The sequence below is a fragment of the Kitasatospora sp. GP30 genome (genome assembly GCF_029892145.1).
Classification (GTDB): domain Bacteria; phylum Actinomycetota; class Actinomycetes; order Streptomycetales; family Streptomycetaceae; genus Kitasatospora; species Kitasatospora acidiphila.
Genome location: NZ_JARZAH010000011.1, coordinates 56851 through 171141, shown reverse-complemented (window position 1 = coordinate 171141; position 114291 = coordinate 56851). Strand labels below are relative to the sequence as shown.

The window sequence follows — 114291 nt, the reverse complement described above, 5'->3', positions numbered from 1 at the left end:
AGTCGCCGAACAGCGCCCAGTCGGCCCCGCCGCGCATCGGCACGCAGTGCGCCGCCAGGCACGGGGAGTAGAACGGCGAGACGTACGGCGGCGCGTAGTAGTCGGCCCCGGCGAACGCCCGCCAGGTCGAGTAGCCGACGAAGAGCAGTAGCCCCAGCGCGGTGGCCAGCTGGGGCAGCCACCAGGCATCGGTGCGCAGGGTGCGGTCCGCGATGACCGCACGTTTGGTCATTGTGGCCATTCTGGAAGTGTGACCTTGATCACAATGTCTCGGAAGGGTTCTGACCGGAGTTCATTGCGCCGAAGGGGTGTCAGCTTGTCGTGCCGTCAGCTTTTCGGCAGGCCGCTGGAGTTGAGTGGCCGCATGAGACGTCTGCTCGCCGCCCTGCTGGCGCTCGGTGCCCTGACGGGCTGCTCCGGATCGCCGGCCCCCGCCGCGTCGGCGCCGGCCGCCGACCTGACCCGGGCCGACCGCGGCGCCGTCCGCCAGGGCGGCACGCTGCGCTGGGCGGTCGACCAGGTGCCCGCCGACCTGGACGTCTACACCGCCGACGCCCCGCCGGACACCGCGCTGATCGCCCACGCGGTGCTGCCGAGCCTCTACCGGCTGGACGAGCACGCCCGCCCGGTGCCCGACCCGGACTACCTGGCCGGCGCCCAGGTGGCCGGCCGCACCGTCACCTACCGGCTCAACCCCAAGGCGATGTGGAGCGACGGCACCCCGCTGAGCGCGGCGGACTTCAACGCCCAGTGGACCGCACTGCGCGATAGCCACCCCGGCTACGGCGCCATCGAGTCGGTCGCGGCGGGTGCCGACCCGCACCAGGTCAGGGTGGTCTTCCGGCAGCCGTACGCCCAGTGGCAGGCGCTGTTCAGCCCGCTCGACCCGGCGGCCGGCCGGCTGACCGCCGGCCCGTTCGCCGTCGGCACCCTGGACGCCAAGAACGGCAGGGCGACCCTGGTGCGCAATCCGCGCTGGTGGGGCGATCCGCCCAAGGTCGACGAGATCGACTTCCTGGCCACCTCCGATCGGCTGGCCGCCCTGCAGACCCAGCAGGTCGACGTGGCCGCCCTGGAGGGCACCGTCGACCACCCGCCGACCGCCAAGTCCGCCGACGCCCTCGACTCGGCGACGCAGACCCTGCGCCGGGCCGAGGCGCTGCCCGGCATCACCCTGCACCGGGCGGCCGCCCCCTCCTTCACCCAGCTCACCCTGAACGGCGCCCGCGGCCCGCTGGCCGACACCGCGGCGCGCCGCGCGCTGGCCGCCCTGGTGGACCGCGGCAAGCTGGCCCAGGCGGCGCTGGGCCCGCTCGGGGTGGCCGCGGCGCCGCTCGGCAACCACCTGCTGATGACCGACCAGGCCGGCTACCACGACGACGGCACGGTGCTCGGCAGCAGCGCCAAGCCGCTGCACCTGACCCTGGACCTGATCTACCCGGACGACTCGGCCACCGCCCGCCGCACCGCCGACGCGCTGACCGCCCAGCTCGCCCCGCACGGCGTCACGCTGCACGCCAGGGCGCTGCCGGTGGCCGGGTTCGTCCACGACCACCTGGCGGCCGGCGACTGGGACCTGGCGCTGTTCTCCTGGCCGGCCACCGCCTTCCCGGCCGTGGACGAGCGCCCGCTCTACGCCAAGCCGCGCCCGGGCCCGGACGGTCGTCCGGTGGCCGGCCTCAACTACGCGGGCATCGGGACCGACGAGATCGACGGGCTCTTCGACCAGGCCGCCGCCGAGCCCGACCAGGCCCGGCAGATCGCCCTGCTCCAGCGGGCTGACCAGCGGATCTGGGAGATCGGCCACTCGGTCCCGCTCTACCAGCGCCCCGAGCTGGTCGCCGTCCGCACCGGGGTGGCCGGCGCCGGCGCCTACGGCTTCGGCTGGCCCCGCTACCAGGATCTCGGGTTCCTGCGCTGAGTGATGATCATCGCCTGCTGAGCGGTTACGCACCCCGGCCACGTACCATAGGACAAGCCGTGGCATGTGCCGCCCGGCAGGTGGACCGGTCAGGGAATGCACCGGGGCGCCACAACCCACGACTCCGGGAGAGTTCGCTCCGCATGCCCACGCGCAATGACATCCGCAACGTCGCCATCGTCGCCCACGTCGACCACGGGAAGACGACCCTGGTCGACGCGATGCTCAAGCAGGCCGGCGCCTTCGCGGCTCACCAGCACCTCGACGACCGCATGATGGACTCCAACGACCTCGAGCGCGAGAAGGGCATCACCATTCTCGCCAAGAACACCGCGGTCAAGTACCACCCCAAGGGTGGTGGCGAGCCGATCACGATCAACATCATCGACACCCCCGGCCACGCCGACTTCGGCGGTGAGGTCGAGCGCGGCCTGTCCATGGTGGACGCGGTGGTGCTGCTGGTGGACGCCTCCGAGGGCCCGCTGCCGCAGACCCGCTTCGTGCTGCGCAAGGCCCTGCAGGCCAAGCTGCCGGTCATCCTCTGCATCAACAAGACCGACCGTCCGGACTCCCGGATCGACGAGGTCGTCAACGAGACCTACGACCTGTTCCTGGACCTGGACGCGGACGAGGACCAGATCGAGTTCCCGATCGTCTACGCCTGCGCCCGCGACGGCATCGCCTCGCTGACCAAGCCGGAGAACGGCACCGTGCCGGCCGACAGCGACAGCCTGGAGCCGTTCTTCTCCACCATCCTGGACGCCGTCCCGGCCCCGGTCTACGACGAGGACGCCCCGCTGCAGGCGCACGTCACCAACCTGGACGCGGACAACTTCCTCGGCCGGATCGCGCTGCTCCGGGTCGAGCAGGGCTACCTCAAGAAGGGCCAGACCGTCGCCTGGATCAAGCGCGACGGCTCGATCCAGAACGTGCGCATCTCCGAGCTGCTGATGACCGAGGCGCTCACCCGCAAGCCCGCCGAGCAGGCCGGCCCGGGCGACATCTGTGCCGTCGCCGGTATCTCGGAGATCATGATCGGTGAGACCCTGGCCGACCCCGAGAACCCGATCGCGCTCCCGCTGATCACGGTGGACGAGCCCGCGATCTCGATGACCATCGGCACCAACACCTCGCCGCTGGTCGGCCGCGGCGGCAGCGGCAAGGGCGCGGACGCCAAGTCCGCGGTCAAGGACCGCAAGGTCACCGCCCGCCAGGTGAAGGACCGCCTGGACCGCGAGCTGATCGGTAACGTCTCGCTGCGGGTGCTGGACACCGAGCGCCCGGACGCCTGGGAGGTGCAGGGCCGCGGTGAGCTGGCGCTGGCCATCCTGATCGAGACCATGCGCCGCGAGGGCTTCGAGCTGACCGTCGGCAAGCCGCAGGTGGTCACCAAGGAGGTCAACGGCAAGACCCACGAGCCGGTCGAGCGCCTCACCGTGGACGTGCCCGAGGAGCACATGGGCGCCGTCACCCAGCTGATGGGCGTCCGCAAGGGCCGGATGGACAACATGTCCAACCACGGCTCGGGCTGGGTCCGGATGGAGTTCGTCGTCCCGTCCCGCGGTCTGATCGGCTTCCGGACCGAGTTCCTGACCAGCACCCGCGGCACCGGCATCGCGCACTCGATCCACGAGGGCCACGAGCCTTGGTTCGGCACCCTGACCACCCGCAACAACGGCTCGCTGGTCGCCGACCGGGCCGGTGTGGTCACCGCCTTCGCGATGACCAACCTGCAGGAGCGCGGTGTGCTCTTCTGCGACCCGGGCACCGAGGTGTACGAGGGCATGATCGTCGGCGAGAACTCCCGCGCCGACGACATGGACGTCAACATCACCAAGGAGAAGAAGCTCACCAACATGCGTTCCTCGAACGCCGACGTGGCCGAGTCGATCGTGCCGCCGCGCAAGCTCTCGCTGGAGCAGTCGCTGGAGTTCTGCCGCGAGGACGAGTGCATCGAGGTGACCCCGGAGACGGTGCGCATCCGCAAGGTGGTGCTGGACCAGAAGGACCGCGGCCGGACCGCCTCCCGGGCCAAGAAGGGCTGACGCACAGCAGCTGATCGACCGTCAGCCGGTTCCCCGTCGGGGAGCCGGCTGACGGCTTTTCAGCACCCGTTCGGCGGTACCGCACGCTCTTTAGGCCCTGCTGCGGGTGCGCCGCCGCAGCGGCGACCTTCGAATGGGGTGTGATGCACCACACACCCCGGTAGGAGGGACATCCATGCGCGCAGCCAAGCGGATCCGCTGGGCGGTGATCGCTGTTACCTCGGTGGCCCTGGCGGCCGCCGGCTGCAGCAGCAGCAAGAGCAGCGGCGGCTCGTCGTCCGGAGGCATCGTCCGAGCCTGGTGGGGCGACCCGCAGAACCCGTTGGAGCCGGCCAACACCAACGAGGTGAACGGCGGCGCGGTGATGAACATGATCTTCGCCGGCCTGATCCAGTACGACCCGAAGACCAGCGCCCCCAGCAACGCCAACGCCGACTCGATCACCTCGTCCGACCAGCAGAACTGGACGGTGACGCTGAAGCCGGGATGGAAGTTCAGCGACGGCACCACGGTCACCGCCAAGTCCTACGTGGACGCCTGGAACTACGGGGCGCTCTCCACCAACAAGCAGATCAACAGCAGCTTCTTCTCCTACATCCAGGGCTACGACCAGGTGTCGCCGGCCAGCGGCGCGCCGACCGCGCAGACCATGTCCGGCCTGAAGGTGGTCAACGACAACACCTTCACGGTGGCGCTCACCCAGAAGTTCTCCACCTGGCCGCAGACCCTCGGCTACAGCGCCTACTACCCGCTGCCCGCGACCTTCTTCAGCAACCACGCCGCCTATCTGAACAAGCCGATCGGCAACGGGTCGTACATGATCCAGTCGTACACCCGCAGCCAGCAGATGCAGCTGGTGCCGAACCCGGACTACAGCGGCACCAACAAGCCGAAGAACGGCGGCATCACGCTGACCGTCTACACCGACCCCAACGCGGCCTACTCGGACCTGCAGTCCGGCGCGCTGGACGTGGACAACACGCTCTCCACCACGGCGCTCAAAACCCTGGCGAGCGGGCCCAGCGGCGGCCGGTTCCTGAACACCCCGGCCGGCATCATCCAGACCATCTCGTTCCCGCTCTACCAGCCCCAGTGGAGCACCGCGGGCGCCAAGCTGGTCCGCCAGGGCATCTCGATGGCGATCGACCGGCCCACCATCGTGAAGAACATCTTCACCAACACCCGGACCCCGGCCACCGACTGGACCTCCCCGGTGCTGGGCACGGCCGGCGGTTTCCAGGACGGCCTCTGCGGCCAGCTGTGCACCTACAACCCGACCATGGCCAAGCAGCTGATCCAGCAGGGCGGCGGCATCCCCGGCGGCCAGCTGACCATCAGCTACAACGCCGACGGCGGGCACAAGGACTGGGTCGACGCCACCTGCAACAGCATCAACCAGGCGCTGGGCAACAACACCGCCTGCGTCGGCAACCCGATCGGCACCTTCGCGGACTTCCGCAACCAGATCACCAGCAAGAAGATGACCGGCCCGTTCCGGACCGGCTGGCAGATGGACTACCCGCTGATCCAGGACTTCCTGCAGCCGGTCTACACCACCACCGGGTCCTCCAACGACTCGCACTACAACAACCCGGCCTTCGACAGCCAGGTGAACACGGCCAACGCCGAGCCCAACCCGGCCACCGCGGTCTCCGACTTCCAAACCGCCGAGAAGATGCTGGTCACCGACGTGCCGGCAATCCCGCTCTGGTACCAGAACGGCACGGTCGCCTGGTCCAACCACGTGAACAACGTGACGCTCGACCCGTTCAGCGTCCCGGTCTACTGGCAGATCACCGTCGGTTAGTCGGGTAGCGGCGGTCGGCTCCCGAGCGGAGCCGACCGCCGCCTTCGCCAACTCAGTGGGAGGTACGCATGGGACGCTACGTCCTCAGGCGCCTGCTCCAGATGATCCCGGTGTTCATCGGGTCCACCTTCCTGATCTTCGTCATGGTGCACGCGCTCGGCGACCCGGTGAACGCGCTCTTCGGGGACCGGGCGCCGGACCCGGCGGTCGCCGCCCAGATCCGGGCCCAGTACAACCTGAACGACCCGCTCTGGCAGCAGTACCTGCTGTATATGGGCCGGCTCTTCCGATGGGACTTCGGCACCACCTTCACCGGCCAGACGGTCACCTCGCAGCTGGCTGCCGCCTATCCGACCACGCTCAAGCTCACGGCCGTCGCCTTCACCATCGAGGTGGTCTTCGGCATCGGCCTAGGGCTGCTCAGCGGCCTGCGCCGGGGGCACGTCGCGGACAGCTCGGTGCTGATCCTCACCCTGGTGGTGATCTCCATCCCGACCTTCGTCACCGGTTATGTGCTGCAGTACCTGGTCGGGGTGAAGTGGGGGATCCTGCCGGCCACGGTCGGCTTCGACGTCACCTTCAAGTCGCTGATCCTGCCCGGCATCGTGCTGGCCTCGGTCTCGCTGGCCTATGTCGCCCGGCTGACCCGGACCACGGTCGCCGAGAACTCCCGGGCCGACTTCGTGCGCACCGCGGTGGCCAAGGGCCTGCCGAGGCGCCGGGTGGTGGTCAACCACCTGCTGCGCAACTCGCTGATCCCCGTGGTCACCTTCCTCGGCACCGACCTGGGCGCCCTGATGGGCGGCGCACTGGTCACCGAGCGGATCTTCAACATCCACGGTGTCGGATACACCCTCTACCAGGGGATCGTGCGGCAGAGCACCAACACCGTGGTCGGCTTCGTGACCGTCCTGGTGATCATCTTCCTGGCGGCCAACCTGCTCGTCGACCTGCTCTACGCGGTCCTGGACCCGAGGATCCGGTATGCCTGATCAGGAGAAGTACAACGAAGCGGATCCGCTGGCCGGTGCCGGCGCCGAAGAGGAGGACATGCAGAGCGCGGTCGAGAGCCGCCAGTTCGACCTCGGCACCATGGAGGCGGAGACTTTAATCAAGAACGAGCGGCTGCTGGACGAGCCGGAGGTCGCCGCCGCCGACGACGACCGGGTGGCGCCGCGCAGCCTCTGGCAGGACGCCTGGCGGGATCTGCGGACCAACCCGATCTTCATCATCTCCGGTCTGCTGATCATCTTCCTGGTGCTGGTGGCGATCTTCCCGGGCATGATGACCTCGACCAGCCCGCTCAGCTGCGACCTGGCCAAGTCCCAGCAGGGGCCCACCGGCGGGCACCCGTTCGGGTACGACACCCAGGGCTGCGACGTCTACGCCCGCACCGTCTACGGCGCTCGGGCCTCGATCACGGTCGGCGTCTGCGCCACCGTCGGCGCGGCGCTCGTCGGCACCGTGCTGGGTGGCCTGGCCGGCTTCTTCGGCCGCTGGACCGACTCGCTGATCTCCCGGGTCGCCGACATCTTCTTCGGCATCCCGATCCTGCTCGGCGGCCTGGTCTTCCTCTCCGTGATCAAGGTCAAGTCGATCTGGATCGTGGTGGCCTTCATCGTGGTCCTGGGCTGGCCGCAGCTCGCCCGCATCGGGCGCGGCGCGGTGATCACGGCCAAGGAGCAGGACTATGTGACGGCGGCCAGGGCCCTCGGCGCGAGCAACAGCCGGCTGATGCTCCGCCACATCCTGCCCAACGCGGTCGCGCCGATCATCGTGGTCGCCACCATCGCGCTCGGCACCTACATCGCCCTGGAAGCCACCCTGAGCTACCTCGGCGTCGGCCTCAAACCGCCGACCGTCTCCTGGGGCATCGACATCTCGGCGGCCTCGGACACCTTCAGCGTGGCACCGCACATGCTGCTCTTCCCGGCCGGCGCGCTCTGCCTCACGGTGCTCGCCTTCATCATGCTCGGCGACGCGGTGCGCGACGCCCTCGACCCCAAGCTGCGCTGAGAGAGGCCACCAGCGATGAGTAGCAGCATCACCAGTGCGCAGCCACGGTCGGCCACGACGGACACCGAAGCCGGTCCGCTGCTCGAAGTCCGCGACCTGAAGGTGGAGTTCCGCACCAGGGACGGGGTGGCCAAGGCGGTCAACGGGGTGAACTACTCGGTCCGGGCCGGTGAGACGCTGGCCGTACTGGGTGAGTCGGGCTCCGGCAAGTCGGTCTCCGCTCAGGCCGTGATGGGCATCCTGGACAGCCCGCCGGGTTTCGTGACGGGCGGTCAGCTCCTCTTCAAGGGGCGCGACCTGCTGACCATGGGCAAGGAGGAGCGGCGCAAGATCCGCGGCTCCCAGATCGCGATGATCTTCCAGGACGCGCTCTCCGCGCTCAACCCGGTGCACACCGTCGGCGCCCAGCTGGGCGAGCTGTTCCGGGTGCACCGCAGGGCCTCCCGCAAGGAGGCCAAGGAGAAGGCGATCGAGCTGATGGAGCGGGTGCGCATCCCGGCCGCCAAGGAGCGGGTCGGCGACTATCCGCACCAGTTCTCCGGCGGCATGCGCCAGCGCATCATGATCGCCATGGCGCTGGCCCTGGAGCCGGACCTGATCATCGCCGACGAGCCGACCACCGCACTGGACGTCACGGTCCAGGCCCAGGTGATGGACCTGCTGGCGGATCTCCAGGACGAGTACCACATGGGCCTGATCCTGATCACCCACGACCTCGGGGTGGTCGCCGACGTGGCGGACAAGATCGCGGTGATGTACGCCGGACGGATCGTGGAGACCTCCCCGGTCCGCGAGCTGTACGCCAGCCCCGCACACCCGTACACCCAGGGTCTGCTGGAATCGATCCCGCGGCTGGACCAGAAGGGCCAGGAGCTCTACGCGATCAAGGGCCTGCCGCCCAACCTGCTGCGGATCCCGCCGGGCTGCCCGTTCAACCCGCGCTGCCCCCGGGCCCAGGCCATCTGCCGGGAGGTGCATCCGCCGCTCTTCGAGGTGACGGACGAGGCGGACACCCCCGTGCCCGGCCGGGCCAGCGCCTGCCACTTCTGGAAGGAGACGCTCCATGGTGAATGACGGGGCCACCGCGCTCGGCGCGGCCCAACCGGAGGAGGTGGTGTTCGCCCAGCCGGTCACCGAGGGCGAGCCGATCCTGGAGGTCCGCAACCTGGTCAAACACTTCCCGCTGACCCAGGGCGTGATCTTCAAGAAGCAGGTAGGCGCGGTGAAGGCGGTGGACGGCGTCTCCTTCGACCTGATCAAGGGCGAGACGCTGGGCATCGTCGGCGAGTCCGGCTGCGGCAAGTCGACGCTGGCCAAGGTGCTGATGAACCTGGAGCCGGCCACCAGCGGATCGGTCCGCTACAAGGGCGAGGAGATCTCCCGGCTGACCGGCGCGGCGCTGAAGGCGGTCCGGCGCAACATCCAGATGGTCTTCCAGGACCCGTACACCTCGCTCAATCCGCGGATGACGGTCGGCGACATCATCGGCGAGCCGTTCGAGATCCATGCCGAGGTGGCCCCCAAGGGCGACCGCCGCAAGGCCGTGCAGGACCTGCTGGACGTGGTCGGCCTCAACCCGGAGTACATCAACCGGTATCCACACCAGTTCTCCGGCGGCCAGCGCCAGCGGATCGGCATCGCCCGCGGCCTGGCGCTCAAGCCCGAGGTGATCATCTGCGACGAGCCGGTCTCCGCGCTGGACGTCTCGGTGCAGGCCCAGGTGATCAACCTGCTGGAGCAGCTGCAGGGCGAGTTCAACCTCTCGTACATGTTCATCGCCCACGACCTGTCCATCGTGCGGCACATCTCCGACCGGGTCGGCGTGATGTACCTGGGCAAGCTGGTGGAGATCGGCTCCGACCTGGAGATCTACGACCACGCCACCCACCCGTACACCCAGGCGCTGCTCTCCGCCGTCCCGGTCCCCGACCCGAGCGCGCGCGAGTCCCGGGACCGGATCGTGCTCAGCGGTGACGTCCCGTCACCCGCCAATCCGCCGTCCGGCTGCCGGTTCCGCACCCGCTGCTGGAAGGCCCAGGAGAAGTGCGCCATCGAGGAGCCGCTGCTGGCCCGCCCGCCCTGGCTGACCGGGCTGGCCGCGCACGACTCGGCGTGTCACTTCGCCGCGGAGCGCGAGATTGAGCAGAGCGCCGCGGAGCGCGAGATCGAGCAGAGCGCGGCGGAGCGCGACGTTGAGCAGAGTGCGGCGGAGCGCGAGAACGGGGCTCCTCCCGCGGACGAGCAGGAGAACGGGCAGAGCTGAGAAAACGCCGGGGCCCCTCCCAAGCGGAAGGGGCCCCGGCGTTCTGCTGACCTGATCAGTCCTCGGACTTCGCGTCCTTGGCCTTGTCCTCGGTCTTCGCCTCGGCCTTCTCGGTCTTCGCCTCGGCCTTCTCGGTCTTCGCCTCGGTCTTGTCCTCGGCCTTGGCGGCCTTCTCGACCTTGACGTCGGCCTTCGGCTTGACCTCGGTCTTCGCGGCCTTCGGCTTGAGCTCGGCCGCGTCGCGGGCCTTGGGCACCGTGGTGGTGCCGGTCGGCGCGCTGGTGCCGTCCTCCGGGAAGTGGCAGGCCGTCAGGTGGCCGTCGGCGTTGCCGGCCAGCTGGACCAGCGGCGGCTCCTCCGTGGCGCACTTCTCCTGCGCCTTCCAGCAGCGGGTGCGGAACCGGCAGCCGGACGGCGGGTTGAGCGGCGACGGGACGTCACCGGTGAGCCGGATCCGCTCGGAGGCGGCGCTGTCCGGGTCGGCGTCGGGGGCCGCCGAGAGCAGCGCGACGGTGTACGGGTGGCGGGGGCTGGTGTAGAGCGAGTCGCGGTCGGCGATCTCGACCACCTTGCCCAGGTACATCACCGCGACGCGCTGCGAGAAGTGCCGCACGATCGACAGGTCGTGGGCGATGAAGACGAACGCGATGCCCAGCTCGCGCTGCAGCTTCTGGAGCAGGTTGACGACCTGCGCCTGGATCGACACGTCAAGCGCGGAGACCGGCTCGTCGGCGACGATCAGCTTCGGGTTGAGCGCGAGCGCCCGGGCGACACCGATGCGCTGGCGCTGACCGCCGGAGAACTCGTGCGGGAACCGGTTGAAGTGCTCCGGGTTGAGACCGACGATCTCCAGGAGCTCCTTGGCCCGGGCGTCCCGGCCGCCGGGCGGGTTGATCCCGTTGATCTCCATCGGGTTGGTGATGATGGTGCCGACGGTGTGCCGCGGGTTCAGCGAGGAGTACGGGTCCTGGAAGATCATCTGGATCTCGGACCGGATCGGCGCCAGCTCCTTGCGGCTGGCGTGCGTGATGTCCTGGCCGAGGTACTTGATGCTTCCGGCGGTGGGCTCGTAGAGCCGGGTGACCAGGCGACCGGTGGTCGACTTGCCACAGCCGGACTCACCGACCAGGCCCAGGCTCTCGCCCTCGCCCACGGTGAAGCTCACGTTGTCGACCGCCTGCACCGCGCCGACCTGGCGCTTGAACGGGAAGCCGCCCATCACGGGGAAGTGCTTGGTGAGGCCGGTGACCTCCAGCAGGGGAGAGCCGGAGGCTGCCGGCGTCTCCTTGGCCTTGGTCAGCGAGGTCTGCTCTGCGCTCATGGGATTTCCTTGACTCCGTTACCGAGGATCAGCTGCTCAGCCGGGGCAGGATCTGCTCGGTGAGGATGGACTGCTTCTGCTCATCCGTGAGGTGGCAGGCCGACAGGTGGCCGTTGGCCAGTGCGAGCGGCGGGCGCTCGGTCTCGCACTTGTCGCCCGGCACCAGCTCACGGTACGCGCAGCGCGGGTTGAAGGCGCAGCCGGAGGGCGGGTTCAGCAGGGACGGCGGGGTGCCCGGGATCGGCATCAGCGGGACGTCGACGGAGGCGTTGATCCGCGGGATGGAGCTGAGCAGGCCCCAGCCGTACGGGTGCTGGGAGGTCTTCAGGACCTCGCGCATGGTGCCGCGCTCGACGGCCCGACCGGCGTACATCACCAGCACGTCGTCGGCGATCTCGCGGATCACGCCGAGGTCGTGGGTGATGAAGATGATCGAGGTGCCGCTCTCCTGCTGGAGGTCCTTCAGCAGGTCGACGATCTGGGCCTGGACGGTCACGTCCAGCGCGGTGGTGGGCTCGTCGGCGATCAGCAGCTCGGGGTCGCAGACCAGCGCCATGGCGATCATCGCGCGCTGGCGCATACCGCCGGAGAACTGGTGCGGGAAGTCGTCGACCCGGGTCTGCGGCTGCGGGATGCCCACGCGGCGGAGCATCTCGATGGCGCGGTCCCGGCCCTCCTTCTTGCTGGCGCCGGTGTGCTTCATGAACGGTTCGGCGATCTGCCGGCCGATCGTGTAGTACGGCGACAGCGCGGCGAGCGCGTCCTGGAAGATCATCGCCATCTTGTCGCCGCGGAGCTTCTCGAGGTCCTTCTGGGAGGCCTTGAGCAGGTCCTGGCCGTCGAGGGTGATCGAGCCCTCGATGGTGGTGTTGCGCGGGTTGTGCAGGCCCATCACGGCGAGGTTGGACACCGACTTGCCGGAGCCCGACTCACCGACGATCCCGAGGGTCTTGCCCTTCTCCAGGTCGAAGGTGAGGTTGTTGACGGCCTTGACGATGCCGTCTTCGGTACGGAAGCGAACCTGCAGGTCACGCACCGAGAGGTAGGCGGAGCCGGCCTGGGGTGCGGTGCCGGACTCGGACTTGGTGAGGGTGCTCACGGTCGGATCTCCTCGGGGGCGGGGTGGTGCGGGGCGGGCGTGGATACGGACGGGGTCATGCCAGCCGCACCCGGGGGTCGAGGAGAGCGTAAGCAGCGTCGACGATGATGTTGAAGAGCAGGATGGCGACCGAGCTGAAGATCAGCACGCCCAGCTCCAGGTACAGGTCGGCGTTGTTGACCGACTTGACGGCGAGGAAGCCCAGGCCCTGGATGCTGAAGGTGTACTCGGTGATGATCGCGCCGGAGAAGACCGCGCCGAGGTCGATACCGAAGATGGTGATGATCGGGGCCATCGCACCGCGCAGCGCGTACCGGAACCAGACGTAGCGGCTGGACATGCCCTTGGCGCGGGCGGCCCGGATGTGGTCCTCGGAGAGCTGCTCGAGCATCAGCGAGCGGACCTGGCGGGTGTAGTTGGCCCAGAAGATGATCGACATGACCAGCCACGGCAGCAGCATGCCCATGAAGCAGCCGACCGGGTCCTGGGTGAACGGCACGTACTTCGGGACGTCCAGCCACTGCAGGTTGTAGACGAAGAGCGCCATGGCCAGCGGGCCGACGAAGTAGATCTGGGTGGACTGGCCGATCAGCGAGACGGAGCTGGCCACCCGGTCCAGGATGGAGCCCTGCTTCCAGGCGGAGAGCATGCCCAGGCCGACACCGATGGCCAGGAAGACGATCGCACCGCCGATGGCCAGCACGAAGGTGGCCGGGTAGTTGGCGGAGATCTCGTCCCAGACGAACCGCTGAGAGTTGTAGGAGTAACCGAAGCACGGGGCGGCGCAGTGGCCGACCGTCCCGAGGTTCTGGCCGACGAACAGCCCGCTCAGGTAGTTCCAGAACTGGTGGTAGACCGGCAGGTTGAGATGCATGTTGGAGCGGATCTGCGCCAGCAGCTCAGGAGTGCAGGACTTCGGCGGGCAGGCCAGCTGAGCCGGGTCCACTGCGAGGGAGAAGAACGCGAAGTACGTCAGGCAGATCAGCAGCAGAATGATGACGATCGCGCCGAGCGCCCGGCGGATGAGAAATCGGAGCATGGAATGTAGCTCTTCCGAAGTGAGGGCGCCTGCGGCGGCCACGTCGTGGAGTGTGCGACTCCCGGGTCACGTGGAGTCGACACGCGGCCCGGGCAGGGCCACCTGATGGGGTGGCCCCGCCCGGGGGGAGTCGGCCCGGAGGCCGACTCCGGAGTTCGTCAGCCCTTCAGGTAGACGCTGGAGGGGTCGATGCAGCCCAGAACGGGGTTGTAGGCCACGCCGCCCAGGCCGGCGCCGTAGACCTGGAAGAACTTGTCGTACTCGAACGGGATCTTCGGCACGTCGGTGGTGAGGATCTTGTCAGCGAGGCTCATCCACTGGCCCGCGGCCTCGGTGACGTTGGTGTTCTTGGCGATGTCGTCCATCTGGGAGTTCATCGCCGGGTTGTTGTAGTGCGAGTAGTTGGTCGCACCGTCGGCGATCGTACGACCGTCCAGGGTCGGCGGGATGACGGTGTCACCCTGCGGCCAGTCCGCGCCCCAGCCGGTGCGGTACATGTCGAACTGGTTGTCCTTCTTGCCGATCACCGAGTAGTAGCTGGTGGCGTCGATTTCCTTCTTCTCGGCCTGGAAGCCGGCCTGGTTCAGGGCGTCGACGAGGGTGCTGGCGACCTGTGCCCACTTCGGGGTGTTGGCGTAGCCGATCTCGATGTGGGTGTTGAGCTTGTTGGCGTCCGTCAGGATCTTCTTGGCCTTGGCCGGGTCGCCCTGCTTGTTGGCCTTGATGCCCAGCGGGTCGCTGTTGTTCCAACCGGCGATGGTCGGGCTGATCAGGTTGCCGGCGATGTCACCGGTGGCCGTGCCACCGGTCTGACGCTGGAGCTGGGCCGCCGGGAACGCGGCGACCAGCGCCTTGCGGACGTTGACGTCGGTGATCCGGGTGTCGTTGATGTCGAAGGTGTCGACGAACGGGGTGTACTGGCTGATCGTCCGCGAGGCCATGGACGAGTCGTTCTGGATCTGGCTGATCAGGCTGGTGTCAGCGTTCTCCGCCAGGGTCAGCGCGTTCTTGTCGTCGCCGTTGCCGGTCATCAGGCGCTGGGTCAGCTGCTGCTGCGAGACGTTCAGCTGGAACTGCCACTTGTCCACGTACTGGTGGCGGAGCGGGTCGGTGTTCGGGTCCCACTGGTCGTTCTTGACCAGGGTCAGCGACTTGTCCGGCTGGTAGTCGGCGACCTTGTAGGGGCCGATCGAGACCGGGTGGGTGTTGTACTGCGCGCCGGTGTCCTTCGAGCGCTCGATCGCCGTGATGTCGGGCTCGGCGGCGGCGAAGTTGGCGTCGGTGTGGGCCTGCTGGAAGTGGAAGACGATGGTCTTCGCGTCCGGCGTGCCGATCACGCTGTCCGGCAGCTCCTGGCCGGTCTGCGGGCCCTTGTAGACGTCGCGGTAGTTGGCACCGGACAGCCACAGCGGGAAGTAGGTCGCACCGTTGGTCTGGTAGTCCTGGTACAGGCGCTCGACCGCGTACTTGACGTCCTTCGAGGTGATCGGCGTGCCGTCCTCGAACTTCAGGCCGTCCTTGAGGGTCCAGGTCCAGGTCTTGCCGCCGTCGGCAAGGGTGCCGGTGTCGGTGGCCAGGTCGCCGACCAGGGTGACCTTGCCGGTGGTCGGGTCGGTCTTGTAGTTGGTCAGCTGACGGCTGTACAGCATGCCGATGGCCTGCAGGACGTTGACGTACTGCTGGCTCGGGTCCAGGTAGTCGAAGCCGGCCGGCTCGATGTCGGTGGCGGTGCCACCCTTCTTGGCGCCCGGGACGTCCTTGGCCGGACCGGTCGAGTCGGCCTTGGTGCCGATCGAGAAGGTCTGCGCGCCACCCGCGGACGCGCCCTTGTTGGAGTCCGAGGAGGCCTTGCCCCCGCCCCCACCACAAGCCGTCAGCGTGAGGGCGCTGACCGCCACGAGCGCCGGCACAAGTGCTGCCTTGCGAAGTCTCATTGGTTCCTACCTGTCACTGGTCATGTGTTGTCTGGCCAGCGCGGACCGGCGGGGCGGCTGCCCCGGGGTGGCCGGTGCTGGGGGAGCGGGGGTACAGCGGGTGGAGCGGGGTGGAGCGGCTAGCGGATGGTCTTCGGGTCGAGCGCGTCGCGGACGGAGTCACCGAAGAGGTTGAACGCCACGGCGAAGATCATCAGCGAGATACCGGGGACCATCAGGTACGTCAGGTCGTCCTGGTAGTGCCGGGTCGCGTCCTGGAACATCAGGCCCCAGTCCGGCGTCGGGTCGACCATGCCGACACCGAGGAAGGAGAGACCGGCCTCGGCGGTCACCATGGTCGGGAGCAGCAGGGTCACCTGGACCAGGATGGTGGTGGCCAGGTTGGGCATCAGCTCCTTGAAGATGATGCGCCAGGAGGAGGCCCCGGAGATCTTGGCCGCCTCGACGTACTCACGCTCCCGCAGGCTCAGCGACATGCCGCGGAGCAGACGGGCGGTGGCCATCCAGCCGAGGAACGACTGGACCAGCACGACCGAGAGGACGCGCATGTAGACCGGCATCGCGCGGTCCGTGGGCACGAACCAGTTCTCCACGATCGGGGTGAAGGCGATGAAGAAGAGCTGGGTCGGCAGGCCCAGCAGCAGGTCGGTGAAGCGCCCGACGAAGTAGTCGAACCGCCCGCCCATGTAACCCTGCGCGACACCGACCACGATGCCCACGACGGCCGAGGCGATCGTGATCAGCAGGCCGATGCCGAGCGAGGTGCGGATCCCGTAGACGAGCTTGGCGAAGATGTCGTAGCCGGCGTCCGGGGTGATGCCCAGCCAGTGGGCGCCGCTCATGCCGCCGTTGGCGCCGATCGGCAGTCCGCTGTCGTCGAGCAGTGACATGTCACGCGTGCCGTAGGGGATGTACGGCGACTGTCCGTAGAGCCCGGTGATCACCGGCGCGAGGATCGCGACCAGGATGTACAGGATCACGATGCCGGCGCAGATCACACCGATGCGGTTGCGCTTGAAGCGGCTCCAGGCAATCTGGCCCGGGGTGCGCCCTTGGAGTGCGTTCGGCTTGTTGCCGGCGTCTCCTGTCGCGGACACGACGAGGACCGGTTCGGTCTCAGTCGTGTCCTCAGTTGGCGTCGTCATGGTGCGAAAGCTCCCGCCGGTGGTCTGTGCAGCAGCAACGAGGAAGAAGTTGGTCGAACGGACTCTCGCAACTCGTTTATCGAACGTCAAGAGTTTCTCTGTGGCTGGACTGCCAGTTTTGGCTTCGTTCTGGAATGTCCATCAGGTTGTAGCTTTCAACCACTTGACACCCTCTCAGCGAGACGGGATAAAACGGACATAAAGCCATATAGCGCGTTCATGAGTTCGTAACGAGGGCTTAGTAACACCGGTATCTGAACGTCTCCATCCGCTCCGTGGGGAGTCGACGCGCATAGATACAAGTGTCCGATTTGGTGGGTTGTGGGGGATCTGCCCGGCGGTTAATAGCGTCCGCATACCGGACGGATATGGCGGGATGCCGCCGCTGGCGACTTTTCGTCAGCCTTTAAGCAGGTGCTCGGTAATCCGTCGGGAGAGTTGCTGCCCAACGCCGGTGACAGTTACACGCCACTGGCGGGATGTCGCCGAGAAAACAGTGGGACCTCGGAACGGAGTGCGTTCCGAGGTCCCACTGCGGAATTTTGACATGTTCACATATGGAAGCGATAAGTGCGCTCTGCCGCAGTGTTCTTGTCATAGACCGAGACGATCGCGTCAGCCACGTCCTGGGTGGTGATCGGCGCCAGGGTGCCGTCGCTCTTGCGGTACTGCGTCTTGTCGAAGGTGTTGCCGATCAGGGCGCCCAGCTGGTCGAGATCCCACCTCGGCACGATGTTGCCCGAGGCGTCCGGGACCAGGGTGAGGGCCTTGGCCGCCACCTTGCTGCCGAACCGGAACTGCTTGGTGCCGGCCCACACCAGCACGTTGCTGCTGGTGATCGTCTTGCCCAGGCCGTCCGCGGTCTGCTGCAGCGTCTGGGTGGCGACCTTGGGCTGAGCCGCCGTCACCGGCAGGTTCACCGGGGCGTCGGTCTTCCCGTCGGCCCGGTCCTGGTAGCTCTGCGCCACCTGGGCGACGGCGGTGCTGTCGTCCACCGCCTGCCCGGGCTGGCCGGGCACCACCACCGGGTCGCCGGTGTCGGAGAACTGGATGTAGCCCTCCTTCAGGCCCTGCGCCGAACCGGCCGACAGGCCGTCCAGTGCCGCCTTCAGCTTGGCCTGGTCGATGTGGACCACCGGCGGCACGTTCTTGCTGCCGCCGGTCAGCGACTGCAGCACGTCCGACGGGTTGTAGCTGTGCTTGGTCAGGCCGTCCACGGTGGCGGTGGTGTCGAAGCTGAGGCCGGCGGCGGTCGGGTCCAGGGTGAGCGCCTGGTTGCCCAACTTCAGTTGGATCGGCTGTTGCCCGATCTTGCCGACGGTGGCGTTCAGGGTGTGGATCGCCTGGTCGCGGCTGTTGCCGCCGATGTCGGTGCCGAGCACCTTGGTGCCGCGCGGCACGTCGGTCTGGTTGAGCATCAGGCCGGTGCCGTAGGCGGCCGCGCCCAGGAACAGCACTCCGCCGGCGCCGGTGACCAGTAGCTTCTGGACCTTGGAGCGGCCCTTGGGCTTGGCCGCGGCCGGCTTCGGGGCAGCCGGCTTGGGTACGGCCGGCGGCTCGGCGTCGGCGCCGGGGGCGGTCCGGCCGCCCGGCTCGCCCGGCAGCGAACTTCCCTGCGGGACGGGGGAGTTGGGGAACCCGGCGGCAGTGCCGTGGGGGCTCGGGGCGGGGCCGGGGCGACCGGGGGCGGTCGGCTGCCCACCGTACAGGCCGGTCGGCGGCGGCCCGCCGGGTATCCGCCCGGGGGTCGGCCGGTCCTCGCCCGTGATCGGGTCGAAGCCGCCGATCTGGGTGTCCTCCGGCTCGTCGGACGGTCGGCCCGGCTCGCCCGGGAACGGGGTGAGTGGCTGCTGCGGCCGGGCGAACCGGCCGGGGGCGCCCGGGGTGCCGGTGGGACGCGGCGTCGCGGTGGGCGCCGCGGCGGATGCCGTCGTGGTGTACGGGGGCACCTCCCGGCCGGAGGCTGGGGGAGCGTCAGCGGCGGGATGGGCGGGGCCGCCGTCACCCAGCGGACCGCCCTGCGGGGCCGGCTCGCCGGAGAACGGTGCGGCGTTGCCCTGGGCCGGGCCGGGGAAGCCGCCCGCGCTGCCCGGCGCGCCGGCACCGAACGGCGGCGTGCCCTGGGCCGGTGCGCCCGGTGCGGGCGCCCCTTGCGCCGGGCCCGCCGGGCCGGTGCCGAACGGGTTGCGGGGGCCGGTGGCGAACGGGTCGCGGGCACCGGTGTCGAAGGGGTCGCGCGGGCTGGTGCCGAAGGGGTCAGGGGCACCGGTGTCGAACGGGTCGCGGGCGCCGGCCGATGGGGGCACCTCCCGGCCGAAGGCTAGGGGAGGGTCGGCCGGGTAACCGCCGCCCTGCGCGGCGCCGAACGGGTCACCCGCCGGGTGCTGCTGCTGGTTCGGCGCCGCCGGGGGCTGCGCGGCGAACCGCGGGGTGCCGGCGGCCGGCGTGGCCGTGGTCGGCGCCGCCACCGGCTCCGGGCGCGACTTCTGCCGCGGCCGGAACCACTCGCCGGTCGACTCCGACTCCGAGGCCTCGGACTTCTTGCCCTGCGGGGTGCGCCACTGCGGCGGCAGGTCCGGCGGCGTGCTGGTGCGGCCACTGGAGTCCATCACCCCGAGCACCGGCGCGGCCGGCGGCGCCGAGCGGTGCCGGGGGCCGCTGGGCGCGGCCGGCGGCTCGGCGGCCGGCGGCTCGCCCGCGCCGCCGTCCTCCGGCTTGACGGCGCTGCGCACCACCACCGGCGGGATCGGCCGGGAGCCGGGGATGTTGATGGAGATCTTGGTGGTCAGCGTGGTTTCGGTCTTCGGGGTCTCCGGCTCCGGCTCCTGCGGGCCGCCCGGGGGGACGTCGAAGCCCGGGTTCCGGCCGAACGGGTCGAAGCCGCCGCCCAACCCCGGGATGCCATAAGGCGGTGTGCCCGACGGATAGGCGTCGCCTCCGCCCGCCCCGCGACGGGACGACGGGTGGGCGCTGTCAGATTCGCGGCTGCTCAATGCTGCTCTGCTCCGGGTTCGCGGCCGGACGGCTCGTCCGACGATGCTGCGGCACCACCATACTGGGAACGCCAGAGTGGCGAACTGCTTCCCTTAGAACCCGATACGTCCGGTTCCGTACCCCGAGCCTACGGGTAGTCAGTCTCGTTGGCGCGGGATGCCGAAGGCGTACGGCGCCCGGGTGGGCAGCAGTCCGACGCCGAGTCCGATGGCCAGTCCGCCCAGCAGATAGGCGTACGAGGTGACCGCGGCGGACAGCACGAAGTCGCCCTCCGGACGCGGTGCCAGCAGCACGAACATCACCAGCAGCCAGCCGACCAGACCGAGTGCCAGGCCGAGCTTGGTGCCGGTCAGCCGCATGCCCCCGTAGAAGACGGCCACGTTGCCCGCCAGCGCCAGCAGCAGGCCCCATGGACTCCACAGAGCCTGCACGAAACAACCGCAGAGCGCGTCCAACGCGCCCAGCACGAAGACCAGTACGTACCAGGTGATGCGCAGCCGGCGCGGCGGCAGCGGCTCGGCCAGCCGCTGGGCCTGGGTGCCGAGCAGGGTGTGCAGCGGGTTCACCGGACCTCGACTCCCGCGAACAGGTCGCGCTCGGGGCGCGCCGACCCGGCCGGGCCGTGCACCAGTTGGTAGTACTCGTCGGCCAGCAGCGGCTGCCAGCGGTCGTTGCTCAGCGCGAAGAAGGCGCCGTCCACGGTGATCTGGGTGGCGTGCGCGCGCATCGCGGCGGCCTTGTGCCCGGCGTACCGCGCGCCGTCCAGTGCGGCGTCCACCAGCTCGTCGGGCACCACGCCCGGCACGTCCTGCTCGGCGGCGACCAGCGGGAACCGGGCGGCAGCCTGCTCCAGGCCGGCCAGCAGCACCGAGCGCGGCACCCTGGTCCAGTACACCTTGGTGATCCGCCAGGCCGGGCCCAGCTCCGGGCGCCAGTCGGGGTCGGCGGCCAGCTGGTGCGCGAGCATCGCCACCCGGTGCGCCTGGATGTGGTCGGGGTGGCCGTAGCCGCCGTGCTCGTCATAGGTGACCAGCACCTGCGGGCGGACCTCGCGGATCACCTCGACCAGGTGCCCGGCCGCCTCCGCCACGTCGGCCTGCCAGAAGCAGTCCGGGCGGTCGTTGTCGGGCACGCCCATCATCCCGGAGTCCCGGTACCGCCCGGGTCCGCCCAGGAACCGGAGGTCGGCCACCCCGAGCTCGCGCATCGCCGAGGTCAGCTCGCCGATCCGGTGCTCGCCCAGGGTGTCGGTCCGGTCCGCCGCCAGCTCGGCCAGCTCGGGCGGGATCACCTCGCCGCCCTCGCCGAGGGTGCAGGTCACCAGGGTGACCTGGGCGCCCTCGGCGGCATAGCGGGCCATGGTGGCGCCGTTGCCGATCGACTCGTCGTCGGGGTGGGCGTGCACCAGCAGCAGGCGGCGGTCGGCAGCGGTCATGGAGGAGAGCCTAGACCGCGACCGCGGACGCTAGAGCTTCAGGCCATTGAGCATGCCCGCGAGGTTGCTGGTGACCTGCTGGATCGACGGGGCGATCGAGCTGGAGGCCAGGTAGAAGCCGAGCAGCGAGCAGATGATCGCGTGGGACATCTTGAGGCCGGAGCGGCGGATCATCACTACGACGATGACCAGCATCAGCACGGCTGCGGAGATGTTCAGAGCCATGGCGGCTCACACCCCTTTCCGGGTGCCGCCGCCCGTAGGACGGCGAAACGGTCGCTGCACCCAGGAATACCCGATGAGTGAGGTGCGCGTTACTTTCCGTGAGGCCTGACGGTTCGTGTCACAGGGTGCTGGAGGCCGTACCTGGGCCGGTGGGACGGGGTGTCGGGGCCCGCGCGAAACAGTTGCGCGCGCTGCGCCGAACGAGTGATCAGCGACACTCGGACCCCATAGGGTGCGGTCCATGACCACCAATGAGACCGCAGCCGACACCTTCCCCCGGCAGTACGCGCGGACCCTGCGCTACACCGTGGGGATGCCCCGCTCCTTCGCCGTGGCGCCGGACGGCTCCCGGGTCGTCTTCCTGCGCTCGCGGGGCGGCGGCGACCGGGCCAACCTGCTCTGGACCCTCGACCCGGCCGACGGCTCCGAGAAGGTCGCCGCCGACCCGGTGGCCCTGCTGGGCGGCGGCGAGGAGGACCTCTCGCCGGCCGAGCGGGCCCGCCGCGAGCGCAGCCGGGAGGGCGCGGCCGGCATCGTCGGCTATGCGCTGGACCAGGCCGGAGAGCTGGCCGCCTTCCCGCTCTCCGGCCGGCTCTTCGCGGCCGACCTGGTCGCCGGCGGGGTGCGCGAGCTGCCGGCCGCCGGTCCGGTGCTCGACCCGCGCCCCTCGCCGGACGGCCGCTGGGTGGCCTACCCGACCACCGCCGGCGCGCTGCGGCTGACCGCCGCCGACGGCAGCGGCGACCGCTCGCTGGTCGAGCCCGAGCAGCCCGGGATCACCTGGGGCCAGGCCGAGTTCATCGCCCAGGAGGAGATGCACCGGGACCGCGGGTACTGGTGGTCCCCGGCCGGCGACCGGCTGCTGGTCACCCGGGTGGACGAGGCGCCGGTGCGGCGCTGGTGGATCGCCGACCCGGCCAACCCGGCCAGCGTTCCCACCGAGGTCGCCTACCCGGCCGCCGGCACCCCCAACGCGGACGTCACCCTCTGGCTGGTCGACCTGGACGGCACCCGCACCGAGGTGGTCTGGGACCGGACCGCCTACCCCTACCTCGCCCGGGTGCACTGGTCGGCCGGCGGCCCGCCGCTGCTCCTGGTGCAGGCCCGCAGCCAGCGCGAGCAGCTGGTGCTCACGGTCGACCCGGCCACCGGCGCCACCGAGACCCTGGTCGTCGAGCGGGACGAGGCCTGGCTGGAGCTCTTCCACGGCGTGCCGGCCTGGACGGCTGACGGCCGGCTGCTGCGGATCAGCGACGCCCCGGGCCACCGGGCGCTGCTGGCCGGCGACACCGTGCTCACCGACGACACCCTGCACCTGCGCACGGTGCTCGCGGTCGGCGCCACCGAGGTGCTGGTCCAGGCGAGTGAGGGCGAGAGCGCCGAGACGGTCCCCGGCCTGACCGGCGTCTACGCGGTGCCGCTCGGCGAGGGCAAGCCGCGGCTGCTGCGCGAGGGCGGCGCGGTGGATGCGGTGCGCGGCGGCGCCGTGACGGTGCTCTCCTGGTCCTCGCTGGAGCGGGCCGGCCGCCGCACCGAGGTTCTGGTCGACGGCGCCCCGGCCGGTCACATCGTCACCTCATATGCCGAGCGGCCGGTGCTGACGGCCCGTCCGGAGCTGCGCTGGGCCGGCGAGCGGCGGATCCCGGCGGCGGTGCTGCTGCCCACCGGCTACGACCGCGAGCGGGACGGCCTGCTGCCGGTGCTGATGGACCCGTACGGCGGGCCGCACGGCCAGATGGTGGTGCAGTCGCACGAGCGCTTCCTCAGCTCGCAGTGGTTCGCCGACCAGGGCTTCGCGGTGGTGGTGGCGGACGGGCGCGGCACCCCGGGCCGCAGCCCGGCCTGGGAGAAGTCGGTCGCCGGCGACCTGGCCGGACCGACCGTCGAGGACCAGGTGGCGGCGCTGCACGCGCTCGCCGAGGAGTTCCCGCTGGACCTCGACCGGGTGGCGATCCGCGGCTGGTCGTTCGGCGGCTACCTGGCCGGCCTCGCGGTGCTGCGCCGCCCCGACGTGTTCCACGCCGCCGTCGCCGGCGCCCCGGTGACCGACGTGACGCTGTACGACACCCACTACCAGGAGCGCTACCTGGGCCTGCCGCAGGAGCACCCGCAGCGGTACCGCGAGCAGTCACTGATCGACGACGCGCCCAAGCTGGAGCGCCCGCTGATGCTCGTGCACGGCCTGGCCGACGACAACGTGGTGGTCGCGCACACCCTGCGGCTCTCCTCGGCGCTGCTGGCCGCCGGTCGGCCGCACACCGTGCTGCCGCTCTCGGGGGTCACCCACATGACACCGCAGGAGCAGGTCGCGGAGAACCTCCTGCTGCTCCAGGTGGCCTTCCTCAAGGACGCCCTCGGCATCCCGGCGTAGCCCCTGACCTGCGTGATCATCACGTCCTCGGCATGACATCCGTCATGCCGAGGACACGACCGGCCGCACTGCCGGGCACCCCCGCCCGTGCGGGACTCTTGTTCTCGTCGCCAGGGACGAGCGAGAGGACGGGGACGAGATGAGCGGGGAAGTAGCCGCCTTCCGGCAGGTCAGCAAGAGCTACGGCAAGGTCAAGGCGGTGAACGGCCTGGATCTGACGCTGTATCCGGGCCAGACGGTGGCCCTGCTCGGCCCGAACGGCGCCGGCAAGTCCAGCAGCCTTGACCTGCTGCTCGGACTGCGCGAGCCCGACCAGGGCACCGTGACCCTGTTCGGCGGCAGCCCGCGGGCCGCGATCGAGGCCGGCCGGGTCGGCGCGATGCTGCAGAGCGGCGGCCTGATGTCCGACGTCAAGGTCCGCGAGCTGGTCCAGCTCGCCTGCGACGTGCACCCGCGCGGCCACAAGCCGGCCGAGGTGCTGCGCGAGGCCGGCATCGAGGAGATCGCCGACCGCCGGGTGGACAAGCTCTCCGGCGGCCAGGAGCAGCGGGTCCGCTTCGCGCTGGCGATCGCCGGGGCCAACGACCTGATCGTGCTGGACGAGCCGACCACCGGCATGGACGTCTCGGTCCGCCAGCAGTTCTGGGCCGCCATGCGCGCCCAGGCAGACCAGGGCCGCACCGTGCTGTTCGCCACCCACTACCTGGAGGAGGCCGACTCGATCGCCGACCGGGTGCTGGTGCTGCACCGCGGCCGGCTGCTCGCCGACGGTTCCTCGGCCGACATCAAGGCCCGGGCCGGCGCCCGCCGGGTCAGCTTCGAACTGCACGCCGCGGACGGCTTCGTGGACGAGACCGAGCTGCGCGCCCTGCCGGGCCTCACCTCACTCGACGTCAGCGGCTCGGCGGACGGGGTGCGCACCGTGCGGATCCGTGCCATGGACGCGGACGCGCTGGTCGCCGGCCTCTACCGCTCGGGCTGCTACCCGCGCGGCATCGAGGTCACCAGCCTGGGCCTGGAGCAGGCCTTCCTGACCATCACCGAGGCCGCCGAGGCGACCGAGTCCGCGCTGGAGAACGTGCGATGAAGACCCTGATCAAGCTGGAGATCCTGCGCACCCTGCGCAACAAGCGCTATGTGTTCTTCACCGTGCTCTACCCGTCGCTGATGTACTTCTTCTTCATCAACGCCAACCACTCGATGCCGGGCGGGGTCAGCGCCAAGAGCTACTTCATGGTCTCGATGGCCACCTTCGGTGCGGTCGGCGCGGTGCTCACCGGCAGCGCGCAGCGGATCTCGCTGGAGCGGAAGTCGGGCTGGACCCGGCAGCTGCGGCTGACCGCGCTGCCCGGGCGGGCCTATGCCACCGCCAAGATCTGCGCCAGCGCGGTCACCACGCTGCCGTCCATCCTGGTGCTGTTCGCGCTCGGCGCGGCCGAGGGCGTCAAGCTCGACGCCGGCCAGTGGCTGGGCCTGGTCGGGGTGCTCTGGGCCGGCAGCTTCGTGTTCGCCGCGCTCGGGGTGGCGCTCGGCTACGTGGCCGAGCCCAACGCGGTGCAGCCGATCGTGATGATCACCTACATGGTGCTGTCGGTGCTCGGCGGTACCTGGTACCCGATCAGCGGCAGCCTGAAGAACGTCGCCAAGTTCGACCCGGTCTACCTGTACAACCAGCTCGCCGCCTTCATCCGGCCGGGCAACGGCTTCGACACCGGCTCCGCGCTGGGCCTGGCCGGCTTCCTGGTGGTCTTCGTGGTCGCCGCCTCCTACCTGTACCGCCGGGACACCCGGCAGGCATGATGAGCACCATGACGCGCACCTCCCCGGACCCCGGCCTGGACCAGTCGGCACCGGCCTGGGAGAGCCGTCCGACCGGCCGGCCGACCGCGCTGCTCGCGCGGCCGGCCGTCAGCGATCGGCAGCACGTGCCCGGCGCCCCGGCGGAGACCCGCCGGCAGCTGCTGGTGAAGGTCTGCTGGATGCTGCTGTGGATGTTCTACCTGGTCTATCCGATCGAGGATCTGGCCAGTGGCAGGCACGGCACGGTCGGCACGGTGCTCGGCGCGCTGGCGCTGGCGGGGTTCCTCGGCGGCTACCTCAGCCTGGTGATCTTCCGTTCGATGGGCGGGGACTGGTGGCGCGGCACCTATCCGATGGTGGCCGTGATGCTGGGGCTGGCCCTGGCCACCTCGTTCGGTCTGGGCGGCGAGTGGCTGGGGCTGTTCACCTACCTGTCGGTGGCGGTCGGCGCGGTGCTGCCGCCGCGGTTCGCGATGGCCGGAGTGCTCACGGCCACCGGTCTGCTGCTGGTGGTCGCGCTGCTCCTGCACACCAAGTCCGACGAGCTCGGCGCGCTGGTGCTGCCGACCTTCCTCAGTGGCGCCGCGATGACCGGCCTGCAGCGGCTGGTCCACACCATGCGGGAGCTGCGCGAGGCCCGCGAGGTGGCGGCCCACCTGGCGGCGGCCGAGGAGCGCCTGCGGCTGGCCCGGGACATGCACGACCTGCTCGGCCACTCGCTGTCGCTGATCACCCTGAAGAGCGAGCTGGCCGGCCGGTTCATGGACGCCGGCAAGGACGAGCAGGCCCGGTCCCAGGTGGCCGACATCGAGCAGGTGGCCCGCCAGTCGCTGACCGACGTGCGCTCCGCGATCACCGGCTACCGCAAGCCCAGCCTCTCGGTGGAGCTGGCCGCCGCCCGCACCGCGCTGGCCACCACCGGCGTCACCCTGGAGGCCCCCTCCACACTCACCGAGGAGCATCCGGGGCTGGGCGGTGCGGAGGCCGAGACCCTCGCCTGGGCGCTGCGCGAGGCGGTCACCAACGTGGTCCGGCACGCCGAGGGCGCCACCCTGTGCACCGTGGCGCTGGACGAGACCTGGGACGGCGACGGCGCCCGGTTCGCCGTGCTGGAGGTCGCCGACAACGGGCGCGGTCCCGGCAAGTCCGCCCCGGGCAACGGGCTGACCGGCTTGGACGAGCGCCTGGCACTGGTCGGCGGCCGGCTGGAGACGGCGCCGGGCCGGCACGGCAAGGGCTTCGCGGTCCGGGCCATGGTCCCGCTGGGGTTGGCGGCCGCGCGCAGGCCCTAAGCTGCGGCGACATGAGTGATGATCAGGTGCGGGTGCTGCTCGCCGAGGACCAGTCGATGGTGCGTGAGGCACTGGCCGCGCTGCTCTCGCTGGAGGGCGACATCGAGGTGGTCGCGCAGGTCTCCCGGGGCGACGAGGTGCTGTCGGCGGTGCTGGAGCACCGGGTGCAGGTTGCGGTGCTGGACATCGAGATGCCCGGGATGACCGGGATCGAGGCGGCCGCCCTGGTGAAGCGGCAGAGCCCGGCGACCAAGGTGGTGATCGCCACCACCTTCGGCCGGCCGGGCTATCTGCGCCGCGCGATGGAGTCCGGGGCCGACGCCTTCCTGGTCAAGGACGCGCCGGCGGCCCAGCTGGCGGAGGCGGTGCGCCGGGTGCTGCGTGGCGAACGGGTGATCGACCCGACGCTGGCCGCTGCCGCGCTGGCCGAGGGCGCCAACCCGCTGACCGGGCGCGAGCAGGACGTGCTGGCGGCGGCCTCCGACGGCGCGGTGAACGCCGAGATCGCCCGCCGGCTGCACCTGTCCGAGGGCACGGTGCGCAACTACCTCTCGATGGCGATCCAGAAGACCGGGGCCCGCAACCGGGCCGAGGCGGTGCGCGTCGCCAAGGACAAGGGCTGGCTCTGAACTCCACTTCCCCGATTGTCAGTTGAGGCGGTGCCGGGCGGCCCGGGCGTCCTGCCGGACCCGGGCGGCCGAGTCCGGGTCGAAGGCGTCCAGGATCTGGGCGTAGGCGTCCATCTCGGCCGCCCCGCCCAGGAAGTCGCCGGTGCGCACCAGCAACTCGGCTCGTTCCAGGCGCAGTTGGGCCGGATGGCGGGGGAGCAGCAGGGAGAGCTCGGTGGCCCACAGCTGGGTCCTGGCGTGCTCCGGGCGCTCGGCGGCCCAGGCGCGGATGTTGCCGAGCACCCGCAGCGTGATGTCCAGCGGCAGGGCCGGGGTGAGCAGTTCCGGCGTGAACTTGTGCCCGGCCGCCACCACGATCGCCGCCGCGTCCTGCGAGGAGAGCAGCCGACCGCCGTGGTACGGGTCGGCCAGCACGTACTCGTCGCCGGGTTCGGGCGCCCCGACCGCGACGATGAAGTGCCCCGGCAGCGCGATCCCGTGCACGGTCAGCCCGGCCCGGGCCGCCACCGCCGACCAGACCAGCGAGAGCATGATCGGCAGCCCGCGGCGGCGCCGCAGCACCTCGGGCAGCAGCGAGGACTCCAGCCGCTTGTAGTCGGACTGCCGGCCGTGGAACCGCTCGCGCCCGCCCAGCACCGCGGCCAGCAGCGCCGCAGTCTCCTCCGGGGAGGTCGGCCGGCGCTCGGCCACGGCACGCCGCACCGCGGCCGCGTGCCGGTCCAGGGCCGCCCGGCAGGCGGCCTCCAGTTCCGCCAGGGTCGGCGCCGGTTCGTCCTCCGGCCGGCCGGGGCCGGCCAGGGTGTCCTCGGCGGCGGCCAGCACGCAGAGCAGCACCGGGTCGGGCTGCTCGGACCTGGCCTCGGTGCGGAAGCGGGCTCTGCTCTGCTCGGTCACGGTGGCTGCGCTGGCTTTCGTGTGCGGCACGGGGTGCGTCAGGCGGTGCTGCTTCGGTGATGCTACGGCGGGAACCTACGACGACTGCTACGCCTGGGGAAGACGCAGGTAGTGGTAAGTGTGACTGGTGCTGAAGCCCAGGCCGTCGTAGAGCGCGTTCGCGGCGTCGTTGTCGGCCTCCACCTGCAGGTGGGCGCCCCGGGCCCGCTCTTCGGCGGCCCGCGCGGCGAGCACCGCCATGACTGCGCGGGCCAGCCCCCGGCGGCGGGCCCGCGGCTGCACCTCGACCGCCCCGAAGTGCGCCCACGCACCGTCGATGACGCACCGTCCGATGGCCAGCGGCTGCGCGCCGTCCGGGTCGGGCACGGTGGCGAACCAGACCGAGGGGCCGCCGTGCAGCACCCGCTGGGCGGAGTCCGCGGTCGTCTCGCCGTCCTCGAACCGGTGGTAGACCGCCAGCCAGTCGGCGTCCGCGGTGCGGGACAGCCGCACCAGCTCCTGCCCCGGCACCGGGCGGGCCAGCGGGGCCAGCGGCGCGGTCCGCACCAGCGTGGGGGTGACGCGCTCACCCAGCTCGTCCAGTGCCGCGATCAGCGCCGGGTCGGTGCCGGGCACCGTGACCTCGACCCAGGCGGGCAGCGCGCGGGCCGCGTACCAGGCGCGCACCCGGTCCAGCGCGGCCGGCCGCGGCAAGCCCGGATCGCCCAGCAGCTGGGCCGAGTTGGCCCGCTTGGTGAAGCCCCCGGCGGCGCGCAGCGTCCAGTCGCCCAGCCGTTCCCGCTCGGTGGCCGGCCAGCTGTCGGCGGCCAGCCGCTGCAGCTCGACCGGCCCGGCCTGCGGCTGCTCGCCGCGCCGGGCCGACGCCGGCATGTCAAAGCGTGGCGGCACCACCTTGCCGGCCACCAGCCGGTCCAGCGGGATCCGGGTCTCGGAGCAGTCCCGGCCGATGACCGTCAGCTCATGATCGTTCCATGATGTGAGCACGCCGATCACATCGCGGAACACCGGGCGCCCGGTGACGGGGTCCGCCGGGGTCTCCAGCCGCCGCACCGAGACCCGTCGTCCCACGTCAGAGCGGTCTATGCGGATCTCGGCCAGTCCGCCGTCCGGAAACTGGCTGGTGCTCAAAGGGACCTCCGGTGCATTTGTAGGCTCTGACCCGCGATACTAGGGGCGGGCATCGACGACGCCGCGCGTACCCGCGCACGCAAGCAGATAGTTTGGGCACCGGCCCATCCGAGGAGGAACGACAGCGTGACCTACGTCATCGCGCAGCCTTGTGTCGACGTCAAGGACAAGGCGTGCATCGAAGAGTGCCCGGTTGACTGCATCTACGAGGGCAGCCGCTCTCTGTACATCCACCCGGATGAGTGCGTCGACTGCGGCGCCTGTGAGCCGGTCTGCCCGGTCGAGGCGATCTTCTACGAGGACGACACTCCGGAGGAGTGGAAGGACTACTACAAGGCGAACGTCGAGTTCTTCGACGAGCTCGGTTCGCCCGGTGGCGCCTCGAAGCTGGGCCTGATCGAGCGGGACCACCCGTTCATCGCGGCCCTGCCGCCGCAGAACGCCGAGCACTGACGATCGGTGGCAGCTGACCAGTGAGCACCACTGACGCACCGCGCGCGCCGTTCCCGGGCCACCCGGGGGCGGCGCGCCGCGTATCCGACCGGCTCCCGGCCTTCCCCTGGGACAAGCTGGAGCCGTACAAGGCCACCGCGCTGGCCCACCCGGACGGACTCTGCGACTTCTCCGTCGGCACCCCGGTCGACCCGGTGCCGGAGCTGATCCAGAAGGCCCTGGCCGGCGCCAGCGACGCGCCCGGCTACCCCACCGTCTGGGGTCCGCTGGAGCTGCGCGAGGCGATCGCCGGGTGGCTGAACCGGCGCTGCGGTGCCGAGATCGGCCCGGCCGCGGTGCTGCCGACCATCGGCTCCAAGGAACTGGTGGCCTGGCTGCCCGGCCAGCTCGGCCTCGGCCCCGGCGACCAGGTCGCCTACCCGCGGCTGGCCTATCCCACCTACGAGGTGGGCGCCCGGCTCTGCGGCGCCGAGCCGGTGGCGTACGAGAACCTGGACGAGCTGGACCCGGCCCGGGTCCGGCTGCTCTGGCTCAACTCGCCCGGCAACCCGACCGGCCGGGTGCTGACGGCCGACCAGCTGCGCGAGGCGGTCGCCTGGGCGCGCCGCCACGGCGCGCTGCTGGTCAGCGACGAGTGCTACCTGGAGCTGGGCTGGGAGGCCGAGCCGGTCTCGGTGCTGCGCGCCGACGTCTGCGGCGGCTCGCACGAGGGCCTGCTGGCGGTGCACTCGCTCTCCAAGCGGTCCAACCTGGCCGGCTACCGGGCCTCCTTCGTGGCGGGCGACCCGGTCGTGGTGCGCGAGCTGCTGGAGATCCGCAAGCACGGCGGCATGATCGTGCCGGCCCCGGTGCAGGCCGCGACCATCGCGGCGCTCGGCGACGACAGCCACGTCGCCGAGCAGCGCGCCCGGTACGCGGCCCGGCGGGCGGCGCTGCGCGAGGCGCTGCTGGCGGCCGGCTTCCGGATCGAGCACTCCGAGGCCAGCCTCTACCTCTGGGCGACTCGGGACGAGCCCTGCTGGGACACCGTGGCGTACCTGGCGGAGCGCGGCATCCTGGTGGCGCCCGGGGACTTCTACGGCCCGGCGGGCGACAGGTTCGTCCGGGTGGCGTTCACCGCGACCGACGAGCGGGTGGTGGCGGCGGTGGCCCGGCTCAAGGGCTGACGTCCCGCCGAGGCGTCCCGTCAAGCAGACGGCCCCGGGCCGGAGGGAGCTCCCTCCGGCCCGGGGCCGCTGTCATGGCCGCGTGGGCTCAGCCCACCGACGGCAGGTGGTGCAGGGCGTTGGTCACCCCGCCGCCCAGCGAGGTGGCCAGGGCGTTCACGCCGCTCAGGTCGGGCAGGCTGCTCAGCCGGTGGGTGGCGCTGGTGGCCTGGCCCGCCAGGGCGGTCAGATGGGCGGCGTCCACGGCCTCGGCGGGGTGCGTCAGGTCGGCGGCGGGCACCGCGTGGGTCAGTTGGTCGGCGGCGGTCAGGTGACCGGCCAGCCCGTGGGTGGCGGGCGCCACGTCGGCCAGCGTGGCGGTGCTGGGCACCGCCTGGGTGAGCTGCTGGGTGCTGGGCGTCGAGGACAGGTCACCGGCGGGCAGCGCGCCGGTCAGGTGGTCGGGGTTCGGCAGCGCGCTGACCAGGCGGTCCTGGGTGGGCAGCTGGGTGGTCAGGCCGCTGGCGGCCGGGACCTGCTGGGTCAGGTGGTGGGCGGCGCCGAGCGGGTTGCTCAGGGCGTCGCCGCTCACCAGCTTGTCGACGCCCGTGACGCTGGGCATCGCGGGGGCGTGCGGTGTCACCGGCTGGCCGACGCCGAGCGGCATCGAGCGCGGCGCGGCGCCGGGCAGCAGGTGGCCCAGCGGGGTCAGCCGGGACACCTTGCCCAGGGTGTCGGCCAGCGGGCCGCTGCCGTTGGTGGTGGCGTTGGTGAGGGCCGTGCCGGGGTCGGCCACGGTCCGGGCGGCGTCCTCGGTGCTGGGCAGGGTCTGGGCGGCCGCCATGCCGGCGAGGTCGGCCGTCGCCGGGAGGGCGGTGGCGGCCAGCACCGAGCCGGTCTTGCCGAGCGCCTGGCCGACCTGGTGGGCTTCCCCCTTGACGGTCGAGGACGAGGTGATGCCGTCCAGCTTGCTGATGCCGGCGCCGAGGTCGGTGCCCTTGGGCATCAGGTCGGCTGCGGACGCCGCCCCGGCGGCGGCCAGCGGGGTCGCCCCGGCGGCGACCAGCAGCGCGGCCCGCGCGATCCGGCGGGAGAGGGGGAGGGACATGGTGCTCCTAAACGAGTGACGGGACGACAGTCCGCCGGGGCGGACGCCGTGGATACCGCGTCAGGAGCGAGAAGGTTTCGCGGGGCGTGCCAGGGTTCACCCGCCGGAGGGGCATCCGGGTGAACCCTTGTCGTTTCCGGTTGACGGCCCGTCAACGGACGGGCCGTCGGCGGGTCACTTCTTGGCGTTGGGCATGCCCATGGTGATCAGTACCTTGTCGGTGCCGGCCCCGTTCGCCTGGCTCTGCCAGCCGGAGGCCGAGGAGTCCACCCGCCAGATCTTGCCGTCGTAGCGGACCGTGCCGATGCCCACCTCCTCGGCGTTCGCCACCGCCCACTGGGCCACCGCCCAGCCGCTCTGCCGCTGGGCATCGGCGCCGGTGTCGGTGTTGGCCGCCGGGTCCGGGGTGAGCGCCAGCGCGGTGCCGGCCACCTTGGGGTCGGCCGCGCCGGCCGGCGCCGGGCCGAGGGTGACGGTGCGTCCGAACTCCGCCCGCAGCCGGTCGGTCAGCTGCTGCTGGCCGGTCAGCGAGGTCTGGGCGACCGGGGTCGCCGCGTCGGTGGCGGCGCTGCTCGGGCTGGTCAGCAGGGCCGGGTCGATCTGCAGGAACTGGTGCACCGTGCAGCTGAACGCGCCCGGCGCGCGCCCGGTCAGCGCCTCGGCCAGCGCGGTGGCGTGCGACTCGTGCTTCGCGTAGGCACCGGGGTAGGCGCTGTGCTGCACCGCCTGGGCCGCGTCGGTGAGCGACATCCGGGCGTAGCCCTGCACCTTGACCAGGGCGTCCAGGAACTTGTTGGTCGCGTAGACCGGGTCCTGGATCTGCTGGGCGGTGCCCCAGCCCTGCGAGGGCCGCTGCTGGAAGAGGCCGACCGAGTCGCGGTCGCCGCCGTCCAGGTTGCGCAGCTTGGACTCCTGCAGCGCGGTGGCCAGCGCGATGGTCAGGGCGCGCTCCGGCAGGCCGCGGGAGATGCTGACGGCCGCGATGGTGGCCGCGTTCTCCCCCTGGTCGAGGTCCATGGTGATCGGCTTGCCGCCGGCCGGGGTGACCTCGCAGCCCTCGGCGCTGGCCGCGTTGTGGCTGCGGCTCCACAGCACCAGGCCCGCGACCACCGCTCCGATCACCAGCAGCGAGACCAGCACCCAGCGCAGCGGCCGTCGCCGGCGGCCACCGGCCGCCTCCTCCTCCATGGCCACTGCGGCCCCTCTCACCTCGGGATGTCTGAAGGTCACCGTATCCATCCGATGCCTGGTCGGACGACAGTGCGGTCCCCACTGGTTGCGTCCGCCTCCTGAGCCGGTGGTCACATAGGCTTGCGGCCATGACGAGCCAGCCCGGTACCAGCGCCCCCGCCCGCCTCGATCTGACCCTGGACGGCGGGGCCCTGACCGCCCGGCTGGTCGACCAGCCCTCGGTCAGCGGCGACGAGCGGGAGCTGACCGACCTGGTGGAGCAGGCGCTGCGGGAGCTGCCGCACCTGACCGTCGAGCGGTTCGGCAACAACGTGGTGGCCCGCACCGAGCTGGGCCGGGCCGAGCGGGTGGTGCTGGCCGGCCACCTGGACACCGTGCCGATCGCCGACAACCTGCCGTCCCGGGTCGAGGGCGATCTGCTGTGGGGCTGCGGCACCAGCGACATGAAGTCCGGGGTGGCGGTGCAGCTGCGCCTCGCCGCCACGCTGCCGGCGCCCAACCGCGACCTGACCTTCGTCTTCTACGACTGCGAGGAGGTCGAGGCCTCCCGCAACGGCCTGGGCCGGCTGGCGGCCGCCCACCCGGAGTGGCTCAAGGCCGACTTCGCGGTGCTGATGGAGCCCAGCGGCGCGATGGTGGAGGGCGGCTGCCAGGGCACCCTGCGGGTGAAGGTCCGGCTGACCGGGGTCCGCGCCCACGCGGCCCGCAGCTGGCTCGGCGACAACGCCATCCACCACGCCGCCGAGGTGCTCGGCCGGCTCGCCGCCTACCAGCCGCGCACCGTGCTGATCGACGGGCTGGAGTACCGGGAGGGACTCAACGCGGTGGACATCCGCGGCGGGGTGGCCGGCAACGTGATCCCCGACGAGTGCGTGGTGACCGTCAACTTCCGCTACGCGCCGGACCGCAGCCCCGAGCAGGCCGAGGCCCATGTGCGCGAGGTGTTCGCCGGCCTCCCGGTCGAGGTGACCGACTCCGCCCCGGGCGCGCTGCCCGGCCTGGACCGTCCGGCCGCCCGGGCCTTCCTGGCCGCCACCGGTGGCCAGGCGCGGGCCAAGTTCGGCTGGACCGACGTGGCCCGGTTCAGCGCGCTGGGCGTGCCCGCCGTCAACTACGGCCCCGGCGATCCGAACCTGGCGCACAAGCGGGACGAGCACTGCTCGCTGACCGCGATCGCCGAGTGCGAGCAGCGGCTGCGGGACTGGTTGACGGGCCCCGTCGAGTCCAACGAGTAAGGATCGTTTCGCCGGTCGGTCATCCGAATGTTCCCCGTGCGCCACGGGTGGCGGGCGTACAGTTTCGTCATGACAGGGACATCAGCGCAGAACGGCGCAGACGGACGGCGCTTCGGCCACGGGCCGGAGCTGGTGGACGAGCCCGCGGCGGCGGCCGAGCCGGGGAAGAAGGCCTGGCCGGAGAAGCGGAAGGGCCCGGTGCTGCTGCGCCGGGACCAGGTCGAGCCGAGCACCACCGACCAGCGGCTGCTGGACACCACCGGGCCCACCGACTGGCTGCACACCGACCCCTGGCGGGTCTGGCGGATCACCTCGGAGTTCGTCGAGGGTTTCGGCGCGCTCGCCGAACTCCCACCCGCGGTCAGCGTGTTCGGTTCGGCCCGGACCGGGGTCGACTCCGCGGACTACAAGGCCGGGGTGGCGATCGGCCGGGCCCTGGCCGAAGCCGGCTACGCGGTGATCACCGGTGGTGGGCCCGGCGCGATGGAGGCGGCCAACCGCGGCGCTTCGGAGGCTGGCGGGCTGAGCGTCGGCCTGGGCATCGAGCTGCCGTTCGAGCAGGGGCTCAACGAGTTCGTCGACCTCGGGCTGAACTTCCGTTACTTCTTCGTCCGCAAGACCATGTTCGTCAAGTACGCGCAGGGCTTCGTGGTGCTGCCCGGCGGGCTCGGCACGCTGGACGAGCTGTTCGAGGCGCTGACCCTGGTGCAGACCAAGAAGGTCACCCGGTTCCCGGTGATCCTCTTCGGCAGCGCCTACTGGAGCGGCCTGGTGGACTGGCTCCGCGACACCCTGGTGGCCCAGGGCAAGGCCTCGCCGGCCGACCTGGAGCTGTTCCAGGTGACCGACGAGGTCGACGAGGTGCTGCGGATCCTGGCGGACAGCCGCAGGCCCAACGGCACCGAGATCTGACCGGGGCTCCGAGCGCCGGTCAGGCCAGTCCGCGGCGGGCGACGGCGGGCTGCCGGGTGCCCTGGATCGAGGCGACCATGTCCAGCACCTGGCGGGTCTCGGCGACCTGGTGCACCCGGTAGATCCGGGCGCCCAGCCACGCCGAGACCGCCGTGGTGGCCAGGGTGCCGAGCAGCCGCTCGTTCACCGGCTTGTCCAGGGTCTCGCCGACGAAGTCCTTGTTGGAGAGCGAGACCAGCACCGGGAACCCGGTGGCGGTCATCTCCGGCAGCCGCCGGGTGGCCTCCAGCGAGTGCCGGGTGTTCTTGCCGAAGTCGTGCCCCGGGTCGATGATCAGGGCGTCCCGCCGCACCCCGAGCGCGGCGGCCCGCTCGGCCAGCCCCACCGTGACGTCGAGGATGTCCGCCATCACGTCCTCGTAGCCGGTCCGGTGCGGCCGGGTGCGCGGCTCGGCGCCGCCGGCGTGCGTGCAGACCAGGCCCACGCCGCGCTTGGCGGCGACCTCGGCGAGGCGCGGATCGGCCCCGCCCCACGCGTCGTTGAGCAGGTCGGCGCCCACCTCGCAGACCGCGTCGCCCACCTCGTGGCGCCAGGTGTCCACGCTGATCACCACGTCCGGGTGGCGCTCGCGCAGCGCCGCGACGAACGGGACGGTGCGGCGCAGCTCCTCCTCGACCGTCACCTCCTCGCCCGGCCCGGCCTTCACCCCGCCGATGTCCAGGATCCTGGCGCCCTCGGCCACCGCCCGGTCGGCGGCGGCGAACGCGGCCTCGTCGGCGAACGTCGCGCCGCGGTCGAAGAAGGAGTCCGGGGTACGGTTGACGATGGCCATGACGACCAGTTCATCCGCACCGAACTCACACGGTCCCAGGCGCAGTGCCACCCCTTGCTCCTCACGCTCTCGCCGACCGGTGCAGCCGGTGTCTCAGTCAGGTCTCGCAGGTATCGATCCGGGGGTGCCCTGGTGCGATGATGGGGCCCCGGCCGTCCCCGGGATCCATGATCCCTCACATGGCCGCATACTCACGTCTCGGGAGGACAGCTCGTGTTCTGGGTGATCGTGGTGGCGATGACCGTGGTGGTCGGCGGCGCCGCGCTGGTGGCGCTGGGCGGCGGGGGCTCGCTGCCGGAGGCCGTGCACGACCGGATCGCGGCCCGGCTGCCGCAGGAGCGCCCGCTCACCCGGACCGACGTGGACGAGATCCGGCTGCCGATGGCGGTGCGCGGCTACCGGATGGACGAGGTGGACGACGTGCTGGACCGCCTCGGCGCCGAACTCGCCTACCGGGACACCCGGATCGCCGAGCTGGAGGCGGCGGTCGCGGCCGCCGCGCCGGGCGCCGGGGCGGTCGACGACGCGCCCGGCCCCGTGGAGCAGAAGTGAGCGCCCTGGTGACCGGCCCCGACGGTCTGCTGCGCTGCCCGTGGGGCGGTGGGGCCGACGACTACCGGGAGTACCACGACACCGAGTGGGGCCGTCCGGTGCACGGCGAGGATCCGCTGTTCGAGCGGATCTGCCTGGAGGCCTTCCAGTCCGGGCTCTCCTGGATAACTATCCTGCGCCGCCGCGAGGGGTTCCGGGCCGCCTTCGCCGGCTTCCGGATCGCCGAGGTGGCCCGGTTCACCGAGCAGGACGCGGCCCGGCTGCTGGCCGACCCGGGCATCATCCGCAACCGGGCCAAGATCGAGGCCTCGATCGCCAACGCCCGGGCCGCCGAAGCCCTGGCCGGCGGCCTGGACGCGCTGGTCTGGCGGTTCGCCGGCGACCCGGACCGCCCCGCCCCGCGCACCCCGGCCGAGGTGCCGGCCGTCACGCCGGAGTCCACCGCGCTGGCCAAGGAGCTGAAGCGCAACGGCTTCCGGTTCGTCGGTCCGACCACCGCCTATGCGCTGATGCAGGCCTGCGGCCTGGTCAACGACCATCTGGCGGGCTGCCACGTGCGCCAGATGATCGGTTGACGGACCGTCAGCGGCCGACGTACTTCGGCCGCTCCTTGGCGATGAAGGCGCGCACCGCGATCCGGTGGTCCTCGCTGGCCCCGGCCAGGGTCTGCAGCTCGTCCTCCTTGTCCAGGGTCTCGCTCAGCGTGTGGCTGGCGCCGAAGTCCAGCGCGGTCTTGATGGCGCCGTAGGCGACGGTCGGGCCGTTCGCCAGCTGCTGGGCGAACTCCCGTGCGATGGCCGCGAGTTCGGCGGTGGGCACGACCCGGGTGGCGAGTCCGAGGGTGAGCGCTTCGGCCGCCTTGACGGTGCGCGGGAACATCAGCAGCTCGGTCGCCCGGGCGTGCCCGACCAGCCGCGGCAGGGTCCAGGAGGCGCCCGAGTCGGCGGTCAGCGCGACCCCGGCGAACGAGGTGTTGAAGCCCGCGGTGTTGGCCACGATCCGGAAGTCGCAGGCGAAGGCGAGCGAGGCGCCGGCGCCGGCGGCCACCGCGTTGACCGCGGCCACCGTGGGCTTGCGCATCCCGGCGAGCGCCCGCACCAGCGGGTTGTAGTGCTCGGCCACCGTCTTCAGCGGCGCCTCTCCGGTCTCCTCGGCCCGCTTCAGCAGCCCCAGGTGCTCCTTGAGGTCCTGGCCGACGCAGAACGCCTTGTCGCCCGCGCCGGCGAGCAGCACCGCGCGGACCTCGGGGTCGGTCGCGGCCTCGGTCACGATGTCCCGCAGCGCCACCTTGGTCGGCACGTCGAGCGCGTTCATCGCGTCCGGCCGGTTGATGGTGATCACGGCGAGCGCGCCGTCGCGCTCGTAGAGGACGGAATCGGACATGGGTGAGAGCTCCCAATCGGTCGGTACACCACGGACCCGAGTCAGCATGCCGGAGCGCGGCGAGCTGCGGGAGTGTGAGGTAGCGCACCTTTGCCGGGACTTGCGCGGACCGGGCCCGGCACCTTCGCACCGGCCTCGGGAGGGCGGGCTCGGGTAGGCGGGGAAGGGCAACTGAGGGCTCTTCGCCCGGTCGGGTGATGGGGCGTCTGGGACTGGTTCGGACGGCCCGTGCCGGTGCGGCGGCGGGTGCGGATTGCGTGACGTTGGTCATCGGGGCGCCGTATGCGGGATAATGGCTTCCGATCAAAGCGTTCGATACCAGTGGTGGACGGACCGCTGGTACCTAGCTGAGCGGCTGCAGGAAGGGGAACGAGCATGGCGGCCATGAAGCCGCGGACGGGTGACGGCCCGCTGGAGGTCACCAAGGAGGGGCGGGGCATCATCATGCGAGTTCCGCTCGAAGGCGGCGGTCGCCTGGTGGTGGAGCTCACTCCGGACGAGGCGAGCGCCCTTGGCGAAGCTCTGAAGCAGGCCTGCGGCTGACTCCCGGCGCGATCTGCCCCGAGGCCCGGCACCGACCCCTGCGGTCGGTCCGGGCCTCGGGCGTTCCACCTCGCGCGGTGCGGCTCAGCGCTTGACCGCGCAGAGCAGGCCGTCGCTGATCGGCAGCAGGGCGGGCAGCAGCAGGTCGCTCTCCCGGACCGCCTGCACCAGTTCGCGCATCGCGCCGGTCTCCGGATCGTCCAGCGCCGGATCGGTCAGCCGGCCCTGCTGGAACACCCCCTCGAAGCAGACCACCCCACCGGGACGCAGTAGCCGCAACGATTCTGCGAGGTACGAGTACGACTCCGCGGCGTCCCCGTCGCAGAACACCAGGTCGTACTGGCCGTCGGCGAGGCGCGGCAGCACCTCCAGGGCCCGGCCGGGTATGAACCGCGCCCGGTTGGCGGCGAAGCCCGCCGCCAGGTACGCCTCCCGGGCCAGATCCTGGCGGATCGGCTCCGGGTCGACGGTGGTCAGGATGCCGTCCGCGCGCATGCCGCGCAGCAGGTACAGCCCGGACACCCCGGTGCCGGTGCCGATCTCGGCCACCGCCTTGGCGCCCAGCGTGGCGGCCAGCAGCCGCAGGCAGGCGCCGCCGCTGGGGCTGACCGAGGTGATGCCGGTGCGAGCCGCCTGCGACCGGGCGTAGGTCAGCACGGCGTCCTCGCCGACGTAGGTGTCGGCGAGGGTCGCAGCCGTGGGCCCGAAGTCGATGATCTGTGTCCTGGTGGGTAGGGGCGCTACCGGATGTCGATATTTCCTGGCACAGATTACTGGCCGGGTGGGAACCGCGCCCGACGGCGGGCCGTTGGACTGCGTGAACGGTTCTCGGTGGAAGAACACACTTTTATCCGGAACTGACGGGTGAGGTGGATATGGTGGTGGCCTTGCTGGGCAGAAGAGCCAACCGAGGAGGTGTGGCCGAGGGCGACGTCCCTGTGCGGCGGCAACACCGCACCTTCGCGTCGGCCCGTACGCCGAAGCCCGTGATGAACCAGTCTGCGCACGCTCCCCTGGACCCCTCGTTCGACGCCGCCGCCGAGTCCGCCGAGACCTCGGCCCCCGCCGCGCTCGCGACCTTCAATGAGGGACCGGGCGGGCAAGGCTGGACGCCGCCCAGCTGGGAGGAGATCGTCGAGGCGCACAGCGCCCGGGTCTACCGCCTGGCCTACCGGTTGACGGGCAATCAGCACGACGCCGAGGACCTCACCCAGGAGGTCTTCGTCCGGGTCTTCCGGTCGCTCTCCACCTACACCCCCGGCACCTTCGAGGGCTGGCTGCACCGGATCACCACCAACCTCTTCCTGGACATGGTCCGCCGCCGGCAGCGGATCCGGTTCGACGCGCTCGCCGAGGACGCCGCCGAGCGGCTGGCCAGCCGTGAGCCCAGCCCGGCCCAGGCGTTCAGTGACACCCACTTCGACGCCGACATCCAGCAGGCGCTGGACACCCTGGCCCCCGAGTTCCGTGCCGCCGTGGTGCTGTGCGACATCGAGGGGCTGTCCTACGAGGAGATCGCCGCCACCCTGGGCGTCAAGCTCGGCACCGTGCGCAGCCGGATCCACCGGGGCCGCTCGCACCTGCGGGCCGCCCTCAAGCACCGGGCCCCGGGCGCCGCGCCCGGCCGGATCCGGCGCGGTGGCTCCAGTGCGGAGCTGGAGCCGGTGCCGGTGGGGGCGGTGGCCGCCGAAGCGGCCGCCGGACTGCCGGGCGGGAGCGGACGGAGGCGATCGTGAGCGGGGCAGGCCGGTCCGAGGCCAGGCGTGCGGCGTCCAGCCGGGCGGACGACGGGATCGCACAGCTGCCGGGGCTCCGTCCGATAGCGGTCCGACAGCCGGAGTCGGCCGGGGAGCACCATCTCGGCGATCGGCTCACCGCCTATCTGGACGGTGAGCTGGGCCATGATGCCCGCGAGCGGGTGCAGGCCCACCTGGCCACCTGTCCGCAGTGCCTGGCCGAGGCCGACGCGGCGCGCGGGATCAAGCAGCTGCTCACCCGCACCGAGGCACCCGGCCCGTCCGGGGCGCTGATGGCCCGGCTGCTGGCGGTCGCCGCCCTGCCGGACGACGACGTTCCCCCAGCCTCCCAGGGCCCCGGGGGCGGCGCGCCCGCCGCCGAGGAACCCCTCACCGAGCCGAGCGGGCCGACGCTCGGCGGCAGTCGGCTGACCGGCGGCTCGTTCGGTCGCGGTGCCTCCTTCGGCGGCAACGCACTCGGCGCCGGCGCGCCGCTGCCGCCGGCCGACCCTCGGGCCCACCAGGGCGGGAGGTTCGGCGACGTGCGGCTGTGGAGCGGGCGGCGCGGCACCGGCGAGGGCCCGGCGGTCGCCGAGCGCCGGCGTCCGGCCGCGGTGCTGCCGTTCACCCGCCCGGCGGTGCCGCGCGGGCGGCGGCTGGTGGTCGCGGCCGCCGGCGCCTTCTCGGTCGCGGCGGTGACCCTGGGCGGCTTCGGCAGCCTCGGCCTGGCCGCGGTGGCGGGGGACAGCCCGGTGGACGACCAGCACGGGACGGCCGTCAATCCGCAGGTGCCGGGGGGCAACACTCCGGTGCTGCCGGTGAACGAGCCGATGTCGGTCGACTTCCCGTCCCACTCGCACATCGGCCATCCGTATGACCTGGTGACCTCCATCCCCACCGGCGGGGCGGCCAATCCGGTGGTGAACGGCCACCAGCTGCCGTAGGCGGCGGGGCCCGGGATCTCGGGGTGCCCGGCGGACGGTTCCCGCCGGGCACCCCGATCGCCATCCCGAGGATTCATCGCCCCGTGGCCTGACAACGGCCGGCGGCCATTACCCTGTAGAGACCGGCGTCGCGGGCCGAGCCGGGTCAGACTGCCGGCACCTGGGAGCTCACGTGTTCTTCGACATAGGCCCACTTGAGATGATCACGCTGGTCGTGATGGCGGTCATCATCTTCGGGCCGGACAAGCTGCCCAAGCTGATCCAGGACAGCGTGGGGTTCATCCGCAAGATCCGCTCGTTCGCGGACGGCGCCAAGGCGGACATCCGCAAGGAGCTCGGCCCGGAGTTCAAGGACTTCGAGTTCGAGGACCTCAACCCGAAGACCTTCGTGCGCAAGAACCTGATCGGCGACGGCGCCGACCCGCTGGGCTTCAAGGAGATCAACGACAGCCTGGGGATCGACACCCTCCGCCAGGAGCTGGACGTGCGGTCGGTGCTCGACGACAAGCCGGCCACCCCGCTCGGGACCAAGCCGCTGGCCGCCGCGGGCGGCCACCGGGCCGCTCCGGACACCGGGACGCCGCTGGCCGCCGGCGAGCGCGCGCCGTTCGACCCCGACGCCACCTGACCCGCTCGGACCCACGACACCCCGCCCGGCCACCGGCCCGGCGGGGTGTCGCCGTGTCACGCCGCTATTGTGCTGATGGTTCGACAATTCGCTGAGGAGGTCCCGGATGGACACGTCCAGTGCTCAGACGGCCGGTCCGGCCGCCACGGCTACCGCCCAGGCGGCCGAGGTGCCCGGTCGGCGCACCGCCGAGCCCGCCGACCCGCTGGCGCCGTACCAGGCCGCCGACTTCCCCTGGTACGGCCTGGACGAGGGCTGGACCGGCCGCCGCTGGCTGCTCCAGGCGGGCGCCGGCGGCATCCGCCCCGGGCAGCCGCGCACCATCGACTACGGCTCGCTGGGCCACGGCGAGGAGCCGCCGCGCCAGCAGGAGACGCACGGCAACCGCCGGTTCGCGGTGGTGGTGACGGTCGCCCACCGCCCCGGCCGGCGCAGCGCGGACGGCACCGGGCTGCTGGAGGCGACCTCCGCCTCCTCGGCCGCCTGGCTGGCCGGCTCCGGCCTGCTCGGCTCGACCTGGCCCGGGCAGCTGGACCGGGCCCGCCGCCAGGAGTGGCTGGACCAGCAGACCGCCCTGGCCTGGGACCTGGCCGACGACCTCGGCGGCGCCGGCTGGTCCCCGCTGACCCTGCCGGTCAACGGCCTGCCCCAGCCGTTCCGCTACCGCGAGTCGGCGTACGGCTGGGTGCTGGCCGGCGAGGCCCCCGGCGTGCTGCTCGGCGCCTACGGCCGCGGCGTCAGCGCCTACGGCATGGGCTTCAGCGTGGTTCAGGACCTGGCGGCCTACCTCAAGGGCTGAGGGGGCGCCAGGTCCTGAGGGGGCGTCAGGTTCAGAACTTGTTCTTCGGCGTCAGCCCGAGGGACAGGCCGGCCAGGCCGCGCTGGCGGCCGCCCAGCTTGCCGGCCACGGTGCGCAGGGCGGCGCCGGCCGGGGAGTCGGGGGCGGCCAGCACGACGGGCTTGCCGTCGTCGCCGCCCTCGCGCAGCCGGACGTCGATCGGGATGTTGCCGAGCACCGGGACGGTGGCGCCGGTGGCCCGGGTCAGCGCGTCGGCCACGGTCTGACCGCCGCCGGTGCCGAAGACGTCCACCATCTCGTCGCAGTGCGGGCAGGGCATGCCGGACATGTTCTCGATCACGCCGACGATCTTCTGGTGGGTCTGCAGCGCGATGGTGCCGGCCCGCTCGGCCACCTCGGCGGCGGCCTGCTGCGGGGTGGTGACGATCAGGATCTCGGCGTTCGGCACCAGCTGGGCCACCGAGATCGCGATGTCGCCGGTGCCGGGCGGCAGGTCGAGCAGCAGCACGTCCAGGTCGCCCCAGTAGACGTCGGCCAGGAACTGCTGCAGCGCGCGGTGCAGCATCGGGCCGCGCCACACCACCGGGGCGTTGCCCGGGGTGAACATGCCGATCGAGATCACCTTCACGCCGTTCGCCGACGGCGGCATGATCATGTCCTCGACCTGGGTCGGACGGCCCTCGACGCCCAGCATCCGCGGCACGCTGTGGCCGTAGATGTCGGCGTCCACCACGGCGACCTTCAGGCCGTCGGCGGCCATCGCGGCGGCCAGGTTGACGGTCACCGAGGACTTGCCCACCCCGCCCTTGCCGGACGCCACCGCGTAGACCCGGGTCAGCGTGTTCGGCTTGGCGAACGGGATCTCCCGCTCGGGCGCACCGCCGCGCAGCAGCTGGGAGAGCTCCTTGCGCTGCTGCTCGCTCATCACGTCGAGCTCGACCTCGACGGTGGCCACGCCCGGGATCCGGCCGACCGCGGTCTTCACCCGGTCGACGATGGTCTCGCGCATCGGGCAGCCGGAGACGGTCAGGTAGACGGCGACCTTGACCGCACCCTGATCGCCGAGCTCCACGGATTTCACCATGCCGAGATCGGTGATCGGGCGGTTGATCTCCGGGTCCTGCACGGTCGACAGCGCCTTGCGGACGGACTCCTCCGTCACGCCGGTCGCGACCTCAGTCTCATTGGCCATGCCTTGATGGTACGGCGCGTCGCCGGGCCGACCGACTGGCCGGTAGCGTGCCGCGGATCACAGCAGGTCGGCCGCCTCCCGGCGCTCGTCCAGCTCCTTGAGCAGGCCCTGCAGCTCCGAGCGGACGAAGTCCCGGGTGGCCACCTCGCCCAGGCCCTGGCGCAGCGCGGCCACCTCCCGGGTGAGGTACTCGGTGTCGGCGATGCTGCGCTCGGCGCGGGCCCGGTCCTGCTCCATGTTGACCCGGTCCCGGTCGTCCTGGCGGTTCTGCGCCAGCAGGATCAGCGGGGCGGCGTAGGAGGCCTGCAGCGAGAGCACCAGGGTGAGGAAGATGAACGGATAGTCGTCGAAGTGCACGCTCGACGGCAGCATCGTGTTCCAGATGACCCAGACGATGATCACCACCGTCATCCAGACGATGAACCGCCCGGTGCCGAGGAAGCGGGCGATCCGTTCGGAGAGCCGGCCGAAGGCCTCCGGGTCGTAGTTGGGCAGTGCCAGCAGCGGGGCCTTGCCGGTGCGCGGCTGGTCCAGCCGGGCCCGCACCGCGGTGCCGTGCGCGGTCTCGGCGCGCTGCTTGCCGCCGCCCTCCCGGCCGCGCGGCTCGCGCAGTTGCCGCAGCTCGCCCTGGAGGCGCTGGCGCAGCCCGTCGTCGTTGCCGTCCCGGCCGCTCCGGCCGCGTTTGCCGCGGTCAGCGTCCACGGTGCGCCTCGCTCTCGTGCTCGACAGTGCTGTCCCCTGTGGGGCCGTTCTCGCCACCGTGCAGGGCGGCCTCGCGCCAGTCCTCGGGCAGCAGGTGGTCCAGGACGTCGTCCACGGTGACCGCGCCCAGCAGGTGGTCGGCCTCGTCGACCACCGGTGCCGCGACCAGGTTGTAGGTCGCCAGATAACTGGTGATCAGCGGCAGCGGGGTGTCCGGCGGCAGCGGGTCGAGGTCGTCGTCCAGCAGCGAGCCGAGCAGCGTGAAGGGCGGCTCGCGCAGCAGCCGCTGGAAGTGCACGGTGCCCAGGTACTTGCCGGTGGGCGTCTCGTTCGGCGGCCGGCAGACGTAGACCTGGGCGGCCAGCGCCGGCTTGTGGTCGCGGACCCGGACCCGGGCCAGCGCCTCGGCGACCGTGGCGTCCGGCTCCAGGATGATCGGCTCGGTGGTCATCAGACCACCGGCGGTGTTCTCCTCGTAGGAGAGCAGCCGGCGCACCGGCTCCGCCTCGTCCGGCTCCATCAGCTGGAGCAGCCGCTCGGCCTCGTCGCCGGGCAGTTCGGAGAGCAGGTCGGCGGCGTCGTCCGGGTCCATCGCCTCCAGCACGTCGGCGGCCCGCTCGTCCTGCAGCTTGCCGAGGATCTCCACCTGGTCGTCCTCGGGCAGCTCCTCCAGCACGTCTGCCAGCCGCTCGTCGTCCAGCGCGGCCGCCACCTCGGCCCGCCGCTTGGCCGACAGGTGGTGCATCATGCTCGCCAGGTCGGCCGGGCGCAGCTGCTCGAAGGTGGCCAGCAGATTGGCCGCGCCCTGCCCCTCCTCGGCCAGCGTGAAGCCGGTGACCGCGGACCAGTCCAGGGTGACGGTCTCGCCGCGGGACTTGCGCAGCCGGCCGGGCTTGCCGCGCTGCACGAAGACCTTGCTGACCTCCCACTCGCGCAGCCGGGTCGACACCATGCCCACGTCCAGCACGGTGACCTCGGCGCCGGTGGCGGTCTCGGTGACCCGGCGGTCCAGCAGCTCGGCCAGCACGAGGGTCTCGGTCGGCCGCTGCTCGAAGCGGCGCATGTTGATCACGCCGGTGGTCAGCACCTGGCCGGACTCCAGGCTGGTGACCCGGGTCATCGGCAGGAAGATCCGCCGCCGGCCCACCACTTCGACCACCAGGCCGAGCACCCGCGGCGGGCGGGCGCCGATCCGCAGCGCCACCACCACATCGCGCACCCGGCCGACCTGGTCGCCGTTGGGGTCGAAGACGGAGACCCCCGCCAGATGGGAGATGAAGACCCGGCTGCCTGGACCTGCCATGGACTTCCTTCCGCTCGTGATTCCGGGCCAGGCTATCGAACGGATGACGGCCGGGCTTGCCGCCGCCCTCCGACCGCCCCGTACGCTGTGCCGCATGGACGGGACCACCGCGACTGCTGACCACTTCCTCGACCAGGCGCTGCTGGAGGAGGCGGTGAAGAAGTCGGGGCTGCTCTGGGTGCGGCCGGAGGGTGTCACCGAGAGCCGTCCGCTCTGGCACGCCTGGTACGACGGCGCGGTGGTGCTGGTCGGCGGAGGCGCCGAGCAGCCGCTGCACGGGCTGCGGGGCGGTGCCGGTGCCGCGGTCACCGTGCGCAGCAAGGACAAGTGGGGGCGGCTGGTCGGGTTCCAGGCCCGGGTGACCGTGCTGGAGCCGCGCGGCGAGGCCTGGCAGGGCGCGGTGGAGGAGCTCAAGGGCAAGCGGCTGAACGCGCCGGACACCGACACCATCACGGACCGCTGGGCGGCCGAGTGCCAGGTGCTGCGGCTGGAGCCGGTGGGCGGGCTCAGCGAACGCCCCGGCGCGATGCCGGACGGCTCGCACAGCGCCGAGCCGATGCCCAGCCCGGCCACCACCCGGCGGCCGATCCCGGCCGGGCTGCCGAAGCTGGTGCTGGGCCGACGGCGCCGACGTGGCTGACGGTTCGTCGTCCCTCACCCGGCGCGAGCCCGCCGTCCGGGAGACCGCCGCACCGGCCGGCGCCGCCCTGCCCGCCGCCGACCTGCTGCTGCTCGCCGTTTCGATCGCCGGCATCTCCTTCTCCGCACCGCTGATCAGCGCCACCGCCGCACCGGCCCTGGCCATCGCCTGCTGGCGCAACGTCATGTCGGTCGGCGTGCTGGGTCCCTACGCGCTGCTGCGGCACCGCTCCGAACTGCGCGGCATCGGCCGGCGGGAGCTGCTGCTGGCGGTGGCCGCCGGGGTGCTGCTGGCGGCGCACTTCGCGCTCTGGATGCCCAGCCTGCGGATGACCTCGGTGGCCTCGGCCACCGCGCTGGTCACCACCACCCCGCTCTGGGCCATCCTGATCATGCGGCTCACCGGGCACCGGGCGCCACGGCTGGTCTGGCTGGGCACGGCCACCGCCTTCGCCGGGGTGCTGGTGCTCACCGGTGTCGACCTGGGCCTGTCCACCCGGGCGCTGCTCGGCGACGGACTGGCGCTGGCCGCCGGGCTGGCCGCGGCCGGCTACATGCTGCTGGGCGCGGAAGTCCGACGGACCGTCAGCACCACCGCCTACACCCTGGTCTGCTACACGACCACCGCCCTGGTACTGCTGGCGCTCTGCCTGGCCACCGGCACCCGGCTCAGCGGCTGGTCGGCCACCGCCTGGTGGCAGATCGGCCTGCTCATGGTGGTCGCCCAACTGCTCGGGCACTCGCTGAGCAACCGGGTGGTGCGCACCCTGGGGGCCTCGGTGACCTCCACCGCGATCCTGCTGGAGACCCCGGGCGCGACCCTGATCGCCGCGCTCTGGCTGCGCCAGCTGCCGCCGGCCGCCTCCTGGCCGGCGCTGCTGCTGATCCTGGCCGGGCTGGGACTGGTGATACGCGGGGAGCGGCGCTGACCGGCCGTTTCCGGGGCCCAGCGGCTACCGGCGGGTAGGCTCGCGGGTATGGCTGCCTCCGACTTCCCGCTGTTCGGCGAACCTTCCTCGGCGCCGCACGACCCTCCCCCAGCCTTCGGCCGGGAGGTGCCCCCACCGGGACCGAGCCGGGCCGGGGTGCTGACCGCCGTCGAGGCCCGGCTGCTGACCACCTTCGGCGAACCGAGCGGTCGGGCCGCGATCACCTTCCTGGGCGCCGAGAAGATCGAGGTGCTGCGGTTCGGTCCGGACGCCGACGGCCTGGTCCGCTACGCGACCCTCGGCATGGCCGCCGCGCCGATGGCCGACCCGACCGCGGTGCTGGCCGACCCGGTGCGCGGTCCCCGCGTCGAGCTGCTGCTCACCCTGCGCGACGGGCGCGACGAGGTGCTCCGGGCGCTGGCGGTCTTCGCGGCCACCCCGCAGGTGGAGGGCCTGGTGGTGGCGCCCGGCAGTTCGCTGGACCTGGGGGAGCCGCTCTGGCCGGGCGCGCCGTTCACCTCGGTGCTGGCGGGCGAGGGCGGCGGCCTGGTGGCGGACCTGGAACTGCCCGAGCCCGCCGAGGCGGTGCGGTTCCTGCCGCTGCTGCCGATGACGCCCAACGAGGCCGCGCACAAGCGGGTGCGCGGGGCCGCCGAGCTGCAGGAGCGCTGGCTGGCCCACGGCACGGACCTGCGCGATCCGCAGCGCCGCGGGGTCTCGCTGGACTGAGCCGGGCCGAAGACCGGGTGAGCGTCAGCCGGTGATCGGCTTGGCGCCGGTGGCCTGGTCGAGCAGCGCCTGGAAGGCCTCCGGCTCGGTGGTGAAGGCGCCCAGGCCCACCGTCTTGCGGGAGCCGTGGTAGTCGCTGGAGCCGGTGCGGAACAGCCCGAGGCCGGCGGCCAGTTCGCGCAGCCGGGCGCGAGTCGCCTCGTCGTGGTCCACGTGGTCCACCTCGAGCCCGCCCAGCCCGGCGGCCGCGAGCTCGGCGATCACCTGCTCGGAGACGGTCCGGCCGCGCTTGACCGCGCCCGGGTGGGCGAAGACCGGCACCCCGCCGGCGGCCCGGACCAGCCGGACCGCCTCAAACGGGTCGGTCTCGTGCTTGGGCACGTCGGCCCGGCCGCCGTTGGCCAGCCACTCGGCGGTGAAGGCATCCGAGACGGTGGCCACCACGCCCGCCTCCACCAGCGCGCTGGCGATGTGCGGACGGCCCACCGAGCCCGCCCCGGCGATCCGCTGCACCTGCTCCCAGGTGATCGGCGCGCCGAGCGCCCGGCACTTGTCGACCACCGCGCGCCCGCGCCGGAACCGGTCGGTGCGCACCAGTTCGCGCTCGGCGGCGAAGGCCCGCTCGGTCGGGTCGAAGAGGTAGGCCAGCAGGTGCATGCTGATCCCCTCGACCCGGCAGGACAGCTCCGCGCCCGGCACCAGGGTCAGCCGGGTGCCGGCCGGCAGCGCCCGCACCGCCGCGGCCGCCTCCTCGTACCCGGCCACGGTGTCGTGGTCGGTCAGCGCCACCACGTCCAGGCCGGCCGCGACCGCGGCGGCGACCAGCTCGGCCGGGGTGTCCGTTCCGTCGGAGGCGTTGCTGTGGGCGTGCAGGTCGATGCGCACGGGCTGGCTCCTGACGGACGAGGCCTTGGGCTGGAGCGGCCCAGGATAGTGGCGGGTGGGCCCCGACCGGCAGGCCGGCCGCCGGCTCGGCGGCCGGGGAGGGGCGTCAGCCGAGCAGGCGGGGGGAGAGCGCCCCGCAGGGCAGCAGCTCCAGCTCGGCTCCGGCGTCCCGCAGATCGGTGAGGACCAGCTCGTCGTACATCAGCAGCGCCGACTGCTCGGGCCAGGCGATCGCCCAGATCCAGAGGCCGCGGGCCTCGCCGACATAGACCGCGCGGTCGTCCGGGGCGCCCTGCACGTGCCACATCGGGGTCGGGCGCCCGGCGGCCAGCAGCTTGGTGTCGGCCGGCCGGTCCAGTGCGATGGCCTCGCCCGGATCCGGGCCCTTGAGCCCCGCGTAGCGTGCGCCGAGGCCGACGCCCAGCTCCTCGGCCACCAGCACCAGTTCGCCGAAGCCGCCCAGCGGGGCCGGCCCCGAGCAGGCCACCGCCGTGGCCCGGGCGCCGGAGAGATCGTCACCAGCGTGCGCGATGCCGGTGTAGAGCCAGCTCACCGGGAGCGGCCAGGGCAGCCAGACCGGGACCTCGGACCGGGCCACCGCCACCCCCAGGGCCTCCACACTCGGGGGCAGTACCGGCTGCATCGGGTGGACGGCGCCATGCGTTTCGCACTGCCAGGTGTCGGAGAAGAGACCGGGCGCGCGCACCCGACCGGCGCACCTCGGGCAACTTGGCTCGCCCCTCATAACTGCCAACGCTCCTCCCTCCGGACCGCCGCGTCAAGGACGATCACCCGTACGGAGTGCGTTGTCCGGGCCGCCGGCTGTCCGGCGCTTGGGGGTCCCTCCCGGCCGCAGCCGGACGAGGGTGAGACGGCGGGCCCCGCTAGGGCATGTCCCGCCCGACTCGACGGCAAACGTCGGCCGCGCGTCCTGGGGGCGCGCGGCCGATGCCGACGCCCCGCCGACCACAGGGGGTTGACGGGGCGTCAGTGGGCGTCGATGCCTGAACGGACCGGACGTAGCGTCAGACGGTCGGGCACGGACGGATGTAGAGGCGCTCGCCGGTCCGGGCAGCGTCTTCCACCAGTCGGCGGACGGTCTCGGCGTCGGCGATCTGCCGATCGATGGCCGAGCCCTGCTGGTCGTCCAGGTGGAGGATCTCGAAACGCATGGGCCTCTCCTCTTCTAGGCCTCGGGCAGCCCGAGGCGCTGGGGATGGTGCTCCCTCGTTCATCAGTGGGTGACAGTGGGTTCAACCGCGCCAGTGCGGCCATTCATTCCCGGTCTGAATCAAATATTACCGGAACTAATGAATTTTTCCTCGGAAGCGGCTCAACTGTTGCTCAGTGTTCATGAGGTGGCGCCGTGACTGACGGCAGGTCAGGTCGGCTTTGCGGCAGGTCGAACCGGCTCGCGTCAGCCCAGCGAGCTCCAGAACTCCGCCAGCAGCGCCGCTGTCTCGGTCGGCCGCTCGGCGTTGGGGGAGTGGTCGGCGCCCTCGACCATCCGGTACACCGCGCCCAGCCGCTCGGCGGTGGCGGCCTGCTCGGCTACCGGCCAGGCGTAGTCGGTGGCCCCGGAGATCGCCAGCTTGGGCAGCGCCGTCGCGGCCAGCTCCGCCGTCCGGTCCGGCTCGCCGAGCAGCCGCTCGCCCATCGCCTGCAGCGCCTGCGGCACATTGGCCAGCCAGCGGCGGTGCAGGAACTCGGCGACCTCCGGCTCGTGCTGCGGTGCGGCCGGCCCGTCCAGCTGCCGCATCAGCTGCCAGATGGTCTCCAGGTCCAGGCCGTCCAGCGCGTCCAGCAGCATCTTGGTGCGGGCCGCCTCGGCCGGGTCGATCGGGCCGGGGCCGGTCGAGAGCAGGGTGAGCGAGGCCCAGGGCAGCGGGCCGGCGGGGGCCGACAGCATGGCCTCGCGGGCCACGAAACCGCCGAACGAGTGGGCCAGCAGGTGCAACGGCCCGGCGGGCGCCAGCGCCTCGGTGACGGCGGTCAGGTCGCGACCCAGCTCCGGTAGGGCGTAGGCATCGCGATCAGCCGGGCCACCGGTCTCGTACTGCCCGCGCTGGTCCAGCGCCACGGTGCGGAACCCGGCGGCGGCCAGCGGCTCCAGGAGGGCGATGAAGTCCTCCTTGCTCCCGGTGAACCCCGGCACCAGCAGCGCCGTGCCGCGCACCGCCCCGCTCGGCTCACCGCGCAGCACCGCGAACTCCCCGCGCGCCGTCGCCAGCCGACCGGCACTCGCGCAGGCCGGCAGGGTGAGGAAGGGCGGGGTGCTCATCGGTACGGCTCCTACTCACGTGCGCGGGTCGGCTCGCTGCTGAGCCTAGGTGGTGCGGTCCCACGGCTGCCAGGCAGGTGGGCGGCAACGCCGCGGGGCGGGTGGACCGGTTGGTCCGCCCGCCCCGCAACAACTCAGCCGACGCCGCGTCAGGCGGTCGTCTCGGCCTCCGCCGCCTTCTTGGCTGCGGTCTTGCGCGTCCGGGTGGCCGTCTTCTTGACCGGGGTCTCCTCGGCGGCCGGCGCCTCGGCGGCAACCTTCGTGGTGGTGCGCTTGGCGGCCGCCTTCTTGGCGGGGGCCTCCTCGGCGGTGGCGGCCTTCTTGACCGTGCGCTTGGCGGCGGTCTTCTTGGCCGGGGCTTCCTCGGCGGCCGGCGCCTCGGTGGCGACGGCCTTCTTGGTGGTGCGCTTGGCGGCGGTCTTCTTGGCCGGGGCTTCCTCGGTGACCGGCGCTTCGGCGGCGGTGGCCTTCTTGACCGTGCGCTTGGCGGCGGTCTTCTTGGCGGGCGCCTCCTCGGCGGCCGGCTCCACCGCTGCGGTCTTCCGCGTCCGGGTGGCCGTCTTCTTGGCCGGGGCTTCCTCGGCGGCCGGCGCTTCGGTGGCGACGGCCTTCTTGGTGGTCCGCTTGGCGGCGGTCTTCTTGACCGGGGCCTCCTCGACGGCCGGTGCTTCGGCGGCGGTGGCCTTCTTGGTGGTCCGCTTGGCGGCGGCCTTCTTGACCGGGGCCTCCTCGACGGTCGGCGCTTCGGTGGCGACGGCCTTCTTGGTGGTTCGCTTGGCGGCGGTCTTCTTGACCGGCGCCTCCTCGACGGTCGGCGCCTCGGTGGCGACGGCCTTCTTCGTGGTCCGCTTGGCGGCGGTCTTCTTGGCGGGCGCCTCCTCGGCGGCCGGCTCCACCGCCGCGGCCTTGCGCGTCCGGGTGGCCCTCTTCGGCGCGGTGCTCTCCTGAGCCGGCGCGCCCGCCTGCTCCGGCAGCGTCACCACCGGCGCGGGCTCGACCACGGCCACCGGCTCCGGCTTCGCGGCAACCGGCTCGGCCGCAGCCGCCACCGGCTCCGCCGCAGCCACCTGCGCGTTGCGCACGGCACCGGTGGCCTCCGCCGCCGCGCCACCGCGCGAGCGGCGACGCCGGCGGCGCGACGCACCGCCGCCCTCGCCGTCCCGGTTCGCCGGCGCGGGCACTGCGGCCGCCGGAGCCTGGGCGTCGCCCTGCGGCGTCGCCGCCACCGTGCCCTCAGCGACCTCGGAACCGCGACGGGTGCGCCGCCGCTTGCGCGAGGCGCGGGGCGCCCGCTCCTCGGTGGCCTGCTCGGTGCTGGGCGCCGGCCGGTCGCCGCGCTCGCCACGGCCGCGACCGCGCTCGCCGCGCTCGCCGCGCTCGCCGCGCTCGCCGCGCTCGCCGCGACCCGGGCGGCCGCCGCGGCCGCCGGTCTCGCCGAGATCCTCGATCTCCTCGGCGGCCAGCCCGGCACGGGTGCGCTCGGAGCGCGGCAGCACGCCCTTGGTGCCCGGCGCGATCTTCAGCAGCTCGTACAGGTGCGGGGAGGTGGAGTAGGTCTCCTCCGGGTCGTTGAACGGCAGCTCCAGCGCCTTGTTGATCAGCTGCCAGCGCGGGATGTCGTCCCAGTCGACCAGCGTGACCGCGGTGCCGGAGGCGCCGGCCCGGCCGGTGCGGCCGATCCGGTGCAGGTAGGTCTTCTCGTCGTCGGTGCACTGGTAGTTGATGACGTGGGTGACGCCCTCGACGTCGATGCCGCGGGCCGCGACGTCGGTGCAGACCAGCACGTCGACCTTGCCGTTGCGGAACGCGCGCAGCGCCTGCTCGCGGGCGCCCTGGCCGAGGTCGCCGTGGACCGCGCCGGCCGCGAAGCCGCGCTGGGTCAGCTGGTCGGCCACGTCGGCGGCGGTCCGCTTGGTGCGGCAGAAGATCATCGCCAGCCCGCGGCCTTCGGCCTGCAGGATCCGCGCCACCATCTCGACCTTGTCCAGCGAGTGCGCCCGGAAGATGTGCTGGTCGATGTTGGCGACGGTGTGGCCGCTGTCGTCGGGCGCGGCGGCCCGGATGTGGGTCGGCTGGCTCATGTAGCGACGGGCCAGGCTGATCACCTGTCCCGGCATGGTCGCCGAGAAGAGCAGGGTCTGCCGCTTCGCCGGCAGCATGGTGAGGATCTTCTCGACGTCGGGCAGGAAGCCCAGGTCGAGCATCTCGTCGGCCTCGTCCAGGACCAGCGCGCGGACCTGGGAGAGGTTGAGCTTGCGCTGACCGGCCAGGTCGAGCAGGCGGCCCGGGGTGCCGACCACGATGTCGACGCCCTTCTGCAGCGCCTCCACCTGCGGCTCGTAGGCCCGGCCGCCGTAGACCGCGAGGACCCGCACATTGCGGACCTTGCCGGCGGTCTGCAGGTCGTTGGTGACCTGGGTGCAGAGCTCGCGGGTGGGGACCACGATCAGGGCCTGCGGGTTGTCGGAGAGCTGCTCCTCGGTGGCTCGGCCGGCGTCCACGTCGGCGCGGACCACCACCCGCTCGATCAGCGGCAGGCCGAAGCCGAGGGTCTTGCCGGTGCCGGTCTTGGCCTGGCCGATGACGTCGTGGCCGGTCAGTGCGACCGGCAGGGTCATCTCCTGGATCGGGAACGGGTGGATGATGCCGACCGCTTCCAGGGCCTCGGCGGTCTCCGGGAGGATGCCGAGGTCGCGGAAAGTGGTCTTCGTCGGTTCAGTCGTGGTGGACAGGGTGCTGCCTCTTCCGTGTGGCGGGCCGAGAGCGAGTGGGGGGCGGTGCAGTCACGCCGCTGCTGTCAGGGCCCGGTCAGGGCCCCGCTCGCAAGCCGCGAGATCGTGCACAACCGCGCCGGTCCCTGCTGCGCGCGGGCGCCGGCCCTGGCTGGGCCGCGGCGTCCCGTGGCATGGGGGAGATGTCCCTTGAGGAATCCGGCGCGGGACCGGCGCTCTGCAGCGCGATCCGCGGCGGCCCTCGCTCGGCCACTGATGCGGTGCCTGGCTTGAGGTCCAAGCCAAGGTCGGAGCCGATCGGGTCTCCGACCGGGCATCCGCGTACGTGTGGGGACAGGGCGCCGCGCCGGAAGGGGTCCGGATGCAGCGAACCCGCGCGATCCTTGACCGTGCGGGTATACGAGTCCCTGTACCACTGTACCGAACGTGGCCGACTCGAACACGTGATGTCCCTGACATGCCTGCTGAGCACGCCCGGAACCCCGTGCCGGGCGGTCTAGAGTGACGGTCCATGGAGACTCAAGGCGGGGCCGGCCAGGACGGCTCGATCGGAGACTGGGCCACCTGCGCGGCCGACCCCGGCTACCGGGCGGCGGTGCTCGACCTGCTGGGCGCGCTGGCCTACGGCGAGCTGAGCGCCTTCGAGCGGCTGGCCGACGACGCCAAGCTGGCCCCGGGCCTGGCCGACAAGGCGGCGCTGGCCCGGATGGCGTCCGCCGAGTTCCAGCACTACCAGCTGCTGCACGACCGGCTGGCCGAGATCGGCGCCGACCCGACCGAGGCGATGACCCCGTTCGTCGAGCCGCTGGAGTCCTTCCATCGGGTGACCCGCCCGTCGGACTGGCTGGAGGGCCTGGTCAAGGCCTATGTGGGTGACTCCATTGCGACCGACTTCTACCGCGAGGTGGCGGTCCGGCTGGACGACGACACCCGGGAGCTGGTGCTGCGGGTGATGGACGACACCGGGCACGCCCAGTTCGCCGTCGACAAGGTGCGCCAGGCGATCGAGCAGGACCCGCGGGTCGGTGGGCGGCTGGCGCTCTGGGGCCGGCGGCTGATGGGCGAGGCGCTCAGCCAGGCCCAGCACGTGGTGGCGGAGCGGGACGCGCTCTCCAACCTGCTGGTCGGCGGTGCCGAGGTGCGCGGCTTCGACCTGGTCGAGGTCGGCAAGATGTTCAACCGCATCACCGAGGCGCACACCAAGCGGATGAGCGCGCTGGGGCTCTCCTCCTGACCTGACCGGTCCCGGCTGAGCCGCCGTCAGGCCGCGTGCCGCCGGCGGTGGTGGCGGTGGCTGCCGCGCCGGGCGGCCAGGTCGGGGCGGGCCGGCACCGAGGTGAGCAGCCCGGTGGCGATGACGGTCAGCAGCAGCGTCACGGGCGGGTTGCCGCCTGCCAGCGCGTAGCGGATCACCAGGCCGCTGAGCAGCGCCGAGACCAGTCCGGTGACGAGCACCAGGCTGCGGGTCCGGGGGAAGTACTCCGGCCGCAGCAGCAGCGCGGCGATCCCGGCCAGCAGGCCGATCACGGCGAACAGTACGGCTTCGAGCGGCAGCGGCACGGCGGCCTCCCGGGTGCTGGGGTACCCCCAGCCGGGGGCCGGGGGAGGGTCGACCGCGGCGGGGGGACGCGGTGCGCGACCCCTACCCGGCCCACCCGGGTTCTACGCCTGCCGAACACAGTGCGGCCCGCCACCTGGTGAGGTGGCGGGCCGCACTGTGCGAGCGTCTCAGATGGTGCCGAAGCCGACCTTGCGGATGGCCTGCTCGCCGATCTCGACATAGGCCAGGCGGTCGGCCGGAACCAGAATGCGGCGGCCGTGCTCGTCGGTCAGCGAGAAGAGCTTCGAGGTGCCGTCCAGTGCCTTGGCCACGGCGTTCTCGACCTCGTCAGCGGTCTGCGTGCTCTCGATGACGATCTCTCGGGGCGCGTTCTGCACGCCGATCTTGACCTCCACGGCTTTCGTCCCTCCGGGGTTACAGCCACCATGCGCGGCCGTCCGCACCCGATCGGGGTGGCGGTCGGCCGTGCCGTACGGCTTCACCTTAGAGCAACCGGGTGGCGACGGGGTGGATCACTCCGGGTCCGGGACCGCCTGCTGCTGCTCGCCGGGGTGCATCGGGAAGCCCTTGAGGCCGCGCCAGGCCAGCGAGGCGACCAGTCGAACGGCCTCCTCGCGCGGGATCTCGGCGCCCTGGGAGAGCCAGTAGCGCGCGGTGATCTGGGCAAGTCCGCAGACCCCGGCCGCCAGCAGCTTGGCCTCCGCCTCGGGCAGGTCGGTGTCCTCCGCGATCACCTTGCTGACCAGGGTGGCGCTCAGGTCGGCGACCCGCTCCACCCGCTCGCGGACCGCGGGCTCATTGGTCAGGTCGGACTCGAAGACCAGCCGGAACGAGCCGGACTCGGCGGCCACGTAGTCGAAGTAGGCCTGCATGGTCGCGGCCACTCGCTGCTTGTTGTCCGTGGTGGCGTCCAGCGCCTGCCGGGTGGCCTCGAGCAGGGCGTCGCAGTGCTTGTCCAGCAGCGCCAGGTAGAGCTCCAACTTGCCGGGGAAGTGCTGGTACAGCACCGGCTTGCTGACGCCGGCGCGCTCGGCGATGTCGTCCATCGCCGCGGCGTGGTAGCCCTGGGCGACGAACACCTCCTGCGCGGCTCCGAGCAACTGCTCCCGTCGGGCGCTACGCGGCAGCCGGGCGCCGCGCGGGCGGTCCTGAGCCTCCTGGATGGCCGTCACGGCGCTCCTCACTTCACGGTCGTTCGTTTGCTGGGCGGCTGAATTCTACTTTTCGGTAACCCCTCACGCGCTTCGGCGAACCTGGAAAAGCGCAGCTCTGAGGTTGTCGGGTGCCCACAATACGGCGCGGGCCCCCCTGGGGCGCCAGAGTCTCACTACCATCTTCTCCCATGAACACCCAGCAGCTTCTCCGATGAGCACCGAGCCGCGGGATCGGGCCCAGGACGCGCCTGACCAGGGCGCCGGCCTCCGGCCGCCCGGGCTCTGGGGCACCCGGATGGTCCGGGTGCCCGGTGCGGCGCTCTCGGTGATCGGACCGACCGCCGAGGCCTCGGCGGGCCTGCCGGAGGTGCTCTACGTGCACGGCCTGGGCGGCTCCGCGGACAACTGGACCGAGCTGATGGCGGAGCTCGACGGGACGGTCCGGGGCGAGGCTCTGGATCTGCCCGGCTTCGGCTGGTCGGCCCCGCCGGCTGACGGCAACCTGTCGGTGAACGGCCATGTCCGGGCGGTGATCGGCTACCTGGAGGAGACCGGGCGGGGTCCGGTCCACCTGGTCGGCAACTCACTGGGCGGCTCGGTGGCGGTCCGGCTCGCGTCGCTGCGGCCCGACCTGGTGCGCAGCCTGGTGCTGATCTCGCCGGCGCTGCCCGAGCTGCCGCCGCAGCGCACCGCGCTGCCCACGGGGATGCTCGCGCTGCCCGGGATGCTGCGGCTGCTGCGGCGGCTGCCGGGTGACACCCGCGGCGTGGAGCAGGCCACCGACGGGCTGCTCGACCTGGTCTACGGCAACGCCAGGGCGATCCCGCCGGAGAAGCGCGCCTCGGCGGTGGCCGAGTACCGCCGCCGGCTCGGGCTGCCCTACGCGATGCAGGTGCTGGTCGACTCGGCGCGCGGCATCGTCTCGGCCTACACCGAGCGCGGCGAGCAGGCGCTGTGGCGGCAGGCCGAGCGGGTCGCGGTGCCGGTGCTGCTGGTCTACGGGCTGCGCGACAAGCTGGTTTCGTACCGTTCGGCGGCCCGGGCCTGCGCGGTGTTCCGGGATGCCCGGCTGCTGGTGCTGCCGACCTCCGGGCACGTGGCGATGATGGAGCACCCGGTGCAGGTGGGGCGCGCGGTGCGGGAGTTCCTCGACGAGGTGGCGGGGCGCGCCGACCGGAACTGACAGGGCGTCAGTTCCGCGTCAACGCCGTGGGCCGTCTGGCGTTACGTGAGTTCACTCGTTCAGGTGGCAGCGTGCTACTCCTGGGCCGTTCGGCCCTGATCCGTTCTACCGTCGTGGATGTCGGACCGAACAGATGTGGGGGGCGTGGCCGTCGGCGGCGCCCGACAGGGGTGTGAGCGCGAGGGGCGAACCACTGCGGCGTGGGTCGCCCGGTGGGGTGTGAGCGGTCCGTGACGGCGACCGGGGCTGTCGAGTCCCCGGCGCCGCCGAGTCCGTGGGGCGATCGGTTCAGGGTCGTCGGTGTGAATCCTCCCGTGCGTGTGGTGCCCGCTGTGCCGTTCCGGTGCGCCGGCTCGGCGTTCTGTTCCCGTCATGCTTCCTGTCCTGGAGGTCGTCGTGCGCATTGCCCTGCTGACCGAACGTGCCCGTGCGGTGCCCCACCGTGCGGGAGGCTGGTGCGATCGACTGGTCGCCGGGCTCGCGGAGCACGAGTTCGAGCGGTACGTCCTGGTGGCCGGCCCGCCGGGCGCCGAGCCCGCCGCGCCGCCCGGCCCCGGGGTGCGGGCGCTCGCGCTGCGCGGGCCCAGGCCGCCCGGGCGGGCGCCGGGGCCGGTGCGCCGCCGGCAGTACGCCGCGGCCTATGAGCAGCTGATCCGGGCCCTGGTGCTGCCCGGGGAGCGCGCGGGGTTCGCCGCCGGGCTGCACCGGCTCGCCGAACTGGCCCGGCAGGACGGCGCGTTGCCCGCCTTCCTGGCCTCCGGGCGGGCCCACCAGCTGCTGGAGCAGGTCTGGCGCTCGCCCGGCGCCGACACCGCCGCCGGGCAGCCGCTGGTCCATGACGTGCTGGTCGCGGGCGACTTGCTGGAGCAGTGCCTGCGCCCGCTCGCCGCCGACTGGTACGGCGACGACGCCGACGGGCTGGGTGCCGCCGACCTGTGCCATGTGGTCGGCGGCGGACCGGCGGTGCTGCCCGCGCTGGTGGCCAAGGAGCTCTACGGGGTGCCCTTCGTGCTGACCGAGCACGGCCTGCATCTGCGCGAGCAGTACCTGGGTTACCGGCAGGCGCCCTACCGCTGGCCGGTCCGGGCCCTGCTGCTCGGCTTCTTCCGGCAGCTCACCGCCGAGAGCTACCGGCAGGCCGCGCTGCTCACCCCGGGCAGCGGCTACGACCGCGAGTGGCAGCTGCGCTGCGGTGCCGATCCGGCGCGGATCCGAGTGGTCCACCGGGATGTGCCGGAGGCCGCGCGCCCGGCCGCCGGCGCCGAGCCCGAGAGACCGACCCTGGTCTGGGCGGGCCGACTGGCCCCCGCCGCGGATCCGGAGCTGATGCTGCACGCCTTCGCCCGGCTTCGGGGCGAGATCTCCGGCGCGCGGCTGCTGCTGCACGGGCCGGAGGGGCTGCCCGGCTACCGGGCGCACTGCGCGGCGCTGGCCGACCGGTTGGGGCTGACGGTGGGCCCCGAGCGGGACGTCTGCTTCGACGAGGCGGGCCCGTCGGCCGCGCTCTGGGACCGCGGCACGGTCGCGGTCTTCTCGCACCGCTCGCTGCCCGTGCCGCGCCCGTTGGCGGAGGCGATGCTCAGCGGGCGCGCGGTGGTCGCGACCGATGTGGGCGTGGCCCGTGAGGTGCTCGGTCCGGCCGGCCTGCTGGTGCCGCCGGGGGGGCCGGCCGCGCTGGCGGCCGCCTGCCAGGCGCTGCTCGCGGACCGGGCGCGCCGGGAGCGGCTCGGCCGGGCCGGGCGGCAGCGGGCGGCGGAGCGGTTCGCGGTGGAGCCCGCGGCGGCCGCGTTCCGCGAGGTCTATCTCGAACTGGTCTCCCGCTGGCCGGCGTTCGCGGCCACCGAGCGGGCGTCGGGTGAGCCGGCCAGGCCGTTCGCCCGTCCCGCCGAGTACTGGGTGACGGGTGCGGCCGGTGCCTGGGCGAAGGCGAGTTGACGGTGGGTCGGGTAGGTGGCCATCAGATGGCGGAGCGTCAGGCGGAGCGCCGGGGTGACTCCGGGGGGCAGCTGTCCGCAGATCCGGTGCGGGAGTTGATGGCGGCGCACCGGGGGCTGTGCGAGCGCGCGGTGGACTCGTTGGAGATCGCGGCCGGGCTGGAGGAGGCCGGGATCGGGGCGGCGCTGGTCGGCCGCTACCGACATGCGGACGTCTTCGCGCTCGCCGAGGAGCTGTTCGCCCGGGTGCCGCGCCGTCCGGTCGAGCCGGCGCCCGTCGCGCCCGAGCCCCGGCCGCCCGGCTGGCGGCACCGATTCGGCGTGCTGGTCGGGCTGTTGGGCGCGCTGCTGCTGCCGCTGGCCACCGCGCCGCCCGGGGCGCTGGGCACGGCGCTGACCCTGGCGGTGGCGGGCTGGCCGGCGTTCGCGGCCGCCGACCGGGCCGCCCGCTGGGTGCGCCACACCGGGCGGGGCCAAGTGCGCAGTGCGGCAACCGCGGTGGAGTTCCGGGTCCGGATGCGCCCGGTGCTGCCGGTCGCGCTGGGCCTCCAACTGGCCGTGCTCGCGCTGACCAGCTTCGCCGCGCTGGCCGTGCTCACCGCGCTGGTGCCGCACCCCGGCTCACTGGGCCGTGCCGGGCTGCTGCCGGCCGTGGTCCAGCGGGCCGGGGCGGTCCAGTGGTACGGCCAGGCAGTGCTCGGCCTGCTGGTCGGCACGGCCGCCGTGCTGCGCCGGCTGGGGCACGGGGGCCTGGCGCTGGCCGGGCTGCTGGCCGCCGACGGTGCGGGGCTGCTGCTGACGGCGCTTCACACCGGTGGCCTGCTGGGCGACTGGGCCGACGTCCCCGGCGCGCTGACCGCGCTGGCGGCCGGCGCCGCCGCAGCGGTCCTGCTGCCCGCGGCCTGGGCCGCCATCGGGCGACCGGGGGCATTCGGCTGACGGTGCGTCAGTCATACCCGTCCATACTGTTGTCGACATCACGTGGGAGGACACCCCATGCGGGTGCTGTTGTTGGGGGCCGGCGGCTTCATCGGGCGCCGGGTCGCCGACCGGTTGTTCTTGGACGCCGATCTGCAGGTCACCGTGCTGGGTCGGCGGGATGCCGCCGACATCAGGTTCGATCTGGCATCCGGGAGCCCGGGGGCGCTGGCCCGGTTCCTGGACGCGGTGGCACCCCAGGTGGTGATCAACTGCGCCGGGGCGAGCCAGGGCGCACCGCGCACCCTGGTGCGGGCCAACTCGCTTGCGGTGGCGACCGTCTGCGAGGCGATCCGGCGCAGCCGGGAGCCGGCCAGGCTGGTGCACCTGGGGTCGGCCGCCGAGTACGGGCCGGTGCCGGTGGGCTCGATCACCTCGGAGTCCGCGGAGCCGCGGCCGGTCGGCCCGTACGGGGTGTCCAAGCTGGCCGGCACCGAGCTGGTGCTCGCCTCCGGGCTGGACGCCGTGGTGCTGCGGGCCTTCGACGTGGTGGGCCCGGGTGCGCCGGCCGCCTCGCTGTTCGGCCGGCTGGCCGAGGGGCTGCGCCGGGCGCTGGAGCTGGGCGAGCCCCGGGTGCGGGTGCCGGACCTGTCCGCATTCCGAGATTTCGTGGACGTCCGGGATGTCGCGGAGGCGGTCCGGGCCGCGATGGACTCGGCGGCGACCGGGGTGGTCAACATCGGCGGGGGGCGCGCCGTACGGGTCCGGGAGGCGGCCGACCTGCTGGTGCGGGCCTCGGGGTTCGACGGGCTGCTGAGCGAGGAGGCCAGGTCGGCGCCGCTGCCCGCCCAGCCGGCCGGGTTCGTGCCGGCGGGGGGTGAGCCCTCGGCGCCGCATCCGGCTCCGGCCGAGCCCCGGCCCGGGTTGGAGCCGGTGCTCTGGCGGCAGGCCGATGTGCGGACCGCCCGGGAGCGCCTCGGCTGGCGGGCGCAGACCCCGCTGGAGGAGTCGCTGGGCGATGTCTGGCTGGAGACCGCCTGCCGGGTGTGAGGCGGTGGCGGCGCCGCGGCCGCGAGTGAGCCCAAGGACGCCCTGGTCCCATCATCCGGCGAAGCTGTCTCGCCAGCTGGACGAGCTGTCTCGGAATACCGGTCCGGCGTGAGACTGTTTCACAGGAACCACTGATCTGACGACCATCGGAGTCCCCGTGTCGCTGCCACCCCTGGTCGAGCCGGCCGCCGAGCTCACCGTAGACGAGGTCCGCCGGTACTCCCGCCACCTGATCATCCCGGACGTCGGGATGGACGGACAGAAGCGGTTGAAGAACGCCAAGGTGCTCTGCGTGGGCGCCGGAGGCCTCGGTTCCCCGGCCCTGATGTACCTGGCCGCCGCCGGCGTCGGCACCCTCGGCATCGTCGAGTTCGACACGGTGGACGAGTCCAACCTGCAGCGCCAGATCATCCATGGGCAGTCCGACATCGGGCGCTCGAAGGGCGAGTCCGCGCGGGACTCGGTCAAGGAGATCAACCCGTACGTCAATGTGATCCTCCATGACGAGCGGCTCGACAACGACAACGTCATGGAGATCTTCTCCGGCTACGACCTGATCGTGGACGGCACCGACAACTTCGCCACCCGCTACCTGGTGAACGACGCGGCGGTGCTGCTCGGCAAGCCCTACGTCTGGGGCTCGATCTACCGGTTCGACGGCCAGGCCAGCGTCTTCTGGGCCGAGCACGGCCCGTGCTACCGCTGCCTCTACCCGGAGGCCCCGCCGCCGGGCATGGTGCCGTCCTGCGCCGAGGGCGGCGTGCTGGGGGTGCTCTGCGCCTCGATCGGCTCGATCCAGGTGACCGAGGCGATCAAGCTGCTGGCCGGCATCGGCGAGCCGCTGGTCGGCCGCCTGATGATCTACGACGCCCTGGAGATGAACTACCGCCAGGTCAAGGTCCGTAAGGACCCGGACTGCGCGGTCTGCGGCGAGAACCCGACCGTCACCGAGCTGATCGACTACGAGTCGTTCTGCGGCGTGATCTCGGAGGAGGCCCAGGAGGCGGCGCTGGGGTCGACCATCACCCCCAAGCAGCTCAAGGAGATGCAGGACAACGGCGAGGACATCCTGCTGATCGACGTCCGCGAGCAGAACGAGTACGAGATCGTCAACATCCCGGGCGCGGTGCTCATCCCCAAGAACGAGTTCCTGATGGGGAGCGCGCTGGAGAAGATGCCGCAGGACCGGAAGATCATCGTGCACTGCAAGACCGGTGTCCGCTCGGCCGAGGTGCTGGCCGTGCTGAAGGCGGCCGGGTTCGCCAACTCGGTCCACCTGGGCGGCGGCGTGATCAGCTGGGTCAACCAGATCGAGCCGGAGAAGCCGGTCTACTGATCCGACCGGGCCACGTGGTCGGCCCCCGCACCGAGCCGCGAGCCGGTGCGGGGGCCGACCCGTTCTCAGAGCGCGCCCTTGCGCTGCAGGTAGGTGTAGGCGATCCAGCCGGGCAGCACCGGCAGCCAGAAGGTGAGCGCCCGGTAGAGGAAGACCGCGGAGGTCGCCGTGGCGGCCGGCATACCCAGGCTCAGCGCGACGATCAGCGCACCCTCGATGGCGCCGATCCCGCCAGGCGTCGGCACCGCCGACCCGGCGGCGTTGGCGGTGAGGAAGACCACCGCGACCGTGGCGTAGTCCATCGAGCCACCGAACGCCTTCACCGAGGCGTCCAGGCAGGCGGTGAAGGTCAGGGTCAGCAGCAGGATGCCGCCGAAGCCGGTGACCAGCTTGCTGGGCGTCTGCATCAGGTCGAGCATCCGCGGCACCACGCCGAAGAACAGCGAGCGCAGCCGGGTCAGCACGAACCGCCGCAGCGGCGCGACCGCGGCCACCACCAGCGCCAGCACCGCCGCGGTCAGCACCCCGATGATCACCGCGCGCTCGCTGCCCGCGTCGCCGTTGCTGGCGCTGCCGGTGATCAGACCGAAGCAGAAGAGCAGCATCAGATGGCCGGCCAGCCCGGCCAGCTGGGAGGCGCCCACACTGGCCACCGCCTGCCCGGGCCGCACCCCGGCCTTCTGCAGGTAGCGGGTGTTCAGCGCGATCCCGCCGATCGCGGCCGGCGCCACCAGTTTCACGAACGAACTGGCCAGCTGGGCGGCCACGGTCCGGCCGAACGGCAGCTTCTCCGGGACGAACCCGGTCAGGCTCATCGCCGCCGCGATGTACGTGACCCCGGCGCACGCCAGCGCCACCAGCGCCCACGGCACGTCCAGCTGGGAGAGTTTCAGCTGACCCGGCTGGATGGTGGTGACCGCCAGATAGGCGGCGAACGCCATGCCCACCACGGTGATCAGGGTCTTCGGCCGCAGCCGCTCCAGTTTGGCGGGCGCCTCCGGGGCCTCCGGAGCGATCTCCAGGATCTGCTCCCGGATCCGGCTGAGCAGGTCCTCTGAGGCGGCCGCGATGTCCTCCTCGGCCTGCTCCCGGGTCCGCTCGCCGGCCGCCACCTGCTCCAGCGCCAGCGCCTGGGCGGCGGCCCGGCGCTCCTTGGCCTGCTTCGCCAGGTCGGCCCGGGTCTGCCGGCTCAGCCCGACCGGCTGCAGCAGCGGCAGCGAGGCGGCCATCCGGTCCCGCCCGAGCTCCGCCCTGGCGACCGCGACCGCCCGCTCCGGACCGATCCGCAGCGCGAAGGTGGTGAGCAGCTGGGCGACGTCGATCCGCAGCGTCAGGTCGCCGGCCGCGATGTCGCCGCCGGACAGGTTGACCAGCACCCCCCGCTTGCCGTCCACCGCGAGCAGCGACTCGCCGGTCAGCCGGCGGTGCGCGATCCGGCGGCCGTGCAGGGCGCCGACCGACTTCCAGAACGAGGCCATCAGATCGTCGCCGATCTCGCCGTCGTCGAGCTCGTCGAGGGTGCGGCCCGACACCTGCTCGTAGACCAGGACCGCCGCGTCCGGTCCCAGCTCGGAGGTGGCCACCAGCTGCGGGGCGTCCGCGCCGGCCGCGGCCGCGGCGTAGGCGATCAGCGCCTCCTGCTCCAGCGCCTGCCGCAGCGACTGCGGGCTGCGCCGCACCGCGACGGTGCGCAGCCGCAGCCGCCGCCAGGCCCGGTAGAAGAACCCGGAGGCCTGCTGCTCGCGGTCGATGATGTGGACGTCCAGGGCCGGGCCGTCCTGCTGGTTGACCACGTAGCGGCGGGTGCCGCCGGGCGCGTCCGGGGCGCGGTGGGCGTACCGGGGCGTGAAGCCGACCCGCCGCAGCCCGAGCATCAGGTGCTGCCCGGTCGGCCGGATGTTGGGGGAGCCGATCGTGTAGAGCGTGCCGTAGGCGACCGACCAGCCGAGCAGCACGGTGAGCAGCAGCGAGAGCGGGGTGGTGGAGCCGCTGATCAGTTCGGTGATGCCGCTGATCAGCACCACCGTCCACAGCGCCACCCGCCAGCGCGGCCGGCTGGCCAGTCCGACCGCGGTCATGAAGGCGATCACCGGTGCCAGATAGCCGTGCACCGGCTCGGTGAGCGGCCCACCGCCCTCGGGCATCAGGGTGAACGCCTTGCGGATCGCCGACGAGGCGCCCGCGGCCACCCACCAGTCGACCGCCAGCGAGATGCCGTAGGCGAGCACCGCGGAGAGCACGCCGTCGGCGACTCTCAGGCCGTCCCGTTTGATCAGCCGTTCGACGGCGAAGGCCACCGGCACGGCGAGCACCGCCACGCCGGAGAGCAGGTTGCCGAAGGTGGTCAGCCAGGGTGCGACGTGCCTGATGTTGGTGTGGATGTCGGTCGAGATGCCGCTGGTGGTCGAGATCGCGATGTTGGCGATCACGAACAGCGCGATGATGCCGAGCACACCGGCCACGAAGCGGATCAGATCGGATGGGCGGTGGGCGCGGGCCGCCAGCAGCGGTTCGTCCACCGCCAGGTGGTCGCCGTCCTGGTCGCCGGACCCGGCGGCCGGCGCCGGAGCGCCGCCGGCGCCCCCGGGACCGCCCGGAGGCGGCTTGGACTCGTCGCCCGCGCCCGCGCGGCGCGGCGGCCGGCCCGCTCCCGGTGAGGTTCGCTTGACCAGCGAGACCTTCGGCTGCCCGGTCGGCGCACCAGCGGAGGTGGGCTCGGCAGAGCCCTGATCCACATCCACGTCAGCCGTCCCGGTCATCTGGTCTTGTCCTCGTATCACCACTCACCGCCTGGAGGAAGATGGTGGCATGCCGAGCTCCCCGCCGCCGGACAGGGGCGGGCCCGGGCGGAGTGAATACCCCGCAGGAGGCCGCTCGCTGCGCCGCATGGGCAACAATGCCCGAATGACGGACAACAGCGGGGACCCCCGCCCCGGCGCCGACCTGCCCCCGTTCGCCGAGTTGGTGCTCGATGTGATCGACCGTATCCCCCCGGGGCGCGTGATGACGTATGGCGACGTGGCCGAATATCTCGGCGAGGGCGGGCCGCGCCAGGTGGGCCGGGTGCTGGCGCTCTACGGGGGCGCGGTGCCCTGGTGGCGGGTGGTGCGGGCGGACGGCACGCTGCTGCCGGGCCACGAGCACCGGGCGCTGGCCGCCTACCGCAGCGAGGGCACCCCGCTGCGCGAGGGCGCCGAGCAGTACCGGGTGGACATCCGCCGGGCGCGGTGGGACGGCCGCTAGAGCGTAGGCTCTACTCTTCCGTTCCCTATCCCTGGACGACCGTGCCCTCCCCCTACCGACTGGTGCGCAGCCCGCTCGCGACGCCCGCCCCGCCGGAGCTGGACCCGTTCCAGCAGGCGGTGGCCGAGCACGCGGGCGGCCCGCTGCTGGTGCTCGCGGGCCCGGGGACCGGCAAGACCACCACGCTGGTGGAGGCGGTGGCCCGCCGGGTCGAGCGGGGCACCGATCCGGAGCGGATCCTGGTGCTGACCTTCAGCCGCAAGGCCGCCATGGAGCTGCGCGACCGGATGGCGGTGCGACTCGCCGCCGCGCCGCAGGCCACCACCTTCCACTCGTTCTGCTACGCCCTGCTGCGTTCCGACCAGGAGCCGGAGCGGTTCGCCGAGCCGCTGCGGCTGCTCTCCGGCCCCGAACAGGACGTGATGGTCCGCGAGCTGCTCGCCGGCGGCGCCCAGGACGCGGCGGCGGGCACCGGGACCATCCGCTGGCCGCTGGACCTGCGGGCCTGCCTGACCACCCGGGGCTTCGCCGACGAGGTGCGTGCGGTGCTGGCCCGCAGCCGCGAGCTGGGGCTCGGCGAGGCGGAGCTGGCCCGGTTCGCGGCCGGGGTGGAGCGCCCGGACTGGGCGGCGGCCGCGCACTTCCTGGCCGACTACCTGGACGTGCTGGACCTGCGCGGGGTGCTGGACTACGCCGAGCTGGTGCACCGCGCGGTGCTGCTGGCCGAGCGGTCCGAGGCGGACCTGGCCGCGCGCTACGACGCGGTCTTCGTGGACGAGTACCAGGACACCGACCCGGCCCAGGTGCGGCTGCTGCAGCGGTTGGCCGGCGGGGGCCGGGACCTGGTCGCGGTGGGCGACCCGGACCAGTCGATCTACGCGTTCCGGGGCGCCGACATCAACGGCATCCTGGACTTCCCGCAGCACTTCCGCCGGCGCGACGGCCGCCCGGCCGAGGTGAAGGTGCTGCGGGTGTCGCGGCGGGCGGCACCGGTGCTGCTGGCCGCCTCCCGGCAGCTGGCCGCCCGGATGCCGATGGGTCGGCTGCCGGCGGACAAGCTGGCCGAGCACCGGGCGCTGCTGCCCGGGCCGCACCCCACGGCCGGCAGCGTCGAGGTCTACACCTACCCGAGCCCGGGGGCGGAGCTGGAGAGCGTCGCCGACCTGCTGCGCCGCGCGCACCTGGAGGACGGGGTGCCGTGGGGCGAGATGGCGGTGCTGGTGCGGGCCGGGGCCCGGGCGATACCGGGGGTGCGGCGGGCGCTGAGCGCGGCCGGGGTGCCGCTGGAGATCGACGGTGACGACCTGCCGCTGCGCGAGGAGCCGGCGGTGGTGCCGATCCTGCTGGCGCTGCGGGTCTGCGCTCAGGGCGCGGCCGCCGAGCGCCGGGCCGAGCGGATCCCGGCACCGCGGAAGTCGGCTGAGTCGACTGGCGCCCAGGAGGCCACGAGTGAGGCCCCGGAGGCCCTGACCGAAGCCTCAGAGGCCCCGACCACCGCCGAGCCGTCGATCGCCGAGCCGCTGACCGCCGAGATCGCGCACACCCTGCTCACCGGCCCGCTGGGCGCGCTGGACGGCGCCGACCTGCGCCGGCTGGGCCGCGAGCTGCGCGAGGAGGAGCGTGCGGCGCTGCGGGAGGCGGGCGAGATGGACGAGGGGCGCCCGCAGCCGATCGTGCGCTCCGCCGAAGAGCTGATTCGAGAGGCGCTGGCCGAACCCGAGCGCCTGGTGATCTTCGACTCGGCCCCGGCCCGCCGGGCCCGCGAGCTCGGCACCCTGCTGCGCAAGGTCCGCGACCTGCTGCGCGGCGGCGGCACCGCCGAGGAGGCGCTCTGGCAGCTCTGGGACGGCAGCCCCCGCTGGCGCGAGCGGCTGGAGCGGGGCGCGCTGCGCGGTGGTGCCGCCGGCCGCAACGCCGACCGCGACCTGGACGCGCTCTGCGCCCTGTTCGAGACCGCCGCCCGCGCCGAGGAGCGGGTCACCGGCCACCGCGGCGCCCTCGACCTGCTGGAGGAGCTGGCCGCCCAGGACATCGCCGCCGATACCCTCACCGTCCGAACCGCCCGCCCCGAGGCGGTCCGCCTGATGACCGCCCACCGCGCCAAGGGCCTGGAGTGGCGGCTGGTCGTGGTGGCCGGCGTGCAGGAGGGCCTCTGGCCGGACCTGCGCCGCCGCGGCTCGCTGCTGGAGGCCGACCGGATCGGCCGGGACGGCCTGGCCGAGCCGCTCTCCCCGGGCGCCCTGCTGGCCGAGGAGCGACGGCTCTTCTACGTGGCCGCCACCCGGGCCAAGGAGCGCCTGATCGTCACTGCCGTCAAGGCGCCCGCCGAGGACGGTGACGAGCCTTCCCGGCTGCTCCGCGAGCTCTACCGCGAGGAGCTCGACCTCCGGACCGGCAACGTGCTGCGCCGCACCCCCGCGGTGACCGTCGAGGACGTCACCCACCGCCCGCGCCGCCCGCTCTCGGTCGCCGCCCTGGTGGCCGAGCTGCGCGCGGTCACCGTCGACCCGGACCGCTCGCCCGAGCTGCGCCGGGCCGCCGCCGAACGCCTGGCCCAGCTGGCCACCGCCACCGATCACACCGGCGCCCCGCTGGTCCCGGCCGCCCACCCCGACCGCTGGTGGGGCCTGGCCGACCCGACCAGCAACCCGGTCCCGCTGCGCGAGCCGGACCGCCCGGTGCAGCTCTCCGGCAGCGGCCTGGAGCAGCTGGACAGCTGCTCGCTGCAGTGGTTCCTGAGCAAGGAGGTCCGGGCCCAGACCGGCACCTCCGGCGCCCAGGGCTTCGGCAACGTGCTGCACGCGCTGGCCGACGAGGTGGGCTCCGGGCGCACCCCGGCCGACCTCGCGGTGCTGCTGGAGCGGCTGGACACGGTCTGGGACGCGCTGGCCTTCGACGCGCCGTGGAAGTCGGCGCAGGAGAAGGCCAACGCCCGGGCCGCGCTGGAGCGGTTCCTGCACTGGCACGTGCTGGAGCGCGGGCGGGCCGTGCTGGCCACCGAGCACGGCTTCGACCTGACCCTGCCGGTCGGCGAGGTCGCGGTGCGGATCCGCGGGGTGCTGGACCGGGTGGAGCGGGACACCGTAGGCCGGGCCTACGTGGTGGACTTCAAGACCGGCAAGCAGGCCCCCAGCGACAAGTCGCTGCCCGAGCACAAGCAGCTGGCGGTGTACCAGCTGGCCGTCCGCGAGGGCGCGCTGGACCCGCTGCTGAACGAGCGGCCGGCACTCGGCGGCGCCGAGCTGGTGCAGCTGCGGCTGGAGGACAAGAAGGCGCCCGAGGCGCCCAAGGTGCAGCACCAGCCGCCGCCGGACGGCGAGCCGTGGATCGAGAACCTGCTCGCCGACGCGGCCGGCCGGGTGCTGGCCGAGCGGTTCGTGCCGACCGCCGGCGATGCCTGCGGCCACTGCACGTTCAAGCGCAGCTGCTCGGCCCAGCGGGACGGCCGGCAGCTGATCGACTAGGGCCGCTGCGGTGGATCAGGCCCTCGGCATGATCCACCGCAGCCCCGGACCCGCTGTCGGGGCCTCCGGTTACCGTTGACCCCATGCTCACCCACTCCGACCAGCTCAAGGAGCTGCTCGGCATCCCGTTCAACCGGGAGCAGCTGGCGGCGATCGGGGCACCGCTGGCGCCGTCGGTGATCGTGGCGGGGGCCGGCTCGGGCAAGACCACGGTGATGGCGGCCCGGGTGGTCTGGCTGGTCGGCTCCGGCGCGGTCCGGGCCGACCAGGTGCTGGGCCTGACCTTCACCAACAAGGCGGCCGCCGAGCTCGCCGAGCGGGTGCGCACCGCGCTGGCCCGGGCCGGGCTGCGGGACGGCGCCGAGGCCGAGGGCGACCCGGAGATCTCCACCTACCACGCGTTCGCCGGCCGTCTGCTCAAGGAGCACGGCCTGCGGATCGGCATCGAGCCGGACGTCCGCCTGCTGGCCGACGCCACCCGGTTCCAGCTCGCCGCCCGCGTGCTGCGGTCGGCGCCCGGCCCGTTCCCGCACCTCAAGGACCGCTTCGCGACGCTGGTCGCCGAGCTGACCGCCCTCGACGCCGAGCTGGCCGAGCACCTGGTGGCGCCCGCCGCGCTGCGCGATTTCGACACCGCGCTGCTGGACGGGCTGGCCGCCGTCAAGCTGACCAACCAGGACCTGCGGGACGTGCCGCAGGCGGCCCGCGGCCGGCTGGAGCTGCTCACCCTGGTCGAGGAGTACCGGCGCCGCAAGCAGGCCGTGGGCCTGATGGACTTCGGCGACCAGATCGCCGCCTCCGCCCGGCTGGCCATCGAGCGTCCCGAGGTCGGCAAGCTGCTGCGCGAGCAGTACCGGGTGGTGCTGCTGGACGAGTACCAGGACACCTCGGTGGCCCAGCGGCTGCTGCTGGCCGGCCTGTTCGGCGGCGCGGCGAGCGGCGGCCACCCGGTGACCGCGGTCGGTGACCCCTGCCAGGCGATCTACGGCTGGCGCGGCGCCTCGGTGGCCAACCTGGACGACTTCCCGGCCCACTTCCCGGCCGCCGACGGCACCCCGGCGGCCCGCTACGCGCTGAGCGAGAACCGGCGCAGCGGCGGCCGGCTGCTGGCCTTCGCCAACGAGCTGGCGGCCGACCTGCGCGAGCTGCACCAAGGCGTGGCGGCGCTGCGCCCGGCGCCCGGCGCGGAGCAGGACGGCTTCGCCCGGGTCGCGCTGCTGCCCACCCACGCCGAGGAGATCGACTGGCTGGCCGACTCGATCGCGCACCTGGTGCGCACCGGCACCCCGCCCGGCTCGGTGGCGGTGCTCTGCCGGTCCGCCGCGACCTTCCCCGACATCCACGCGGCTCTGGTGGCCCGCCAGGTGCCGGTCGAGGTGGTGGGCCTGGGCGGGTTGCTGCAGCTGCCCGAGGTGGCCGACCTGGTTGCGGTCTGCGAGGTGCTGCAGGACCCGACGGCCAACGCCGCGCTGGTCCGGCTGCTGATCGGCCCGCGCTGGCGGATCGGCCCGCGCGACCTGGCGCTGCTCGGCCGCCGGGCCGCCGACCTGGTCCGCACCGCCGATCTGGCCGGCGGTGACGCCCTGGCCAAGGCGGTGGCCGAGACCGACCCGACCGAGGTGGTCTCGCTGGCCGACGCGCTGGAGACCTTCCTGGAGCCGGACCAGCATGGGGGCACCTCCCAGCCGAAGGCTGGGGGAGAGCTGCCGTTCTCGCCCGAGGCCCGGGCCCGGTTCGCCTACCTGGCCCGGGAGGTCCGGGAGCTGCGCCGGGTGCTCGCCGAACCGCTGATGGACGTGCTGCACCGGGTGCTGGCGGTCACCGGCCTGGAGGTCGAGCTGGCCGCCTCCCCGCAGGCGCTGGCGGCCCGCCGCCGGGAGACCCTGCACGCCTTCCTGGACGTCGCGGCCGGCTTCGCCGATCTGGACGGCGACCCGGGGCTGCCCGCCTTCCTCGCCTTCCTGCGGGCCGCCGAGGAGTACGACCGGGGGCTGGACGCCGGCCTGCCGGGCGGCGAGGACACCGTGAAGGTGCTCACCGTGCACAAGTCCAAGGGCCTGGAGTGGGATGTGGTGGCGCTGCCCGGGCTGGTGAAGGGCGGCTTCCCGAGCAACCGCAGCCGGGAGAAGTGGACCAGCCGCCGCCAGGTGCTGCCGTATCCGCTGCGCGGCGACGCGGCCACCCTGCCCGCGGTGCCGGCCTGGCACGCCAAGGGCATGACGGCGTTCAAGAACGGCCTGAAGGAGCAGACCGGTCTGGAGGAGCTGCGGCTCGGCTATGTCGCGGTCACCCGGCCGCGCTCGCTGCTGCTGGCCTCCGGCCACTGGTGGGGGCCGACCCAGCGGACCGTGCGCGGCCCCTCCGAGTACCTGGAGCGGCTGCGCGAGCACGCCGAGCGGCCGGGCGCGGGCGAGGTGGAGCACTGGGCCGAGCCTCCGGTGGACGGCGCCGAGAACCCGGCGCTGCGCCGGCTCGGCGACACCCCGTGGCCGCTGCCGCTGGATCCGGGCGCCCTGCTGGCCCGCCGCCGGGTGGCCGAGGTGGTGGCCCGCCGGGCGGCCGGCCGCCCGGCCCCGGAGCCGGAGCCGCTGGCCCCGGAGGAGCAGCGCCTGGTGGACTCCTGGGACCGCGATCTGACGGCGCTGCTCGGCGAGTTGCGGCGGTCCCGGCAGGCGGTGCGTCAGGTGCCGCTGCCACCCGCGCTGTCCGCCTCCCAGCTGATGCGGCTGGCGGCCGACCCGGACGGCTTCGCCCATGAGCTGGCCCGCCCGCTGCCCCGCCCGCCGCAGACCGGGGCGCGCCGGGGCACCCGGTTCCACGCCTGGCTCCAGGCCAGGTTCGCCCCGCTGCCGCTGCTCGACCCGGACGCGTTGCCCGGCCTGGACGATGACGGCATCGCCGACGAGCAGGACCTGGAGCAGCTCAAGGAGGCGTTCCTGCGCGGGCCGTACGCCGACCGGCGCCCGCACCGGGTGGAGGCGCCGGTACAGCTGGTGCTCGGCGGCCGGGTGGTGCGCGGCCGGATCGACGCGGTGTACAAGGAGCGTGACGCTGACGGTGCGTCACGGTTCGAGATCGTCGACTGGAAGACCGGCCATGACGAGAACGCCGACCCGCTGCAGCTGGCGATCTACCGGCTGGCCTGGGCGGAGCAGCACGTGCTGGAGCCGGAGCAGGTCACCGCGGCGTTCTGCTACATCCGCAGCGGCCGGGTCGAAAGACCGTCAGGACTTCCTGGGCGGAAGGCGTTGGAAACGCTTCTGATCGGGAACAGTGACTATTAGGTCACAGAGAGCATTCAACTCGTCACACAGTCGCGCGAAACCGCTGCGCGATGCACGTTTCGCGCCTATTGTGGGGTCGGTAACCGGTCACCCGCGCTTGCTCGGCCGCCGGCCAGGCCCCCTTTCCTCACCCTCAGTCATCGCCGCAGGTGCCGACGCACCGGGCGCCTCTTGCTGGAGACACCGAAGTTGAGCGCGACCGGATGGTTCAGAGACTTGCTGGCCGGTCCGACCCGGGGCCCGGCCACCGTCCGTGCGACGGGCACCTGGCCTCGGACGGCCCTCGCCCTGCCGTTCATCGGGATGGCCCTGGTGGTGGGCCTCGACTACCTCAGCACCCTTCAAGTCACCGTCGAGCCGGCCCTGACCGCGGTGCCGGCGCTCGCCGCGATCGTCAGCCGGCGGGTCTGGTACCCGATCCTGATGGGCCTGCTGTCCGAGGGCGTCGCCTTCGCCATGGCGGGCTACGACAACGTGCTCGGCGAGTCGGTGCACAGCGCCACCGTCTTCGCCATCGCCCTGGTCACCGCGATCAGCTGGGTCAGCGCCGCCCTGAGAGTGCGTCAGGAGCAGGCGCTGGCCGACGCCCAGCTGGTGGCCGAGATCGCCCGCCGGGTGCTGCTGCGCGCGGTGCCGGACCGGGTGGGCAGCGTGCGGGCGGCCGTGCACTACGCGGCGGCCGCCGCGCACGCCCGGATCGGCGGCGACCTCTACGAGGTGGTCGACACCCGGCACGGGGTGCGCGCGGTCGTCGGCGACGTGCGCGGCAAGGGCCTCGGCGCGGTGGAGACCGCCGCCGCGGTGCTCGGCGCCTTCCGGGAGGCGGCGCACCAGGAGCCGGCCCTGGAGAAGGTGGCCGGCTGGCTGGCCGTCAGCCTGGACCGGGCGCTGCACGAGCACGACCACCCCGGGGTGGAGGAGGAGTTCGTCACCCTGGTGCTGATCGGGGTCGGCCCGGACGGCACCGCGGAGATCGTCAACTGCGGGCACCCGGCGCCGCTGCTGCTGACCGGCGACGGCACGGTGCGAGCCCTGGAGCTGCCCGAGACCGTGCCGCCGCTTGGCGTGCTCGACCCGGCCGACGTGTCGCCCCCGGTGCAGCGGGTGCCGTTCGCCCCCGGCGACCGGGTGCTGCTCTTCACCGACGGGGTGATCGAGGCCCGCGACCGGGCCGGCCGCTTCTACCCGCTGGCCGACCGGTTCCCGCACTGCGCGCAGGGCGGCCCGGTCGACGTGCTGGACCGGCTGCACGCCGATGTGGTCCGGCACGTCGGCCGGCCGCTCGGCGACGACGCGGCGATGCTGCTGCTGCAGTACGAGCCCGTTGCGCACGGCAGACAGCAACTGCCGCACCAGAACGGTCGGCTGGCCCGACAGTAGCTAGGCCGGCGCGTGGCCGCCCTGGCTGGGCCCGCCCGGATCGGCGGGCTGCCCGTGCTGGCCCGGGTCGGCCGGATCGCCGGCGACACCGGACCCGACCGACTGGGCGTTCATGTCGAGGGCCTTCGAGGTGCTCTGGTCGACGGCCGTCGCCCGGGCCAGCACATCGGCGAGTTCGGCAGCCAGCATCGCCTGGGCCGACGCCTGGGCCACCGCGCCGCCCGGCCCCTGCGGTGCCTGCGGGTTCGGGGTGACGCTGCCGTCGTCGTGGATCACCAGGCCGTTCTGCTGGGACCAGGCGATCAGCTGCTGCAACTGCTGCTGGAGCTGGAGGAACTGGTCGCCCGCGGCGGACAGTTGCTCGGCGTTCTGCTTGAGCAGGGACGACGCGTCGGTCAGCCGGTTGCTCGTGGTCTTCAGCGGGGCCTCGGCCGCGTCGGCGGCCTGTCCGGTCCAGGCCTGCTGGGAGGCCGTGCAGACCTGCTTGTCCCAGTTGTCGGCGGTCTGGGCGAAGTTCATCGCCGTCGCCATGTACTCCTCCGAGGCCCTGATCAGGGTGCCCGGGTGCATGTCCCGCAGGGTGGCGTAGTCCATCGGTCGGTCCTCCCTCAGCCGGCCTGGATCGCGTTCAGGCTGCCGGCGACGTCGCTCTCGGTGCCGGACTGCCGGGCGGCGCAGGACTTCAGGTTGAGGCCCTGCTGGTCCATGTCGGTGGAGAGCTTGGTGATCGCCTGGTCCCAGGCCCCACCGCTGGTCTGGATCGAGCCCGCGGTGGCGGTCTTGGGCACGCCGCCGGCCGCCTCGCCGGCGGCCTGAGCCAGCTGCGGTTTGAATCCCGAGACCTGGGTGGAGAGTTGTTCCGCCGCTGCGCCCGCGGCCTGCACCGCCGCCGGGTCCATGGTGGTGTCTGCCACTGGTTCCCTTCCCCCGTGTGAATCTGTCGTTCCGTCACATGCGTTCGGCTGAGAGTCAATCAGCTGTGCCAACGTAGCAGCCAGTTCGCCTGCGACCCAGTTCGGCTGCCGACGCCCGGCTACGCGGCCGCTGTCGCGGTGGCCTGGGTGACCTGCGGGTTCGGCAGGTCGGCGATCGGTTCGGTCGCAACCCTGTTGCGCACCACGGTCACAGCTCCACCTCCACCAGCAGCGGCCGGTGGTCGGAGACCGCGACCCGGGGAGCCGTGACGGTGCCGACGGCCGTGTGCGGCAGGCCGACCGCCAGCACGTGGTCGAACTGCACGGTCGGCCGGTGCGAGGGGTAGGTGGGGGTGCGGGCCAGGTCGTGCCAGCCCGGCAGCCGGGTGCCCGGCTCGCGGCCGCGCCGGCGCCGGGGCAGCGGGGTGGGCGGGGTGCCGGCGGTGCGGCGGGCGGCGCGCAGTTCGCGCAGGCGCTGCCGGGAGGCCGGCGCCCGGTCCAGTGCGGTGGCCCCGCCGAGCACGGTGCGCGGTACCGGGCCGACCAGGTTGAAGTCGCCGAGCACCAGGTAGGGCCGCGGCAGGTCGGCGATCCAGCGCCGGATCCCGGTCAGCTGCGCCATGTTCCAGCCGGGCACGAAGGACAGGTGGGTCGCCACCACGGTGAACGGCCCGCGCTCGCCCTCCAGCACCGCGGCCAGCGCGGCCCGCGGCTCGTCCGGCACCGGGGTCAGCCCGCGCCGCCCGGCCACCCGCAGGGGCAGCCCGAACGGCGCGGGCGCGAACCGCCGGGCCCGCCAGTGGCGCACCGGCAGCCGGGTGAGCAGTGCGGTGCCGTAGGACGGGCGGTCGGCGGCGTGCTCCTGGTCCTCGGGGCCGTAGACGGTGAGGCCGCGCGGTTCGGGCTCGCGCAGCCAGCCGGCCACCGGCGCCGGGGTGCCGTGCAGGGCGGCGGCGAACCGCCAGTCGGCGGCGCCCATCGCCTTGGCGGCCACCGCGGTCTGGTCGGCCAGTCCGGAGCGCTGCTGGTAGCGGTCCACCTCCTGGAGCGCCAGCACGTCGGCGTCCAGTGCGGCGATCGCCTCGTGCAGCGGTGCGGCGGCCTCGGAGGGGTAGGGGAGCGGGCTGCCGTCGGCGGCCAGCGGCTGGCCGTGCAGCAGGTTGAAGGTCGCGATTCGCAGAGGGCTCACTCGGTGACGGTACGCCCTCCAAGGGGTGGCGGTCGGCGCGCCTGGGCGCACTCCTGGGGTGCATACCGGGTATACAAGAGCCGGGATCCCGGGTATACATACTGAGTATGTCCATCAGACACGGCCTGCTCGCCCTGCTCGACCAGGGCCCCAGCTACGGCTACCAACTGCGCACTGAGTTCGAGGCCAGGACCGGTGCCACCTGGCCGCTCAACGTCGGGCAGGTGTACACCACCCTGAACCGCCTGGAGCGCGACGGCCTGGTGACCCCGGACGGCGAGGACGAAGAGGGTCACCAGTTCTACGCCGTCACCGACGAGGGGCGGGCGGAACTGCGCTCCTGGTTCGACAGCCCGGTCGCCCGCACCAATCCGCCGCGCGACGAACTGGCGATCAAGCTCGCGATGGCCGTGACCGTCCCCGGGGTGGACGTGCGGGCCGTGGTCCAGGCCCAGCGCCGGCACAGCGTCAAGGCGCTGCAGGACTACACCCGGCTCAAGGCCCGCGCGCTCACCGCGGCCAGCGACGAGAGCGCCGCCGACACCGACCTCGCCTGGCTGCTGGTGCTGGACCAGCTGATCTTCCAGACCGAGGCCGAGGTCCGCTGGCTGGACCACTGCGAGACCCGGCTGGCCAACCGCAAGCCGTCGACCCGGCCGGCCGCCGCGCCGGCCCGACGGGTCGCGAAGACCCAGGGGGAGGAACAGTGACCGACCGTCAGCCGGTGCTCCGGCTGGAGCGGGTGAGCCGCGTCCACGGCCACGGCGCCGCCGAGGTGCACGCGCTGCGCGCCGTCGACCTGGCCGTGGAACCGGGGGAGTTCGTGGCCGTGATGGGCCCGTCCGGCTCCGGCAAGTCCACCCTGCTCACGCTGGCCGGCGGGCTGGACTCGCCGACCGGGGGCCGGGTGCTGGTCGAGGGCCGGCCGCTCGCCGGGCTCTCCCGCAAGAAGCTGGCCGAGGTGCGCCGCCGCTCCATCGGCTACGTCTTCCAGGACTACAACCTGATACCGGCGCTGACCGCCGCCGAGAACACCGCCCTGCCCAGGGAACTCGACGGGGTGTCGGCCCGCACCGCCCGCCGTGAGGCGCTGGCCGCCCTCGAGGAACTGGGCATCGCCGAGCTGGCCGACCGGTTCCCCGACGACATGTCGGGCGGCCAGCAGCAGCGGGTGGCGATCGCCCGCTCGCTGATCGGCGAACGCCGCCTGGTGCTGGCCGACGAGCCCACCGGGGCGCTGGACTCCACCACCGGCGAGGCGGTGCTCGCGGTGCTGCGGGCCCGCTGCGACGCCGGGGCGGCGGCCATGATGGTCACCCATGAGGCCCGGCACGCGGCCTGGGCCGACCGGGTGGTCTTCCTGCGGGACGGCCTGCTGGTGGACGAGACCGGGCGGCAGCAGGCGGAGGGCCTGCTGGCGACCGGGTCCGGCGAGGCGGGTGCCTGGTGAGGCTCGGCTCCTGGAGGGTGGCGCTGCGGATCGCCCGGCGGGACGCGCTGCGGGCCAAGGGCCGCAGCGCCCTGGTGCTCGCCATGATCGCGCTGCCGGTGCTCGGCGTCGCCGGCGTCGACGTGGTCTACCGCAGCTCCGAACTGACGCCCGCTCAGCGGATCGCCCGCGAACTGGGCACCGCCGACGTGCTGCTGGAGTTCGACCAGCCCGGCGCCCAGGTCCGGCAGGCCCCGCTGGCCTCCGACGGGCACAATGTGCTGACGCCGCCGGCCGCCCAGGCCGGCACCGCCCAGCAGCAGCGCGCCCAGCAGACCGACCCGGCCGTACTGGCCGCCCAGCTGCTGCCGCCCGGGGCGATGCTGGTGCCGATCCCGGCCGACCATCCGGAACTGGCCACCAGCGCGACCGGCCGGCTGCGGACCGCGGTGGCCGCTGCCGATCTCGCCGACCCGGTCTGGCACGGCCGGATCGACCTGGTGTCCGGCCGGGCGCCGGCCGACGACCGGGAGATCGCCGCCACCCGCACCTTCCTGGACCGCTCCGGCCTCAAGGTCGGCAGCACCACCAGCCTGGGCGACCGGTCGTTCACCATCACCGGCGTCGCGGAGTACCCGGACGACCTCAACGCCACCACGCTGGTCGGCCGGCCCAGCGCGGTCGCCAAGGCCGGCGGCACCGCCCAGCAGGCGGCGGACACCGTGCACAGCTGGCTGGTGAAGCTGCCGTCCGGCACGGCGGTCGACTGGCCGAAGGTGCTGGAACTCAACCGGAACGGGTTCATCGCCACGTCGCGCAGTGTGGTGCTGCACCCGCCGGCCCGCTCCCAGGTGCCGTTCTACGTCCAGCAGGACCGCTACGGCAGCTCGACCAGCGCCCTCGACCAGGCCGACCGGGTGACCCTGGCCACCGTGGTCGGGATGGCGCTGCTGGAGATCGTGCTGCTCGCCGGGCCCGCCTTCGCGGTCGGCGCTCGGCGCTCCCGGCGGCAGCTGGGCCTGCTGGCCGCGGCCGGCGGCGACCGGGCACAGGTGCGCGCGGTGGTGCTCGGCGGCGGGGTGGTGCTCGGCCTGGCAGGTGCCACGGTCGGGGTCGCGCTCGCGGCGCTGCTGGTGACGCTGGGCCAGGACCGGCTGGAGCTGATGGCCGGCAAGCGGTTCGGCTCACTGGCGCTGGTGCCGGCGGACCTGTTCGGGGTGATGGCGGTCGGCCTGGTCACCGGACTGCTGGCGGCCGTGGTGCCGGCCGTCCAGGCGGCCCGGCAGGACGTGGTGGCGGCGCTCACCGGGCGCGGCACCGTCAAGCCGCCGGCCAGGCGACTGCTGCTGCTCGGGGTGCTGATGGTGGGCGGCGGGGCGGCGCTGGCGCTGCTCGGCGCGGCCGCCCTGACCCGCGGCCGGAGCGCCGCGGTGCTCGGCGGCTCGATGATCGCCGAGCTCGGCATGGTCGCCTGCATCCCCACCGTGGTGGGCCTGTTCGGCCGGCTCGGCCGGTTCCTGCCGCTGGCACCACGGATGGCGCTGCGCGACTCGGTCCGGCACCGCGGACGCACCGCCCCGGCGGTGGCCGCCGTGATGGCGGCGGTGGCCGGCTCGGTCGCGGTCGGCGTCTACGTGGCGAGCGGCAACGCCGAACAGCGCGCGGCTTATGAGTCGTCGGTGCCGGACAAGGCCGTGACGCTCTTCCTCGACGCGACCGACCACGACCCGGCGACGGCCGCCGCCCAGCGCGCGGCCGTCGAGCAGGCGATGCCGGACCTCGGCCCGAGCGCCACGGTGCTCTCGGTGCGGTACGGCAATTGCACCACCCCGGCCGGCTGCGGCGAGGTGACGGCCGAAGCGCCGCCGGCCACCCGCTGCCCCGCCGACGACCTGATCGCCCGGAACCAGCCGGTGCCGTACCAGGTCCAGGCGGACCCGCGCTGCCGGCGGAACGACCAGGGGCGGTTCGGCACCCTCGTCAGCGGCGACCCGGGCGTGCTGCACAACCTGTTCGGGCTGCGGGACCCCGCCGCCGAGCAGGCCGCGGCGGCCGGCAAGGCGGTGGTCTTCGACGCCTCGATGATCCAGGACGGCAAGGCGGTCGTCCGGCTCCAGGAGCCGTTCGGCCCGGCCGGCAGCCCGCCGCCGCCCTACCGCGACGTGCAGGTGGACGCGGTGCTGGCACCGCTGGCGCGCTCGGCGGCCCGGATGTACCTGGCCCCGGACGCCGTCGCCCGGCTGGGCCTGACCACCGTGAACAGCGGCCTGGTCTGGCTGCCCGCCGCGATGCCCTCGGACGCCGCCGCCCAGCGGGCCGTCGGGGCGCTGAGCGCCACGGCCGTGAGCAGCAACAACTTCACGGTGGAGCGGGGCTTCCAGCCGCACAACACCACGGTGACGCTCGGCCTGACCGCGTTCGCCGGTCTGGTGGCGCTCGGCGCGGCGGGCATCGCCACCGGGCTGGCGGCCGCCGACTCCCAGCGGGACCTGGCCACCCTGGCCGCGGTGGGCGCCGCACCGGGGATCCGGCGGCGGCTCTCCGGCTTCCAGTGCGGGGTGATCGCGGCGATGGGCACGATCCTCGGCACCGTCTGCGGGATCGTTCCGGCGATAGCGCTGCGCCGGGTCCAGGACACGGCGTCGGGCAGCCTGGTCCCCGGTGTGCACACGGTGATCGCGGTGCCCTGGCCGACGCTGGGGCTCACCCTGGTGGTGCTGCCGCTGATCGCCACGGGGGCGGCCGCGCTGCTCACCCGCTCCCGGAGCACCCTGGTGCGCCGAGCCGCCTGAGCCGCCCAGGGGTGACGGATCGCACAGTGCCGCCGCGGCCCGCCTGCCGGACCGCGGCGGCACTTGCGCGGCCGCGCCAACTAAAGTCGTCCGTATGACGAAAACCCCGGACAGCGTCGTCCGCTCCTTCATCGACCAGCACGAGGCCGCCTTCCTGGCGGACCTCGGCGCCTGGCTGCGCATCCCGTCCGTGTCGGCCGATCCGGAGCGGGCCGGCGACGTCCGCCGCTCCGCCGAGTGGCTGGCGGCGAAGCTGCGCGAGACCGGGTTCCCGGTCGTCGAGGTCTGGGAGACGGACGGGCTGCCGGCGGTCTTCGCCGAGTGGCCGGCCGAGTCGGCCGACGCCCCGACCGCGCTGGTCTACGGGCACCACGACGTGCAGCCGGCGGCCAAGGCGGACGGCTGGGACACCGAGCCGTTCGAGCCGACCCGGGTCGGCAACCGGCTGTACGCGCGCGGCGCGGCCGACGACAAGGGGCAGGTGTTCTTCCACACCCTGGGCCTGCGCGCACACCTGGCGGCCACCGGCCGGACCACGCCGGCGGTCAACCTCAAGCTGCTGATCGAGGGCGAGGAGGAGTCCGGCTCGCCCAACTTCGGCGCGCTGATCCGCCGGGAGCGCGAGCGGCTGGCCGCCGACCTGGTGCTGGTCTCCGACACCGGCATGTGGGACCCGGCCACCCCGACCGTCTGCACCGGCATGCGCGGCAAGCTGGACTGCCAGATCGACCTGTTCGGTCCGGACAGCGACATCCACTCCGGCTCCTTCGGCGGCGCGGTGCCCAACCCGGCGACCAGCGCGGCCGAACTGGCCGCCGCGCTGCACGACGCGGACCGCGAGGTCGCGGTGCCCGGCTTCTACGACGGCGTGATCGAGCTGACCGAGCGGGAGCGCGAGCTCTTCGCCAAGCTGCCGTTCGACGAGCAGCGCTGGCTGGCCACCGCCAAGTCGCACGGCGCCCAGGGCGAGGCCGGCTACACCACCCTGGAGCGGATCTGGGCCCGCCCGACCGCCGAGGTCAACGGCGTCTGGGGTGGCTACACCGGTCCGGGCAGCAAGACCATCGTGCCGGCCGAGGCCCACCTCAAGCTCTCCTTCCGGTTGGTCGCCGGGCAGGACCCGGAGCGGATCGAGCGGGCCATCGAGGCTTGGGTGGCGGACCTGCTGCCGGCCGGCATCCGGCACACCGTCAGGTTCGGCAGCGTCACCCGCCCGTGCCTGACCCCGCTGGACCACCCGGCGCTGCAGTCCGTGGTCCGGGCCATGGGCAGGGCCTTCGAGCAGGAGATCCTCTTCACCCGCGAGGGCGGCTCGGGGCCGGCCGCCGACCTCCAGGACGTGCTGGGCGCCCCGGTGCTGTTCCTGGGCATCTCGGTGCCGTCCGACGGTTGGCACTCGATCAACGAGAAGGTCGAGCTGGACCTGCTGCGCAAGGGCGTGGAGACCTCCGCCCACCTCTGGACCGACCTCGCCGAGACCTACCGGCCGAACGCGCACTGACGCCGACTGCCGCTGATGATGACGCTGATGACACTGTGGACGGGGACGGAACATCATGAGCACCATGCCTGAGATCCAGCGGTTCGGCGATCTGCCGCTGGCCCGTGCCGGGGTGGACCGGGCCGCTCACCACCGGCTCGACGAGCCCTGGCTGGCCGCCGCCTGGAGCCACCCGACCACCAAGGTGCTGCCGATCTCCGGCGGTGAGGCCTTCGTGGTGGACACCCCGACCGGCACCGAGCTGGTCCTGCTGCCGTCGTTCGAGGTACCGGAGGGCGGCGACCGCTACTTCCTGGGCACCGACGACGACGGCGTCTCCTACTTCGCGCTGGCCGGCGAGACGCTGCCGGGCCGGCTGGACGGCGACGCCCGCCCGGCCGGGCTGCGCGAGGTCGGCGGCACCCTGTCGGACCGGGACGCCGGGCTGCTGGTGCACGCGGTGGCGCTGGAGCACTGGCACCGGCTGCACAGCTTCTGCTCGCGCTGCGGGCACCCGACCGAGAAGGCCGGGGCCGGGCACCTGCGGCGCTGCACCTCCTGCGCGGCCGAGCACTACCCGCGCACCGACCCGGCGGTGATCATGCTGATCACCGATGAGCAGGACCGCTGCCTGCTGGCCCGGAACGCGCTCTGGCCGGAGGGCCGCTGGTCCACGCTGGCCGGCTTCGTCGAGCCCGGCGAGTCGATCGAGCAGGCGGTGGCCCGCGAGGTCTTCGAGGAGGCCGGGGTGCGGGTCGGCGAGGTCAGCTACCGGGCCAGCCAGCCCTGGCCGTTCCCGGCCAGCCTGATGCTGGGCTTCGTGGGGCGGGTCGCGCCGGGCGGCGCCGAGATCACCGTGGACGGGGAGGAGCTGGCCGAGGCGCGCTGGTTCTCCCGCGAGGACCTGCGGGCCGGCTGGGAGTCCGGCGAGATCGTGCCGCCCAGCGGGATCTCGATCGCCCGTCATCTGATCGAGCAGTGGTACGGCGCACCCCTGCCGAGCGGCGTGCGCTGGTAAGGGAAATAAGCCGTGGGGGGCGTGTGCCATTCGTGCACGCCCCCTATGTGCCTTTCCCGCCTTTGCCGCCTTCGGGGCGGGCGGGACGCCGGGACGGCGTTTGACGCGCCGGTATCCGCGCAGGCCGGCCCGGTAGCGCTGCGTGGCCGCCGGGCCGGTCGGCCCGGAACCATGGCCAATTATGGTCGGTTTAGCTGAAAGCGGGTCAGATCGCTCGCTACATTTCCAGCGTGACCATCTCCAGTGGCAGCATGCCGTCCCCCAAGTACCAGCGGCTGGCGGCCGATCTGCGTCGCCGGATCTCGGCGGGCGAGTGGCCGGGCGGCACCGCGCTGCCGGTGGAGGCCGAGCTGGAGCAGCAGTACAGCGTGGCCCGCAACACCGTGCGCCTCGCGGTCGACGTGCTGGTCAACGAGGGCCTGCTGGTCCGCTTGCAGGGCAAGGGCACCTTCCTGCGCGAGCATCCGGTGCTCGACCACCGGGCCTTCGGGCCGCTGCTGCCCAGCCAGCGGGACGGGCTCGCCGGGCCCAGCGAGGTGTACACGGCCGAGGCGGAGCAGGCCGGGCGGCAGCTGAGCGCCGAGTTCGAGATGCTGATCGTGCGGGCCCGGGTGGACATCGCCGAACGGCTGGGGGTGCAGCCCGGCGAGGCGGTGGTGGTCCGGCGGCAGCTGCGGCTGCTGGACCGGGAGCCCTACTCCATCGAGGAGAGCCACTACCGGGCCGGGGTGGCGGCCGGCACCGCGCTGATGGAGCCCGACCCGGTGCCCGGTGGCGACGAGGCGGTGCTGGCCGCGCTGGGCCGGGTGGAGGTCGGGGCGGTGGACCAGCTGGTCGCCCGGATGCCGGGCCCGGAGGAGGCGCAGTGGTTCCAGGGCGGGCCGGGCGTGCCGCTGCTGGTGCAGACCCGGGTCACCTATGACCGCCGGGGCCCGGTCCGGGTGATCGAGACCAGGTACTCCGCGGACCGCTGCCGCCTGACCTACGGCCTCGGCCAGCTGAGTGCCCGGCCCGGGCGCTGATCTTGACGGCTCGTCAGGGCCGCGAACCAGGGTTGCCCTCCGATCCAGGAGGGGAGCCCCGCATGCGCAGCGCCATGTTCTTCAGCCACCGTCCCCCGGCCTCCGGCCGGGAGGTGCCCCCAAGACGAGGACGCCGTGTGATCCCGCGCACCGCGGCGATCGCCGACGCCTACCACGCGGCGCTGGCCGCCAACAACGAGCGGTTCGCCCGCTTCGAGTCGTGGGCCGCGACCGAACCGGAGCCGGAGGGCACCCGGGCGTTCCTGGAGCAGGCCGGGCAGGACTGGCCGGCCCCAGCTGCCGGTGGCGATCGTGGTCACCGGGCACCGGGGCACGGGAGGGGCGCCACGGATGGCCGGCTCGCTCGGCCTGCGGATCGACCGCGCGGAGGCCACCGCCGAGCTGGGCTACTGGGTGGACGCCGAGTACGAGGGGCGCGGGCTGGTCCGCCGGGCCGCCGAGCTGCTGATCGAGCACGGCTTCGGGCCGCTCGGGCTGCGCCGGATCGGGCTGCGCACGGTGGTCGACAACGTGCGCAGCCGGGCGCCGGCCGAGCGGCTCGGCTTCACCCAGGAGTCGGTGCTGCCGCAGGGCGCGGTGCTCGCCGACGGGCCGCGCGACCTGGCGGTCTACGGCCTGTCGCGCGATGCCTGGGCGACGCGCGGCGCCTGACCCCGGGGCTGCGGGGCCGGGCGCGGCACGCCGGGGCGTCAGGCCGCGAGGGCCTTCTTCACCTGGGCGAGCGACGGGTTGGTCATGACCGACTTCTCACCGGTCGCGCCGACGACCACGACGGTCGGGACGACCTGGTTGCCGTCGTTGACCGACTCGACGTACTGGGCGGAGGCCGGGTCCTGCTCGATGTTGATCTCGTCGTAGCCGATGCCCTCGCGGGTCAGCTGGCCCTTGAGACGGGTGCAGTAGCCGCACCAGGTGGTGCTGTACATCGTGACGCTGCCGGACATCGAGAGGGCTCCTTCGTGAGCGGGACGGGGCGTTGCCGTCTGGTCAACGCGCGTGACTGCCGGTCGATTCCCCGGCGCCCGTGACGGTAGCCGGTGTGGATGTGGGATCGGCTGATGATCGTCTCGGGCCTGTGGACAACCTGGCGCACGGTGTCGGTCCGATTTGCCAGGATGGGCGGAGCCGGGACACGGCGTCCGGCCCGGTCGAGCCGGCGGGCTGAGAGGATGGAGCCCATGCAGGAAGAGCTGATGATCGACGGCGGCTTCGGTGGGTACGGCGCTCGCCCGGGTGATCCGGACGCCGTGCTGGCCGGGCTCGATCCCGAGCAGCGGGCGGTCGCCACCGCGCTGCACGGGCCGGTCTGCGTGCTGGCCGGCGCGGGCACCGGCAAGACCCGGGCGATCACCCACCGGATCGCCTACGGGGTGCGCACCGGTGCCTTCCAGCCCCAGCAGGTGCTGGCCGTTACCTTCACCGCGCGGGCCGCCGGCGAGATGCGCGGCCGGTTGCGCCAGCTCGGCGCCGACGGCGTGCAGGCCCGCACGTTCCACGCCGCCGCGCTGCGCCAGCTGCAGTACTTCTGGCCCCGCGCGGTCGGCGGCGAGGTGCCCCGGCTGCTGGAGCGCAAGGTGCAGCTGGTTGCCGAGGCGGCCGGCCGCAGCGGGCTGCGCGTGCAGCGCACCGAGCTGCGCGACCTGACCAGCGAGATCGAGTGGGCCAAGGTCACCCAGATCGTGCCGGACGACTATCCGGTCGCGGTGCTCAAGGCCGGCCGCGAGGCCCCGCGCGACCCGGCCGAGATCGCCCGGGTCTACGCGACCTACGAGCAGACCAAGCGCGACCGCAACGTCATCGACTTCGAGGACGTGCTGCTGCTGACCGCCGCCATCCTGGAGGACCGCCCGGAGATCGCCGAGCAGGTCAGGGCCCAGTACCGGCACTTCACGGTGGACGAGTACCAGGACGTCTCGCCGCTGCAGCAGCGGCTGCTTGACCAGTGGACCGGTGCCGCCGTCGGCGCCGGGGCCGGGCTGTGCGTGGTCGGCGACGCCAGCCAGACCATCTACTCCTTCACCGGCGCCACCCCCGACTACCTGCTGAACTTCCGCACCAGGCATCCGGACGCGACGGTGGTCAAGCTGGTCCGCGACTACCGCTCCACCCCGCAGGTGGTGCACCTGGCCAACGGACTGCTGGCCCAGGCCCGGGGGGCGGCGGCCCGGCACCGGCTGGAGCTGGTCTCGCAGCGCCCGGCCGGCCCCGAGCCGGTCTACACCGAGTACCCGGACGAGCCCGCCGAGGCCGAGGGCACCGCCCGCCGGATCGGCGAGCTGCTGGCCGAAGGGGTGCGGGCCAGCGAGATCGCGGTGCTGTTCCGTACCAACGGCCAGTCCGAGGTCTATGAGCAGGCGCTGGCCGACCTCGGCATCTCCTATCAGCTCAAGGGCGCCGAGCGGTTCTTCGAGCGGCCGGAGGTCCGGGAGGCCGGGCTGCTGCTGCGCGGCGCCGCCCGGGCCGTCGGCGATCCGCTGACCGCCGACGCGCCGGACCTGGCCGCCCAGGTCCGCGCGGTGCTCGCCACCCGGGGCTTCACCCCGGTGCCGCCGGCCGGCTCCGGAGCGGTGCGCGAGCGCTGGGAGTCGCTGGCCGCGCTGGTCCGGCTGGCCGAGGACTTCGAGGCCGGGCGGAGCGCTGCCGGCGAGCCGGCCGACCTCGCCGCCTATGTCGCGGAGCTGGACGCCCGGGCCGCCGCCCAGCACGCGCCCGCGGTCGAGGGGGTGACATTGGCCTCACTGCACGCGGCCAAGGGCCTGGAGTGGGACGCGGTCTTCCTGGTCGGCCTGACCGAGGGCACCCTGCCGATCATCTACGCCAAGACCGACGAGCAGTTGGAGGAGGAGCGCCGACTGCTCTACGTCGGGGTCACCCGGGCGCGGGCGCACCTCGGGCTCTCCTGGGCGCTGGCCCGCTCGCCGGGCGGCCGGGCGAGCCGCAAGCCCAGCCGGTTCATGGACGGGTTGCGCCCGGGATCCGCCGCCGGTGGCGGGCGCGCCGGCGGGCGTGGCGGCGCGGAGGGCGGGGCGGAGCGCTCCGCGGGCCGGCGCGCGCCTCGCGGGCCGGTCAAGTGCCGGGTCTGCGGGCGCACGCTGACCGAGGCGGTGGAGCGCAAGCTGCGCCGCTGCGAGGACTGCCCGTCGGCCATGGACGAGGGCCTCTACGAGCGGCTGCGCGAGTGGCGGTCCTGCCGGGCCAAGGAGCAGGCGGTGCCGGCCTATGTGATCTTCACCGACGCCACCCTGATGGCGATCGCCGAGGACACGCCCTCGAATGTCGCGGAACTGTCCCGGATCTCCGGGGTCGGCGCCCTCAAGCTGGACAAGTACGGGGCGGACGTGCTGTCGTTGTGTGCGGGGGAGGACCCCGAGGTGGAGCGGGCCGCTGAGCCGGACGACCCCTCGGCGGAGGTCGATGCAGACCTCACTGAGGATGAGTCCGGAAACTCGCCGGAAAAATAGTTTGCGCGCTGTGCGTGAAGCGCAATAGCCTGCCGGAGCGGTCAAGGGGACGCGACCGCGAAGCCACTCGGGACCTGTCCTGACCAGGCTTTCCCCTGCTGCACCATGGCACGAACAGCACCACCCTGCACCATCTCCGCCACGGCGGGGCAGCTGGACCGACAGACATCCGAACACCGGAGCCCGGGGGACTGGGCACCGCGAGACGCCGAGAGGAGGCGAGCACAGTGGGAACGAAGCAGATGATCACCAAACTGACTGGCCAGACCGTTGTTGCCGCTTCCCTGCGTCCCTCCACCACCGCTGTCGCGGGTGGAGTCTCGCTGGTTGCCGGTTCCCTCGGTCTGAGTGTCGGTACCGGTCTGTCCCTCGGCTGGGCCGCGGGTTCCGTCGACTGCTCGCGCGGCATGCGTGGCGGACGACCGACCGAGGCACCGAAGGCGGTGGATGCGGCGGCCAAGCATGGCGCCTATCTGCAGGTCATCGGTGCCGTAGCCGAGCAGCAGGATGAGCAGCTGATCAACCAGGCCGAGGCCGCCTTTATCGGCGCCGAAGCCGCCCGGATCCGGGCCTTCCGCGGGCCTGAACCCTGGAGAGAGCGAACCTGAGCACCCTCAGGTCGGCACTTTTCCAGGGCCGCGGAACCCGTCAACCGGGATCCGCGGCCCTTCTGTTTGTCCGGTACGACCGACAACCCAGGCCCCTCGGGGCCTCCGGCCCAGCCCGACCAGTCAGCTGGACCGGAACCGAATCAAGACGAGGAAGACGCCACCAGTGTCCACGGTCATCACACCGCCCCTCCCGTCCGTACCGCCGACAACGCCGACCACGGCTCCGCTCGTACCTCCCCCTCCTCTGGAAGGCTCTCTCATGCAGCTCACCTCGATCGACGAAGCCGACGCCCTCGGTGCCACCATCCCCTGCCGCTCCTTCGACCCCGAGGTCTTCTTCGCCGAGACCCCGGCCGACGTGGAGTACGCCAAGTCCCTCTGCGGCACCTGCCCGGTCAAGGAGGCCTGTCTGGCCGGCGCCCTCGACCGGCGTGAGCCCTGGGGCGTCTGGGGTGGCGAGCTCTTCGTCCAGGGCGTCGTGGTAGCCCGCAAGCGGCCCCGTGGCCGCCCGCGCAAGAACGAGGTCATGGCATGAACCCCGGGCTCGGAGCAGCGGTAGTCCACCGGGAATGCCCCCCGGCGGACGGCGCACTGCGCCACTCCGTGCGCACGGCCCTTGCCCAGGCCGATGCCGCGACCCAGACCACCTACCCGACGACGCACCACGAGCAGGACCACGACATGGCGATCACCGCAGGGCCCAGCGCCCGCGCCGAGCAGACCAACGAACTCTCGTTCCAGAACAGGACCCTTGAGATGCATCTACTGCAGGAAAACCTGGCCCGTGCCCATATGCAAGAACGCCTCCACGAGGCCGAGGACCAACGCCTGGCGCTGACGGCGCAGCGGGTGGCACGGCTGCGCCGCAAGGCGGAGCGCGCCTCGCTGCGGGCCCGCAAGGCGCTGGCCAGCGCGGTGCTCTGAGCACCCGTCAGCCGTTCGTAGTCTCGGACACGCCGATGCCCCGACCACCCCGCCGGAGGGGGTGGCCGGGGCATCGGCGCGTCCGGGCCGCAATCCGGCCGCACTCGGGCCGCATGCGGCCGGGCGCGGCCGGTCGGGAACCACCGGGCGGGCGCGGCCCTGGAGCGCCCGGCCGGCAGGTGGTTGCCGTGCTCAGTCCTGCTCGGCGAAGCCGGGCAGCCAGTCCAGCATCTCGGCCCGGAACGGCGCCTGGGCGCCGAGCTGGCAGAGCACCCCGATGGTGCTCAGCGTGACCCGGTGGATCAGCAGGTAGTCCGGCGGCAGGTTGAGCTGCTTGCCGAGGTTGGAGGCGGGCGAGCGGGGGTCGGCGATCCGGGCCGCCTGGGCGCGCATCCAGGCCCGGGTGAAGTGGAAGTGCTCCACCGCGGCCGGCTCGATGATCGGGCGCAGGTAGTCGAGCACCGCGTCCGGGTCCAGCTCGATGGTGGGCTTGACGAAGCCCTCGGCGCGCAGCATCTCCAGCACCCCCACCGCGTCGCCGGCCAGCGCCATCCGCAGCGAGTCGCCGATCGGCCGGGGCAGTCCGCCGGGCAGCCGGTCGACCGTGCCGAAGTCCAGCACCCCGAGGCGCCAGTTCTCGGCGGGCCCGTCGTTCTTCAGCAGCCGGAAGTTGCCGGGGTGCGGATCGGCGTGCAGCAGCCCGGTGCGGGCCGGACCGGCGAACAGGAAGCGGGCCAGCAGCTGCCCGGCCCGGTCGCGCTCGATCTGGCTGCCTCCCGAGATCACCTCGGCCAGCGGGGTGCCGTCCAGCCACTCGGTGACCAGCACCTGGTCGGCCTGGGCCACCACGGCGGGCACCACGATGTCCGGGTCGGTGGCGAACTCGTCGGCGTGCACCTGCTGGGCCTCGGCCTCCAGGGCGTAGTCCAGCTCCTCGGTGACCCGCTCCCGCAGCTCGCTGATCAGCGGCTTGATGTCCAGCCCCGGGATCAGCGGCCCGACCAGCCAGGCCACCCGGCTGAGCTGGCCCAGATCGGAGAGCAGCGCCTCGCCCGCCCCCGGATACTGCACCTTGACCGCAACCGTGCGGCCGTCCTGCCAGACCGCCTTGTGCACCTGGCCGATCGAGGCAGCGGCAGCCGGCCGGTCGTCGAAGCTGCGGAAGTTGGCCCGCCAGTCCTTGCCCATGCGCTCGGCCAGCGCGGCGTGCACCCGGGCGGCGGGCATCGGCGGCGCGGCGTCCTGAAGCTTCGTCAGGGCGGCCCGGTAGGGGCCCGCGACCTCCTCCGGCAGGGCGGCCTCGAAGACCGACAGCACCTGCCCGAACTTCATCGCCCCGCCCTTGAGCTCCCCGAGGACCTTGAAGAGCTGGTCGGCGGTGGCCTGCTGGAGCTCGGCGGTGACGGCCTCCGCGGAGCGTCCGCCGATCCGCTTGCCCAGGCCAAGGGTGGCCCGCCCCGCGATCCCCAAGGGCAGTGCGGCGAGCCGTGCGGTGCGGGTCATAGCCTTGCGCGGAAGATCGCTCACCCGGGCCTCCCAATCCTGCCACCCTGTGCGGGCCTGCCGTTGGCAGCTCCTCGCGGGGCCGCCGATGACCGGGGACGGCGGTCACTAGGCCATTGTGCCCGTTCCCTCCGGCGGCTCGGCCAGGGCCCGGCCCGCGCCGACCACACCCGTCGGCGCCGCCGCAGCGGGGCTCGGCCGGTCAGGGCCAGACGATCGGGCGCGAGCTGGACCCGCCGGCTCGGCGGTAGCCCGGTCGGCACCTGATCGACCGCGCCCGCCCCCGTCGGCGGGGCTCGGCCGGTCAGGGCCAGAAGCAGCCGCACTCCAGATGCGGGGAGAGCCGCAGCCGGCGGGCCATGCCGTCCGCCGCCGAGATCTCGCACCAGCCGTCGATACTGGGCGGCCGCTCCCCGTCGAGCAGCAGCAGCGCGTGCAGGGCGGCGAGCCCGGCCACCGCGGTGGCCAACGCGCCGTCACAGGCGGGCTCCCTGGCCCGCCCCGGCCCCTCGGCGGCGAGCTGGGACAGCAGCCGGGGCCAGCCGGAATCCTGATCGGTGCGACTGAGCACCAGGCAGCCGCCGCAGGCGGAGGCACCGGGCAGCACCAGGGGACCGACCACCCCGAGATGCTCCACCACCCCGACGTACAGGTGCGGGATGCCGGCCCGCATCAGCTCCCGGGCGGCGGCCGCGCTGCCGGCGAACGCCCCGCTGCCGTCCCGCGGCGCGAACACCACCAGATCGGGGACCGGCCGGCCGGCACCCGCGAGCTCGACCGGGCCCTCGGGCGCCGGCACCCGGCCGGCGGCGCGCTGAACCGCCTCGCGCGCCGCGGTGGCCCGAGGTCGACCGATCTCACGGACCGTCAACCCGCCGGGCGCGCAGTCCCCGGCGGCCACCCGGCCCTCGTCCAGCACCTCGACCGAGCCGACCCCGGCCGCCGCCAGGGTGGTCGCCAGCGCGGCCCCGACCCGCCCGGCGCCGCGCACCTCGACCCGCCGCCCGGACCGCCGCCCCAGCACCCCCGCGCCCTGCCCCGGCCCGGGATGGAGCAGCGAGAGCGACGCCAGATCGGGCCCGAGCTGGTCCCGCCGGCTCGGCGGCAGCCCGGCCAGTGCCCGATCGACCGCGCCCGCGTCGTCCAGCAGGCCGGTCTCGGCCAGCGAGTGCAGGGTCTGTTCGACTGCGGAGGGCTCAAGCCCGAGATCGCGCGCGGCGGCGGTGACGGCGGCGGCGTCACGCTCCCCGTCGAGCAGCGCCAGGAAGGCGCAGAATCGCTCATCGGCCCGGGAGACCAGCTGGGCCCGGTCGGGAAGCGTGCCGAACTGCAAGGTCTCCTGGTCACGCCAGGTGCGGGAGAGCGCGGACTTGAGCACGGGACGCATCGGACACTCCGCTCCGGAATCGGTCGACTTCACTTAGTGAGGTCATCCTGCTCCGATTCCGTCCGTCCACCAAGCGCGTTATCCACAGGCTGGGGATGATGATCCGATCGGAGGCGCGGGCCAAGGCGGTACTTTCCGGTCGATTGGGTCGAAGAATTCGGCCGAGGCACCGGACTTCTGTCACAGACAGCCGGTAACGTCGTGTGCCATGGCAGCCGAACGGGACTCCAAGCCCTCGGCGTCGCCTCGGCGTGCCCGGGCAGCTGCCGGGTCACGGCTCGCGACGCCCGGTTCGCGCGGGCGGCCGGCGCCCCCGGCGACGGGAGAGGAGCCGCCCCCCGCACAGGCTCCGCCGCCGCAGCCCCCCGGCCAGCCCGGCCAGGTCGAGGTCCGCCGCAGCGCCCGCCGCAGCCGCACCGTCTCCGCCTACCGCGAGGGCGACCGCACGATCGTGCTGATCCCGGCAAGGATGTCGGTGGCCGAGGAGCAGCGCTGGGTGGCCCAGATGCTCGACCGGCTGGCCGCCCAGGAGAGCCGCCGAGCCCTCGGCGACGACGCCCTGGCCGAGCGCGCCGAGCGGCTGTCCGTCGACTACCTCGACGGCCGGGCCCGCCCCGACCAGGTCCGCTGGGTCACCAACCAGAACTCCCGCTGGGGCTCCTGCACCCCCAGCGAACGCTCCATCAGGCTCTCCCACCGGCTCCAGGGCATGCCGGGATACGTGCTCGACTACGTGCTGCTGCACGAGCTGGCCCATCTGCTGGTGCCGGACCACGGCCCGAACTTCTGGGCCCTGCTGGAGGCCTATCCGCGCACCGAGCGGGCCCGAGGCTATCTGGAGGGGGTGGCCTCCGCCGCCCGGCTGCCGCACATCCCGGGGGCCCGTGGCACGGGCGAGCCCGAGGTGTGCGGCTGAGCGACCGCACAGGCGCCACCAGCCCCACAAGCGTGACCTGCTGCGCAAGCCTGAGCAGCCGCGCAAGTCAGACGGGCGGCACAAGCCTGAGCAGCCGTCCCAGGGGCCGTCAGCCGATCAGCTCGCGGGCCAGCCCGACGAGCCGCCGCACCGAGTCGTCGGTCAGCTCGGGCAGCTCGTCCCAACCGAACCAGCGCAGGTCCAGCGACTCCTCGCTGATCAGCTCCCGGGCCCCGGCGGGGGCCAGCGCCAGGTACTGCACGTCCAGATGGGTGTTGGCCGGGCGGTCCTTGCCGGTGCAGTGCACCTCGTGCCGGTCCAGCTGGACCGGCACCGGCCGACCGCCGGGCGTGCCGTCGGCGGAGAGCAGCGCCAGCCCCGCGATCCCGGACTCCTCGGTGGCCTCGCGCAGTGCGGCGGCCCCCAGGGTGGCGTCCGCAGGCTCGCAGTGCCCGCCCATCTGCAGCCAGAGCCCGACCTTCGGATGGAGGGTCAGCAGCACCCGGCCGGCCGCCGGGTCCACCACCAGCGCGCTGGCGGTGATGTGTGCGGGCAGGCAGGACTTGTACAGCCCGTCCTGATGGGCCGCCAGGTGCGCCAGGTAGTCCCGGCGGAGCCCCTCCTGCGCGGCATCGGCGGGCGCCCAGGCGTCGAGCACCCGGACGGCGTCGGCGTGCGTCATGCCTCGGGGCCGTCCTTCTTCTCGTCCTGCTCGTCCTCATCCGTCTGCGTCTGATCCGTCTGAGCCGTCTTGCCCGGCTCCGCGCCGCCGCCCGCCGCCTCGCCGAGCAGCCGCTCGATCGCGTCGAAGTCCAGTCCGTCCGCGCCGGGCTCGGCGTCGCCCCGGTGCACGAAGCCGTCCGGGTCGTCCAGGTCGGCGGCGGTGGGCAGCATGTCGGGGTGCTGCCAGAGGGCGTCCCGGCCCTCGATGCCGCGGGCGTCGGCCAGCGAGGCCCACAGCCGGGAGGCGTCGCGCAGTCGGCGCGGGCGCAGCTCCAGGCCGACCAGGGTGGCGAAGGTCTGCTCGGCCGGGCCACCGGTGGCCCGGCGGCGGCGCAGCGTCTCGCGCAGTGCCGAGGACTGCGGCAGGTGCGGCTCGGCGGCGGCGTGCACCACCGCGTCCACCCAGCCCTCGACCAGTGCCAGCGCCGTCTCCAGGCGGGCCAGTGCGGCCTTCTGCTCGGGGGTGTCCTCGGGCTGGAGCATGCCGCCGGAGAGCGCCTCCTGAAGGGCCTCGGGGTTCTCCAGGTCGAGGCGGCCCATCATCTCCTCCATCCGGGAGGTGTCCACCTTGATGCCCCGGGCGTAGGCGTGGACGGCGCCGAACAGGTGGGCCCGCAGCCACGGCACATGGGTGAACAGCCGCTGGTGGGCGGCTTCGCGCAGGGCCAGGTAGAGCCGCACCTCGTCGGCGGGGACGCTCAGCCCCTCGCCGAACTCGGCGATGTTCTGCGGCAGCAGTGCCGCCTTGCCGGCCGGGGCCAGCGGCAGACCGATGTCGGTGGAGCCGAGCACCTCGGCGGCCAGCGCGCCGAGCGCCTGGCCGATCTGGGTGCCGAACATGGCGCCGCCCATCGAGCGCATCACGCCCATCAGCGGGCCGGCCATGGCCTGCATCTCCTCGGGCAGCACGCCGCCCATGGCGTTGCCGACCCGCTCGGCGACCGGGTCGACCAGCTCCTGCCAGACCGGCAGGGTGGCCTCGATCCACTCGGCCCGGCTCCACGCCACCGCGCCGGCCGAGGAGGTCGGGAACTCGGTGGCGGAGTCCAGCCAGAGCTCGGCCAGCCGGACCGCCTCCTCGACCGCGGCGCGCTCGGCGGCGCCGACCGAGCGGTCCTTGCTGCGGCCCTCGGGCTGCTCGGCCACCACGGACTGCCGGGCGATGTCCTTGGCCAGCTGCCAGTTCACCGGGCCGCCGTCGAACGACAGCATCTGGCCGAGCTGCTGGAAGGCGGCGCCCAGGTCGCCCGGGTTGAGGCCGCCCATCATGGCCGCGAACGGGTTGTCACCGGAACCGCCCTGGCCGCCCTGGCCGCCGGCGCCGCCGGCGCCGAACAACCCGCCGAACGGGTTGGCACCGCCGAAGCCGAACGGCGGCTGCGGCTGCTGCGGCTGGTTCGCGCCGGACTGGCCGCCGGACTCGCCGGACTTGTCGTTCTTGTCGCCGCCCTTGTCCTTGCCCTCCTCGGGCTCCTCGGGCGGGACACCGAATCCGAAGGGGAGGTCGCTCACTGGGTCCTCGATCTGGTCGGCCGTCACGCGCGGGTGCTGTGGCGGGAAAGCAGCTAGCAGGTCGGAGCGGGCACGCCCGCGCCGGGTGCGTCGCCGGGCCCGCTCCTCGGGCAGGATGGACGGTACGTGACACTCGTACGTACGCACATAAGCTAACCGTGGAGGATGGCCGGTGAGTTCCCCGTCTTCGGACGTTCGCTCTGGGCTGACCGGAGACGAGGAAGCCCAGGTAGTGCCCGGGTCCGCGTCCCCAGCCTACGGCGGCAGACCGCTCACCGTCGCCGTCACCGGTGCCGCGGGGGTGCTGGGCGGCCGGGTGGCCGCCCGGCTGGTGGCCTCGCCCGGGGTACGCAAGGTCCTGGCGATCGACGACCGCCGGGGCGAGACCGCCGGCGTGCAGTGGCGGGTGCTGGACGTACGCGATCCGGCGGTGGCCGAGCGGCTGCGCGGGGTGGACGTGGTGGTCCACCTGGCGATGGACCTCGGCATGGAATCGGACCCGCGGGTCCGCAGCGCCTACAACGTGCGCGGCGCCCAGACCGTGGTGACGGCCGCGGCGGCCGCCGGCGTGCAGCGGGTGGTGCTCTGCACCTCCGCGATGGTCTACGGCGCGCTGCCGGACAACGAGGTGCCGCTCGCCGAGGACTCCGAGCTGCGGGCCACCGAGGAGGCCAGCCTGGTCGGCGACCTGCTGGAGATCGAGCGGCTGGCCCGGCGGGCGCCGCGGGCCCACCCTGGCCTGCAGGTGACGGTGCTGCGGCCGGCCGTGGTGGTCGGGCCGGGCATCGACACCGTGCTGACCCGGCACTTCGAGGCGCCCCGGCTGCTGGTGGTGGCCGGCTCCCGGCCGTGCTGGCAGTTCTGCCACGTGGACGATCTGGCGGCCGCGCTGGAGTACGCGGCGCTCGGCCTGGTCGAGGGCGAGGTGACGGTCGGCTGCGACGGCTGGCTGGAGCAGGAGGAGGTGGAGGCGCTGTCCGGGATCCGCCGGATGGAGCTGCCCGCCTCGCTGGCCCTGGGCACCGCGGCCCGGCTGCACCGCCTGGGCCTGACCCCGGCGCCGGCCGGCGACCTGGCGTACACCATGTACCCGTGGGTGGTCTCCGGCAGCCGGCTGCACGAGGCCGGTTGGCGACCGCAGTACGGCAACGAGGAGGTGCTGGCCGAGTTGCTGGCCCAGGTCGCGGGCCGGCACGCGGTGGCCGGGCGGCGGCTCGGCGGCAAGGAGGCGGCCACCAGCCTGGGTGCGGCCGGCGCCACGGTGGCCCTGGTCGGCACGGCCGCACTGGTGCGCCGGGCCCGCAAGCGGCGCCGCTACTGAGGTCGGTCGGTTGTGCGGTCCGACAGTTGCCGGGTCGGGCCGCCGGTGGCCCATGATTGGGCCATGTCCGAGAACCACGACCCCATCCGCCTGCTGGCGATCCGTGAGACGCCGCTCTCCCTCGACGAGGTCTACGCGGCGGTCGGCGACGACGCGGCCGGCGGCACCACGGTCTTCGTCGGGACGGTCCGCGACCACGACGGCGGCAAGTCGGTGACCGCGCTGGAGTACAGCTGCCACCCGACCGCCGAGCGCGAGATGCGCCGGATCGCCGAGAAGGTGGTAGCCGACTTCCCGGTGCGGGCGCTGGCGGCGGTGCACCGGGTCGGGCGGCTGGAGATCAACGACGCCGCGGTGATCGTCGCGGTCTCCTGCCCGCACCGGGGCGAGGCCTTCGCCGCGGCCCGCAGGCTGATCGACGACCTCAAGCACGAGGTGCCGATCTGGAAGCACCAGATCTTCGCGGACGGCCAGGAGGAGTGGGTCGGCGCGGGCTCCTGCTGAGGGGCGCGGGCGGCCACCGGGGCGCCCGTCCGGCGCCGGGCGGGCGCCTGGCCCGGCCGGGCTACCCTGTTCGGCGGCAGCCGGGTAGATGAATCAGTCCACCGGGTGGCAGCGACAGGACCGCCGTAACCCGTATGGCGTCAGCGCCGTTCTCCGTCCGGCCGGTTAATGTGCTGATAGGCACGACGGAGCTGGGAGGACGGACATGGGAGCGCTGGCCTGGTTGGGGATCCCCGTCGGTGCGGGGGTACTGGCCCTGCTCTGGGCGGCCTGGGCCGCGCGGCCGCCGCGGGCCACCGGTGACGGCGCCTCGCTCGCCGAGCACCAGCGGTTCCTGGCCGCGATGGAGCGCAGCACCGGCAGCCACCAGGTCCCGGACCGCCAGGGCAGCTGACCCCGGAGCCCGCTGACCCGGCGGGCGCACGGCGGGCCCGGTCCCGTACTGTCGTGGCATGCCACGCCGCTCTGCGACGATGCTCGCCGCCACCCTGATGCTCATAGTGCTGCTCTGCGTCTCGGTCGTGTTCCACGTCCCGTACACCCAGCTGAGCCCGGGGCCGACCTACAACACGCTCGGTGCGCAGGACAAGTCCGGCACCCCGGTGATCTCCATCTCGGGCCACCAGACGTACCCGACCTCCGGCCATCTGAACATGACGACGGTGCAGGTCACCGGAGCCGACTACCAGCCCAGCCTGGTCTCGGTGGTGGTCGGCTGGCTGAGCAGCGACCAGCTGGTGGTGCCGCACAGCACCGTCTACCCGGCGGGGCAGACCGAGCAGCAGTCGCAGCAGCAGAACGCCGAGGACTTCGTCAACTCGCAGGACAGCGCCAAGACCGCCGCGCTGACCCAGCTCAGCATCCCGGTCGGCAAGGAGGTGATGGTCTCCTCGGTGGTGGCCGGCGGCCCCAGCGACGGCAAGCTGCACGCCGGCGACCGCATCGTCGCGGTGGACGGCACCCAGGTCACCGACGCCGCCCAGGTGGGCAAACTGGTCTCGCCGCACAAGCCGGGCGACACCGTGGTCTTCACCGTCGTCCCGCACGACAAGGACAGCGTGAACCCGAGCACGGCCGACCAGACCCAGGTCGCGATCACCACCACCAAGGCCCCCGACGCCGACCGGGCGATGGTCGGGATCGTGCCGGCCAACGGGCACAGCTACCCGTTCAAGGTGGACATCGGGCTGCAGGACGTCGGCGGGCCGAGCGCCGGGTTGATGTTCGCGCTCGGCATCGTGGACAAGCTCACCCCCACCGACCTGACCGGCGGCCGGTTCGTGGCCGGCACCGGGACGATCGACGACAGCGGCAAGGTGGGCCCGATCGGCGGCATCTCGATGAAGGTGATCGCCGCCCGCAACGCCGGGGCCCGCTACTTCTTCACCCCCAGCGACAACTGCGCCGAGGCGAGCCGGAACACCCCCGCCGGGCTGCGGTTGATCAAGGTGAACACCCTGGACGACGCGCTCAAGGCACTGGACCAGCTGCGGGCCGGCCAGGACGCGGCGCTGCCGTCCTGCTCGGCCCACTGACCGCGGGGCGCTAGGGCCTCAAGAGCCGGCCCTGGTCAGGCGAAGGTCGCCAGCAGCGCCTGGGTCAGCCCGGGCACCAGGTCGGGGCCGGTCAGCACCTCGCGCGGCAGGTCCTTCTCGCGCAGCCGCAGCGCGGTCTCCTTGCTGCCGTCGCGCAGCACCGCGGCGGTGATCCGCACCTCCTGGCGGTCCGGGTGGTGCGCCACCCAGTCGTTGAGCTTGGCCCCGCTGGTGCCGGCCGGCTTGGTCCGCTCGGCGTTCGGCGGCAGCATCAGCCGCTCCACCACCAGTGCGCAACCGGCCACACCGGGCGGCCAGGCGATGGTGCCGAGGAACTCGTCCAGCTCCATCCCGGCGGGCAGCTCGTCCTGCTCGACCGGGGTGAGCGAGCCGTCGTGCGACGCGTCCAGCCCCAGCTGCCGGGCCACCGCCGGGTTGCTGCGGCGCAGCTCGGCGCTGTCGACCAGGGCGAACAGGCGGGTGGGCCGGTCCCACCCGAGCGAGCCGACGTACTCGTCGATCTCCAGGGCGGCACGGGTGAGCGGGGTGGCGGCCGGCAGCAGGCCGGAACCGTCGGGGGTGAAGCTGGCATCGGACATGGCTCAATCCTCACATGCCGTCCGCGCTGCCGGGACGCACCGGGCCCGGCCCCTCGGGGCGCGGCCCGGGAACTCGGGAAAACCCTGATTAAGTTGCTCACAGGCGGGGCGCCGGGTTCGGTGGGCCCGCCGGACGAACCGCTCACAACAGCAGAGGTGCCCCCTTGGTCTTCCAGATGCCCGACCGCGGCGGACCGGCGTTCCGGCCGCGGGTCGGCCCGCCGTCCCGGCGCGCCAAGGTCCTGCTGCTGACGGTGGCCGCGCTGCTCGCGGTCTTCCTGGCGTTCGTGGTGTTCGCCGGCGTCTGGACGGACTGGCTCTGGTTCCGGTCCGTGCACTACTCCTCGGTCTACCGCACCCGGCTGGCCGTCGAGCTGGGGCTGTTCGGCGTGTTCGGGCTGGTGATGGCCGCGACCTGCGCGCTCAGCATGTGGCTGGCGTACCGGCTGCGGCCGCCGCTGTCGGCGATGTCGCCCGAGCAGCAGAACCTGGACCGCTACCGGATGGGCATCGTGCCCTACCGCCGCCGGCTGCTGCTGGGCGTCTCGCTGCTGATCGGCCTGGTCGCGGGCGGGGCGGCCGCCGGGCAGTGGCGGCTGTGGCTGCTGTGGACCAACGGCACGCCGTTCGGGGTGCGGGACAGCCAGTTCCACCTGGACGTGGCGTTCTACGCCTTCGACCTGCCGTGGTACCAGTTCCTGCTGGCCTTCGCGCTCAGCGTGGTGGTGGTCTCGGTGCTGGGCGCGCTGCTGGTGCACTACCTGTACGGGGGCCTGCGGCTGCAGGGGCCCGGGCGGCGGGCCAGCGCCGGGGCGCAGGGGCAGCTGGCGGTGCTGCTGGGGATCTTCGTGCTGCTGAAGGCGGTCGGCTACTGGCTGGACCGGTACGCGCTGGCGGTGAAGACCGGCGCCTACAAGGGCGTCGCCGGCTACACCGGGCTGCGCTACGTGGACGCCAACGCCTATCTGCCGGCCAAGACCATCCTGTGCTGCGTGGCGCTGATCTGCGCCGTGCTGTTCTTCCTCACGCCGGTGCGGCGCACCTGGGCGCCGGCACTGCTGGGCTTCGGCCTGATGGTGCTCTCCGCCGTGCTGATCGGCGGGCTCTACCCGGCGATCGTGCAGCAGTTCCAGGTGAAGCCCAACGAGCAGGCCAAGGAGACGCCGTACCTGCGGCAGAACATCGACGCCACCCGGCAGGCGTACGGCATCTCCGGCGTGCAGACCAGCCAGTCCGCCCCGGCCAAGTCCGCGGACGCCACCGCGCTGGCGCCGGACGCCGGGACGATCGCGGACATCCGGCTGCTCGATCCCAACATCGTCTCGCCGACCTTCCAGCAGGTGGAGCAGCAGCGCTCCTACTACGGCTTCCCGGGCACCCTGGACGTCGACCGCTACCCGACGGCCCAGGGCGGCGTGCAGGACACCGTGATCGGGGTGCGCGAGCTGGACCTGAGCGGGGTGCAGCAGCGCAACTGGATCAACGACCACTTCAAGTACACCCACGGCTACGGCGTGGTGGCCGCCAAGGGCAACCAGGTGGACGCCGGCGGCCAGCCGGTCTTCACCGAGTCCGGCCTGCCGGCCACCGGTGCGCTGGGCAGCTACCAGCAGCGGATCTACTACGGCGAGAAGACCACCGACTACGCCATCGTCGGCGGCACCAACAGCGAGATCGACTACACCTCGGACACCGGCCAGCAGACCTACCGCTACCAGGGCGACAGCGGGGTCTCGCTGGACGACCCGATCACCCGGGCCGCCTACGCGGTGGAGTTCGGCGAGCCGCAGCTCCTCTACTCGGGGGCGATCAGCGGCGGCGCCCGGGTGCTCTACGACCGCACCCCGGAGCAGCGGGTGGCCAAGGTCGCGCCCTGGCTGACCGTCGACGGCGACCCGTACCCCGTGGTGCAGAACGGCCGGCTGGTCTGGGTGCTGGACGGCTACACCACCTCGGACGGCTACCCGTTCTCCTCCAAGACCACGCTGGGCTCGGCCACCAGGGACTCGTTGAGCGGCAGCCGGGGCAGCGCGATCGGCGCCGACCAGGTCAACTACATCCGCAACTCGGTGAAGGCCACGGTGGACGCCTACACCGGCGCGGTGACGCTCTACCAGTGGGACGACCAGGACCCGGTGTTGAAGACCTGGATGAAGGCCTTCCCGGGCACGGTCGAGCCGCGCTCCGCGATCCCGGCCGGGCTGCTGCCGCATCTGCGGTACCCGCAGGACCTGTTCAAGGTGCAGCGCGACCTGCTGGGCATGTACCACATGACCGACCCGAACTCCTTCTTCAACGGGACGGACATCTGGCAGGTGCCGGCGGACCCGACCAACGACCGCGGCCAGGCGCAGCCGCCGTACTACCTGACCGTGCGGATGCCCGGCACCCAGAGCGCCGCCTTCTCGCTGACCAGCACCTTCGTGCCCAGCAAGCGGGAGAACCTGGCGGCCTTCATGGCGGTGGACTCCGATCCGGGGCCGGACTACGGGACGATCCGGATCCTCAAGGTGCCGAGCGACTCCGGCACCCCCGGGCCCAACCAGGTGCAGGCGAAGTTCAACTCCGATGGCAGCGCCGCCGTTTGGCTCAGCCAGGTGAAGAACGGCGGCGACTCCGAGGTGGAGTACGGCAATCTGCTGACCCTGCCGGTGGGCGGCGGATTCCTCAACGTGGAACCGGTGTACGTCAAGGCGCGCGGGGCCAAGTACCCGGTGCTGCAGAAGGTGTTGGCGGTGTACGGCACGGACACGGTGGCGTTCGAAGGCAGCCTGCACGATGCGCTGGCCGGGCTGTTCGACGGGAGCAGCGGCGGGGCCACCGGGGTGGCGCCGCCCGGCGGGGCCGGGGCTTCGGCGGGCTCCGGCGGCGGGTCGACCGCGCCGCCGACGGCAGCCGGCGGCGTCGACCCGGCGCTGCAGAAGGCGCTGGACGACATCCACAAGGCCTTCACGGACGGGCAGAACGCCTTCAAGGCGGGCGACTGGGCGGCGTTCGGCGCGGCCCAGAAGGCGATGCAGCAGGCGCTGGACGAGGCGACCGCCGCCGAGCACAAGACGCCGCCCGCGGCCTCGCCCTCGCCCACCGCCTCCGTGGCGCCGGCCAGTCCGGGGTCGGCCAGTCCGGCGCCGGCCGGCTCGGGGCCGGCGGCCGCACCGCCGCCGTCGGGCAGCCCCGGCCCGTCGGCCAGCCCCTCGCCGTAGCCGCTGAGCTGGGCCCTCGCGCTCCCGCCCCGACGGGTGGTGTGCGCGGGGGCCGTCGTGATCGTGCTATGGTTAACCCACAACGACGCGGGGTGGAGCAGCTCGGTAGCTCGCTGGGCTCATAACCCAGAGGTCGCAGGTTCAAATCCTGTCCCCGCTACTCAGGCCGAAGGCCCGGAGGTTTTCCTCCGGGCCTTCGGCGTTTTCCGGGTTCGTGACGTGTTCCGGCCCGTCGTGACGGCACCTCGGCTGTACCAGTCGTGTCGGCACCCCTTGACCGCCCATTTGGTCTAGTCCACTCTGAGTCCGGCCCCCGCCCTGCAGGCCCCCATACACCAGCAGGCCGGAGGTGCGTGCTCCATGCTCCCTGCCCCCACATCCGCATCCGCCGATCAAGGAGCTGACCCGTGCACCGAGCCGCCAGACAGATCCACGGTCAGGAGCCCCCTGGCAGACCCGCGCTCAGAGCCGCGTTGGCAGGCCTGGCGGCCTTCGCCGTCGCGGTGGGCGGCGCGGTGCTGCTCACCACCGGCAGCGCCGCCGGCGCCGACGCCGCCAACCTGCTGCAGAACCCCGGCTTCGAATCCGGCACCCTGGCCGGCTGGAGCTGTACCGCGGGCTCCGGCACCGTGGTCACCAGCCCGGTGCACAGCGGGAGTTACGCCCTGCGGGCGACCCCGGCCGGCAGCGACGACGCGCAGTGCACCCAGCAGGTCCCGGTGCTGCCCGACTCGACCTACACGCTGAGCGGTTGGGTCCAGGGCGACTACGTCTACCTGGGCGACAGCGGGACCGGCGCCACCGACACCTCCACCTGGAGCAGCAACTCCGCCTGGAACCAGCTGAAGACCAGCTTCACCACCGGCGCCGGCACCACCAGCGTCACCGTCTACCTGCACGGCTGGTACGGCACCGGCGCCTACGGCGCGGACGACCTGGTGCTCTCCGGCCCGGGCGGCACCGGCTCGCCGACCCCCACCACGGCACCGCCCACCACCCAGCCGCCGACCACGCCGCCGCCGACCACCCAGCCGCCCACCTCGCCGCCGCCCACCACCCCCGCCCCGGGCGGCAACAAGCACCTGCTGACCGGCTACTGGCAGGACTTCGACAACGGCGCCACCGACCAGCGGATCAGCGACGTCAACCCGGCCTACGACATCATCGCGGTGGCCTTCGCCAACGCCACCACCACGCCGGGCCAGATCGCGTTCAGCCTGGATCCGACGCTGTCGAGCAAGCTGGGCGGCTACACCGACGCCCAGTTCAAGGCGGACATCGCGGCCAAGCACGCGGCCGGCACGAAAGTGGTGCTCTCGGTCGGCGGCCAGAACGGCGCCGTCTCGGTGAGCGACTCCGCCTCCGCCGCCGACTTCGCGAGCAGCGCCTACGCGCTGATCCAGCAGTACGGCTTCGACGGCGTCGACATCGACCTGGAGAACGGCGTCAACTCCACCTACATGAGCCAGGCGCTGCACTCGCTGGCGAGCCGGGTGGGCAGCGGCTTCGTGCTCACCATGGCGCCGCAGACCATCGACATGCAGTCCACCGGGATGGAGTACTTCAAGCTGGCGCTGGCCGCCAAGGACATCCTGACCATCGTCAACACCCAGTACTACAACTCGGGTTCGATGAACGGATGTGACGGCAACGTCTACGCCGAGGGCAGTGAGAACTTCCTCACCGCACTGGCCTGCATCCAGCTCCAGGGCGGCCTGGCGCCCAGTCAGGTGGGGATCGGCGTGCCGGCCTCCACCAGCGCGGCGGGCAGCGGCTACGTCTCGCCGAGCGTGGTGGACAACGCGCTGGACTGCCTGGCGAGCGGCTCCACTTGCGGCTCCTTCAGGCCGCCCACCACCTGGCCGGGCATCGGCGGCGCGATGACCTGGTCGACCAACTGGGATGCCGGCAACGGCAATTCCATCGCGACCTCGGTCGGCGGCCACTTGCACGGCATGCCCTGACCGACGCACGGGGCCCCTCACCCGTATCTCTCACCCCCACGAAGAGAGAAGGAAGAGAACCGAATGCGCAGAAGCAGTCGCACGGCCTGGGCGGTGACCTCCGCGGCCGGACTCCTGCTGGGCGGCGCCCTCTCGGTGCTGGGCATGGCGCATGCCCAGGCCACCTCGGGCGCCCCGGCGGCCGTGCCCGGCAACACCACGGGCGCGCCGGCCACCTCGGGCGGCATGAAGGTCGCCTACTACGACCAGTGGTCGGTCTACCAGAACGCGTTCTACCCGAAGAACGTGGACACCACCGGTGAGGCCGGCAAACTCACGTATCTGCTCTACGACTTCGAGAACATCGACCCCGTCAACCTGACCTGCTTCGAGGCTGACTCGGCCGCCTCGCAGGACGAGAACGACCCCAACGCGGGTGACGGCGCCGGGGATTCGTATGCCGACTACGGCAAGACCTTCGCCAACGGCAACTCGGTGGACAACTCCACCGACACCTGGAACCAGCCGCTGGCCGGCAACTTCCACCAGCTGCAGGAGCTGAAGGCCAAGAACCCCAACCTCAAGGTGCTGCTGAGCATCGGCGGTTGGACCTACTCCAAGTACTTCTCGGACGCGGCGGCCACCGACGCCTCGCGCAAGAAGCTGGTCTCCTCCTGCATCGACATGTTCATCAAGGGCAACCTGCCGGTGCGCAACGGCTACGGCGGCACCGGCACCGCGGCCGGCATCTTCGACGGCTTCGACCTCGACTGGGAGTACCCGGGCGGCGGCGGCCACCTCGGCAACCACTCCTCGCCGAGCGACAAGCAGAACCTCACCGCGCTGCTCGCCGAGTTCCGCAGCGAGCTGAACGCCCAGGGCGCCACGGACGGCAAGGCCTATGCGCTCTCCGCGGCGCTGCCGGCCGGCCAGGACAAGATCTCCAACGTCGAGACCGACAAGATCGGCCAGTACCTGACGTTCGGCGACACCATGACCTATGACATGCACGGCGGCTGGGAGCCCACCGGGCCGACCAACCACCAGACCCCGCTCTACGACAACCCCGCCGACCCGTCCAACCCGATCGCCCCCGGCAGCTCCAAGTACTCGATCGACGAGGCGGTCAAGGCGTACACGGTCGGCGACCCGCAGTACGGCATCCCGGGCGGGTTCCCGGCCGGCAAGCTCAACATGGGCGACCCGTTCTACTACCGCGGCTGGACCGGCGTGCCGGCCGGCGGCAACCACGGGCTGTTCCAGACGGCCACCGGACCCGCGCCCGGCGCGGCGGACTCCGGCAACGTGGCCGGGGTCCGGATGTACAAGGAGCTGTCCGGCGTGGTGGACAACGCCGCCGACACCTTCTGGGATCCGGCCGCGCAGGCCGCGTACTTCTACGACGGCACGAACTTCTGGTCCGGCGAGGACCCGCAGTCGCTCCAGGCCAAGGCCGACTACCTGCACTGCAACGGCATGGGCGGCTCGTTCATGTTCTCCCTCTACGACGACCCGAGCGCGACGCTCTTCAACGACGCGGTGAACGACACCAACGGCTCGGCGGCCAACTGTCCGGCCCCGCCGACCAGCGCCCCGCCGACCACCGCGCCCCCGACCACCGCACCGCCCACCACGGCACCTCCGACCACCGCACCTCCGACCACCCAACCGCCCACCACCACCCCGCCTCCGCCGCCCGGCGGACCGGTGGTCAACGGCGGCTTCGAGACCGGCACGCCGGCCCCGTGGACCTGCACCGGCAACCTGGGAGCGGTGGTGAGCAGTCCGGTGCACTCCGGCTCGTACGCCCTGGCGGGCGCCGCCAGCGCTACGGATGACGCCCAGTGCTCGCAGACCATCACGGTCAAGACCAACACCACCTACACGCTCTCCGGTTGGGTGCGGGGCAACTACACCTACCTCGGGGTGACCGGCTCCGGCGCGGACACCTCGACTTGGACGAGTAGCCCCAACTGGAGCCAGCTGTCGACCAAGTTCACCACCGGCGCCTCGGTCACCTCGGTGACGATCTGGTTGCACGGCTGGTACGGCCAGGGCACCTACTACGCGGATGATGTCACTGTCGGGTGATGATCCGTGAGCTGACCGTCCACCAGGAGCTGTGCCATTGATAAGCGGTGGCACAGCTTCCGGTACTATGGGTACACGCTCGCACTATCACGCTTGCACAACGGGGGTTTGTGGGGCGCAAGTGTCGGGAAGTCGACAAAGCGCTGAAGCAATTCCCGCCGGCTTCGGTCCGGCCCGGCAAAAACGCGCGGGCAGGTGTACGCGGGTGTTCAGGTGATGCGACGATGGACCACATGGGGGACGGGGCACGGCTGTTGACTGGCCGTGAGTCGACGTGCGTCCCCGGCCGATGCCCAGGCATTCGGGGGGAGTGGGAGTCGGCATGAAGCTGATCGGCAGGAACCAGCCGGGCTCCGACGCCACCCGCTCGTCCGCCCTCGACGGCGCCACCGAGCCGCTCACCACGGACACCGAGACCGCCCCGGTGCCGGCCCAGCGCGGCCTGGCCCGCACCGGCTTCGGCCCGGAGAGCCTGGAACCGGTCCCGCTGCCCCAGGTCGGCGGCCGCTACCCGGCCCCGGCCGACCTCACCATGCCGGACCCGGCCGAACCGGGCGCCCCGGCCGTGCTGGACCCCACCGACCCGCAGAGCTTCGAGAACGAGCTCGCCGCCCGCGAGTCGGCCGCCCTGGAGCAGCGCCACCGGGCCGCCGCCGAGGCCGGCGACCCCAACGCGGCCAGCCAGCTGGGCGTCCTGCTGCTGCGCCGCGGCGACCTGGACGACGCCGAACCGCACCTGCGCAGCGCCGCCGCCGCCGGCCTGCGGGCCGCCGCCAACAACCTGGGAGTGCTGCTGCACCAGCGCGGCCACCGGGCCGAGGCCGGCCAGTGGTGGCGCCAGGCCGCGGTGGCCGGCAGCGCGCCGGCCGCCCACGCCCTCGGCCTCTTCCTGCGCGACCAGGGCGACGAGGAGGCCGCCGAGTACTGGCTGCACGTCGCCGCCGACCACGGCCACTCGCTCGGCGCCTACGCGCTGGGCGATCTGATGGAGCATCGGCGCGATGTGCGGGCCGAGCGCTGGTTCAAGCTGGCCGCCGACGCCGGCCACCGGGAGGCCGCCTACCGGCTGGCCCGGATGCGCGAGGCGGCCGGCGACAAGGAGAGCGCCGAGACCTGGTACCGCACGGCCGCGGTGCGCAGCCACGCCCGGGCGGCGCTGCGGCTCGGCGTGCTGGTCGAGCAGCGCGCCGACGGCGACCAGGCGCTGCGCGAGGAGGCGGCCCGCTGGTACCGGCAGTCGGCGCAGAACGGCGAGCCGCGCGCCGCCTGCGCGCTGGGCTTCCTGCTGCGGGACGCCGGCGACCTGCCGTCGGCCGCCGAGTGGTGGCAGGAGGCGGCCGAGGCCGGGGACGGCAACGCGGCCAACGCCCTGGGCGCGCTGCACGCCGGGCGCGGCGAGGACGGCGCCGCCGAGCGCTGGTACCGGGCCGCGCTGGAGGCCGGCGACCACAACGGCGCCTTCAACCTGGGCCTGCTCTGCGCCGGTGCCGGGCGGGACGCGCAGGCCGAGCAGTGGTACCGCCGGGCCGCCTACGCCGGCCACCGGGAGGCCTGCAACGCGCTGGCCGTGGTGCTGCTGCAGCGCGGCGACGAGGCGGGTGCCGTGCCCTGGTTCTCCAAGGCGGCCGAGGCCGGCAGCGTGGACGGCGCCTTCAACCTCGGTGTGCTGCACGCCGGCCGCGGCGAGCAGCAGCAGGCCCACGAGTGGTACGCCCGGGCGGCGGCCGGCGGGCACGGCGAGGCGGCCCTGCAGCTGGCGGTGGCCAAGGAGCAGCGCGGCGACCTGCCCGCCGCCATGGAGCGCTACCGGCAGGCGGCCGAGGGCGGCTCCGCCGAGGGCGCGTTCCGGCTGGCCTCGCTGCTGGACCGGCGCGGCGACGCCGGCGAGCAGGCCGAGCACTGGTACGCGGTGGCGGCCGACGCCGGGCACAGCCGGGCCCAGGTGCGGATGGGCGTGCGGGCGGCCGAGCGCGGCGCGCTGGAGATCGCCGAGAGCTGGTACCGGCGGGCCGCCGAATCCGGCAGCCGCAGCGCCGCGTTCAACCTGGGGCTGCTGCTGGCCCGTCAGGAGCGGGAGCCGGAGGCGATGCTCTGGTACACCCGGGCCGCCGACGCCGGGCACGGCCGGGCCGCGCTGCGGCTCGCCCTGCTGGCGCTGCGGCGGGGCGAGCCGGTGCAGGCGGAGAGCTGGTGCCGGCGGGCGGCCGACTACGGCCCGGCCGAGGTGGCCGAGCGGGCGGCTCGCCTACTGGACGCGCTGCACCCGGAAATGACGGCCTGACAGCTACTACGGGTCCTACACGCTCAGGCGGCGCAGGGCCTCCTGGTGCAGCAGGCCGTTGGAGGCCACCGCGTCGGCGCCGTTCGGTCCGTCGATGCCGTCCAGCCCGGTGAAGCGGCCGCCCGCCTCCTGCACCACGATGCACGGGGCGGCCATGTCCCACAGGCTCAGCTCCGGCTCGGCGGCGATGTCCACCGCGCCCTCGGCCAGCATCATGTACGACCAGAAGTCGCCGTACGCCCGGGTCCGCCAGCAGGCCCGGGTGAGGTCCAGGAACGGGTCCAGCCGGCCGCGCTCCTCCCAGCCGCTGAGCGAGGAGTAGGAGAGCGAGGCGTCCTCGATCCGGGACACCCCGGAGACGTGGATCCGCCCGGCCTTGGCCAGGCTGCGCCCGGCGTACGCGCCCAGCCCCTTGGCGGCCCACCAGCGCCGCTGCAGCGCGGGCGCCGAGACGATCCCGACCACGGGGTGCTGCTCGCCGTCCGGCCCCTCGTCGAGCAGCGCGATCAGGGTGGCCCAGACCGGCACGCCGCGGATGTAGTTCTTGGTCCCGTCGATCGGGTCGATCACCCAGCGCCGCGGCCCGGAGCCGACCAGTCCGAACTCCTCGCCGAGCACCGCGTCCCGCGGCCGGGCCCGCTGCAGCACCGAGCGGACCAGCTCCTCGGCGGCCTTGTCGGCGTCGCTCACCGGCGTCAGGTCGGGCTTGGTCTCGACCTTCAGGTCCAGCGCCCGGAAGCGCTCCAGGGTGACCGAGTCGGCCGAGTCGGCGAGCACGTGGGCGAGGCGGAGATCATCGTGGTAGTCGGCCATGGGTCGAACAGTACCGTCTCGTGTCCGGCGTCAGCGGGACCCGTTCAGCGTCCGGTCCCGCTCAACTTGAGGCCGACGGCGCCGGCGATGACCAGGGTGATGGAGACCAGCTTGAGGGTGGAGGTGGACTCGTCCAGCCAGATCATGCCGTAGACGGCGGTGCCGGCCGCGCCGATCCCGGTCCAGACGGCGTAGGCGCTGCCCACCGGGAGCTGCTTCAGCGAGAAGGTGAGCAGGCCGAAGCTGGCGAGCGCGAACAGCGCGAAGGCGATGGTCGGGGCGAGCCGGGTGAAGCCGTGGCTGAGCTTGAGGTTGACCGCGAACCCGGTCTCCAGCAAGCCGGCGAGGACCACCATGAGCCAGGCCATAGGGGGCGCCTCCTCGGATGATCAGCAGTTGGTCCTACTGTCACCCGAAGGGCTCGGTGGCGCTGCCCGCCACGCCGTCAGTCCTCCTCCCGGGCCTCCCGGGAGGCGAGCAGCCGACGCAGCGAGTAGAGCCGGGCGGGCTCGGCGTGGCCGTCGGCCACCCAGGCGTCCAGCGCGCAGTCCGGCTCGTCGTGGCTGCAGGCGCGCGGGCAGTCGACGGTACCGGGCTCCAGGTCGGGGAAGGCGAGGATCACCCGGGACGGGTCGATGTGCGAGAGGCCGAAGGACCGGAAGCCGGGCGTGTCGATCACCCAGCCCGAGTTCAGCGCCTGCTTGGAGCCCTCGCGCACCCCCGGCGGCGGGGGCAGCCGCAGCGCCAGCGCCGAGACCGTGGTGTGCCGGCCCCGGCCGGTGACCGCGTTGACGTCACCGGTGATCCGCTGGCGGTCCGGCACCAGGGCGTTCACCAGGGTGGTCTTGCCCACCCCGGAGTGCCCGATGAAGACGGTGGCGAGCCCGCGCAGATGCTCGCGGACCGCCTCGGCGCCGGCGGACTCCAACTCGTCCCGGCGGGTCACCACATGGGCGATGCCCAGCGGGGCGTAGGCCTCGAGCAGCGGCTCGGCGGGCGCCAGGTCGGACTTGGTGAGCACCAGCAGCGGCTCCATCCCGGCGTCGTAGGCCGCCACCAGGCAGCGGTCGATCAGCCGCGGCCGCGGCTCCGGGTTGGCCAGCGCGGAGACGATGGCCAGCTGGTCGGCGTTGGCCACCACGATCCGCTCGTAGGGGTCGTCGTCGTCCGCGGTGCGGCGCAGCACGGAGGTGCGCTCCTCGACCCGGACGATCCGGGCCAGCGTGTCGGGCTCACCCGACAGGTCGCCGACCAGGCTGACGTTGTCGCCCACCACGACGCCCTTGCGGCCCAGCTCACGGGCCTTCATGGCGGTGATCACCCGCTCCCGCTTGGTGCCGGGCTCGATCAGGCAGGTCAGGCGGCCGCGGTCGACGGTGAGCACCATCGCCTCGGCGGCGTCCTCGTGCTTGGGCCGGATCCGGGTCCGCGGCCGGGAGCCCCGGCGGGCCGGGCGGTTGCGGATGTCGTCCTCGTCGGCGTCTTTGCCGTAGCGGCGCATGGTGCCAATCCCCCGCTCAGCCGGCCGCCTGGCCGAGCAACTCGGCCCACATCGCCGGGAAGTCCGGCAGGGTCTTGGCGGTGGTGGCCACGTTCTCCACCAGCACCCCGGGCACGGCCAGGCCGAGCACCGCGGCGGCGGTGGCCAGCCGGTGGTCCTCGTAGGTGTGGAACACCCCGCCGTGCAGCCGGCGCGGGCGGATCCGCAGGCCGTCCGCGGTCTCGGTGACGTCGCCGCCCAGCTCGTTGATCTCCTTGGCCAGCGCGGCCAGCCGGTCGGTCTCGTGCAGCCGCAGGTGGGCGATGCCGGAGAGCACCGACTCGGAGTCGGCGAGCGCGGCCACGGCGGCGATCACCGGGGTCAGCTCGCCCACGTCGTGCAGGTCGGCCTCGATGCCGTGGATCTTGCCCGAGCCGGTGAACTCCAGGCCCTCGTCGACGAACTGGCAGCTGCCACCCATCCGGGTGAAGAGATCGCGCAGCTGGTCGCCGGGCTGCGTGGTGTGCCGGGGCCAGTCCCGCACGGTGACCCGGCCACCGGTGACCAGCGCGGCGGCGAAGAACGGCGCGGCGTTGGACAGGTCGGGCTCGACCACCAGGTCGCGGCCGAGCAGCGCACCCGGGGTGACCCGCCAGACGTCCGGCTCGCCGCCGTCCTCCGGCGCGTCCACCTGGACGCCGGCCAGGCGCAGCATGTCCACGGTCATCCGGATGTGCGGCAGCGAGGGGACCGGGCCGCCGGTGTTGCGGACCTCGACGCCCTGGTTGTAGCGCGCGCCGGAGAGCAGCAGGGCGCTGACGAACTGGGAGGAGGCCGAGGCGTCCAGCTCGACCACGCCGCCGTCCAGCGCGCCGGTGCCGTGCACGGTCAGCGGGAAGCCGCCGCGGCCGCCGTCCTCGATCCGGGCGCCCAGCGCGCGCAGCGAGTCGATCACGCCGTGCTGCGGGCGCTCGTACGAGCGCGGGTCGCCGTCGAAGTGCACCGGGCCGTCGGCCAGCACGGCCAGCGGGGGGAGGAAGCGCATCACGGTGCCGGCATTGCCCACGTCGATCCGGGCCGGGCCGGCGAACGTGCCGGTCGGGATGATCCGCCAGGCCTCGCCGCCGCCGACACCGCCGCAGTCGTTGTTCACCTGCTCCTCGATGCCGACCCCGAGGGCCCGCAGGCCGTCCGCCATCAGCTGCGAGTCGCGGCTGCGCAGCGGCCGCCGCACCCAGCCGGGCTCGGCGGCCAGCGCCGCCAGCACCAGCGCCCGGTTGGTGACGGACTTCGAACCGGGGATGGTGACGGTCGCGTCGACGGCGGTGGTCGCGATGGGGGCGGGCCACAGGGTGTCGGTCATGCGGTTCAGTCTAGGTGGGTGAGCTCGGCGAACAGCTCACCCGACCGCAGCGTGGACGCCGGCGAACCGTTTCGGCAGCGCCTCCGGCCGCCACCCGGACCGGTGTCGGGCTGCCTCGCGCACCGGTTCAGCGGCCGAGCAGCTGGCTGCCGCCGGCCAGCAGGCAGCAGAGCGCTATCACCAGGAACAGCGCCACCCAGAGCAGCCCGCCCACACCGGTGAGCCGGGCCAGCTGGTCGGCGTCCGAGTCGCGGGCTCCGCCCCGCCGGCGCTTGGCCTGCAGCTCCAGCACCGGCCGCACCCCGGCCAGCAGCAGGAACCACACCCCGAGGTAGGCGAAGCCCGCCTGCAACTGCTCGGTGCCCCACCAGGAGACCGCGAAGAAGGCGCCGCCGGTGACCAGCACGGTGAGCAGCCCGAAGGCGTTGCGCAGCCGGGGGAGCATCGCCGCCAGCAGCGCGGTGCAGAGCCAGAGCAGCGCCGTGATGTGCCCGAACGCGAGCAGGGTGGCCCCGCCCAGGCCGAGCAGCGGGGGCGCGGTGTAGCCGGCCGCGGCGGTCAGCACCATGCCGGGGCCGGTCGGCCGCCCGGAGGAGACGGTCAGCCCCGAGGTGTCCGAGTGCAACCGGATGCCGTGCAGCCGGCGCCCGGTGAGCAGCGCGGCCAGCCCGTGCCCGCCCTCGTGCGCGATGGTCACCACGTTGCGGCTGACCCGCCACACCGGGTGCGGCAGCATCGCCAGCAGCGCGCCGCCGGCGCAGACCAGCACCAGCCAGTGCTGCGGGGCCTGCTGGGTGCCCAGCACCCGCTGCCAGACGTCGCTGATGCCGTGGTTCATGATCGATCCCTGGGGTCGCGGCTGCCGGAGGAGAAAAGGCAGCCTCGCACGGCAAGACGGCACCGCGGTACCCACCGGTTGCTCAGACCGGCCGGTATTTGGGGGGCGGCGTCGCGACGCCACCCCCCAAATACCGGCCGGGAGGTGCCCCCATCGTCGGCGCCGCCCAGACTCGGCCCGGACGCCGCTCCTTCACCCACCCCCCAAATATCGGCCGGTCTAGGCTGACGGTATGTGCGGTCGATTCGCTGCCAGTACCCGGCCCGAGGACATCGTCGAGCTGTTCGACGTGCGCCAGTGGGACCCGGCCGAGACCATCGAGCCCAGCTGGAACGTGGCCCCCACCGACCCGGTGCTGGCCGTCCTTGAGCGGGTGCCCAAGGGCGGGCCGGAGCCGGTGCGCCAGCTGCGGCGGCTGCGCTGGGGGCTGGTCCCGGCCTGGTCGAAGACGCCGGAGACGGCGGTGAAGATGATCAACGCCCGGGCCGACACCGTGCACGAGAAGCCCGCCTACCGCCAGGCCTTCGCCTCCCGCCGCTGCCTGCTCCCGGTGGACGGCTACTACGAATGGCAGACCATCCAGCCCGAGTCGGGCAAGGGCAAGCCGCGCAAGGTGCCGTACTTCGTGCACCGGGCGGACGGCGCGCCGCTGGCGCTGGCCGGGCTCTACGAGTTCTGGCGGGACCGCTCCCGGCCGGCC

General features: G+C 73.0%; 98 protein-coding genes, 1 tRNA gene and 2 pseudogenes (2 of these 101 cut by a window edge). 58 read left to right on the top strand and 43 right to left on the bottom strand.

Going from position 1 to position 114291, the window contains the following annotated elements:
* Positions 1–232: the start of a hypothetical protein gene (locus tag P3T35_RS18900; protein ID WP_280706897.1), read on the bottom strand. It extends 545 nt beyond the left edge of the window; only the first 232 of its 777 coding nucleotides appear in the window; its start codon is at positions 230–232; its stop codon lies off the left edge, out of view.
* 132 nt (positions 233–364) lie between these two features.
* Here P3T35_RS18900 and P3T35_RS18895 point away from each other — a divergent pair, with 132 nt between their 5' ends.
* From P3T35_RS18895 to P3T35_RS18865, 7 genes are all read left to right on the top strand, one after another.
* On the top strand, positions 365–1921 hold the full coding sequence (locus P3T35_RS18895) for an ABC transporter family substrate-binding protein (RefSeq protein WP_101382050.1): 1557 nt from the start codon (positions 365–367) through the stop codon (positions 1919–1921).
* Positions 1922–2064: 143 nt separating this feature from the next.
* A complete protein-coding gene (gene typA, locus P3T35_RS18890) occupies positions 2065–3966 on the top strand; it encodes a translational GTPase TypA (protein WP_101382051.1) in 1902 nt (633 codons plus the stop codon).
* Between the two features lie 175 nt (positions 3967–4141).
* Positions 4142–5773, top strand: a complete 1632-nt coding sequence (locus tag P3T35_RS18885; RefSeq protein ID WP_101382052.1) for an ABC transporter substrate-binding protein — start codon at positions 4142–4144, stop codon at positions 5771–5773.
* Between the two features lie 68 nt (positions 5774–5841).
* Positions 5842–6765, top strand: coding sequence for an ABC transporter permease (locus P3T35_RS18880; RefSeq protein WP_101382053.1), 924 nt, complete (start codon positions 5842–5844; stop codon positions 6763–6765).
* Complete coding sequence (locus P3T35_RS18875) at positions 6758–7789, top strand: ABC transporter permease (RefSeq protein ID WP_101382054.1); 1032 nt, start codon at positions 6758–6760, stop codon at positions 7787–7789. The genes P3T35_RS18880 and P3T35_RS18875 overlap by 8 nt, the downstream gene beginning before the upstream one ends.
* Positions 7790–7804: 15 nt before the next feature.
* Entirely contained in the window at positions 7805–8863 is a 1059-nt protein-coding gene (locus P3T35_RS18870; RefSeq protein ID WP_101382055.1) for an ABC transporter ATP-binding protein, read from the top strand.
* Positions 8853–10052 carry a dipeptide ABC transporter ATP-binding protein gene (locus tag P3T35_RS18865; RefSeq protein WP_101382056.1) on the top strand — a complete coding sequence of 400 codons (1200 nt, stop codon included), beginning with the start codon at positions 8853–8855 and terminating at the stop codon, positions 10050–10052. Before P3T35_RS18870 ends, P3T35_RS18865 begins: the two co-directional genes overlap by 11 nt.
* 286 nt (positions 10053–10338) lie before the next feature.
* On the opposite strand, the pseudogene P3T35_RS18860 reads toward P3T35_RS18865, so the two are convergent.
* The 9 genes and pseudogenes from P3T35_RS18860 to P3T35_RS18820 all read right to left on the bottom strand — a co-directional run.
* Positions 10339–11373 (bottom strand): annotated as a pseudogene (locus P3T35_RS18860) (dipeptide ABC transporter ATP-binding protein); the annotation flags it as partial.
* A gap of 28 nt (positions 11374–11401) precedes the next feature.
* Positions 11402–12472: an ABC transporter ATP-binding protein gene (locus P3T35_RS18855; RefSeq protein ID WP_101382058.1), complete on the bottom strand. Its 1071-nt coding sequence runs from the start codon at positions 12470–12472 to the stop codon at positions 11402–11404.
* Between the two features lie 55 nt (positions 12473–12527).
* A complete protein-coding gene (locus tag P3T35_RS18850; protein ID WP_101382059.1) occupies positions 12528–13511 on the bottom strand; it encodes an ABC transporter permease in 984 nt (327 codons plus the stop codon).
* A gap of 158 nt (positions 13512–13669) precedes the next feature.
* Positions 13670–15445, bottom strand: a complete 1776-nt coding sequence (locus P3T35_RS18845) for an ABC transporter substrate-binding protein (RefSeq protein WP_101382060.1) — start codon at positions 15443–15445, stop codon at positions 13670–13672.
* A 119-nt stretch (positions 15446–15564) separates the two neighbouring features.
* Positions 15565–16542, bottom strand: a complete 978-nt coding sequence (locus P3T35_RS18840) for an ABC transporter permease (protein ID WP_280706875.1) — start codon at positions 16540–16542, stop codon at positions 15565–15567.
* A 599-nt stretch (positions 16543–17141) separates the two neighbouring features.
* Complete coding sequence (locus P3T35_RS18835) at positions 17142–19583, bottom strand: peptidoglycan binding domain-containing protein (protein ID WP_180356572.1); 2442 nt, start codon at positions 19581–19583, stop codon at positions 17142–17144.
* 138 nt (positions 19584–19721) lie between these two features.
* Complete coding sequence (locus P3T35_RS18830) at positions 19722–20150, bottom strand: DUF6113 family protein (RefSeq protein WP_101382064.1); 429 nt, start codon at positions 20148–20150, stop codon at positions 19722–19724.
* Positions 20147–21019, bottom strand: a complete 873-nt coding sequence (gene mshB, locus P3T35_RS18825; RefSeq protein ID WP_101382065.1) for an N-acetyl-1-D-myo-inositol-2-amino-2-deoxy-alpha-D-glucopyranoside deacetylase — start codon at positions 21017–21019, stop codon at positions 20147–20149. The genes P3T35_RS18830 and mshB overlap by 4 nt, the downstream gene beginning before the upstream one ends.
* Positions 21020–21049: 30 nt before the next feature.
* Positions 21050–21244, bottom strand: a complete 195-nt coding sequence (locus P3T35_RS18820) for a DUF2304 family protein (RefSeq protein WP_101382066.1) — start codon at positions 21242–21244, stop codon at positions 21050–21052.
* A gap of 241 nt (positions 21245–21485) precedes the next feature.
* On the opposite strand from P3T35_RS18820, the gene P3T35_RS18815 reads away from it, so the two are divergent.
* The 5 genes from P3T35_RS18815 to P3T35_RS18795 all read left to right on the top strand — a co-directional run bounded on the left by P3T35_RS18815 (position 21486) and on the right by P3T35_RS18795 (position 27336).
* Positions 21486–23615 (top strand): prolyl oligopeptidase family serine peptidase, encoded by a 2130-nt coding sequence (locus P3T35_RS18815; protein ID WP_101382067.1) that lies wholly within the window; start codon positions 21486–21488, stop codon positions 23613–23615.
* Positions 23616–23754: 139 nt separating this feature from the next.
* Positions 23755–24702, top strand: coding sequence for an ABC transporter ATP-binding protein (locus P3T35_RS18810; RefSeq protein ID WP_101382068.1), 948 nt, complete (start codon positions 23755–23757; stop codon positions 24700–24702).
* A complete protein-coding gene (locus P3T35_RS18805; RefSeq protein WP_101382069.1) occupies positions 24699–25415 on the top strand; it encodes an ABC transporter permease in 717 nt (238 codons plus the stop codon). Before P3T35_RS18810 ends, P3T35_RS18805 begins: the two co-directional genes overlap by 4 nt.
* 8 nt (positions 25416–25423) lie before the next feature.
* Positions 25424–26707, top strand: coding sequence for a histidine kinase (locus P3T35_RS18800; RefSeq protein ID WP_101385236.1), 1284 nt, complete (start codon positions 25424–25426; stop codon positions 26705–26707).
* Positions 26708–26718: 11 nt separating this feature from the next.
* A complete protein-coding gene (locus tag P3T35_RS18795) occupies positions 26719–27336 on the top strand; it encodes a response regulator transcription factor (protein WP_101382070.1) in 618 nt (205 codons plus the stop codon).
* Positions 27337–27354: 18 nt separating this feature from the next.
* Here the strand turns inward: P3T35_RS18795 and P3T35_RS18790 are convergent, their stop codons facing one another.
* Positions 27355–28230 (bottom strand): transglutaminase-like domain-containing protein, encoded by an 876-nt coding sequence (locus P3T35_RS18790; RefSeq protein ID WP_101382071.1) that lies wholly within the window; start codon positions 28228–28230, stop codon positions 27355–27357.
* Between the two features lie 87 nt (positions 28231–28317).
* Positions 28318–29358 carry a GNAT family N-acetyltransferase gene (locus P3T35_RS18785; RefSeq protein WP_101382072.1) on the bottom strand — a complete coding sequence of 347 codons (1041 nt, stop codon included), beginning with the start codon at positions 29356–29358 and terminating at the stop codon, positions 28318–28320.
* Between the two features lie 126 nt (positions 29359–29484).
* Here P3T35_RS18785 and fdxA point away from each other — a divergent pair, with 126 nt between their 5' ends.
* Together fdxA and dapC are read left to right on the top strand one after the other, a co-directional pair.
* Entirely contained in the window at positions 29485–29811 is a 327-nt protein-coding gene (gene fdxA, locus P3T35_RS18780) for a ferredoxin (protein WP_101382073.1), read from the top strand.
* Between the two features lie 20 nt (positions 29812–29831).
* Positions 29832–30977 carry a succinyldiaminopimelate transaminase gene (gene dapC / locus P3T35_RS18775; RefSeq protein WP_101382074.1) on the top strand — a complete coding sequence of 382 codons (1146 nt, stop codon included), beginning with the start codon at positions 29832–29834 and terminating at the stop codon, positions 30975–30977.
* Between the two features lie 841 nt (positions 30978–31818).
* Here the strand turns inward: dapC and P3T35_RS18770 are convergent.
* Positions 31819–32064, bottom strand: a pseudogene (locus P3T35_RS18770) (ATP-binding protein); the annotation flags it as partial.
* Between the two features lie 174 nt (positions 32065–32238).
* Positions 32239–33273 carry a hypothetical protein gene (locus P3T35_RS18765; protein WP_280706865.1) on the bottom strand — a complete coding sequence of 345 codons (1035 nt, stop codon included), beginning with the start codon at positions 33271–33273 and terminating at the stop codon, positions 32239–32241.
* A gap of 110 nt (positions 33274–33383) precedes the next feature.
* Between P3T35_RS18765 and dapE the strand changes: the two genes are divergently transcribed.
* Together dapE and P3T35_RS18755 are read left to right on the top strand one after the other, a co-directional pair.
* On the top strand, positions 33384–34490 hold the full coding sequence (dapE, locus tag P3T35_RS18760) for a succinyl-diaminopimelate desuccinylase (RefSeq protein ID WP_101382076.1): 1107 nt from the start codon (positions 33384–33386) through the stop codon (positions 34488–34490).
* A 69-nt stretch (positions 34491–34559) separates the two neighbouring features.
* Positions 34560–35402, top strand: coding sequence for a TIGR00730 family Rossman fold protein (locus tag P3T35_RS18755; protein ID WP_101385238.1), 843 nt, complete (start codon positions 34560–34562; stop codon positions 35400–35402).
* Between the two features lie 19 nt (positions 35403–35421).
* Here P3T35_RS18755 and folP read toward each other — a convergent pair whose 3' ends face one another.
* Positions 35422–36234, bottom strand: a complete 813-nt coding sequence (gene folP, locus P3T35_RS18750; RefSeq protein WP_101385239.1) for a dihydropteroate synthase — start codon at positions 36232–36234, stop codon at positions 35422–35424.
* Between the two features lie 213 nt (positions 36235–36447).
* On the opposite strand from folP, the gene P3T35_RS18745 reads away from it, so the two are divergent.
* Positions 36448–36786, top strand: coding sequence for a DivIVA domain-containing protein (locus P3T35_RS18745; RefSeq protein ID WP_101382077.1), 339 nt, complete (start codon positions 36448–36450; stop codon positions 36784–36786).
* The gene (locus tag P3T35_RS18740; protein ID WP_101382078.1) at positions 36783–37361 is read left to right on the top strand and encodes a DNA-3-methyladenine glycosylase I; all 579 of its coding nucleotides are present in this window, start codon (positions 36783–36785) and stop codon (positions 37359–37361) included. The genes P3T35_RS18745 and P3T35_RS18740 overlap by 4 nt, the downstream gene beginning before the upstream one ends.
* 7 nt (positions 37362–37368) lie before the next feature.
* Here P3T35_RS18740 and P3T35_RS18735 read toward each other — a convergent pair whose 3' ends face one another.
* Complete coding sequence (locus tag P3T35_RS18735; protein WP_101382079.1) at positions 37369–38169, bottom strand: enoyl-CoA hydratase-related protein; 801 nt, start codon at positions 38167–38169, stop codon at positions 37369–37371.
* Between the two features lie 375 nt (positions 38170–38544).
* On the opposite strand from P3T35_RS18735, the gene P3T35_RS18730 reads away from it, so the two are divergent.
* A complete protein-coding gene (locus P3T35_RS18730) occupies positions 38545–38712 on the top strand; it encodes a DUF3117 domain-containing protein (RefSeq protein WP_083976644.1) in 168 nt (55 codons plus the stop codon).
* A gap of 84 nt (positions 38713–38796) precedes the next feature.
* On the opposite strand, the gene P3T35_RS18725 is transcribed toward P3T35_RS18730, so the two are convergent.
* On the bottom strand, positions 38797–39429 hold the full coding sequence (locus P3T35_RS18725; RefSeq protein WP_101385240.1) for an O-methyltransferase: 633 nt from the start codon (positions 39427–39429) through the stop codon (positions 38797–38799).
* Positions 39430–39701: 272 nt separating this feature from the next.
* Between P3T35_RS18725 and sigE the strand changes: the two genes are divergently transcribed.
* The 4 genes from sigE (at position 39702) to P3T35_RS18705 (ending at position 42819) form a co-directional block, all read left to right on the top strand.
* Positions 39702–40448, top strand: a complete 747-nt coding sequence (gene sigE, locus P3T35_RS18720) for an RNA polymerase sigma factor SigE (protein ID WP_101385241.1) — start codon at positions 39702–39704, stop codon at positions 40446–40448.
* Positions 40445–41392, top strand: a complete 948-nt coding sequence (locus P3T35_RS18715; RefSeq protein ID WP_280706858.1) for a zf-HC2 domain-containing protein — start codon at positions 40445–40447, stop codon at positions 41390–41392. The genes sigE and P3T35_RS18715 overlap by 4 nt, the downstream gene beginning before the upstream one ends.
* 172 nt (positions 41393–41564) lie before the next feature.
* The gene (locus tag P3T35_RS18710; protein WP_101382080.1) at positions 41565–42020 is read left to right on the top strand and encodes a sec-independent translocase; all 456 of its coding nucleotides are present in this window, start codon (positions 41565–41567) and stop codon (positions 42018–42020) included.
* Positions 42021–42126: 106 nt separating this feature from the next.
* Complete coding sequence (locus P3T35_RS18705; protein ID WP_101382081.1) at positions 42127–42819, top strand: hypothetical protein; 693 nt, start codon at positions 42127–42129, stop codon at positions 42817–42819.
* A 31-nt stretch (positions 42820–42850) separates the two neighbouring features.
* Here the strand turns inward: P3T35_RS18705 and P3T35_RS18700 are convergent, their stop codons facing one another.
* From P3T35_RS18700 to P3T35_RS18690, 3 genes are all read right to left on the bottom strand, one after another.
* Positions 42851–44011, bottom strand: a complete 1161-nt coding sequence (locus P3T35_RS18700) for an Mrp/NBP35 family ATP-binding protein (RefSeq protein WP_101382082.1) — start codon at positions 44009–44011, stop codon at positions 42851–42853.
* A 57-nt stretch (positions 44012–44068) separates the two neighbouring features.
* Positions 44069–44557 (bottom strand): DUF1003 domain-containing protein, encoded by a 489-nt coding sequence (locus tag P3T35_RS18695; protein WP_228718679.1) that lies wholly within the window; start codon positions 44555–44557, stop codon positions 44069–44071.
* 145 nt (positions 44558–44702) lie between these two features.
* Entirely contained in the window at positions 44703–46016 is a 1314-nt protein-coding gene (locus P3T35_RS18690; protein WP_101382083.1) for a CBS domain-containing protein, read from the bottom strand.
* A gap of 94 nt (positions 46017–46110) precedes the next feature.
* On the opposite strand from P3T35_RS18690, the gene P3T35_RS18685 reads away from it, so the two are divergent.
* From P3T35_RS18685 to P3T35_RS18675, 3 genes are all read left to right on the top strand, one after another.
* Positions 46111–46656: a hypothetical protein gene (locus P3T35_RS18685; RefSeq protein ID WP_101385243.1), complete on the top strand. Its 546-nt coding sequence runs from the start codon at positions 46111–46113 to the stop codon at positions 46654–46656.
* 67 nt (positions 46657–46723) lie between these two features.
* A complete protein-coding gene (locus tag P3T35_RS18680; RefSeq protein ID WP_280706930.1) occupies positions 46724–47584 on the top strand; it encodes a DMT family transporter in 861 nt (286 codons plus the stop codon).
* A 48-nt stretch (positions 47585–47632) separates the two neighbouring features.
* Complete coding sequence (locus P3T35_RS18675; RefSeq protein WP_101382085.1) at positions 47633–48313, top strand: suppressor of fused domain protein; 681 nt, start codon at positions 47633–47635, stop codon at positions 48311–48313.
* Between the two features lie 24 nt (positions 48314–48337).
* On the opposite strand, the gene P3T35_RS18670 is transcribed toward P3T35_RS18675, so the two are convergent.
* The 5 genes from P3T35_RS18670 to P3T35_RS18650 all read right to left on the bottom strand — a co-directional run bounded on the left by P3T35_RS18670 (position 48338) and on the right by P3T35_RS18650 (position 54211).
* Complete coding sequence (locus tag P3T35_RS18670) at positions 48338–49198, bottom strand: PHP domain-containing protein (protein WP_101382086.1); 861 nt, start codon at positions 49196–49198, stop codon at positions 48338–48340.
* A gap of 106 nt (positions 49199–49304) precedes the next feature.
* The gene (locus tag P3T35_RS18665; protein WP_101382087.1) at positions 49305–49943 is read right to left on the bottom strand and encodes a DUF6758 family protein; all 639 of its coding nucleotides are present in this window, start codon (positions 49941–49943) and stop codon (positions 49305–49307) included.
* Positions 49944–50223: 280 nt separating this feature from the next.
* A complete protein-coding gene (locus tag P3T35_RS18660; RefSeq protein ID WP_180356573.1) occupies positions 50224–50370 on the bottom strand; it encodes a hypothetical protein in 147 nt (48 codons plus the stop codon).
* A gap of 245 nt (positions 50371–50615) precedes the next feature.
* Entirely contained in the window at positions 50616–51479 is an 864-nt protein-coding gene (locus P3T35_RS18655) for an alpha/beta hydrolase (protein WP_101382088.1), read from the bottom strand.
* Between the two features lie 149 nt (positions 51480–51628).
* Positions 51629–54211, bottom strand: a complete 2583-nt coding sequence (locus tag P3T35_RS18650) for a DEAD/DEAH box helicase (protein ID WP_280706928.1) — start codon at positions 54209–54211, stop codon at positions 51629–51631.
* A gap of 511 nt (positions 54212–54722) precedes the next feature.
* On the opposite strand from P3T35_RS18650, the gene P3T35_RS18645 reads away from it, so the two are divergent.
* Complete coding sequence (locus P3T35_RS18645; RefSeq protein ID WP_101382090.1) at positions 54723–55445, top strand: ferritin-like fold-containing protein; 723 nt, start codon at positions 54723–54725, stop codon at positions 55443–55445.
* Positions 55446–55471: 26 nt separating this feature from the next.
* Here P3T35_RS18645 and P3T35_RS18640 read toward each other — a convergent pair whose 3' ends face one another.
* From P3T35_RS18640 to P3T35_RS18630, 3 genes are all read right to left on the bottom strand, one after another.
* Positions 55472–55771 (bottom strand): hypothetical protein, encoded by a 300-nt coding sequence (locus tag P3T35_RS18640; protein ID WP_101382091.1) that lies wholly within the window; start codon positions 55769–55771, stop codon positions 55472–55474.
* Positions 55772–55939: 168 nt separating this feature from the next.
* Entirely contained in the window at positions 55940–56167 is a 228-nt protein-coding gene (locus P3T35_RS18635; RefSeq protein ID WP_101382092.1) for a DUF3107 domain-containing protein, read from the bottom strand.
* Between the two features lie 117 nt (positions 56168–56284).
* Entirely contained in the window at positions 56285–56944 is a 660-nt protein-coding gene (locus P3T35_RS18630) for a TetR/AcrR family transcriptional regulator (protein ID WP_101382093.1), read from the bottom strand.
* Positions 56945–57137: 193 nt separating this feature from the next.
* Here P3T35_RS18630 and P3T35_RS18625 point away from each other — a divergent pair, with 193 nt between their 5' ends.
* The 5 genes from P3T35_RS18625 to moeZ all read left to right on the top strand — a co-directional run bounded on the left by P3T35_RS18625 (position 57138) and on the right by moeZ (position 63347).
* Complete coding sequence (locus tag P3T35_RS18625; protein ID WP_101382094.1) at positions 57138–58109, top strand: alpha/beta hydrolase; 972 nt, start codon at positions 57138–57140, stop codon at positions 58107–58109.
* Positions 58110–58505: 396 nt separating this feature from the next.
* Positions 58506–60044, top strand: a complete 1539-nt coding sequence (locus P3T35_RS18620; RefSeq protein WP_180356574.1) for a DUF3492 domain-containing protein — start codon at positions 58506–58508, stop codon at positions 60042–60044.
* Positions 60045–60070: 26 nt separating this feature from the next.
* The gene (locus P3T35_RS18615; protein ID WP_101382096.1) at positions 60071–60982 is read left to right on the top strand and encodes a hypothetical protein; all 912 of its coding nucleotides are present in this window, start codon (positions 60071–60073) and stop codon (positions 60980–60982) included.
* Positions 60983–61039: 57 nt separating this feature from the next.
* A complete protein-coding gene (locus tag P3T35_RS18610) occupies positions 61040–62011 on the top strand; it encodes an NAD(P)-dependent oxidoreductase (protein WP_101382097.1) in 972 nt (323 codons plus the stop codon).
* A gap of 157 nt (positions 62012–62168) precedes the next feature.
* Complete coding sequence (moeZ, locus tag P3T35_RS18605; protein ID WP_101382098.1) at positions 62169–63347, top strand: adenylyltransferase/sulfurtransferase MoeZ; 1179 nt, start codon at positions 62169–62171, stop codon at positions 63345–63347.
* A 65-nt stretch (positions 63348–63412) separates the two neighbouring features.
* On the opposite strand, the gene P3T35_RS18600 is transcribed toward moeZ, so the two are convergent.
* Positions 63413–66106: a lysylphosphatidylglycerol synthase transmembrane domain-containing protein gene (locus P3T35_RS18600; protein WP_101382099.1), complete on the bottom strand. Its 2694-nt coding sequence runs from the start codon at positions 66104–66106 to the stop codon at positions 63413–63415.
* Between the two features lie 145 nt (positions 66107–66251).
* Here P3T35_RS18600 and P3T35_RS18595 point away from each other — a divergent pair, with 145 nt between their 5' ends.
* From P3T35_RS18595 to P3T35_RS18580, 4 genes are all read left to right on the top strand, one after another.
* A complete protein-coding gene (locus tag P3T35_RS18595; RefSeq protein WP_101382100.1) occupies positions 66252–66590 on the top strand; it encodes an MGMT family protein in 339 nt (112 codons plus the stop codon).
* A 41-nt stretch (positions 66591–66631) separates the two neighbouring features.
* Positions 66632–70054, top strand: a complete 3423-nt coding sequence (locus P3T35_RS18590) for an ATP-dependent DNA helicase (protein ID WP_101382101.1) — start codon at positions 66632–66634, stop codon at positions 70052–70054.
* An 83-nt stretch (positions 70055–70137) separates the two neighbouring features.
* Positions 70138–73338, top strand: a complete 3201-nt coding sequence (locus P3T35_RS18585; protein WP_101382102.1) for an ATP-dependent DNA helicase — start codon at positions 70138–70140, stop codon at positions 73336–73338.
* Positions 73339–73527: 189 nt separating this feature from the next.
* Positions 73528–74718, top strand: a complete 1191-nt coding sequence (locus P3T35_RS18580; RefSeq protein ID WP_143676892.1) for a PP2C family protein-serine/threonine phosphatase — start codon at positions 73528–73530, stop codon at positions 74716–74718.
* Here the strand turns inward: P3T35_RS18580 and P3T35_RS18575 are convergent, their stop codons facing one another.
* From P3T35_RS18575 to P3T35_RS18565, 3 genes are all read right to left on the bottom strand, one after another.
* Entirely contained in the window at positions 74719–75312 is a 594-nt protein-coding gene (locus P3T35_RS18575; protein ID WP_101382104.1) for a hypothetical protein, read from the bottom strand.
* A 14-nt stretch (positions 75313–75326) separates the two neighbouring features.
* A complete protein-coding gene (locus P3T35_RS18570; RefSeq protein WP_101382105.1) occupies positions 75327–75632 on the bottom strand; it encodes a hypothetical protein in 306 nt (101 codons plus the stop codon).
* A 208-nt stretch (positions 75633–75840) separates the two neighbouring features.
* Positions 75841–76821, bottom strand: a complete 981-nt coding sequence (locus P3T35_RS18565; protein ID WP_101382106.1) for an endonuclease/exonuclease/phosphatase family protein — start codon at positions 76819–76821, stop codon at positions 75841–75843.
* A 107-nt stretch (positions 76822–76928) separates the two neighbouring features.
* On the opposite strand from P3T35_RS18565, the gene P3T35_RS18560 reads away from it, so the two are divergent.
* The 7 genes from P3T35_RS18560 to P3T35_RS18530 all read left to right on the top strand — a co-directional run bounded on the left by P3T35_RS18560 (position 76929) and on the right by P3T35_RS18530 (position 85234).
* The gene (locus P3T35_RS18560; RefSeq protein WP_101382107.1) at positions 76929–77531 is read left to right on the top strand and encodes a PadR family transcriptional regulator; all 603 of its coding nucleotides are present in this window, start codon (positions 76929–76931) and stop codon (positions 77529–77531) included.
* A complete protein-coding gene (locus P3T35_RS18555) occupies positions 77528–78271 on the top strand; it encodes an ABC transporter ATP-binding protein (RefSeq protein ID WP_101382108.1) in 744 nt (247 codons plus the stop codon). Before P3T35_RS18560 ends, P3T35_RS18555 begins: the two co-directional genes overlap by 4 nt.
* Entirely contained in the window at positions 78268–81042 is a 2775-nt protein-coding gene (locus tag P3T35_RS18550; protein WP_143676893.1) for an FtsX-like permease family protein, read from the top strand. The genes P3T35_RS18555 and P3T35_RS18550 overlap by 4 nt, the downstream gene beginning before the upstream one ends.
* Positions 81043–81136: 94 nt before the next feature.
* Complete coding sequence (locus P3T35_RS18545; RefSeq protein WP_101382110.1) at positions 81137–82543, top strand: dipeptidase; 1407 nt, start codon at positions 81137–81139, stop codon at positions 82541–82543.
* A gap of 64 nt (positions 82544–82607) precedes the next feature.
* Positions 82608–83540, top strand: coding sequence for an NAD(+) diphosphatase (gene nudC / locus P3T35_RS18540; RefSeq protein WP_280706843.1), 933 nt, complete (start codon positions 82608–82610; stop codon positions 83538–83540).
* A gap of 230 nt (positions 83541–83770) precedes the next feature.
* Positions 83771–84562, top strand: coding sequence for a GntR family transcriptional regulator (locus tag P3T35_RS18535; RefSeq protein ID WP_101382112.1), 792 nt, complete (start codon positions 83771–83773; stop codon positions 84560–84562).
* Between the two features lie 303 nt (positions 84563–84865).
* Positions 84866–85234, top strand: coding sequence for a GNAT family protein (locus P3T35_RS18530; RefSeq protein WP_180356576.1), 369 nt, complete (start codon positions 84866–84868; stop codon positions 85232–85234).
* Positions 85235–85272: 38 nt separating this feature from the next.
* Here the strand turns inward: P3T35_RS18530 and P3T35_RS18525 are convergent, their stop codons facing one another.
* Positions 85273–85527, bottom strand: coding sequence for a mycoredoxin (locus tag P3T35_RS18525; RefSeq protein ID WP_101382114.1), 255 nt, complete (start codon positions 85525–85527; stop codon positions 85273–85275).
* A 249-nt stretch (positions 85528–85776) separates the two neighbouring features.
* On the opposite strand from P3T35_RS18525, the gene P3T35_RS18520 reads away from it, so the two are divergent.
* From P3T35_RS18520 to P3T35_RS18505, 4 genes are all read left to right on the top strand, one after another.
* Positions 85777–88044 (top strand): ATP-dependent DNA helicase UvrD2, encoded by a 2268-nt coding sequence (locus tag P3T35_RS18520; RefSeq protein ID WP_280706926.1) that lies wholly within the window; start codon positions 85777–85779, stop codon positions 88042–88044.
* A gap of 227 nt (positions 88045–88271) precedes the next feature.
* Positions 88272–88652 carry a hypothetical protein gene (locus P3T35_RS18515; RefSeq protein WP_143676894.1) on the top strand — a complete coding sequence of 127 codons (381 nt, stop codon included), beginning with the start codon at positions 88272–88274 and terminating at the stop codon, positions 88650–88652.
* Between the two features lie 247 nt (positions 88653–88899).
* Positions 88900–89190 (top strand): WhiB family transcriptional regulator, encoded by a 291-nt coding sequence (locus tag P3T35_RS18510; protein WP_280706921.1) that lies wholly within the window; start codon positions 88900–88902, stop codon positions 89188–89190.
* Positions 89191–89336: 146 nt separating this feature from the next.
* Positions 89337–89579, top strand: coding sequence for a hypothetical protein (locus P3T35_RS18505; protein WP_101385244.1), 243 nt, complete (start codon positions 89337–89339; stop codon positions 89577–89579).
* Positions 89580–89771: 192 nt separating this feature from the next.
* Here the strand turns inward: P3T35_RS18505 and P3T35_RS18500 are convergent, their stop codons facing one another.
* Together P3T35_RS18500 and P3T35_RS18495 are read right to left on the bottom strand one after the other, a co-directional pair.
* Positions 89772–91106, bottom strand: a complete 1335-nt coding sequence (locus P3T35_RS18500; protein WP_101382118.1) for an AarF/ABC1/UbiB kinase family protein — start codon at positions 91104–91106, stop codon at positions 89772–89774.
* Between the two features lie 280 nt (positions 91107–91386).
* Positions 91387–92469 carry a ThiF family adenylyltransferase gene (locus P3T35_RS18495; RefSeq protein WP_101382119.1) on the bottom strand — a complete coding sequence of 361 codons (1083 nt, stop codon included), beginning with the start codon at positions 92467–92469 and terminating at the stop codon, positions 91387–91389.
* 208 nt (positions 92470–92677) lie between these two features.
* Here P3T35_RS18495 and P3T35_RS18490 point away from each other — a divergent pair, with 208 nt between their 5' ends.
* Positions 92678–93385: a M48 family metallopeptidase gene (locus P3T35_RS18490; protein ID WP_101382120.1), complete on the top strand. Its 708-nt coding sequence runs from the start codon at positions 92678–92680 to the stop codon at positions 93383–93385.
* Positions 93386–93494: 109 nt separating this feature from the next.
* On the opposite strand, the gene P3T35_RS18485 is transcribed toward P3T35_RS18490, so the two are convergent.
* Together P3T35_RS18485 and P3T35_RS18480 are read right to left on the bottom strand one after the other, a co-directional pair.
* Positions 93495–94067: an NUDIX hydrolase gene (locus P3T35_RS18485; protein ID WP_101382121.1), complete on the bottom strand. Its 573-nt coding sequence runs from the start codon at positions 94065–94067 to the stop codon at positions 93495–93497.
* Positions 94064–95620 (bottom strand): zinc-dependent metalloprotease, encoded by a 1557-nt coding sequence (locus P3T35_RS18480; protein ID WP_101385245.1) that lies wholly within the window; start codon positions 95618–95620, stop codon positions 94064–94066. The genes P3T35_RS18485 and P3T35_RS18480 overlap by 4 nt, the downstream gene beginning before the upstream one ends.
* Positions 95621–95852: 232 nt before the next feature.
* Here P3T35_RS18480 and P3T35_RS18475 point away from each other — a divergent pair, with 232 nt between their 5' ends.
* The 4 genes from P3T35_RS18475 (at position 95853) to P3T35_RS18460 (ending at position 98980) form a co-directional block, all read left to right on the top strand.
* Entirely contained in the window at positions 95853–96941 is a 1089-nt protein-coding gene (locus P3T35_RS18475) for an NAD-dependent epimerase/dehydratase family protein (protein WP_101382122.1), read from the top strand.
* 63 nt (positions 96942–97004) lie between these two features.
* Positions 97005–97445 (top strand): molybdenum cofactor biosynthesis protein MoaE, encoded by a 441-nt coding sequence (locus P3T35_RS18470; RefSeq protein WP_101382123.1) that lies wholly within the window; start codon positions 97005–97007, stop codon positions 97443–97445.
* Between the two features lie 205 nt (positions 97446–97650).
* Positions 97651–97839, top strand: coding sequence for a hypothetical protein (locus P3T35_RS18465; protein WP_101382124.1), 189 nt, complete (start codon positions 97651–97653; stop codon positions 97837–97839).
* A gap of 58 nt (positions 97840–97897) precedes the next feature.
* Positions 97898–98980: a PDZ domain-containing protein gene (locus tag P3T35_RS18460; protein ID WP_101382125.1), complete on the top strand. Its 1083-nt coding sequence runs from the start codon at positions 97898–97900 to the stop codon at positions 98978–98980.
* Positions 98981–99015: 35 nt separating this feature from the next.
* Here the strand turns inward: P3T35_RS18460 and P3T35_RS18455 are convergent, their stop codons facing one another.
* Positions 99016–99579: a PPA1309 family protein gene (locus P3T35_RS18455; RefSeq protein ID WP_101382126.1), complete on the bottom strand. Its 564-nt coding sequence runs from the start codon at positions 99577–99579 to the stop codon at positions 99016–99018.
* Between the two features lie 176 nt (positions 99580–99755).
* On the opposite strand from P3T35_RS18455, the gene P3T35_RS18450 reads away from it, so the two are divergent.
* From P3T35_RS18450 to P3T35_RS18430, 5 genes are all read left to right on the top strand, one after another.
* On the top strand, positions 99756–102782 hold the full coding sequence (locus tag P3T35_RS18450; protein ID WP_101385246.1) for a UPF0182 family protein: 3027 nt from the start codon (positions 99756–99758) through the stop codon (positions 102780–102782).
* Positions 102783–102868: 86 nt separating this feature from the next.
* Positions 102869–102942 (top strand) — tRNA-Met (locus P3T35_RS18445).
* Between the two features lie 313 nt (positions 102943–103255).
* Positions 103256–104746: a glycosyl hydrolase family 18 protein gene (locus P3T35_RS18440; RefSeq protein WP_348533420.1), complete on the top strand. Its 1491-nt coding sequence runs from the start codon at positions 103256–103258 to the stop codon at positions 104744–104746.
* A gap of 63 nt (positions 104747–104809) precedes the next feature.
* Positions 104810–106816 carry a glycosyl hydrolase family 18 protein gene (locus P3T35_RS18435; RefSeq protein ID WP_101382127.1) on the top strand — a complete coding sequence of 669 codons (2007 nt, stop codon included), beginning with the start codon at positions 104810–104812 and terminating at the stop codon, positions 106814–106816.
* Positions 106817–107138: 322 nt separating this feature from the next.
* Positions 107139–109097 (top strand): tetratricopeptide repeat protein, encoded by a 1959-nt coding sequence (locus P3T35_RS18430; protein ID WP_280706831.1) that lies wholly within the window; start codon positions 107139–107141, stop codon positions 109095–109097.
* A gap of 15 nt (positions 109098–109112) precedes the next feature.
* Here the strand turns inward: P3T35_RS18430 and hisN are convergent, their stop codons facing one another.
* The 5 genes from hisN to P3T35_RS18405 all read right to left on the bottom strand — a co-directional run bounded on the left by hisN (position 109113) and on the right by P3T35_RS18405 (position 113591).
* On the bottom strand, positions 109113–109910 hold the full coding sequence (gene hisN, locus P3T35_RS18425) for a histidinol-phosphatase (RefSeq protein WP_101382128.1): 798 nt from the start codon (positions 109908–109910) through the stop codon (positions 109113–109115).
* A gap of 44 nt (positions 109911–109954) precedes the next feature.
* The gene (locus P3T35_RS18420; RefSeq protein ID WP_101382129.1) at positions 109955–110278 is read right to left on the bottom strand and encodes a multidrug efflux SMR transporter; all 324 of its coding nucleotides are present in this window, start codon (positions 110276–110278) and stop codon (positions 109955–109957) included.
* A gap of 77 nt (positions 110279–110355) precedes the next feature.
* Positions 110356–111411, bottom strand: coding sequence for a ribosome small subunit-dependent GTPase A (gene rsgA / locus P3T35_RS18415; protein WP_101382130.1), 1056 nt, complete (start codon positions 111409–111411; stop codon positions 110356–110358).
* A gap of 16 nt (positions 111412–111427) precedes the next feature.
* On the bottom strand, positions 111428–112753 hold the full coding sequence (aroA, locus tag P3T35_RS18410; protein ID WP_101382131.1) for a 3-phosphoshikimate 1-carboxyvinyltransferase: 1326 nt from the start codon (positions 112751–112753) through the stop codon (positions 111428–111430).
* A 127-nt stretch (positions 112754–112880) separates the two neighbouring features.
* Positions 112881–113591: a M50 family metallopeptidase gene (locus tag P3T35_RS18405; RefSeq protein WP_101382132.1), complete on the bottom strand. Its 711-nt coding sequence runs from the start codon at positions 113589–113591 to the stop codon at positions 112881–112883.
* Between the two features lie 232 nt (positions 113592–113823).
* Between P3T35_RS18405 and P3T35_RS18400 the strand changes: the two genes are divergently transcribed.
* Positions 113824–114291: the 5' portion of an SOS response-associated peptidase gene (locus P3T35_RS18400; protein ID WP_101382133.1), read on the top strand. Its footprint extends 288 nt past the window's final position; 468 of the gene's 756 nt are visible here — the first part of the coding sequence; its start codon is at positions 113824–113826; the stop codon falls past the right edge of the window.

Excerpts from the sequence above, each read along its gene's own strand:
- P3T35_RS18895 (WP_101382050.1), top strand. The coding sequence starts at position 365 with ATGAGACGTCTGCTCGCCGCCCTGCTGGCGCTCGGTGCCCTGACGGGC.
- typA (WP_101382051.1), top strand. The coding sequence starts at position 2,065 with ATGCCCACGCGCAATGACATCCGCAACGTCGCCATCGTCGCCCACGTC.
- P3T35_RS18885 (WP_101382052.1), top strand. The coding sequence starts at position 4,142 with ATGCGCGCAGCCAAGCGGATCCGCTGGGCGGTGATCGCTGTTACCTCG.
- P3T35_RS18880 (WP_101382053.1), top strand. The coding sequence starts at position 5,842 with ATGGGACGCTACGTCCTCAGGCGCCTGCTCCAGATGATCCCGGTGTTC.
- P3T35_RS18875 (WP_101382054.1), top strand. The coding sequence starts at position 6,758 with ATGCCTGATCAGGAGAAGTACAACGAAGCGGATCCGCTGGCCGGTGCC.
- P3T35_RS18870 (WP_101382055.1), top strand. The coding sequence starts at position 7,805 with ATGAGTAGCAGCATCACCAGTGCGCAGCCACGGTCGGCCACGACGGAC.
- P3T35_RS18865 (WP_101382056.1), top strand. The coding sequence starts at position 8,853 with ATGGTGAATGACGGGGCCACCGCGCTCGGCGCGGCCCAACCGGAGGAG.
- P3T35_RS18850 (WP_101382059.1), bottom strand. The coding sequence starts at position 13,511 with ATGCTCCGATTTCTCATCCGCCGGGCGCTCGGCGCGATCGTCATCATT.
- P3T35_RS18845 (WP_101382060.1), bottom strand. The coding sequence starts at position 15,445 with ATGAGACTTCGCAAGGCAGCACTTGTGCCGGCGCTCGTGGCGGTCAGC.
- mshB (WP_101382065.1), bottom strand. The coding sequence starts at position 21,019 with ATGACCGCTGCCGACCGCCGCCTGCTGCTGGTGCACGCCCACCCCGAC.
- P3T35_RS18820 (WP_101382066.1), bottom strand. The coding sequence starts at position 21,244 with ATGGCTCTGAACATCTCCGCAGCCGTGCTGATGCTGGTCATCGTCGTA.
- P3T35_RS18815 (WP_101382067.1), top strand. The coding sequence starts at position 21,486 with ATGACCACCAATGAGACCGCAGCCGACACCTTCCCCCGGCAGTACGCG.
- P3T35_RS18810 (WP_101382068.1), top strand. The coding sequence starts at position 23,755 with ATGAGCGGGGAAGTAGCCGCCTTCCGGCAGGTCAGCAAGAGCTACGGC.
- P3T35_RS18805 (WP_101382069.1), top strand. The coding sequence starts at position 24,699 with ATGAAGACCCTGATCAAGCTGGAGATCCTGCGCACCCTGCGCAACAAG.
- P3T35_RS18800 (WP_101385236.1), top strand. The coding sequence starts at position 25,424 with ATGACGCGCACCTCCCCGGACCCCGGCCTGGACCAGTCGGCACCGGCC.
- P3T35_RS18795 (WP_101382070.1), top strand. The coding sequence starts at position 26,719 with ATGAGTGATGATCAGGTGCGGGTGCTGCTCGCCGAGGACCAGTCGATG.
- dapE (WP_101382076.1), top strand. The coding sequence starts at position 33,384 with ATGACGAGCCAGCCCGGTACCAGCGCCCCCGCCCGCCTCGATCTGACC.
- P3T35_RS18755 (WP_101385238.1), top strand. The coding sequence starts at position 34,560 with ATGACAGGGACATCAGCGCAGAACGGCGCAGACGGACGGCGCTTCGGC.
- folP (WP_101385239.1), bottom strand. The coding sequence starts at position 36,234 with ATGGCCATCGTCAACCGTACCCCGGACTCCTTCTTCGACCGCGGCGCG.
- P3T35_RS18735 (WP_101382079.1), bottom strand. The coding sequence starts at position 38,169 with ATGTCCGATTCCGTCCTCTACGAGCGCGACGGCGCGCTCGCCGTGATC.
- P3T35_RS18730 (WP_083976644.1), top strand. The coding sequence starts at position 38,545 with ATGGCGGCCATGAAGCCGCGGACGGGTGACGGCCCGCTGGAGGTCACC.
- sigE (WP_101385241.1), top strand. The coding sequence starts at position 39,702 with ATGAACCAGTCTGCGCACGCTCCCCTGGACCCCTCGTTCGACGCCGCC.
- P3T35_RS18705 (WP_101382081.1), top strand. The coding sequence starts at position 42,127 with ATGGACACGTCCAGTGCTCAGACGGCCGGTCCGGCCGCCACGGCTACC.
- P3T35_RS18700 (WP_101382082.1), bottom strand. The coding sequence starts at position 44,011 with ATGGCCAATGAGACTGAGGTCGCGACCGGCGTGACGGAGGAGTCCGTC.
- P3T35_RS18690 (WP_101382083.1), bottom strand. The coding sequence starts at position 46,016 with ATGGCAGGTCCAGGCAGCCGGGTCTTCATCTCCCATCTGGCGGGGGTC.
- P3T35_RS18685 (WP_101385243.1), top strand. The coding sequence starts at position 46,111 with ATGGACGGGACCACCGCGACTGCTGACCACTTCCTCGACCAGGCGCTG.
- P3T35_RS18675 (WP_101382085.1), top strand. The coding sequence starts at position 47,633 with ATGGCTGCCTCCGACTTCCCGCTGTTCGGCGAACCTTCCTCGGCGCCG.
- P3T35_RS18665 (WP_101382087.1), bottom strand. The coding sequence starts at position 49,943 with ATGAGGGGCGAGCCAAGTTGCCCGAGGTGCGCCGGTCGGGTGCGCGCG.
- P3T35_RS18660 (WP_180356573.1), bottom strand. The coding sequence starts at position 50,370 with ATGCGTTTCGAGATCCTCCACCTGGACGACCAGCAGGGCTCGGCCATC.
- P3T35_RS18655 (WP_101382088.1), bottom strand. The coding sequence starts at position 51,479 with ATGAGCACCCCGCCCTTCCTCACCCTGCCGGCCTGCGCGAGTGCCGGT.
- P3T35_RS18645 (WP_101382090.1), top strand. The coding sequence starts at position 54,723 with ATGGAGACTCAAGGCGGGGCCGGCCAGGACGGCTCGATCGGAGACTGG.
- P3T35_RS18625 (WP_101382094.1), top strand. The coding sequence starts at position 57,138 with ATGAGCACCGAGCCGCGGGATCGGGCCCAGGACGCGCCTGACCAGGGC.
- P3T35_RS18615 (WP_101382096.1), top strand. The coding sequence starts at position 60,071 with ATGGCGGAGCGTCAGGCGGAGCGCCGGGGTGACTCCGGGGGGCAGCTG.
- P3T35_RS18610 (WP_101382097.1), top strand. The coding sequence starts at position 61,040 with ATGCGGGTGCTGTTGTTGGGGGCCGGCGGCTTCATCGGGCGCCGGGTC.
- P3T35_RS18600 (WP_101382099.1), bottom strand. The coding sequence starts at position 66,106 with ATGACCGGGACGGCTGACGTGGATGTGGATCAGGGCTCTGCCGAGCCC.
- P3T35_RS18595 (WP_101382100.1), top strand. The coding sequence starts at position 66,252 with ATGACGGACAACAGCGGGGACCCCCGCCCCGGCGCCGACCTGCCCCCG.
- P3T35_RS18585 (WP_101382102.1), top strand. The coding sequence starts at position 70,138 with ATGCTCACCCACTCCGACCAGCTCAAGGAGCTGCTCGGCATCCCGTTC.
- P3T35_RS18575 (WP_101382104.1), bottom strand. The coding sequence starts at position 75,312 with ATGGACTACGCCACCCTGCGGGACATGCACCCGGGCACCCTGATCAGG.
- P3T35_RS18560 (WP_101382107.1), top strand. The coding sequence starts at position 76,929 with ATGTCCATCAGACACGGCCTGCTCGCCCTGCTCGACCAGGGCCCCAGC.
- P3T35_RS18545 (WP_101382110.1), top strand. The coding sequence starts at position 81,137 with ATGACGAAAACCCCGGACAGCGTCGTCCGCTCCTTCATCGACCAGCAC.
- nudC (WP_280706843.1), top strand. The coding sequence starts at position 82,608 with ATGCCTGAGATCCAGCGGTTCGGCGATCTGCCGCTGGCCCGTGCCGGG.
- P3T35_RS18525 (WP_101382114.1), bottom strand. The coding sequence starts at position 85,527 with ATGTCCGGCAGCGTCACGATGTACAGCACCACCTGGTGCGGCTACTGC.
- P3T35_RS18520 (WP_280706926.1), top strand. The coding sequence starts at position 85,777 with ATGATCGACGGCGGCTTCGGTGGGTACGGCGCTCGCCCGGGTGATCCG.
- P3T35_RS18505 (WP_101385244.1), top strand. The coding sequence starts at position 89,337 with ATGGCGATCACCGCAGGGCCCAGCGCCCGCGCCGAGCAGACCAACGAA.
- P3T35_RS18495 (WP_101382119.1), bottom strand. The coding sequence starts at position 92,469 with ATGCGTCCCGTGCTCAAGTCCGCGCTCTCCCGCACCTGGCGTGACCAG.
- P3T35_RS18490 (WP_101382120.1), top strand. The coding sequence starts at position 92,678 with ATGGCAGCCGAACGGGACTCCAAGCCCTCGGCGTCGCCTCGGCGTGCC.
- P3T35_RS18485 (WP_101382121.1), bottom strand. The coding sequence starts at position 94,067 with ATGACGCACGCCGACGCCGTCCGGGTGCTCGACGCCTGGGCGCCCGCC.
- P3T35_RS18470 (WP_101382123.1), top strand. The coding sequence starts at position 97,005 with ATGTCCGAGAACCACGACCCCATCCGCCTGCTGGCGATCCGTGAGACG.
- P3T35_RS18465 (WP_101382124.1), top strand. The coding sequence starts at position 97,651 with ATGGGAGCGCTGGCCTGGTTGGGGATCCCCGTCGGTGCGGGGGTACTG.
- P3T35_RS18460 (WP_101382125.1), top strand. The coding sequence starts at position 97,898 with ATGCCACGCCGCTCTGCGACGATGCTCGCCGCCACCCTGATGCTCATA.
- P3T35_RS18455 (WP_101382126.1), bottom strand. The coding sequence starts at position 99,579 with ATGTCCGATGCCAGCTTCACCCCCGACGGTTCCGGCCTGCTGCCGGCC.
- P3T35_RS18450 (WP_101385246.1), top strand. The coding sequence starts at position 99,756 with ATGCCCGACCGCGGCGGACCGGCGTTCCGGCCGCGGGTCGGCCCGCCG.
- P3T35_RS18435 (WP_101382127.1), top strand. The coding sequence starts at position 104,810 with ATGCGCAGAAGCAGTCGCACGGCCTGGGCGGTGACCTCCGCGGCCGGA.
- P3T35_RS18430 (WP_280706831.1), top strand. The coding sequence starts at position 107,139 with ATGAAGCTGATCGGCAGGAACCAGCCGGGCTCCGACGCCACCCGCTCG.
- hisN (WP_101382128.1), bottom strand. The coding sequence starts at position 109,910 with ATGGCCGACTACCACGATGATCTCCGCCTCGCCCACGTGCTCGCCGAC.
- P3T35_RS18420 (WP_101382129.1), bottom strand. The coding sequence starts at position 110,278 with ATGGCCTGGCTCATGGTGGTCCTCGCCGGCTTGCTGGAGACCGGGTTC.
- rsgA (WP_101382130.1), bottom strand. The coding sequence starts at position 111,411 with ATGCGCCGCTACGGCAAAGACGCCGACGAGGACGACATCCGCAACCGC.
- aroA (WP_101382131.1), bottom strand. The coding sequence starts at position 112,753 with ATGACCGACACCCTGTGGCCCGCCCCCATCGCGACCACCGCCGTCGAC.
- P3T35_RS18405 (WP_101382132.1), bottom strand. The coding sequence starts at position 113,591 with ATGAACCACGGCATCAGCGACGTCTGGCAGCGGGTGCTGGGCACCCAG.